We start from the raw sequence: 115,343 nt of genomic DNA on the forward strand, positions 1-115,343 counted from the left end.
GCTTTGGTGACCGTAAGCGTCGTACTTTCCTCGATCGCTCCGAAAATCCTGGGAAATGCCACCAACCTGATCTTCGACGGCATCGTCAGCAAGCAACTCCAGCCGGGGACGACAAAGGAACAGGCTGTGGACGGGTTGCGCGCGTCGGGGCAGGGCCAGCTCGCGGACATGGTGTCCGGCATGGCCGTTGTGCCCGGAACCGGAATCGATTTCGACGCCGTCGGCAAGGTCTTGATGATCGTGCTGCTGCTGTTCGTCTGTGCGTCGCTGTTCAGTTGGTTGCAGGCGTATCTGCTCAACATCGTGGTGCAGCGAACCGTTCGCCGACTGCGCGAGGATGTCGAGCAGAAGATTCACCGACTTCCCTTGCGGTACTTCGATACTCATGCCCGCGGTGATGTTCTCTCACGCGTGACCAATGACATCGACAACGTAGCGCAGAGCTTGCAGCAGACGCTCAGCCAGTTGGTCATGTCGGTGATGACCGTCCTGGGCATTCTGGTGATGATGCTGTGGATCTCACCGGTGCTCGCCCTGATCGCGGTGGCAACTGTTCCGCTGTCGATCATGGTCACGGCGTTCATCGCGAAGCGTTCACAGAAGCACTTCGTCGCGCAGTGGAAGAGCACCGGCGGAATCAACGCGCAGGTCGAGGAAGCATTCAGCGGCCACGAGTTGGTCAAGGTGTTCGGCCGTCAGCAGGAGGTCGAGGAGCGCTTCCGCAAGCAGAACGAGGATCTGTACGAGTCCAGCTTCAAGGCGCAGTTCATCTCCGGTCTGGTCATGCCGGCCGTGATGTTCCTCGGCAACCTCAACTACGTTGCCATCGCAGTGGTGGGTGGCATGCGCGTCGCATCCGGAACGATGACGCTCGGCGACGTGCAGGCGTTCATCCAGTACTCGCGGCAGTTCACGCAGCCGCTCACGCAGATTGCGTCGATGACCAATCTGCTGCAGTCCGGCGTCGCTTCGGCCGAGCGTGTTTTTGCGCTGCTCGACCAAGAGGAGCAGTCGGAGGACCCGAAGGGCGCGAAGTCGCCCACGGTCGACAAGGGCCGCGTCAAGTTCGAGAACGTCACGTTCAGCTACAAGCCGGAACAGCCGCTGATCGAGGACTTGTCCCTGACCGCCGAGCCGGGTCAGATGGTGGCGATCGTCGGCCCGACCGGCGCCGGCAAGACCACCCTCGTCAACCTCATCCTGCGGTTCTACGAACTCAATTCGGGCCGAATCACTTTGGACGGCGTCGACATCGCCGACATGACACGAGACGATCTGCGTTCACGCATCGGCATGGTTCTGCAGGACGCGTGGCTGTTCGGTGGAACAATCCGCGAAAACATCGCGTACGGCAAGCCCGGTGCCACCGACGAGGAGATTCGTCGCGCAGCCGAGATGAGCTACGTCGACAAGTTCGTGCACTCCCTGCCCGAGGGCTACGACACGGTCATCGACGAGGAAGGCAGCAACGTCAGTGCCGGCGAGAAGCAGCTCATCACCATCGCCCGAGCCTTCATCTCGCAGCCGTCCATCCTGATCCTCGACGAGGCGACCAGTTCGGTGGACACGCGCACCGAACTACTCGTCCAGAGCGCCACGGCGGTTCTGCGCAGCGACCGCACCAGCTTTGTCATCGCACACCGTCTTTCGACAATTCGTGATGCAAACCTGATCGTGGTGATGGAGGACGGCCGGATCGTGGAGCAGGGGAGCCATGAAGCTCTGCTCGAATCCCGCGGCGCGTACTTCCGTCTGTACAACAGCCAGTTCGTGGGCGCGGAGATCTAATCGCGCTACTACGGTGGTGAGCATGCTGATTGCCGAGGATCTGCTGTTGCTTGCCACCGACGACGCGAGCGGAAAGCTGCTGCGTTCGTCGTCCTACGTAGACGTTGCGCTCGGAGGTGCGCTGCTGGTCGAACTCGTCCTTGCCGACCGCGTCCGCCTCGACGGCTCCGGATGGCGGGCGCGGGTGGCCATCATCGACAATCGGCCACTCGCGGATCCCACTCTCAATGCTGCATTGGCGAGGTTGGCCGAGAAGCCACCGGCCCGGCCGACTGCGGTGGTGAATCGACTTGCGAAGGGCGCACGGAAGGCGCTCTATGCCGGCATGCGAGCCCGCGGAATTGTGACGGCCGTGGAATATCAAGTGCTCGGGATCTTTCCGAGCGTCAGATGGCCGGCAACCAACCCGCGGTACGAGGATCAACTCCGCTGCGCGCTGCGTGACATTCTGCTGGGTGTCCGCCAACCCACTCCCGCCGAAGGCGCATTGGTGTCGATCCTGGCAGGCGCGAACATGCTCAAAGTGATCGTTCCGGCTGATCAGTTCAAGGCAGCTAAAGCGCAAGCGAAGGTGCTCTCGCAGGGAAACTGGGCGAGCGAGGCAGTGCGGCAGTCGATCGCCGCGACGCAGGCAGCCACCACCGCTGCGCTCACCGCAACAATTGCGGCGTCGGCATCTTCGGGATCGTGACGGGGCGATACTGCAGGACGTGGCCCTTTCTGCAGCTGTGACAGGATTGAGCCCGTGACTTCTGCAGTACCGACACCGCCCGTGCCCGTCGTCGACAAGCGTCCCGAGTCGATTTTCACCATTGGGACGAGGCTCGAGGACAGGCTCGGACGAACCGGCACCATCCACACACCGCACGGCGACATCGCGACACCGTCGTTCGTGGCCGTCGGAACCAAGGCGACGGTCAAAGCCGTGCTGCCCGAGTCCATGAAGGAACTCGGTGCGCAGTCGTTGCTCGCCAACGCGTACCACCTGTACCTGCAGCCGGGACCCGACATCGTCGACGAGGCCGGCGGGCTGGGCAAGTTCATGAACTGGGACGGGCCCACCTTCACCGACAGCGGTGGCTTCCAGGTCATGTCGCTGGGCGTCGGGTTCAAGAAGGTTCTCGCGATGGAAGCCGTCGGCGTGCAGTCCGACGACGTCATCGCGAAGGGCAAGGAGCGTCTCGCGACGGTCGACGACGAGGGCGTGACGTTCAAATCGCACCTCGACGGCAGCAAGCATCGCTTCACCCCCGAGGTGTCGATGCAGATCCAGCATCAGCTCGGCGCCGACATCATGTTCGCGTTCGACGAGCTCACCACGCTGCTCAACACGCGCGGTTACCAGGAGCGATCGGTTGAGCGCACGCAGGCGTGGGCAATCCGCTGCATCAACGAGCACGAGAAGCTCACCGCCGAACGCGCCGACAAGCCCTACCAGGCACTCTTCGGCGTGATCCAAGGCGCGCAGTACGAAGATCTGCGTCGTCAGGCCTGCCGTGGCCTCGAGTCGATCGAAGGCGAGAACGGATACGGCTTCGACGGTTACGGCATCGGCGGTGCCTTGGAGAAGCAGAACCTCGGCACGATCGTGCGCTGGTGCAACGAGGAACTACCCGAGAACAAGCCGCGTCACATGCTCGGCATCAGCGAACCGGACGACTTCTTCGTCGCAATCGAGAACGGTGCGGACACCTTCGACTGCGTCAACCCGTCGCGTGTTGCTCGCAATGCCGCGATTTACGTCCGCTCCGGCCGATTCAACATCAACACCAGCCGGTTCCGCCGTGACTTCACACCTATCGACGACGAGTGCGACTGCTACACCTGCGCCAACTACACCCGCGCGTACATCCATCACCTCTTCAAGGCGAAGGAAATGCTCGCGTCGACGCTCTGCACCATCCACAACGAGCGGTTCACCGTGAAGTTGGTCGACGACATCCGAGCCAGCATCGAAGGCGGGTACTTCCACGACTTCAAAGCGGACATGCTCGGAAAGTTCTACGCGGCGAAGACGCCTGCACCTCAGGCGTAGGTCGGTTCGCGCTTCTTCACGTAGGCGATGACGCGGTAGGTGATCGGCATGACCAGTACCTCGACAAGCGTCTTCCACAGGAAGCCGACCAGCACGTAGTTGATGAAGTCTTCCCACGTACTGATGCCGATGACACCGGCCGCGATGGAACAGAAGATGAGGGTATCGGCGAATTCGCCGACGACGGTCGAGCCGATCAGGCGCGCCCACAGGTGCTTCTCCTGCATGCGCTTCTTCATCATGACCAGCACTAGGGAGTTCAGGAGCTGACCGACGAGATAGGCGGCCAAACCTGCGACCAGTAGCCGGGGAATGACGCCCACTACGGTTTCGAGGGCGGCCTGATTCTCGTAGAACGCCGCCGACGGGAGTTGCACGGCGATCCAGAAACACGCGGCAGCAAGGATCAGTGCGCCGAAGCCCAGGTAGATCGCACGCCGGGTGGCTTTGAAGCCGTAGACCTCACTGAGTACGTCACCGAGAACATAGGCGAGCGGGAACAGGAAGAAACCACCGTCGGTGATGACAGGAAGAATCTGCAAGGGGCCGAGCGAGAACTCGGAATCCGCGAAAAAGGCGACCCCTTTGGTCGCCGCCACATTCGAGATCAGCAGTGTCGCGGTGAACAGCGCGACGATCGTCGGGTAATAACCCCGGCTGACGTGCGCAAATTTGGTTTCGTGGGTCGATTCGTCTTGCTGATCCTGAGCTGTCACGTCCGTCATCCAAGCACCACAAGGCGCTCGGATGCGAGTTGGCGACCGTCCAGTTGCGCAGAACACACCGAAGGCCCTGCGGTTTCACGTGGAACCGCAGGGCCTTCAGTGATGCAAACGAACTGATCAGGCAGCTACGTGACCGCCGGTCAGCACGCGGTATGCGTAGGTACTGGCGATCAACGCGACGGGTGCCGTCACCAGAAGCCCGATCAAACACAGGAGCGCACCAACGATGTTGATACCGATCAGAGCGAGCGCCAGCAGGATCAAGGTTCCGACGTTCGACGATGTCAACGCGTAGCTCGACTTGATGCCCGAAATCGCATCCTGGTTCTTGTCCACGATGAAGGTCAGCGTGTAGTAGAGCAGGAACGCCGCGATGATGCCGGGAATAATGCAGAGAGCCAAACCGACGTAGGTGGCTACGGCTACAAGGAAACCGCCGAGAACAACTGCGCCGATGTTGGTGAATTGGAAGAAGGTACCGAAGGCCGGCTTGATTCCATCCAATTCGCTCAATGCTCCGCGGAGGAATGCGGCTTGGATGATGTAGCCGACGATGGCGGTGACCAATCCACCCACAATGGACAGCGCGCTGAACTCTGTGTTGGTGTAGTCAAAGCCGTTGAAAGCGCCCTGGATAAGGCCGGCGATCAAGAACGCGATGATCGAGATTCCGATCCAAACCAATGCGTTGTCTTTGAACTTGTTCCAGCCGTAGGAAATTGCAGCGCCCACGGAAAGCTGCGGTCCACCGAATCCTGCACCGTAGTCATTGGCGGGCGGCGGCGGGAAGTTGCCGCCTCCGGGAGGTGGCGGGTAGCCGCCAGGCGGCGGATAGTTTCCGCCGGGAGGGGGATAGCTTCCACCTTGAGGCGGCGGCGGGTATCCACCTGGCGGCGGGTAGTTGCCACCTTGAGGCGGTGGCGGGTATCCACCGGGGGGCGGGTAGCTTCCGCCCTGCGGAGGCCCCGCCGGCGGGGGATAGCTCCCGGGAGGAGGCGTTCCCTGCTGGCCGTAGGGATCCTGGGGCGGGAATTGCTTCCCGTCCTCTGGGTTCTGGTTGGGGTCTTGCCCACCGGTTGTCATATACGCACCTAGCCCTTGACTACCTGAGTTCCACCAGCGAGCTCGTCATGCTTGCCCTGCTTGGTGGGGCTGTTGTTGATCGTGACCGCGATGAGGACGTACGCAACAAGCGAGAGAAGTCCTCCGATGATCGGAATGATCGACAAGAGGTTGAATGCGTTGCGAATTGCGGACTGCTGCGGAGTGGGAAGGCCCGCGCCTCCCGGGGCCTTCACCGATAGCCCAAGGAGCTTCTTGCCTGGAGTCCAACCTTGTGTGACCTCGAACCCAACGAAATAGGCGAATGTCAGGAGGGCAGTCAGCAGGCCTGTTATCCAGTATCCCGAGTCGACGAAGACGATCAGGAGCCCGACCACTATGCCGAGAATGATGTAGTCGATAAGGCGAGCGCCAAATCGAATACCCAGTCCACCGGCTTCGGCGCCAGAGGGCAGCCGGTTTCCTCCGCCGTACGCACCCTGGTCGTTGAACTGCGGCGGCGGCGGAAAGCTGCCACCCTGCGGAGGCGGCGGGTATCCACCGGGCGGCGGGTAGTTGCCACCTTGAGGAGGCGGGAAGTTTCCACCCTGTGGAGGCGGCGGGTAGCTTCCGCCTTGCGGGGGGCCGGCGGGAGGTGGGTAACTTCCGGGAGGAGGTGTTCCCTGCTGGCCATATGGATCCTGGGGTGGGAATTGCTTTCCGCCCTCTGGATTCTGGTTGGGGTCGTACCCACCGGTTGTCATGTGTTCCCCTCAGTCGTAAATATCGCGCTCGAGTGTGACAGTGGATATGACCCTACTGGGATCAAAGAGCTATGGGGATGACATCTGCTCACTTGGATTCGGAGGTCACCTGTGGTTTAGGCTGCGTTGTATGACGAGTTCCGGGGGCAACAACGACGATTCTTCGAGCGATTACCAGGCAAAACCTGGATACGGAGAATTTCCGAGCCTGCCGCCCGAAGGGTACGGCGTGTCCCCGTCCGAAACGCAGTCTTCATCTGAAGTTCCCGGATATACCACTCCCAACGAGCAGTACCCGGGTTATCCGCCGCCGTCGTACAACCCGCCCGGTAATATGCCCCAGCCGGGTGGAATTGGTGAACCCAACCCGTACCTGCCGCCGCAGAATTTCGGACCGCCGAATCAATATCAGCCGAATCAATATCAGCAACCCGGACAATACGGACAGGCTCAATACGGACAGGCTCAATACGGACAGGCTCAATACGGACAGGCTCAGTACGGCCAACCTCCGAACCCGTACGGTCAACCGAATCAATTCGCGGGTGGGTACGCACCACCGATGCAGCCGGTCGGCACCAATGGTCTCGCAATTGCATCGCTGGTTGTATCGCTTGCAGGCGGTTGCTTCTACAGTGTCGGCGGAATCGTCGGAATCATTCTGGGTATTGTCGCGCTCAATCAGATCAAGCAGACAGGTCAAGAGGGACGCGGGCTTGCGATAGCCGGAATTGCGGTCGGAGCGGTTTTCCTGGCCTTTTTTGCCGTGATTCTCGTAGTCGCACTCATGGCGAGTGCATCGTCGTCGTACTGAAGTGGCGTCGTACTGAAGTGGGCGTCGTACTGAAGTGGGCGTCGTACTGAAGTGACCAGGGCTTACACGAGTGTGACGATGGACGACGCAGGAAGTGGCTTCCCGAAGTAATAGCCTTGGCCCATGTCGCAGCCGGCTCGCAAGACGTTGGCTGTGTGTTCGGCGGTTTCGACGCCCTCGGCTATCGAATCCAGACCGAGCTTCCGAGCGATGTCGGCGATGGACTCCATCACCATGAAGGCGCGATCTCCAGCACGACCCGCTGCGCTGACGGCCCAGGTCAACGATTGGTCGATCTTGAGAATGTCGAGCGGCAATTCCGATAACGCGGAGAACGATGCGAAGCCCGCCCCGAAATCATCGAGGGCAATTCGAATTCCTTCGTTGTGCAGTATGTGAAGGGTCTCGGCGGCATGCCGACCCACGACGCCGAGTTCGGTGACTTCCACGATAATTCTGCTCAGTGGGGTTTCTGAACTGTGGAGCGCTCCGAGGATTTCGTGAGCGGCGTGCGGGGTAGCGAGTTGGCGAGGCGAAAAGTTGACCGCGACCATCATGTGCTCAGGCCACGACGCTGTTTGGGCGCAAATCATGTCCAGAGCTTGTAATCCGATGGGAATGATGAGTCCGGAAGACTCGGCGGAGCGCATGAAATCTTGAGGCTCGATCAACCCTCGAAGTGGATGGCGCCACCGCAGAAGGGCTTCATAGCTGATAATTGCTGACGAGTTCAGATTGACCTGGGGTTGATACAACACCTCGAATTGATGGTCGTCGAGTGCCTCGCGAAGCTCGCGGACCATGCGTATTCCTTTTCGTCCTGAGTCGCCCGTGCCGCACGTGCGTGTCAGCGTGGATGCTGCAAGTGGGTACTGCGGTCGGATTCCAGGTTCAGATCCCGGGCGTAGTTTTGCAGGGACCGCTCGCCCTGAATTGCCTTCGCCAGTCTCGACCGTACTTCACTATTCGAGAATTGCCAACGAATAGCTATTGCTGACGGCTTTGTCACATCGGACAATCGACCCTTTGTACCGACGAAGTGCCAATTGATCCCTTACTTACTTCGCTGGGAAAATCCACGGGGTCCGGGGGATCTTCCGAGAATTGAATCGATCCGCCAATAGTGGTGGTGTGACAACTTCGCCGGGTTCGGCGATGCCGATGCTCGATGCGATCATCGTCAACACCTGCTCGGCACTGCGTCCGGCCTCGAGTTGATCTGCAAGAGTCACCGCGCCGTCGCGCTTCGCGAGTCGTTTGCCTTCACTGTTCAAAGCGAGAGGAACGTGCGCGTACGACGGTGGTTCGATGTCGAGCAGTCGAGCAAGGTAGGCCTGGCGTGGAGCCGAGGTCAGGAGGTCGTCGCCTCGGACCACCTGGTCGATGTTCTGGGCGCCGTCGTCGACGACAACGGCGAGGTTGTAAGCGGGTACTCCGTCACCGCGGAGCAGGACGACGTCGTCGACTTGTCCCGTCACCTCGCCGAACAGTTCGTCGTGCACGGTGAACGAGTCGATGCCGGCCCGTAGCCTCAGCGCGGGGGTTCGGCCGCTTGCCGATTTCTCGGCGCGTTCGGCCTCCGACAGGTTCCGACACGTGCCGGGGTAGGCGCCATCGGGAGCGTGGGGAGCGGACGGTGCCTGCAGGATCTCCTTGCGTGTGCAGAAGCAAGGATAGGTCAGGTCACGATCACGTAATAGGTCGATAGCCTTGTGGTACAAGGGAAGACGGTGTGACTGTAAGACGACTGGGCCGTCCCAGGTGAGGCCGAGCGTGCGCAGATCGTCGAGTTGTCGATCCATCGCGCCGGGTCGGACACGGTCGAGATCCTCGACCCGAATGAGGAAGTCGCGCCCGCTGGTGCGGGCGAACAGCCAGGCCAAGAGGGCGGTCCGCAGGTTTCCCAGATGGAGATCGCCGGACGGACTCGGCGCGAAGCGTCCTGCTCCTGCCACGTCAGCTGGCGAGCCCGACGGAGGCGAGTGGATTCTCGGCGTCGTGCAGGGTGAGGCGGATCTGGGTTTCCAAAGCGTGATCGAGGTACTGCGGCGGATACATGGAGGGGCTTCCGAGTGCGTCGAGTGCCAACCCGTTGACGGTGGAAAGTAGAAGTGCCGCTCTGGTTTCCGCTTCCGGGGTTCCGATCCCGATCAGGACCGTCGAGATGCCGGTGCGGATTGTGAACAGAGTTGTCCGGCGGATTTCGGAGAGTGACTCACTGGTTGCGGCACGCACGGCAAATGCGGCGAGCACATGTGCCTCGCGCGTGCGTTGTTCGTCGAGGGGCAGGAGTTGCGAGAGTGCCTGGAAAAGAGAGGTATGCGGGTCCGCCTCGGCGGACGACTCGGCCAGTCTTGTCAACAATCTATCGACGAGTGTTCGCAGTGCGAATGCGAACATCTCGTCCTTGGTCGAGAAATGATGTTGCACTGCGCCGATCGAGACGCCCGCCCGTTTTGCGACCTCGCGAACGCTGGCATTTTCCAGTCCGGATTCCGCGGCGACGTCGAACAATGCCGCCGCAAGCAGGTCTGGACTCGTGGAGGATTTTCGACGCTCTGGCATACCGCGACATTACATGTGTATGGAAGTAATGCCCACGTCAGGGGTACTTTTTCACGCTTTCCGGCCGAGGAAGGCAAGGAGTTTCGTCGCTTTGTCAGCGTTGTCCGGAGCCTGTATTTCCGGGCCGCACACGCCGCTCATGCGGATCGAGTCGCCCAGGCCCGCGGCGATCTCCGACACCCAGTCCACGTCCGCGTCTCGCATCGTTGTATCGGTGCCGGTTGCGGCCGCGAGGTCCCAGCCGTGGATGACCAGATCGAAACACAAAAAACCCTCGACCGTGGCCCCGAGGTTGGTCCTGCCGAAGTGCCCGTCGTATTCGAGGGTGGACTTTGCCGGATCGTCCAAAATTGCCTGCATCGAATCGCGGACGGCCGCCCAGGCTGCCGACGGGTCGTCGTCAACCGACGGGCCCGACGCCAATTCCAGGCCGACTACCTTGACCATGTCTCTTTCGCTGTCGAGCACGTGTCTCACCACGTCGCGGGCGGTCCAGCCCTCGCAGGGGGAATCGCTGTCCCAGCGATCGGCGGGTACGGCGTCGATCCGCGCCGTGAATCCGGCGGCCAGATCCCGATAGCGTTGGGCGGGGGAGATCTCTGTTGAAGTCATGACGTCAATCCTTCTCCACCGCGGAGCGTCGTGATTGATTATTTCGGACATTCATTCGATCTCCGGAGCGTCCGCCCAGATATCCATCGGTACGACACCGGCGCTCTTTCCTTCGTCGTCGAGAAGTCGGCCGACCCTTTTCATGGATCGCAGCACCACCGATCTGTTCAACACCACCAAACCCGGCGCCTCTTGGGCGAGTTGCATCTCGGTAATGGGGGTTTCACGCAGAGAATGGGCGGCGATCGCGAGCAATGTGTTGGCCCGGCCTCCGGATATCCGCATGCACACCCGTGTTCCCGGCACTCGCTCCACCAGCGCACGAATCGTCGACCGGTCCGTGGGATCGACATATCCCCACACCCAGGTCACGAGGGGCCAGCCGGACAACGGCAGAGACACGTCGCAGCGGAACACGATCTGGTTGCGCGACGTCAATTCGGCAAGTCGCCGCCTGACGGTACTTTCGCTGAGGCCGGTACCGACCGTGAGCTCTGCAATCGATGATCGACCGTCCTCGCCCAGCTTCAAGATCAACTGGCGATCGACCGCGTCGAACGACTTCCCGTGATGGCGCTGATCCGTCGGTGCATATTTGTAGCGCACAGGCCGGTCCGTCATCACCGCCCGCTGCGTGGCATCGAGTACCTGCAACTTCCAGTCGTCGCCGATAGCGAAGACCTCGGTGACGAGATGTGCACGCGAACTGACGATTCCGGGCACCGACGCGAGCGAACGAAGCATGAAACGAGACAGGAAAGCCATGTCTCTGACCTCGACGAGAAGAGTCAAGTCGCCTGGGCCGCTTGTGTGTTCGACGCTCAGCACCTGCGGCCAGAGGGCGAGTCGTTCCGCAATCGCCAAGGCGTACGAAGTCGTGCAGTCGACTTCCACTAAAGCCAGACACGATTCCGGACGGCCGTGGCCGGTTGCCCTTGCGGAGACCCAGGCGGTGCCGGAGTCCTGTAGCCGCTGCCAGCGCCGCGCGACGGTGACCGGATCAACTTTGAGCGCGTCACCAACCGTGCGCCACGACGCTCGCGGGTCGAGTTGCAGGCAATTGATCAAGGCGAGGTCGACGTCGTCGAGCACGGCGGAATCCTGCGTTTGTTCGATCATCGTGCAAGTATCGTGCATCTTCATTGTGTCTGGGATCACTTCATTCATGCTCGAAGGGCAGAACGCGGTGGCAAGTGCCCACCGCGTTCCTGCTGTGAGAGGAGAATCCTGATGCCGTCCACCACGTTGTCCGCCGTTCCGACCGAGAGGAGCCTCGAGTGGGTGCAGCGCCTCGTCGGTATCGATACGACGAGTGCCGTGAGCAATCGACCGTTGATAGATCTCGTCGCTGCGGAACTACGTCGACATGGGGTCGAGCCGGTACTTGTTCCCGACGACGAGGGAACCAAGTTCAACTTATTGGCCACGTTCACGCCTCCTGACGGAAGTACTTCCGGTGGTGTGATGTTCTCCGGCCACACAGACGTTGTGCCGGTCGACGATCAAGACTGGAGCAGCGACCCTTTCACCCCCGAAATTCGCGACGGAAGTCTGTACGGACGCGGCACGTGCGACATGAAGTCGTTCATCGGGATTGTGGTCGCTTCGATCCCCGACATTGTTGCTCGGCCACTGGCGAAGCCGATTCACTTTGCTTTCTCCTACGACGAAGAAGTCGGCTGCATCGGTGCGGCAGGGTTGGTCGACGAGATCGGTACCCTGAACCTGCGACCTGAAGTGTGCATTGTCGGAGAGCCGTCGGAGATGCGAGTCATTCGCGCGCACAAGTCGATGAACGTCATACATGTTGATCTGCAGGGGGTTTCGGCCCACTCGTCGCTCACTCCCCAAGGGGTGAATGCGATCGAATACGGCGCCGAGTTGATTCGATTTGTCAGAAGCGTGGCCGACGAACTCCGTTCGTCCGGTCCGTACGACGACGCGTTCGACGTGGCCTGGACAACATGCTCGGTCAATCTCGTATCCGGCGGAATAGCAGTCAATACAGTGCCCGAGGATTGTTCCATCACTTTCGAGTTCAGGAGCATCAGCACAGCAGGCGCCGCGGATCTGCTCGAACGCTTTTCCACCGAGGCGAATCGGATCGAAGCATTGATGCGGGAAGAGAATCCGTCGGCCTCCGTGACGATGCACGTGTCGGCCTCGGTTCCTCCGCTGGAGACGGATGCGAATGCTTCGGCGGCTGCACTGGTCGAACAGTGGGGCGGTCGGCCCACGGACGAAAAGGTCGCCTACGCCACCGAGGCCGGCATGTTCGCGAGTATCGGCGTCCCCACTGTGGTGTGCGGACCGGGAAGTATCACGCAGGCTCATGCACCCGACGAATACGTGGCTCTTGACCAATTGGCACAGTGCGAGCAGTTCGTTCGGAGCGTCATCGCTCACGCCCGCGCCTGATCCACCCCCCGATCTCCTAAGGAAACCTATGTCCACGGCAACTTCGCCAACCTCCGGAACTGTCACCCCGGAACGCCTGGCCGCTGCTCGCAAGGCGGTGATCAGCAGCTCACTCGGCGCTGCGCTCGAGTGGTTCGACGTCATCGTCTACGCGTCATTCGCAGTGGTCATCGCCCATAACTTCTTTCCAGGCGGTGACAACACACTCGGATTGATACTGACGTTTGCGACGTTCGCAATCTCCTACGTCATCCGGCCACTGGGTGGGATGGTTCTCGGCAGCTACGCAGACCGTCGCGGGCGCAAGAACGCCTTGACGTTGACGATGATGCTCATGATGATCGGCACGCTCATCATGGCTGTGGCGCCGACGACCTCGATGATCGGACCGTGGGCCGGCGTCGTCATCCTGGTTTCGCGACTTATTCAAGGATTCTCCGCTGGTGGTGAATTCGGTACTGCCACAACCTTCCTCGTGGAAACTGCGCCACACAAGAAGGCGTTCTACTCTTCCTGGCAGGTAGCGAGCCAAGGTGCCTCGGTTTTCCTGGCGTCGTTGTTCGGATACGTGCTCAACACCCATCTTTCGCATGAAGCGCTCTACTCCTGGGGCTGGCGCGTTCCGTTCTTCTTCGGCATCATCGTCGGCCCGGTCGGTCTCTACATCCGTGCCAAGCTCGATGAAACGGACGACTTCAAGACGAGCGTCCCGGACAAAGCCCCACTGAAGACGACGCTGACCAGGCATCTCGGCCGGGTGCTCACCGGTGCCGCAGTAGTCGGCGTCGCGACTATCTCGATCTATCTTATCTTGTACATGCCGACGTTTGCCGTGAAGAATCTCGGAGTATCCGCCTCTGCCGGCTATCTCGGCGGTATCGTCGCCGGACTGGTCACCTTGATCACTGTGCCGTTGATCGGTCATCTTGCAGACCGGGTCGGACCTGCGAGAGTCATGACCTGGGCCGCCGTCGCGGCAATCGTCTTGGCCTGGCCGCTCTTCAAATTGATGGTCGATCACCCGTCGACTCTGACGCTCGTCCTGGTTGTTTCAGTCCTGGGTGTCATCATGGCGTTTGCGTTCGGCCCGTTGCCAGCCTTGATGAGTTCGCTGTTCCCAGCGGAGATTCGCGCTACCGGGATGTCTTTGTCGTACAACCTGGGCGTGACCTTGCTCGGCGGAATCGCGCCGTTGGTCTTGACCTGGTTGATCAGTACAACAGGCTCGCTCGACGCGCCGAGTTACTACTACATCACGGTCGCAGTTCTTTCCCTCGGCGGCCTGTGGTCTGCCAGGACACTTTTCAGTCAAAAGTGACGGCCGGGGGACGACGGTCGCGACTATGCGACCGCGTCTCCCTCGGTCAGAGCGACGACGGTATCCGACCCGTGCCAGTCGGGGGCTTGGGTTCGGAGCAGAGCCGCCGGGGTCAGCGACGAGATTCGGCGGCATTCACGCGTCAAGTGGGCCTGATCGCTGAATCCGCAGTGGGCAGCGGATTCAGCGAGTCCCAACGCGGGTCGACTGCGAGCGAGTGCCATGAAGCGCTGGAGACGCAAGATCGCGCGCAGCGTCGCAGGACCGTATCCGAAAGCGTCATTGCAACGACGCTGGAGTTGGCGTGACGTCAGTGCGGCCGCGTCGGCGAGAGAGCTGACATTCCACGAATGTTCGGACAGTGCGGTGCGAACATGGTTGATCACCGGATCGTGACGGAAACTCGAACTTGCCCAACTTCGAACAGCATCTTCGAGGACGGAGACCTGTTCGTGGTCTTCGGAATTCTCCAAGCGGTTCAACAGTATTCGTTCTGTACGTGCGTCGGTTACATCGCTGAGGTCGGCGCGGGAATCCCGAAGCTCGGACGCCGAAGTTCGTAGCATGGGCGATGCTGATCCAGGGCGGAATCGAACACCCACGGAGCGTGTTCCCGGCGGAAGCGTGAACGACCACGCAGCAGTTTCCGGGCCGCAGACGCGGATGCCGACGCCACGTATCCACAGCACGTCCATGCAGGCATCGGGCACTAGTAGGTGCTCGCCTTCTGCACACGCCGTCCAGCCGCACACCAGGATGTCGGAGAGATCCGGGGCGACCGATTGTGGTGTGTACCAACCCATGACAAGAGCTTATCGAGCGGCACCGACACGAAGGTGAGTTCAGTCGACCGGGCCGAAGCGGTATCCGAACCCCCGGATGGTTTTGATGTATTTCGGTTTCGCGGGATCGGATTCGAGTTTGGACCGCAGGCTGAGAATCGTCGCGTCGACCACATGCGTCTTTTCGTGGGCGGGACCCCAGACGTTTCGGATCAGGTGATCACGCGAGTACACACGCCCCGGCTCGGTCGACAGTTCCAGGAGTACTCGCCATTCGGTCCGACTGAGGACCAGCAGCTTTCCGTCCATCGTCGCCGTCATCGCACGTCGATCGAGGAGCAGGTCACCGTGACGTTGGTGTTTGCCGGCAGCGGGATGTGCGGTTTCACGAAGGATCGCGGTGACCCGAAGATCGAGCGCGTGAGAATCGATCGGGTTCAGTACAAAGTCCGAGACAGCGCGATGTGGTGCTTCGTCGATGTCCTCGTGGGTGTCCACCAACATCATGATCGGCATCGAACTGCGCAAGCGGATCTGTCGTGCGACCTCGTAGCCGTCGATGTCCGGCAACAGAAGGTCGATCACGGCAATATCGAAACTGTCGGTGTCCAGGTCGTCGAGTAGTCGACGCCCGGTGCGGACGAGCTGTATCTGGTGCCCGAAATGTACTAATTCGGTGCCGAGTGTCTGGACAAGCTCCGAACGATCGGTAGCTGCAAGTATCAAGCTCACGTGAAATCCTCCCCCCGAAGGTGCTACTGGTCGTAACAGCTTGCATTGTGGCAGATCATCGACCGCGGGACCAGACATAAGGTGGCCGATCGAAAGTTGCGGGAACCGGGGGCGTTCGTCGCGAGACTTCTTTCACGGGCACTCTGGTCGCGTTGACGCTGCCAGGCTTGCTCGTGCTGCTTGTCCTGTTCGCTTTCGCCGAGACTCTCTGGAATCGGCTCACCGGCGGCCGGGCACTGCCGTGGGACCTGAGGGCGCACGACTCGTCCGGCAGGGTCGTTCTCCGTCGACGGAGTTGACAGTCGCGACAGTCGACGGGATTGACGACCGTCGGGCTCAGGCCCAGTGGTTGGGGCGGGTCAGCAAATCGGGAAGCGTGGTCGCCGAATCGCCGATCGCCGCGTTGATCTGGAACTGAGTGAGAAAGATACTGCCGCGGAGTTTTGCACCGCGAATGTCGGTGCCGCGTAAGTCTGCACCGATCAGATCGGCTCGATCGAGATCGCAGTCGCGGAGGTCTGCCCCGATCAGATAGGTCCCGCGAAAGTTGGCCCCGCGCAAATCGGAACCATGAAAATTGGCTCCGATGAGGTCAGCGCCGCGGTGGTCGAGTTTGCGACCTTTCTTGCCCGAGACAGGGGAGCGCACAAGGTCACTCGTCTGCAAGAGCAGTGTGTTGACTGCCGCTCGGCGTGCTGAGACGTCAACGGCTTGAATCTGCGTCGGAGTGCCATTGGTCAGGCTTTCCGTCTCTGCGAGTGCAGCGTCGAGTTCCTGTCGAATCGAGTGGGTTTGCTTCAGCGAGCGGGCTTCGGCGAGATACCAGAGCAGTTCGTGCAATTGGCGTACGACAGGGAAGGTTTCGTACATGTCCGACGCTGTCTCCGTCGCGTCACGCCAGCTGACGCCGTTGAAGGTCTGTTGTGAAACCTTCTGTCCCGCACCGAAACAGTCGTAGACGGTGCAACCGGTGAAGCCCTTCTTTCGCAATCCGGTGTGAATGCCGCAACGGAAATCCTGCTGCAGGTTCTTGCAGGGGTCGCCGGCATTCTTGTTGGTCGCGAAGTCGGACGACTTGGAAAAGGGGAGTGCGACGCAGCACAGGCCGAAGCAACTGCTGCAATCCGCGAGCAGATTGGTCTGGCCGGCAATCACGCGTACTCCCGATCTTTGGGTTGGACGGAAAGTGTGTCTTCGGGTTCGTGGGTCTGTCAAACGAAATTGCGTGGTTCGGCAGCAAGAAGTCCAGCGACTCCGAGGTCGTATCCCGCGCATATTGCGGGGTACCAATCCGGCAGGCGTGAGTCCGGACCACGCTCGTGAAGTAGGTCGAAAATCGGGTGGACCGCCCAGCTCGCTGCAACCAGTCGCCGTGCGTGGGTACTCGACGGCAGGACAAGTGCGCCGACGAAGACGGCAACAGTTGCGGCCATTGCACTCCATTCGCGGGTGGGAATGGAGGCGTCAACCGCGCGTCGTAACCGGGCCTGTCTCTGTCGAGCCCGTCCCCGACGAGCCCGTCCTGGTCGAGCCCGTCCTGGTCGAGCCACGGGGTAAACGGCCGCCGCAACCATGAGGCCGGCGGCGTACGAGGGCGTTCGGTGGCGAGGCATCCACTTTTTCACGGGGGCGTCGACAAGCACACTGAGCACCAGACCAGTACCTGCTGCGATGATTCGACCATGCGTCGAGGTAGGCATTCGTCGACAGTATCGCCGCTCGGCGATGGATCTCGGCGAATAAAAAGTGGATCTCGGCAAAAGAAAAGTCCCCGACCAAAACTGGTCGGGGACTTCCCTGGCGGAGGATAGGGGATTTGAACCCCTGAGGGCGTTAACCCAACCCGCGTTCCAGGCGAGCGCCATAGGCCACTAGGCGAATCCTCCGTGGAGCAGCATACCCAATTGCGAGCGCGAAGCGTTAAACGGGTACCTGACCTGCGAAGAACCGGTAGATCTCGGGGTTCGCATCTCCGCCCCGGTAGGTGGTGTGCAGCGGCCGGCGAAAGCCGTCTACACTGTTCATTGGATCCCGCGCGGCGCGCATCCTGTGAACTCCCCCAGGGCCGGAAGGCAGCAAGGGTCAACGGGCTCTGCCGGGTGCGCGGGGTCCTCTATTTTTTTCACATACCCGACCCCGCCTCGTCGGTGAAAGGCCGCTCCGGATGCCTATCCAAACCCAGATCGGGTTGATGAGCCATGAAGAACTCACCTCCGAGCATGAGAGCCAGAGCGCGAAGTACACGCAGCTCCAGGCGCAGAAGCTCGCACTCGATCTGACCCGCGGTAAGCCTTCCCCGGAACAACTCGACCTTTCCGCAGAGCTGCTGACGTTGCCCGGCGACGGTGATTTCCGAGACGGAAGCGGAACCGACTGCCGTAACTACGGTGGACTCACCGGTCTGCCGGAACTGCGCGCCATCTTCGGCGAGCTGCTGGGTATCCCGGTTGCGAACCTTCTCGCCGGCAACAACGCGAGCCTCGAGATCATGCACGACAACGTCGTGTTCTCCCTGCTGCACGGCACACCGGATTCAGCTCAGCCGTGGGCGCGTGAAGAGAAGATCAAGTTTCTCTGCCCCGCACCGGGCTACGACCGACACTTCGCGATCACCGAGTCCCTCGGTATCGAGATGATCGCGGTGCCGATGAACCATGACGGACCCGACGTCGTCAAGATCGCCGAACTGGTCGCGTCGGACCCGCAGATCAAGGGCATGTGGGCTGTTCCGGTCTACGCGAACCCCACCGGCGCCGTGTACTCCGAAGAAATTGTCCGGACGCTCGCGTCGATGCCAACAGCCGCGCCTGACTTCCGCCTGTACTGGGACAACGCGTATGCCGTGCATCCGCTTGTCGGCGAGACTGCGCCTTCTTACGACATTCTCTCGATGGCTGCCGAGGCCGGACACCCCAACCGTCCGCTCGTGTTCGCGTCGACGTCCAAGATCACTTTCGCCGGCGCGGGTGTGAGCTTCTTCGGTAGCTCGGCGGAAAACCTTGCCTGGTACCAGAAGTTCCTCGGCAAGAAGAGCATCGGACCGGACAAGGTCAATCAGCTTCGCCACCTGCGTTTCTTCGGCAATGCCGACGGCGTTCGTGCGCACATGGAGAAGCATCGCGCGTTCCTGGCACCCAAGTTCGAGCTCGTACTGCGGATCCTCGAGGATCGCCTCGGTGCTTCGAAGGTCGCGTCCTGGACCGAGCCGAAGGGCGGATACTTCATCAGCCTCGACGTGGTCGACGGCACGGCCAAGCGGGTCATCGAACTGGCGAAGAACGCGGGTATCGCGCTCACCGCGGCCGGTTCGGCATTCCCGTACAGCACAGATCCGGATGACCGGAACATCCGGTTGGCCCCGAGCTTCCCGTCCACGGCTGAACTCGACGTTGCCATGGACGGCGTGGCTACGTGTGTCCTGCTCGCAGCCACGGAATCGCGTCTCTCCGAGATCTGAGCGCTCGAAGCGGCGTGCCCGGTCGGTACTTTTGGTCTCGTCTTGTACCGTTCGGAGCATCAATTCCCGACATAGGGTGTAAATCCCGGAGGTTGAAGTGACGGGCGCGATCAACGCTTCGGATGGGCCTTCTTTCGAGGCGCACACCGCGAACTCGGAGTCGGTCATCGAAGCTGACATACCGCGACGCAGCCTCCGTGTCGGTGTTCTCGGATTCTCTGTGCTCAGTGTTCTGGCAGTCGCGTCCGTGCTGATGGTTCTGTTCGCCGTGCCGATGAATACGCGGTACTGGGGGATCTTCGAAAATTTCCTCGATCTCGACGTCTACCGCCACGGCGGCAGCGTTGTGGTTCAGGGCCTTCCGTTGTACGACGGGCCAGTCCTGAAAGGGATGATGTTCACGTACACACCGTTTGCGGCTCTGCTGTTCACGGTATGGGCGGTGCTCTCGCTTCAACAGGCGATCGTCGTGTGGACGGGTTTGAACATCGCTGCGTTGTTCGCAGTGATCGTGTTGTGCTGGAAGTACCTCGGTTATCGGCTCGACGTTAAGGCGTACGCCGTGAGTGCGTTGGCGACCATGATCTTTCTGTTCATGGAACCGATACGTACGACGCTCTGGCTCGGGCAGATCAACATCTTCCTGCTGCTCCTGATCGTCTGGGACCTCGGTCGGGACGAGAAGAGTCGGCTCCGAGGAATCGGGGCAGGCATTGCCGCCGGTGTGAAGCTGACTCCGGCCTTCTTCTGGGCATACCTGTTCATCACGCGCCAATGGCGCGCGTTGGTGACGGCCGTCGTGACGTTCGCAGCGACCGTTGCGATCGGCTTCGTCGTGATCTACAACGACGCATACAAGTACTGGACCGGCACTCTTGTCGACAGCGAACGCGTCGGGCCGACGGATGCCCCGAGCAATCAGTCCGTGTCCGGTTTGATCGCTCAGCTCACTCACACTCCGACGCCGTCGCGGATTCTGGTCCTCGTTTTCAGTGCGCTGGCGGTATGCCTCGGACTCGGCGCGGCGTGGGTTGCTCACCGGCACGGCCAGAAATTGCTCGGCCTCACCATGGCAGGTTTGACGGCGACCACTGTCTCGCCGTTCTCGTGGGGACATCACTGGGTGTGGTTCGTGCCGTTGGTCGTTCTCGCAGCGCACTACGCGATCGTGTCGCAGAAGCGTTGGCCGTGGGTAGCGCCTTTTGTGTTCCTGCTTCCCGTACTGAACTGGTCTCACACCTGGTGGGATCCGTCGGTCATTCCCGGTACGGATCGCTTCGTCGGAATGGGCCTGTTCATGTTCGTGCCGCCCGAATATCTGCGGATCCCGACCGTCGGCGTCTACCTCTGGGTCTTCACGGTTGCCGCGGTCTCGACCTTGGTTCTGTTCGGCTGGAAGAAGTGGAAGATTCCGGCGCCGGATGCACCGGCGCCGGTCACAACTGCCGCTTGACGTGGCAGTATCGGACTCATGGCACTTCATCTGAACCTTGTCGGTGACCCCGAAGCTGATGCCCTCCTCGCCGAAGACCCGTTGGCGTTGTTGATCGGAATGCTTCTTGATCAACAGGTTCCGATGGAAACGGCCTTCCTCGGTCCGAAGAAGCTGGCGGATCGGCTCGGCGGCATCGACGTCAGGCGAATCGCCGACATGGACACCGACGAGTTCATCGCGATCTGCGCCGAGCCTCCGGCTGTGCACCGATTCCCCAAGTCGATGGGCGAGCGTATCCAGCTCATGTGCCAGTTCGTCGTCGAGAACTACGACGGCGACACCGCGGCGATCTGGACTTCGGGAAATCCCGACGGCAAGGAAGTGCTGAAGCGGCTCAAGGCCCTGCCCGGTTACGGCGACCAGAAAGCCCGGATCTTCCTGGCGTTGCTCGGCAAGCAGATCGGCGTCGAGCCGAAAGGTTGGCGCCAAACTGCCGGCGACTACGGGCTCCAAGGTTCGAGGCGCTCGATCGCAGACGTGGTCGACGAACAGTCTTTGCTCGAGGTCCGCGAGTTCAAGAAGGCAGCAAAGGCCGCGGCGAAGGCCGACAAGAAGTAGGCCGCTGTCAGGATTTCCGGGATCCGCTCGCACGCACCACTTTCATCAGGTCGCCTGCGGGTCCCTCGAGCTGACGCGGCGGACGCCACACTGCACGTAGGGATCGGTCGAGATCCAAGCCTTCGACGGCTACGACCCGAAGCTCTCCCTGCTTCACCTGGTCCTCGACGGCCAGCGTGCTCAGTACCGCCGGGCCGACGCCACCGAGCACGCTGGTTCGAATCGCGGCCGAACTACCCAGTTCCAACAAGGGTGCACCGCGCTCGTATTCGTGCAACGCCAGGTCGAGAGTCGTTCTGGTTCCCGATCCGGGCTCACGCACCAGCAGCGGTGTTGCTGCCAGTTCGGCGACGTTCAGCGGCTTTCGTCGGCGCGCCCATGGATGATCCGGATGAACGACCACGACCAGCGAGTCACGCGCGACGGTGACGCTGGACAGGCTCTTCGGAACGGTCGGTGACTCGACGAATCCGAGGTCACACATTCCTACCCCGACGGCTTCCAGGACGCGGGTCGAGTTGTAGACCTGAAGGTGGACGGTGACACCAGGATGTAGTGATCGAAAGGTGCCGAGCCAGGCCGGGATCAGATGTTCGGCGACGGTCATGCTGGCACAGACGGTCAATTCCGCGGATCGCTCGGTCCGCATCCCTTCGGCGACGTCGAGAAGCTGGGTCGAGTTGGCGAGGACGCGGCGCGCCCAATGGACGATGACGGTCCCCTGGGGTGTCAAAGTCGCCCCCGTCGACCTTCGGTGTATGAGGGGCATCCCGATCTGCCGCTCGAGGGCTTTGACGGCGCGGCTGGCATTCGGTTGTGCGATGTGAGCCAGACGGCTTGCAGCACTGAGGCTTCCGTGGTCATCGATTCCGACGAGTAGCTCGAGAGTGGTGAGGTCGGGCCACCTTCTGGTCATGCAGACAGGCTATACCCAGCATCTATTCCATATCGATCTGATATGTCGTGATGGTAGAAATCGCCCTACCGGAGCGATGGTGGCTGAAGGACGCTGGATGAGTGAACCGTGATGTGAAGTCCGTGGCCGAGAAACCCGCAGTCGCCCCTTCGTCAGAAGTACGACGGTGGTCGAGCGTCGCTGCATTGGTGCCCGGAGTTGCGTTGTGCGCCTTGGGTGCCACGGTCGCGCTGGTAGCCGGTCAGTTCACCTCCGCCGTGAGTCCGCTGCTGATTGCGATCGTGGCGGGTGCGGTGTTGGTGAATACTGTTGCCTTGCCGGTGAAACTCCAACCTGGCCTGGCATTCTCGGCAAAACGACTACTTCGAGTGGGCATCGCTCTGCTCGGGCTGCAATTGATGTTCTCCGACATCATCGGTTTGGGCTGGGGAGTGATTGCCGTTGTGGTGGCGATAGTGTTCCTCGGTATCGCCGGGACCATGTACGCCGGAAAGCTTCTCGGATTGAGTTGGACGCAGCGAATCCTGATCGCCTGCGGCTTCTCGATCTGTGGCGCTGCCGCTGTGGCTGCTGCGGACGGTGTGGTGAATGCGCGGGAGGAAGAGTTGCTCACCGCTGTTGCGTTGGTGGTGATCTTCGGAACTCTGATGATTCCGACAATCCCATGGTTGACCAACGCTTTCGGTATGAGCGAGATTGGCGCAGGCATGTGGGCCGGTGGGTCGATCCACGAAGTCGCGCAAGTAGTGGCTGCCGGCAGCGCTCTCGGCGCTACCGCGTTGGGTGTCGCGACCGTCGTGAAACTTGCGCGCGTGTTGATGTTGGCGCCGGTCATGGCGTTTCTGAGCATCCGGCAACGCGCGATGGTCGACAACACTGCCATCACCAAGCGTCCCCCGCTGATTCCGTTGTTCGTCGTGGCATTCATCGGCTGCATGGGATTGCGCTCCACCGGAATGCTGCCGAATGAGCTACTCGGATTGGCGAAGACCGTGCAAACGGCGCTGTTGGCTGCTGCGATGTTCGCTCTCGGGCTGGGGGTGCGACTGAGCGTCATTCGTGGAGTGGGCGCCCGACCATTCGTGCTGGCCGCGATTTCCACCGTGTGGGTGGCGACGATCGCCTACGTCGGAGTCGTGCTGGTCAGCTGATCGAGCGTTGAGTCCGCCACGCGCTCGGGCTCATCGAGAACTGAGTGCGAAACCAGCGCGAGAAACTGCCCTGCGTCGAAAATCCCAGGTGCACCGCCACTTCGGTCAACGAATAGCGAGAGTTGGAGACAAATCGTTCCGCGAGGGTGCTTCGAACCGAATTGAGAACGGCGGTGAACGTATCTCCGGATTCGGCGAGGTGACGGTGCAGCGTTCGCCGGTCGAATCCAAGGCTGCGTGCCACCTGCTCGACAGAGCAGCGACCGGTCGGAAGCAGAACTTCGATCAATTCCTTGGTGCGGCTGAGGGTATCGGAAGTTTCCGAGGCGGGAAGCGAGTCGAGGAACTGGCGAGCATACGGCCGGAGCAACTCATCGGACAGTTGGTTTGCCGCATCCAGGTCAGCGGCGAAGAAAACGATGCCGGTGAACTCGCGATCGAATTCCACCGTGTCGCCGAGGATCCGTCGATGCGTGCTCGCGTGCTTCGGAGCATGGTGTGTGAATCCCACGCTGACCGGTTGCCATCGAGAACCCAGGAAACTCCGCAGGATCTGCAGCGTCGCGCCCACCGCGAGTTCGACGCTCTGTCTGGTGTCGACCGGTTCGCCGACCTCGAGCGCGATGCGCAGGGTTGCGAGTCCGTTGACCTCGTTCAGTCGAATGCGCAGTGACTCGTTGTACGTGTGCTCGTATCGCATCAATACGTCGAGTGCGCTCCTGACGTCTGGTTCTTCCCTGATGACCAAGCTGAGGGGGCCGAGATTGGACAGTCGACGCAGGCCGGCGAGTAAGAGTCCGAAGTCTTCGTGCCCGGACTCCGCTGCCGATCGCTCCAGGAGCGATGCGATCGAGGCGGCCGGAACCCATTGGTCCGGGTTCGCCAGGCTTGCCGGGCTCAGGCCGACACTTCGCATGAGGGCCACAGCGTCTACGTCCACCGTTCGGCACAGGTCGACGTATCGGTTCAGTGATGCGTAGCGGGCGAGTGGCTTCATGGGCCCCCCTTTACTCGATGTCCCGAAATGTTGTGTTGTGTGTCTCGTCAAGTTAAGCATGTGAGCCGGATCTCACATAGTTTTGTTCACATCAGTTCGGCACGACCACGAAGTCGAGCACCGACTTCTGGAAGTTGTTGCGTACGAATGCAGCTCGACGCAATCGAGTCGAGCCCGCCCACAGAATTGGAGAGCATTGATGGCAAACGCCATTCGGTTCCACGAGATCGGCACACCGTCCGTCATGCGTTGGGAAGATATCGAGGTAGGACGACCGGGTGCCGGAGAGGTTCGGGTTCGTCATGAGGCGGTGGGGTTGAACTTCGCCGACACCTACTTTCGAAGTGGCCTCTATCCTGCGCAATTGCCGGCCGGGATGGGGGTCGAGGGCGCCGGCGTGGTCGAAGAGATCGGCGAGGGAGTCGTCGATTTTGCAGTGGGGGACCGCGTGACCTACACCGGCAGTCCGCTGGGCGCGTACGCCACGGAGCGGATCATGGCGGCGTCGGACCTGATCGCTCTACCCGATGGCATTGCCTTCGACACCGCGGCCGCCATGACGATGCGAGGATTGACCGCCGCCTACCTTCTGCGTCGTATCTACCCGTTGAAAGCGGGGGACACCGTATTGCTGCATGCTGCGGCCGGTGGTGTCGGACTGATCTTCACCCAGTGGGCAAAACTGTTGGGAATCAAAGTGATCGGCACGGTGTCGAGCGACGAGAAGGCGAACGTTGCCCGTGCGCACGGGTGCGATGAAGTCGTCGTCTACACCCGCGAGGATGTCGTCGCACGTGTCAAGGAGATCACCGGGGGCGTGGGGGTGCCGGTTGTCTACGACAGTATCGGGCAGTCCACCTTCGACATCTCACTCGATTCTCTCGCTCGACGCGGTCTGCTGGTGTGCTTCGGAACGGCGTCCGGACCGACTCCGCCGATTCAGGCAATGCAGTTGGCAGTCAAGGGATCTCTCTTCGTCACACGTCCGGCACTCGCCGATTATATCGCAGATCCCGAAGAACGTGCCGAATTGGCGGGGGAACTGTTCTCGCACGTCGAGTCCGGGCGAATCAAGATCGAGATCAACCAGCGATACCCCCTCGAAGATGCGGTGCGCGCGCACCACGACATGGAGTCCGGTCGCAGTATCGGTTCCTCCGTCTTCTCCGTCTGAACCGAAACAGCGCTTCCCAGAGGAATTGTCATGACCAACACTGCAACGCTGACAGAAAACCTGCTCTCGTCGACCAGCACGATCCGCGTCGAGAAATTGACCTGTTCGATCGGGGCAGAGTTGTCCGGGGTGGATCTCGGCGAGGTCGCGCGAGATGATGCACTCTTTGCCGAAATCAAGGCATTGCTGCTCGAACACAAGGTTTTGTTCTTTCGCGACCAGAACTTCTCCAGAGCCGAGCACGTAGAACTTGCCCAGCGATTCGGTGAACTCGAGGATCATCCGGCGCTGGGCAGCGACCCTGACCACCCGGGCCTGGTCCGCATATACAAAGACCTGGACAGCCCGCCGGAGCATTTCGAGAATGCGTATCACTGCGACGCCACCTGGCGCGTGAACCCGCCGATGGGATGTGTACTGCGTTGTGTGGAAACACCTCCTGTCGGCGGCGACACGATCTGGGTGAACATGGCACTCGCCTACGAGAATCTGCCGGCCCGGGTGAAGGAGCAGATCAAGGACCTGCGCGCCAGGCACAGTATCGAGTCGACTTTCGGCGCTCGGATGCCGATCGATCAGCGGCATCAGCTGAAGGAACGTTTCCCCGACGCCGAACATCCCGTGGTACGAACACATCCGGAGACCGGCGAGAAGATTCTTTTCGTCAACTCGTTTGCCACACACTTCGTGAACTACCACACGCCCGAGAACATCCGCTACGGAGTCGATTACGCCCCCGGTGCCGGAAACCTGCTCAGCTACCTGGCCAGTCAGGCCCAGATTCCCGAGTATCAGGTTCGGTGGCGCTGGACCGAGAACAGCGTCGCGATCTGGGACAACCGTTCGACACAGCATTACGCGGTGCAGGACTACTGGCCCGCGGTTCGAAAGATGGAGCGCGCCGGAATCATCGGCGACACACCGTTCTGATCTCTCTTCTCAGCCCCGAAGAAAATTCATTCACTCGATCGGAGTCACGCTATGCATTTCCACGACGATTCACTGTTCCCCGAAACCCAGGACAAGCTTGTCATCACCGTTGCTCCCTACGGACCGGAGTGGGAGCCGGACGATTTTGCAGAAGACCTACCGCTGTCGATGGACGAGCACGTCCAGCAAGCCGTCGACTGTTTCAACGCCGGTGCCACCGTTCTACACATCCACGTGCGTGAACTCGACGGCAAGGGCTCGAAGCGTCTGTCGAAGTTCAACGAGCTCCTCGGCCGCTTGCGTGAGGCCGTTCCCGAGATGATTTTGCAGGTCGGCGGCTCGATTTCGTTTGCCCCGGAGGGGGAAGGCGCCGATGCGAAGTGGTTGTCCGACGACGTGCGTCACATGCTTGCGGAATTGGAGCCCGCACCTGACCAGGTGACGATCGCGATCAACACCAGCCAGATGAACATCATGGAACTGATGACCGACGACGACATCGCGGGTACGTCGATGCAGCGTCCGGAATTGGCGGACACGTATCGGGAAATGACCGTGCCCGCCGGTCCGGAGTGGGTGGCAGAGCACCTGCGGCGGCTGCAGGCCGCCGGAATCCAGCCGCATTTCCAGTTGTCGAGCATTCCGCAGCTCGAAACGGTGGAGCGGTTGATCCGACGCGGCATCTACACCGGCCCGGTCAACCTCACGTGGGTCGCAATCGGCGGCGGCTTCGACGGACCCAACCCGTACAACATGATGAACTTCGTGCAGCGCGTTCCCGACGGTGCTTGCCTGACGCTCGAAACGCTGATGCGTAGCGTCCTGCCGGTGAACACGATGGCGATCGCGATGGGCTTGCACGCTCGATGCGGCAACGAGGACACCATCTGGGGCCGCAAGGGCGAGAAGATGACGTCGGTGCAGCAGATCGAGCAGTTGGTGCGCATTGCAGGCGAATTGGGCCGCGAGGTGGCTACCGCGAAGGAAGCTCGGGACATCTACCGGATCGGTGAGACGTATGCCGACACCGACGAGACGTTGGCGAAGTTGGGTTATGCACCCAACCGCCGGATCGGCCAGCTGGGATTCACGCAGCACGCCTGAGTCCGCACCCTCTCGTACAACAGCTTCGGGGGTACGAACCGCACCCTCTCGTACCCCCCGAAGCCCCCCGGTCTACCTCGAGTACTCCTAGGAGAGTCATGGGACTGCAAGCTCCCGCCACACCACGTGTGGACACCGCGCTCGGAATCGGCGGACGACGAAAGTTCTACCCGTGGATCGTTTTTGCCCTGGCTTTCGGTCTTCTACTCTCGGACTACATGTCGCGGCAGGTACTCAGTGCGGTCTTCCCGATCCTGAAAGCGGACTGGGATCTTTCCGATTCGCACCTTGCCTCCCTGAGCAGCGTGGTGGCATTGATGGTCGGGCTGTTGACGTTCCCGTTGTCGCTGCTCGCGGACCGTTGGGGGCGCGTCAAGAGCTTGATCCTGATGGCCGTGTTGTGGAGTGTCGCGACGTTGCTGTGCGCTATCGCTCAGACCTATGAACAGATGCTGGGTGCTCGGTTCTTGGTGGGTGTCGGTGAAGCGGCATACGGCAGTGTGGGTATCGCCGTGGTGCTCAGTGTGTTTGCGCCCCGAGTGCACGCAGCTCTCGCCGGCGCCTTCATGGCTGGTGGATCGTTCGGTTCGGTCATCGGTGTGGCAATCGGTGGGTTCATCGCAGTTCAGTTCAGTTGGCGGTGGTCTTTTGCCGCCATGGCGATCTTCGGCCTGATTCTAGTTGCACTCTTCCGGGCCCTCGTCACCGAGAAGAAGCTCACCGCCTATGCCGTCGAGGCCGCTCCGGACGCTGCCGGGGAAGTGGCGAGACACGACGGTTTTCGCGCGCCGGTGTCATCGCTGTTCACCAATCCGGCCGTGTTGTTCGCCTACATCGGTGGTGGTCTCCAGATGTTCACCGCCGCTGTGCTTCTGGCGTGGCTGCCGAGCTTCTTCAATCGCTACTACGATTTGGCCCCGGACAAGGCCGGCGTCACGGCTTCCGTGTTCGTCCTCCTGGTCGGAAGCGGGATGGTGGTCTGCGGGTTGATCACAGATCGGTTCAGCCGAGACGATTCGGCGCGCAAGTGGACCACCGCTATCGTCTACTGCGCAATCTCGTTGGTAACGCTGAGTGTTGGGCTCCGGTTGGGCACGGGGACAGCGCAACTCGTGTTGCTCGGCATCGGTGCCTTCTTCTCCGCCGGTTCGTCGGGGCCGACGGCAGCGATGGTCGCGAACCTTACCCATCATTCGATTCGAGCGTCGGCCATGGGAACGCTCACTGTTGCCAACAACCTTCTGGGGCTGGCTCTCGGTCCCTTCGTAGTCGGCATTCTCGCCGATCACCTGGGTCTTCTCGGCGCGCTACAGCTTTCACCTTTCGTCTATGTCGCCGCAGCCCTCGCATTGGTAGCGGGCAAGCGCGCTTACCCGGCCGGAATGAGGCGGCTGGCGACATTGCAGACACGGCCCGAGGTCCCCGGCACCACTGAAGTAACAGACGTTGGGAGTTCCTGATGAAAAAATCACCCACGGTAGTAATAGTTCCCGGTTTGCGCGATCACGTCGAGGATCATTGGCAGACTCACCTCGAACGCAGCTTGGACAATGTTTTGACGGTTCCTCCCCTCGAGGCCGACAAGCTCAGCCGCGATGCCAGGGTTGCGGCATTGGACGAGGTGCTGACGAGTGTTTCCGGGCCGGTGGTCCTGGTCGCGCACAGCGCTGGAGTCATGACCGTTGCCCACTGGGTAAAGGCGCACCCTCGAGAAGTCGCCGGTGCCCTTCTGGTCACGCCCGCGGATCTCGAACTTCCCCTGCCCGAGTCCTATCCGTCTCTCGAACAACTGGACCGGAACGGGTGGCTGCCGATCCCGCGCCAGCGTTTGCCTTTTCCGAGCACGGTCGCGGCGAGTCGGAACGATCCCCTCGCCGGATATCGCCGCGTTGTGGGTTTGGCTGAAGGATGGGGGAGTCGCTTGCTCGATCTGGGTGACGTCGGACATCTCAACCCGGCGTCCGGATACGGGAATTGGCCGCGCGCGGAATCGTTGGTGCGGGAACTGCTCGAAGCGGTGTCGCAAGTGGATTCCGAGGAGCAGGAGGAACACAGTCATGCTTGACCTTGCTGTTCTGCTGGAAGATTCGGCCCGGCGATACCCGGAACGGGATGCGCTTGTTCTCGGGGAAACGAGGCTGACGTATGCGCAAGTCGACGTCTACGCGAATCGTATCGCCCATCTGCTCGTCTCGCGGGGTGTCGAGCCAGGTGACAGGGTGGCGTTGTCCTGCCCGAACGTTCTCGAGTTTCCGATCGTCTACTACGGCATTCTCAAGGCCGGTGCCGTCGTCGTTCCCTTGAACATCTTGCTCAAGGGGCGCGAAATCGCCTATCACTTGGCCGATTCGGAAGCAAAGCTGTACTTCTGTTTCGAGGGAAGTCCCGAATTGCCGATCGCCGAGTACGCCATTACCGGGTTCGAGCAGAGCGAGAGTTGTTCTTCCTTGATCGTAATCAGTGCCGAGCCGGGCGCATCGTCGTCGATCCCAGGAGTCGAGACTCTAGGCGAAGCACTGGCATCCGTGCCCGAAACGCAAACACCTGCAGCTGCGGTTGTTCGTGAACCGACGGACACGGCTGTGATTCTCTACACCAGCGGCACGACCGGAAAACCCAAGGGCGCCGAACTCACTCACTGCAACATGGTCTTGAATGCACTGTCGACCAACCGGTTGTTCGAGAGCGCTCCGTCCATGCACGAGCGGTATCTCCTGACTTTGCCACTGTTCCACTCGTTCGGCCAGACAGTGACCATGAATGCGGGAATCTGCGTCGGTGCCACGTTGGTGTTGATGCCACGCTTCGATGCGACCGCGGCACTCGAGATCATGGAACGCGAAAAGATCTCTGTCTTCGCCGGCGTCCCGACGATGTACTGCGGGTTGCTCGGCGTGCTGGACGAGGTAGTGAGATCCGGGGTGGATGTCGAGACCGTTGCACAGAACATGCGGTGCGCGATCTCTGGTGGCGCAGCGCTTCCCGTCGAAATCCTGACGCGATTCAAGGAACGCTTCGGGGTTCAGATCCTCGAAGGGTACGGACTGTCCGAGACCTCTCCGCTGGCCTTGTTCAGTGACCCCGAGGGTGATCCCCGGCCCGGTTCGATCGGCGTGCCGATCTGGGGCGTCGAAGCGAGGCTCGTCGATGACTCCTGGAGCACGATCACCGGCCCCGACGAAGTGGGAGAGTTGGCCATTCGCGGGCACAACGTCATGAAGGGCTATTTCAATCGACCGGAGGCGACGTCGGAAGTCATGTGCGACGGATGGTTTCGCACCGGGGATCTGGCACGGGCCGATACCGACGGAAATTACTACATCGTCGATCGCGCGAAGGACATGATCGTGCGAGGTGGATTCAATGTCTACCCGCGCGAAATCGAAGAGGTTCTGCTCGCTCACCCGGCCGTCTCACTCGTAGCGGTCGTCGGGGTGCCGGACCCGAGTCTCGGCGAAGAAGTTGTCGCCTTCGTGATCCGAGAGCCGAGTGAAGCGGTCTCCGAATTGGATCTCGTGGCATGGTCTCGGGAACAGATGGCCGCCTACAAATATCCGCGCCGCATCGAGTTCGTGCCTTCGCTCCCGATGACGGCAACGGGCAAGATTCTCAAACGTGAACTGAATCAAACATTTTCGACTGTCTGAGGAGATCGATGACTGACGTTCGAGCTAGTGAAGGCTTTCCCGTCACCCAGGCCATGAAGGATTCGGGTGGCTGGAATCCGTTGTGGGACGGGCTTTCGGAGCTGGATCCCGAGTGGACCGAGCTGTACATGAAGACGGCAATGCAGCCCTGGAACAGTGGGGTGCTGTCACCTCAGGTGATCCAGTTGCTGTGTATAGCCGTCGATGCGGCGAGCACACACATGTACGCCCCCGGTGTGCGACGCCACATTCGCGCCGCGCTCGATATGGGAGTGACCCCGAAGGAGATTCTCGAGGTGCTGAAACTGACCACCGTGGTCGGGATTCATTCCTGCAACATCGGCGTACCGATCCTGATCGAGGAAATCGCGAACACCCAGTGAAGTTCGAACACCCAGTGAATCGCGAAGACCGGTGAGGGCGGTCAGTCTCGCTCGCGGTTCTCCCGTTCCTCACGCTGACGCTGCAGGAACGGGCTGGGGTTTTGTCCACCGATCGGGCCGTGGCCGAGGACTCCGTGCTCGTAGGCGGACTCCGCGTGCAGGGCAACGTCGATGCCGCGGGCCTCGTCTTCACGCGAAATGCGGAAGCCGAAGGTCTTGTCGATGAGCCTTCCGAGACCGTAGGTCACTCCGAAGGCATAGAGCGCGACCACAACGACACCCACGAACTGCTTACCCAACTGCGCGAACCCACCGCCGAAGAACAAACCTTCCGGACCGCCCGTCATCACGGCCGTCGCGAGGAGCCCGATCAGCAACGAGCCGACGATTCCACCGACGAGGTGCACGCCGACGACGTCGAGGGAGTCGTCGTAGCCGAGCCTGTGCTTCCATCCCACGGCGTACGAGCAGACGATGCCCGCGATCAGGCCGATGACGAGCGCACCGAACATGTTCACCGTTCCGCACGACGGGGTGATCGCGACCAGACCGGCGACGACGCCCGAGGCCGCGCCGAACGTTGTGGGGTGTCCGTCACGGTTCTGTTCGACGAACAGCCAGCCGAGTAGTCCGGTACAACCGGCGACGAGGGTGTTGAGGAAGATCTGCGAGGCCATACCGTCGGCGGCAAGGGCGGAACCGGCATTGAAGCCGAACCAACCGAACCAGAGCAGGCCGACGCCGAGCAGGACGAACGGCAGATTGTGTGGACGCATCGACTCGGCCTTGAAACCCATCCGCTGGCCGAGGACCAGGGCCAATGCCAGACCCGACGCTCCGGACACGATCTCGACCACCAGGCCACCCGCGTAGTCGAGTGCTCCCATCCGGGCTAGCCATCCCTGCGGATTCCACACCCAGTGAGCGACGGGGACGTAGACGAGCAAGGACCAGATGGGGACGAAGATCATCCAGGCGGAGAACTTCGCTCGGTCGGCGATCGCACCACTGATGAGTGCTGCAGTAAGGATCGCGAACGTCAACTGGAAGGTTGCGAACAACACTTCCGGAACGTTCCCGTGCACGGTCGACGGGTCGATTCCCGCCATTCCGACGTGCTCGAGTCCACCGATGATGCCGCCGTGATCGTCGCCGAACACGAGGCTGTAACCCACGAACAACCAGGCAACAGTGACGAGTGCGATCGAGACGAAGCTCATCATGATCATGTTGAGGACGCCGGTCGAGCGGACCATGCCGCCGTAGAACAGTGCGAGTCCTGGCGTCATCAGAAGTACCAGTGCAGTACTGACGAGCAACCAGGCAGTTGCTCCGGCATCGATGGTGGCGGGCACAGTTTTCTCCTCACGCACACGGACCAGCCCGCATGCACGGAACCCACGATGCGTGCGTGCGGTTTCCTACGCACTGCGATTGTGTTGCGAACATGTTTCGAGAGAAGTCGGCGTTGCACCCGCACCGGACCACCTGTCGTGGGTCGCCGGTAGTCTTTGCGCGTGGCCCTGTACCGGAAGTATCGACCCGCGTCCTTCGCCGAGGTGGTGGGGCAGGAGCATGTCACCGCACCGCTCAGCACGGCCCTCGACACCGGACGCATCAACCATGCCTATCTCTTTTCCGGCCCACGCGGTTGCGGAAAGACGTCGTCGGCGCGCATCCTCGCGCGTTCGCTGAACTGTGAGCAGGGCCCGACGTCGACGCCGTGCGACGTGTGCGACTCGTGCGTTTCGCTGGGCCCGGGCGGTACGGGCAACCTGGACGTGACCGAACTCGACGCCGCAAGTCATGGTGGTGTCGACGACACCCGAGAACTCCGAGACAAGGCGTTCCACGCACCGGCTGCTTCTCGCTACCGCGTCTTCATCATCGACGAGGCGCACATGGTGACGGCGGCAGGCTTCAACGCGCTGCTCAAGATTGTCGAGGAGCCACCGGAACACCTCATCTTCATCTTTGCGACGACGGAACCCGAAAAGGTTCTCCCCACCATTCGTTCGCGTACACATCATTACCCGTTCCGCCTGTTGGCGCCGTCGACCATGCGCGGACTCCTGGAGAAGATCTGCGCCCAAGAGGGCGTACCGGTCGAGCCCGCTGTATATCCGCTGGTCATCAAGGCCGGCGGCGGTTCGCCTCGTGACTCGCTGAGTGTCCTTGATCAGCTGCTCGCGGGAGCCGGGGAAGAAGGTGTCACGTACCCGCGCGCGCTCTCTCTTCTCGGAGTCACCGACGTCGCGCTCATCGACGAAGCAGTCGACGCTCTGTCCGCCAGTGACGGAGCCGCCTTGTTCGGCACTGTCGATCGCGTGATGGACGCCGGTCACGACCCGCGCCGATTCGCGCTCGACCTTCTCGAGCGTCTGCGTGATCTCATCCTGATGCAGGCTGTTTCCGACGCCAGCGAACGAGGATTGGTCGACGCACCCGAGGCGGAGCTGGTCACGATGCGTGAGCAGATCCAGCGGGTCGGCCCGGCCACACTGACCCGCTTCGCCGAGACGGTCCATGCCGGACTCAGCGAAATGCGTGGGGCGACGGCGCCGCGGCTGCTGCTCGAAGTGATGTGCGCGCGGATGCTGCTTCCCTCTGCCTCGGACACAGAGTCGGCTGTGCTGCAACGGCTCGAGCGCCTGGAACGGGGTATTCCGGCTGCCGGAGTCTCGCCTGCCCCTGCTGCACGGGCCGCAGTAGCGTCGGCGCCGACCGTGCCGCCGCTCGAACCGGAGATTGCTTCCAAGTTCCAACGGCCCTCGCAACGTAAGGCCGAGCCTGAGGCACATCCGGAACCAGCCGCCCCTGCTCCCGCGGCGGCGCCGCCGGTTGTCGAGGCTCCTGTCGTCGAACCTCCGGTGGCGGCAGTTCCAGCCGTCGAGCCCCCCGCCGTCGAGATCGTGGAGCCGCCGGTTGCCGAACCGCCGGTTGCCGAACCGCCGGTTGCCGAACCGCCGGTTGTCGAAGCTCCTGTGGTTGAACTACCGGCTCCAGCTCTTGTCGAAGCGGAAGAGCTGATCGGGCTTTCCGAGCCGGAACCCGACTACGAGCCCGAGCACGACGAGCCGGTGGTTGCCGAAGCGGCGCCGGTCTCGGCGGGCCCGACAGTCGAGACGCTCCGCGAATCGTGGAATACCTTGCGAAACAAGGTCAGTGAACGAAACAAGGTTCTTCCGGCCATGCTGTCCGCTGCGACGGTTCACGACGTGCGTGGCCATGTCGTGGTCATCGCTCACGGATCGCCGGTTCTCGGTGCACGTGTGACACAACCGCACAACGCGGCGGTCATCTGCGAGGTCCTTGCCGAGATGTTCGGTGGCACTTGGCAAGTCGAGTATCAAGAAGGTGCGCCGCCCGCGCCCGCCGGGTCGAGCGCACCCAAGGCGGCAGAGGCTTCGACTCGCCCTGCCGCCGCGCCGCGATTCTCGCGCCCCAGTCAGGAACGCGCAGCGCAGCAGCCCAAAACTCCGCAGCCTCAGCGCGGAGATTCGGACGACATTCCGCCGCCCGAGGCTCCTGACTATCCGGAAGACCCTGGACCGGCCCCCGCTCCCGAGGTCGACTACGAGGCAACTCCTCCGCCTGCAACGCGTGAGGACGAGGACGAAATGTTCGCGGAGGCGGCTGAGCCCGCCGATCCGACTGCCAGGCGTGATCCCGAGGACGTTGCAAAGGAACTGCTCAAGGACGTCCTTGGAGCCCGCAGACTCGAAAGTTGAGTCGCTGACGCGTCGAGTGCGGGTGGAGCGACGGTCAGAATGCCTCGGGACCGGCTGCGTGATCGAATTGTTATAAGTGCGCTGTCGTTGCTTTTCGCGGGCGTCTGGAGCGCAGTCACTCGGCCAGTCAATGCTGAAAATGTCATTTCCGGTTTGCTGGCACTTTCGTACGCTCAGTTTCACTGTAACGAAACTCCGATTCGTACGATGATCGCCGAAGAATATCTGAGAATTCTCGCCAATCGGCCGACGTTCGATCGATATTGCTAGCTCTCAGCGTGTCACGAATGTTCAGATTGACCGTCAAGATGTTTGTTTTGTGTCGATCGACCAATTGGGGACATTCGGCGAATTGGCCACATATTCGGCATTGTGCCAATTCAGTGAGTGTTCAACTGCATGTTTGCCGAATGTCCGGCTTGGAAGACTTCGGATGCTGGATTGAGTGCGGATATTTCAACCGGCGTTTGACGTCGAGTTAAGCAAACAAGTAACCCCAAGTTACAGCTAATCTACGATTGCCACAAAATTGCTGAAACACGTTCATTGTCTCGGGCACTCTTTGTTATTTGGTTATGCCTTGAGGTGAATCTGCGTTTTACACACCGATGAACACGTGGTTAGTCTTCGGTCGATTGAGTCTCCCGTGGATGCGCGTGAAAATAGGAAGTGTGAGATGACTGAAGATTCAACTAATCCTGCAATCGCGATAGTCGGGATGAGCATGTGGTCTCCCGGTGCAAATGATCTGCAAGGATTTTGGGAGAACGTCCTCGCGCGCCGGATGCAATTCCGAAAGTTTCCCGAGTCGCGGATGTCTCTCGACGACTATTGGAGCGCAAATCCCGACGACGTCGACAAAACGTATGCCGACCGGGGCGCGTTCATGGATGGATTCGAATTCGACTGGGTCGGACGCCGGATACCGGAGCGAACCTTCAAGTCGACAGATCTCACGCACTGGTTGGCGCTGGAAACAGCACTCGGGGCTTTGACGGACGCGGGCTACAGCCGAGGATCGGTGCCCACTGGACGCAGCGCCGCAATCGTCGGCAACTCCCTCACCGGTGAGGAATCCCGGATGTGGTCGATGCGTTTGCGCTGGCCTTACGTCAAGCGTGCGCTCACAGTGGCGGCCGAAGCACGCCAGTTGGACAGTTCTGTTGTCGATGCTCTCGCCGAGACGATGGAAGAGGTCTACAAGGGCCCGTTGGTGGAGCCAAGCGAAGACACTCTGGCGGGCATGTTGTCGAATACGATCGCCGGGCGTATCTGCAACTATCTCGATTTCAACGGCGGCGGGTACGTTGTGGACGGTGCATGCGCGTCCGGAATGCTCGCTGTGGCGACTGCGGCGGAAAAGCTGGCGTCCGGCGCGGCCGACTTCGTATTGGCAGGTGGAGTCGACGTCAGCTTGGATCCTTTGGAACTCGTGGGATTCGCGCGTTTGGGTGCACTGACACGCGGTGACATGAACGTGTACGACGCAAGCCGAAGTGGATTCATCCCGGGTGAAGGTTGCGGATTCGTGGCCTTGAAACGACTCGAGGACGCCAGGGCCGACGGCGACTACGTGTACGCGACGATTCGCGGCTGGGGCATCTCCACCGATGGCAAGGGTGGAATTACCAAGCCCCGCGCCGAAACTCAGGCAGAAATGATCCGTCGCGCATATTCGGGAGCAGGATTCGCTGCCAGCGAGGTTGCCTTTGTCGAAGGACACGGAACCGGTACTCCCGTCGGGGACCCTGTCGAACTTGCCGGCGTCCAGCAGGCCGCGCAGACGGACGGACCCGTCGAGGCTCGTAGCATCGGTATGACCTCGCTGAAGTCGCTGATCGGGCACACGAAGGCGGCGTCGGGCATCCTTGCGCTGATCAAGGCGACAATGGCCGTCAACCAACGAATCCTTCCGCCGATCGCCGGTTGCACCGACCCGAACCCGGCGTTCGGAACCGAAGCGCCAGCGCTCTTTCCGCTCGTCAACGGCGAGATCAGAGATCCGTCCGAGAAGATGCGCGCCGGTGCGCAGGCGATGGGATTCGGCGGTATCAACTGCCACGTCGCCATCGAATCGGCTGATGCACCGTCGAGCAAGCTGATACCTTCGCGAGACGTCCGCACCATGATGGCGTCGTACCAGGATACCGAGGTATTTGTACTCTCGGCAGATTCCGCCATGGACTTGACGGCCCGAGCGCGGGATGTCGCAGATCTGGCAGTTCCGTTGAGTGTTGCCGAGCTGCTGGACTTTTCGGCGAAGCTGTCGCGGGTGATCTCGCCGACCGCGCCCTTCCGTGCCGCGGTGGTGGCAGGTCGACCCGCGCAGTTGGCCGAACGCATGCGCCAGCTCGCCGTGATCTGCGAGAACTCTGCGCCCGCAGCCGGCCAGGTCAAGGTGGTCAGCAACGAGATATCGATCTCGAACAACGTTCGTCATGACATCGGGTTCCTGTTCCCGGGACAGGGATCACAACAGCTCGAAATGGCTCGCGTGCTGATCGAGCGTTTCGAGTGGGCACGTGAACTGGCGGATGAGGCCGACGGCTGGCTGGAGGATGTGGGAGCCGAGGCGATCACGCCGCGGATTCTGCGGAACCCGGTCAAGAGCGCTGACGCTGCGGAATTGGCGAAGTGGAAGAGGGACCTCGCCCAGACGCAGTTCACCCAGCCGGCCGTTGCCTTGGCGTCGCTACTGTGGTTCGAGTACCTCCACCGTTTGGGTGTCACACCCAGTGCCGTTGCCGGGCACAGTCTCGGAGAGTTGACAGCCCTCTACGCGGCAGGGGCTTACGACAAGAAGACGCTGATCACCTTGGCTGCGGCGAAGGGCGCGGCCATGGCGGTCAGTGGTGGCGGAAACGGCGCAATGGCGAGCCTGACCTGCGACCGATCGACGGCCGAGGCGATCATCGCTGAAGCAAAGGAATACGCGACCGTCGCGAATCTGAATACGCCTACACAGACGGTAGTTTCGGGTACCAAGGATGCGGTCGACGATGTGGTTTCCATCGCGAAGACACGCGGAGTGTCGGCCCAGGCGCTTGCCGTGTCGAATGCTTTCCACTCCGAGATGATGAACGAGGCCGAGCGGGAGCTGAAGTCCACTGCGCCCGTTGACGAGCAAGTCGATTCGCTGACCTGTCCCGTATATTCCTGCGTTGAAGGTGAACGCGTACAGACGCCACTGGCACTTCGCGAATTGATCACCAAACAGGTTGTCTCACCGGTCGATTGGGTCAAGACGGTACGTGGGATCTCACAGGAAGTGGACCTGCTTGTCGAGGTCGGACCCGGCCGTGTGCTGACCGGGCTCACCAAGGCGGTCAACGGGACCGACGGCGTGCGCTGCTTCCCCGTTGCGTCCAAGTCCGGACGTGACGAGGACTTCAACGTCGCACTGGCCGCGATGTACGTACACGGCGCTCAGGTCCGCTGGAACGAACTTTTCGACGGCCGCTTCGTGCGCGAATTCGTTCCCGCCGATCAGAAGGTGTTCATCGAGAACCTGGCCGAGGCGAAGCTGTCGGTTACATCTGCTCCCGAACCGCTCGCACTTGGTTCGTCCGGCGGGGATCCGGCTGCGGCGCTGGCCGATTACCTGAGCCGACGCGGGACCTTCCTCGTCGACGTCATCCGCGCTGATGTGGGCAGTGGAGTGACCGCACCACCTGCCCCATCTGCTCCGACTCCGCGGGCAGTCACCAACGGCCACGAATCTGTAGCAGCGAAAGCTTCTTCGCCCGTTTCAGTTCCGGTAGTCGAAGCGCCGGCTGGCGCTGGCGCGGGGTCCGTGGAAAGCGAGCTGATCAGGATCCTCGCCGACACCACGGGGTTCCCGGCCGAGTCGATCACGACGGATCTGCGTCTGCTCGATGATCTGAATCTCGACTCGATCAGTGCGGCAGAGGCTATTTCGAAGGTCGCGTACCAGTTCGAGGTTGTCGACCTCGACCCGGCCGAGTTGGCCAACGCCACCATCGGAGAAGCTGCATCGCTGATCCTTGCGGCCGCGCCGAATGCCGGCTCTGCCGTTTCGGCAGCGCGTTCGGCGCAGTCGGACGTGTCGCGAATCCTGCTCGAGGTAATCGCAAAGGACACCGGATTTCCAGTGGAGTCTCTCGATGTGGATCTCCACCTGCTCGACGACCTGAACATGGACTCGATCAAGGCTGCCGACGCAATTGCAACGGTGGCAACACGGTTGGGTGTTCAGGGTGACCTGGATCCGGCCGAACTCGTCAACGTCAGCCTGGGTGAACTGATCGAGGTGCTCGATCGGTCCGCCAAGGAGAAGTCGGGGCAGGAGCAGCCGACTGCGCGGGCGCTGCCGACGAAGGCACAGGGTATATCGGCCGACAGCTTCACCTGGGTTCGCGATTACACCTTGGAAAAGGTTCGGAGCGAGACAGGGTTGCACGGAGTCCGAGAACTCACGGACACTACGTTTGTCGTCATCGGTGACGACGCCGGTTTGGTCGGAAGATTGGAATCCGAACTTCGAGGCCGTGGCGCCAACGTCGACACCCGGACATTCTCCGACACCGGCACTGCGAATGCACATCACGTGATTGCCGTAATGCCGCGTGTGACCGATGATTCTGTCACCGAGATCGGTTTGCGCCGCGGGATCGAACACATGCACAAAATAGTTCCGGCGCAGCAAGGTGGAGGCGCGCGAACCACATTGGCAGTGATTCAATTCACCGATGCCGAGTTGAGCAATCCAGCGCCGGTGCCGAGTGCGGCGGCTTTTGCAGCTTCGGTGCATCACGAGCGCCCCGAGTTGGATGTACGCGTCATAGGATTCGACGGCTCGACGGCGGACGCAGAGGTAGCAACCACTGTCGTCTCCGAGTTGGATTCGGTTGCACCCTACGTGTTCGCGACTTACGACGCCGAGCTAGGGCGCACGGCACTGCAACCGCGGGTTCTCGCCTCGAACGACTACACCGTCCGCGAAAGCGGGCTGGGAAGTTCGGATGTAGTGGTCGTGACCGGTGGCGCGAAAGGCATCATGGCGCAGTGCGCTCTGGCACTCGGTCGAAAGACCGGCGCCGAACTGGTACTGATCGGAAGCTCTCAGCGCCAGTCGGGCGACGAAATCGCCTCCACTCTTGCGGACTTCGTGTCTGCCGGTTTGAGTGCCCACTACTACCGCTGCAACGTCACGGATGCTGCGGCAGTGGCCGGCGTCGTCGCTCAGATCGAGGTCGAGGTGGGGCCGATCACCGGGTTTGTCCACGGTGCGGGGGCGAATGTTCCGCGGCGGTTCGAGAGAGTCGACAGCGCTGCGGCTTTCAAGGAGGTTGCACCGAAGGTCCTGGGCGCAGCCAACTTCGTCGAAGCGCTCGCCGATCGTGAGTTGAAGCTGTTCGTGGGCTTTTCCTCCATCATCGGATTCACAGGTATGCCCGGAAACAGCTGGTATGCATACGGAAACGAGCTTCTCGACGAAATGGTGGTGCGGTATGCCGCCGGCCACCCGAAGACTCGGACGTTCTCGCTCGCATACAGCGTGTGGGGAGAGACAGGGATGGGCGCCCGCATGGGCAGTGTCAACCACCTCGCGAAGATGGGTGTCATGCCGATTTCGACGGCTGCGGGAGTGGATCATTTCCTTCGCCTGGTCGACAGCGGACCCGAGGCGAGTCGCATCGTCGTGACCAGTCGACTCGGTGGTCTCGACACCTGGGCGCCCGCAGCACCGGCTCTGCCGGCGGTGTCGCGCTACATCGACCAAGTCGTGACATTCGAGCCGCAGGTAGAACTGGTGACCCGGACGACGTTGTCCACCTCGGCGGATCCGTTTGTCCTCGACCATGTCTGGAATGGATCGGCGTTGCTGCCGACGGTGTTCGGGCTCGAGGCGATGTCGCAGGTGGCGGCCTATGTCACGGGACGCGTGACCCTGGGCCGCGTCCGCATCGACGACATCAAGCTGGATCGACCGATCGTCGTCGACACGGTCGAGGGCACCAAAGTCGAGATCAAGGCAAGCGTCGTCGAGCAGGATCGTGATGCCGCCGGAACGCGGGTGCATGTCACGATCGGCACCGAACGGACCGGGTACGGGCGGCCCCATTTCTCGGCCGACTTCATATTCGGGCTGGATGAAACACTGCCGGAGTTCGAGAGGGAGTTGCCGCGACCGGTGCTCGACATCGATCCATTGGACGGCCTCTACTCGTGGTTGCTGTTCCAGGAGGGCGATTTCCGCCGACTCGAAGAGATCTCGAGCCTCGACTCCGAGCACATTCTCTTCAGTGCTATTTCGCGAGCCGACCGTAAGCAGCACCTCCTCGGTGATCCTTACTTCCTGGATTCACTGCTGCAATCGGGCCAGGTCATGGTTCCGCGGGAGATCTGCCTTCCGGTCAACATCGCGCGAATCGACATGTACGACGGGCGGTTCGAGGCTCGTTCGTTCACCGCACACGCCTACGACAAGGTGCAGACCGAGACCCACATGCAAGCCGACGTGGCAGTGGTGAAGGACGGACGAGTGGTGATACAGCTCGAGGGATATCGCTCCCAGATTCTCTCTCACGACGAAAGTAGGCCTACGGCTGAGGAAATCGCGGATCCGACTGCGCGTGATGCGCAGATCATTCTCGACAAGCTCGCGCAACACAGTCGTGCGTTGGGAGTGAAGAGTCCGCGTGTTGTGGTCGCACATACCCCGGGGATTCACGAGCTGACCAAGTCGGAGCGCCACGAGCAGGAGAAACCGATCGCCGAGGCGGCCGTGAACACTCATCTCGATGAGGATGCGGTGATCAAATGAGCAATGCCTTTGCCATCGAATGGCAGGAAACCGGAAAGCCCGTCGTTGTCGGTGACGTTCCACCATCGGTGGATGTCTCGCTCTCTCACGACGGTAGTAAGTCCCTCAGCTCCGCGGGTGACTGGCCGCAGGGGTGTGACATCGAACCGATTCGCTCCCGAACCGTTGTGCAGTGGAAGGCACTTCTGGGTTCGGCGCGGATTCCGCTGCTCGACGAGTTGATCGCAGGCGGCGAATCTCTCGATCGAGCGGGAACCAGACTGTGGGCGGCGGCCGAGGCGATCCGAAAGGCCACGGGGCAGATGTCGGTTTCTCTGGCGATGGGCTCCAGGGAGGACGACGCAGTGACCTTCCGCGGTGGCGCGGAGGGAAGCGTGGTGGTTCTGACCTTTCCAGCTCTGTTGACGGACAACGAGGAGCGCATTCTCGCTTTCGTAACCCATGAGGAAGATGCGGGAGAACCGGCGCAGGACCCGGCACCACAGTTCGACACCGGGCCGTTGTCGGCGAAGTCTCTCGCGCAGTTCGATCCGATGGCCTACGGCTCCGACGTGCACGTGGTGGCACGCAGCGGCTATCCGGCGGTGTTGATCCGGTTCCCCGTCGGGTTCCGGGAAGCGTGCAACGTCGGTGGATCAGTAGGGTTCGCCAGCTTCGCGCTGTGGTTGGGCGCTTTGCGGGAGAGAGGGACCGGACCGATCTCGAAGAAGATCGTGGAGGACATGGCGACGGGTCGTTGGGGCATGGTGACCAACAACTCCGAGGTGTTCATCGATGCAAACCTGTATACCGACGACATTGTCGAGGGGACGATCTGGATCACCGAGCTCACCGGTCCGGATCGGGCAACCACCAATCTGCATGTCGAATGGTGCAGGGTCGACGGTGAGACGCGCACCCACATCGGGTGGAGCGCGATGCAGACGACATGGGTGGAAATCCTCTCCCACGGCGTGGTGGCGGCACGGCCGATGCCGCAGTACTTCCACGATTTCATCGAGCCGATGACGAATCCGACGGGGGCGAAGAGCGTTGCCGTCCCGGCTGAGCCGAAGGACGTCGATCGTGGTTCCGTGATTCGCTCGGCTCCGATGGTGCCGCGCAATCCGTATCTTCTCGAATCCGAGGTGTTCTCGACGACGCTGCAAGACGGAAACGTCGTGGGCAACATCTACTTCGGTAACTATTACATCTGGCAGTCGAGGGTTCGGGACAAGTTCCTCGTCCGCTCTCAACGTGAGGCCTTGGCGGCCCGCGGCGCTCTGGGTGAACTGCGTTGTGTGCACACCAGGGTGGAGCATCTGCGTGAGGTCATGCCGTTCGACGATGTGCTTGTCACGATGTCGTTGGCAGCTCTCTACGAGAAGGGGATCGACCTCGAGTTCGAGTATTTCAAGGTCAATCCGGACGGATCGCGGGAGAAGCTCGCGATCGCTCGGCACAGAACCGTCTGGACGATGCCGGGTGCTCCGGGCGGACTGGATATCCCTCCGCCGTCGAAACTTCCTCAGTCACTGATCAATTCGGTGCTGGAGGCGATCGACGGAAAGTAGACGGGGGGTTTCCGAGATCGAAGTCGAGATACGGGTTGCGTTTTCCTTGCCGGAGAACGCAACCCGTTTCGAGGGGAGGGGCAAGTATGGGTACCGGAGTGTCGAGGCGGTCAGTTCTGAAAGGGTCGGCAGTCGGCGCAGCGGCTGTTGCTTGGGGCGCAAAGGCAAGTGCTGCTCCGGCGGGGAGTGTGGATGTCGAGTCTCCGTTGATTTTTCATTCACCGGACTTCGAGCCGTTTTGTGACGAGCTTCCGTCACTTCCAATGCTTTCCGGTAGTGAGGTCACTCTGGCTGCGCAGGTCGGGACACACGTATTTCACCGGGATTTTCCGTCGTCCCCGGCCTTGTCGTACAGCAGCGCAGAGATCGGCGGCGGCTACTTGGGGCCCACCGTCGAGGCGCATTCGGACGAGCCGATCATGTTGACGTTCGAGAACAATCTCGCCGGGCATCCGTTGGCTGCTGACATGGATATGACATTGCACGGAATGCAGGCCGAGTTTCGCGCGAATCCGCCGACATCGTTGCACTTGCACGGAGGAGTCAATCCGCCCGAGAGTGATGGCCATCCGGAGCTGCTGGTGATGCCGGGACAGGCTGCGATGCATCATTTTTCGCACGGGCAGGAAGCTACGCACCTCTGGTATCACGATCACGCGATGGGCATCACCCGGCTCAACGTCTACGCCGGACTGATCGGCAACTATCTGATCAGGGACGAATTCGACACCGGCAAGCTGGGAAATCCGTTGGGGCTGCCGGCCGAGGAATTCGAGATCCCCCTGATATTGCAGGAGAAGATCTTCACGCCGGCAGGCGCCCAGAGCGGCCGATCCACCATCTTGATACCGGAAGGCTCGTGGGAAGGCGGCGCGGTGGGCGACGTCGGCTTGGTCAACGGCAAGGTTTGGCCGGAACTGGCTGTGGCTCGGGGCCTTTACCGTTTCAGGATCGTCAATGCGTCGTCGGCAAGCGTGTGGAATCTCCACTTCTCCAACATGATGACGTTCTGGGTCATCGGCAACGACGCCGGAATGCTGGACGCGCCCGTCGCGGTCAGCGCCTTCCGATGCGCGCCGGGGGAGCGCTACGACCTCCTCGTCGATTTCACCGGACTGTCGGAGGGATCGACGGTGGAGCTTCGCAACGACGAGGCGCCACCGCTACCCGCCGCTGTCATCGGTGAAGTGACGATGCCGCTGTTCTGCCGGTTCCGCGGCGATTCCAGGCGCGGATTCACCGGTGGTGTTCCGTCGCAACTGCGCGGCGGGCGAGGGCAACGTGGCGTTCTCGCCCCGTTGGAGCATCCGACGGTAATACGCACGGTGACGGTGAGCCAGCAACTGGAACTGCGGAATCCGCCGGCTCAGATGACGCTGAACAACCTGACGTTCAGCACCACCGACGTCGAGAGGCCGCGGCAGGGCACCGTCGAGCAGTGGAACATCGTCAACACCACGCCGGACCCGCATCCGATCCACCTGCACCTGGTGAACTTCCGAATTCTCGGCAGAACGCCGATGCGGACGCTGGAGTACCTGATCCGTCATCCGCAGCCGGCCATCGGCAACAAGTGGACTCCGTCGCCCGACGGGTTCGAGGCCGGGCCGATGATTGCGCCGGCGCGCTGGGAAGCGGGGATGAAAGACACCGTCAGGGTGGACGGCGGGACGATCACGCGGATCATCGTGCGATTCCCGACCGCGGACGAGCTGGGTTTCGATCCCGACGCGATGTTCGCCCGTCATCCCAGCGCTGGGATGACGGGCGGTGGGATGACGGGTGGCGATCAGGCGCATCAGGGAAGTAGGCACCACGGTGTGAGCAACTCTGGTCAACTCCAGGGATACGTGTGGCACTGCCACCTACTCGATCACGAAGATCACGACATGATGCTGCCCTATCGAATCGTGCCGTGAGCGCTTCCGGAAGCGCACTCGAAATGAACCGGAGCGGGCAGGCGCACGCACGTCGGATCACCTCGGTCACCTAGCAGGATCGCTTCGGTCCTTCCCATGAATTTGGAACACGTTCTACAGTGAAAGGGCTGAGGTCTGTACCTCGGCCATGCGCCACCACCCAAGGCGGCGCGGACGATCTGCAGACCGGTTCGACGAATTACACGGAAGGAACACCTCACAGTGACCACAGAGGCATTCATTTATGAAGCCATCCGTACCCCGCGAGGCCGCGGCAAGAAGACCGGGTCGTTGCACTCGGTCAAGCCGATCTCGCTGGTCACGGGCCTGATCCAGGAACTGCGCGTGCGCTTTCCCGACCTCGACGAGGATCGGATCTCCGACCTCATCCTGGGCGTTGTCACCCCCGTTGGCGATCAGGGAATGGACATCGCCCGCGTCGCAGTCAACGATGCGGGATTGCCGGACACCGTCGGCGGCGTTCAGCTCAACCGTTTCTGCGCTTCCGGTCTCGAAGCCGTGAACATGGCTGCTCAGAAGGTCCGGTCCGGCTGGGACGAACTGGTGATCGCCGGTGGCGTCGAGTCGATGTCCCGCGTTCCCATGGGATCCGACGGTGGACCGTGGGCGCTCGACCCCGCCACCAACTACGACAACTACTTCGTCCCGCAGGGCGTCGGCGCAGACCTCATCGCCACCATCGAGGGCTTCTCGCGTGACGACGTCGACGCATACGCCGTGCGCTCGCAGGACCTCGCTGCCAAGGCGTGGACCGGCGGATACTTCGCCAAGTCGGTAGTGCCGGTCAAGGACATCAACGGCATCACCATCCTCGACAACGACGAGCACATGCGTCCGGGCACCACGGCGGAGAACCTCGCCGGCCTGGCTTCCGCATTCGGTGTGATCGGTGAAATCGGCGGATTCGACGCCGTGTCGCTGCAGAAGTACCACTGGGTCGAGAAGATCAACCACGTTCACCACGGCGGCAACAGCTCGGGAATCGTCGACGGCGCTGCACTCGTGCTCGTCGGTAGCGAGCAGGCCGGCAAGGACATGGGTCTGACGCCGCGCGCTCGCGTCGTCGCCACCGCCACCAGCGGAGCCGACTCCACAATCATGCTCACCGGCCCGACGCCGGCGTCGAAGAAGGTTCTGGCTGCTGCCGGCCTGACCGTCGACGACATCGACCTCTTCGAGATCAACGAGGCGTTCGCCTCCGTCGTCCTGAAGTTCCAGAAGGACCTGAACATCCCGGACGAGAAGCTCAACGTCAACGGCGGCGCCATCGCCATGGGCCACCCGCTCGGTGCAACCGGCGCGATGATCACCGGAACGATGGTCGACGAGCTCGAGCGTCGTGGCGGCAAGCGCGCCCTCATCACCCTGTGCATCGGCGGCGGTATGGGCGTTGCCACCATCATCGAGCGCGTCTGACGCGGCGTCCGTCCTTCCAACGAGGCTTACCAGGAGTCAATCAAAGTGACTGATCAGAACATCATCAACTGGGACCAGGACGCCGACGGCATCGTCGTGCTCACCATCAACGATCCCAACCAGGGCGCAAACACCATGAACGACGCGTACATCGCGTCGATGAAGGCCACCGTCGACCGTCTGGTCGCCGAGAAGGACTCCATCACCGGTGCCGTCATCACCTCCGGCAAGAAGACCTTCTTCGCGGGTGGTGACCTCAAGAACATGATCAAGGTCGGCCCCGAGCAGGCCGAGGAGATCTACAACCACAGCGTCGAGATCAAGGCAGACCTGCGTCGCCTCGAAACTCTCGGCAAGCCGGTAGTCGCCGCCATCAACGGCGCGGCACTCGGCGGCGGCCTCGAGATTGCTCTGGCGACCCACCACCGCATCGCGGCAGACGTCAAGGGCGTCAAGATCGGCCTGCCCGAAGTCACCCTCGGCTTGCTGCCCGGCGGCGGCGGCGTCGTTCGCACCGTACGGATGCTCGGCCTGCAGAACGCGCTCATGGGCGTCCTGCTCCAGGGACAGCAGCGTGGGCCGGTCCAGGCCAAGGAAGTCGGCCTCATCGACGAGGTCGTCGGCTCGGTAGAGGAACTGGTTCCGGCCGCGAAGGCGTGGATCAAGGCCAACCCTGAAGGCGGCGTTCAGCCGTGGGATGTCAAGGGCTACAAGATTCCTGGCGGAACCCCGTCCACTCCGGCATTCGCTGCCAACCTTCCGGCGTTCCCCGCGAACCTGCGTAAGCAGCTCAAGGGTGCTCCGATGCCGGCCCCGCGCGCCATCATGGCCGCAGCCGTCGAGGGCTCGCAGGTCGACATCGACAACGCGCTGCTCATCGAGGCTCGCTACTTCACCTCTCTGGTGACCGGCCGCGTCGCGAAGAACATGATTCAGGCGTTCTTCTTCGACCTGCAGTCGATCAACGGCGGCGGTTCACGTCCGGCAGGCATCGAGAAGTCCACCATCAAGAAGGTCGGCGTCATCGGCGCAGGCATGATGGGCGCGGGCATCGCGTACGTCTCCGCCAAGGCAGGCTTCGACGTCGTCCTCAAGGACGTCACCATCGAGGCTGCGAACAAGGGCAAGGCGTACTCCGAAGGCATTGAGGCCAAGGCACTCTCGCGCGGCAAGACCACGCAGGAGAAGTCCGACGCACTCCTCGCGAAGATCACCCCGACGGCCGACCCGGCCGATTTCGCCGGCGTCGACTTCGTCATCGAAGCCGTCTTCGAGAGCCAGGAACTCAAGCACAAGGTGTTCCAGGAGATCGAGGACATCGTCGATCCCAAGGCACTGCTGGGCTCGAACACCTCGACGCTGCCCATCACGGGTCTCGCCACCGGTGTGAAGCGTCAGGAAGACTTCATCGGCATCCACTTCTTCTCTCCCGTCGACAAGATGCCGCTGGTGGAGATCATCCGTGGTGAGAAGACCTCCGACGAGACTCTGGCCCGCGTGTTCGACTACGTCCAGGCAATCCGCAAGACGCCGATCGTGGTCAACGACTCGCGTGGCTTCTTCACCTCGCGTGTCATCGGAACCTTCATCAACGAGGCCATCGGCATGCTCGCCGAGGGAGTCGAGCCTGCCACCATCGAGCAGGCGGGTATGCAGGCCGGTTACCCGGCTGCGCCGCTTCAGCTTTCGGATGAGCTCAACCTCACCCTCATGCAGAAGATCCGCAAGGAATCTGTCGACGCCGCCAAGGCCGAAGGCAAGGAACTGCCGGCAGATCCGGCCGGCGAGGTCATCAACACCCTCGTCGAGAAGTTCGATCGTAAGGGCAAGCTCGGTGGAGCCGGCTTCTACGATTACGCAGAGGGCAAGCGCACCGGCCTGTGGTCCGGACTCCGCGAGAACTTCAACTCCGGAACCTCCGACGCTCCGATCCAGGACCTCATCGACCGCATGCTGTTCATCGAGGCGATCGAGACGCAGAAGTGCTTCGACGAGAACGTCCTGATCACCACGGCGGACGCCAACATCGGCTCCATCATGGGCATCGGATTCCCGGCCTGGACCGGTGGCGTTCACCAGTTCATCGTCGGCTACGAGGGCGGCACGGCCGGCTTCGTCGCTCGCGCAAAGGAACTCGCTGCGCAGTACGGCCCGCGGTTCACCCCGCCGGCCTCGCTAGGGGCATAGCCCCCGTGCGCGGTTAGGGAGTCTCAGCACTTCCTAACCGCGCACAGCTTTATCCACAGGTTAGTTTTTTCGGCGAAATGCCTCTGTATGTATTTGCAGGCTCGTCGTATGCCTTCACATCCAGAAATCGATTCACTGCAGACCATCGTCGATGCTCAGCACGGACTGGTCAGTCACGCCCAACTTCACGCCATCGGATTTCCTCGCTCTCGCGTGAAACAACGAGTTGAGGTCGGACGCTGGCGAACTGTTCTTCGCGGCGTCTACTCCGTCACCACGGGCCCACTGACCAGGTATGCAGTTCTCGAGGCCGCGCTCTTGTACGGCGGCGGGTCGTCGATGCTCAGCCATCACACCGCCGCTGAGGAATGGTCGATGCGTCGGCCGGACAGCACTGCACTGCACCCGTACATATCACCGTTCCGTACGGGAAGTCTGCGATCTCTCAGGCTGCGACTTTCGTTCGTGGCCTCGGCGCCGACCGACATCCGTCACCCATGATCGGCACTGTTCTCCATCCCGGCGTCGTGGTCCACCGTTCGAGGGCTCATCGTCACATCGGTGTCGATGCGAAGATGCCGCGCACCGGCAAGGCTGATACAGCTCTCGATCTGGCCGTCGCAGAACCGACTCCGCGCGAGGCCTACGTCAGCCTCATCACCACAGTCACCAACGGACGCATCCGTTTGACGGACATCCGCCGACGCATGGAGGAGCGTGCACCCCGTAGATACCGGAAGGTTCTCGACAGTGCGGTGAAGCTTTTGGCAGACGGGGTGCAATCATCACTGGAATATCACTATGCGGTGGATGTGGAGCAGCCACACGGATTGCCGACGGCGAGACGTCAATCGCCGGTGCGCGTCGACGGCCGCACGCTGTTCGAGGATTGCGATTACAGCGAAGTCGGTGTGCCGCTGATCGTGCGTCTCGACGGTCGGTGGGCGCATTCCATGGCCGAAGTGGCATTCCGTGATCGCCGCCGTGACAATGCGGCAGAGCTGGCAGGTCGTCCGCGGTTGGTCTACGGATTCGACGAGGTGATGAAGACTCCATGTCAGGTTGCACACGAAGTGGAGACGGTCTTGCGGCGGGGAGGTTGGGAGAGAACAGGGGAGAACCCCTGCGGGGCCTGTGAGTGGTTAAGGAGTGCAGAGACTGCTTAACCACTCACAGGGGCTTTGCCCCTAGGCCTTCCACCACGGGCGAAGCGGCACATGCGCCTCACCCTTGGGGCCGAGTTTGACGGCCAGAACCTGGTGCAGCTGAACGACATTGCGCTCGAATCCGAGCCGTGAACCCGCCATGTACAGGCCCCAGACGCGTGCGGTTCCTTCGCCGACCTCGGCGACGCAGGCGTCCCAGTTGTCGACGAGGTTCTGGCACCATCCGGCGAGCGTCAGTGCGTAGTGCTCGCGAAGGTTCTCCTCGTGCCGTACCTCGAGACCGACGTTCTGGATCTCGGAGATGATGCGACCCGATCCGGTGAGCTCCCCGTCGGGGAAGACGTACCGGTCGATGAATCCGCCTGCCTTGGCGCCGCTTCGGTTGTCCGGACGGGTGATGCAGTGGTTGAGCAGGCGCCCACCCTCGCGCAACTTCCCCTTGAGGAACTCGAAGTACGCCGGGTAGTTTCCGACGCCGATGTGTTCGGTCAGGCCGATCGAGGACACTGCGTCGAACCCGGTCTCCGCGACGTCGCGGTAGTCGGAGAAACGGACCTGTGCGAGATCGGCGAGACCTTCGTCCTCGATGGCCTTCTGTGCCCAATCTGCCTGTTCGCGTGAGAGAGTCACGCCGATCACCTTGACGCCGCGCCTGGCCGCGTAGCGAACCATCGAGCCCCAGCCGCAGCCGATGTCGAGAAGTCGATCACCCTTCTGAAGTCCGAGCTTCTCGAACACCAGGCGGTACTTGTTCTCCTGGGCTTCTTCGAGGGTCTGCTCCGCATTGTCGTAGGCGGCGCAGGTGTACGTCATGGACGGGCCGAGGACATACTCGTAGAAGGTGTTGGAGACGTCGTAGTGATGGTGGATGACCTCGGCGTCGCGAGTCTTGGAGTGACGCAGTCCTTCTGCGACGCGACGCCAGCGAGGGAGATGTTCCTGGGGCGGCGGGGCGATGGGCCGCAACAGGTCCCAGCCCAGCGAGCGCGTGATGCTGGCGAGAGTCAGTGCCGACGGGCGCTTGAGGTGGAGTTCGTCGCCCATGATGCGCAGAATCTCGTACGGATCACCGGGGTGGACACCCTCGGCTTCGAGATCGCCGGAGACGTACGCGCGGGCCATGCCGAGATCGCCGGGAGCCGTTGCGAGATAAGTGGTTCCGCGAGTCGACTTCAGGTGCAGTCCGTAGTCGGCATCTTCGGGGCCGGCGGTGCTGCCGTCGTACGCGGTGAATCGAAGCGGCAGCATGCCGTCGGAAAGCGTCTCGAGAATCTCGGCAATAGAGAGCTTGTCCTGGCTTTTGGAGTCTTTGAACGTGGTCATTTACGTTGCACCGCCTTAGAGAATAGATCCAATAAACGGGATTTCGGGTCGTAGCGTTCCTTGAGTCCGATGTACCGGTCGCCGCCGTAGTACAGCTCCTCGAAGTCTTCCTTCGAGTAGTAGGAGTCGGAGTAGAGCGATTTGTGTCCGTCGAAATCGCTGACCTTTTCTTCGATCAGTCGATTTGCCGCCCCCTCGCGCTCGCCGGGAACGATCGGCACCGAAGACCAGAAGCCGATGTTGACGTAGGTGCGCTTGGGTTCGAGGGGGTAGAGGGGCCACGGCCGGGAAGCGGAGGCAGCAGCCGGGCTGGGTTCGCGAAGGCGTAACGGGCACAACCACAGTGGTTCGATCGGAATTTCCTCGAGGAACCACGAGACGAAGTCCGCGGTTCGTTCGATGGGTACCTCGACGTCCTGGACGACGCGTTCGCGCGGGGGCTTGCCCTTGCGCTTTTCGAGGCGATCTCCGATGTCGTACTTGTGGTCGAGGGCAATCAGCTTCCAGTAGAAGCTGCTGCGCAGGTACTGCTTGGGCCAGAAGCGCCGGATCTTCGGGTTCTGTGCACCGAAAGCCCGTGAGCACCAGAACCAGTCGGTGTCCCAGCGCCACAGGTAGTCCCGAATGGTGAGGCGGTCCGTCTTGGGCTGTGTGAGCGACGAATGCTGGATCGACCGGTAGAAGATGTCCTGGTCGGTGTAGTCGCTGACCGGACCTTCGTCGTCGGTTTGCACGCCGAGTGTGAGGTAGCTCTCGGAATCGGTGAAGACCACCCCGTCGAGGTAGTCGACGGCGATCCCGTCGTACTCTCGCTCGGTGACGATGCGATCCATCGTTTCTTCGAGCTTCTCGAGCGAATCGAAGCGCACGTGACGCAAGGCGACGTACTTCTTGACGGGTTCGAGTGCGATCTTCAATCGCGTCGAATAGCCAAGGGTGCCGTAGGAATTGGGGAAACCGAAGAACAGCTCGGCGTGTTCGCCGTCCGGCGTTGCGGTGATGATCTCGCCGCTTCCGGTCAGTACGTCGATTTCGAGTACCGACTCGTGCGGTAAGCCGTTGCGGAACGAGGTGGACTCGATGCCCAGGCCTGTCACCGCACCGCCCAGGGTGATGGTCTTGAGCTGAGGCACGACCAATGGCGCCAAACCGTAGGGCAGCGTCGCGTCGACGAGGTCTTCGTAGGTGCACATGCCGGCGACGTCGGCGGTGCGCGCCTGCGCATCGACGGCGATGACACCGGCCAGACCGCTGACGTCGAGGCCGGGGGCCGACGTCTTGGCGCGAGCGCGGAACAGATTGGATGTCTTCTTTGCCAGGCGTACAGAAGCATCGGGGGGAATGGCGCGGTATGACGCGAGTAGGCGTTCGACGCCTTCTCTGTGCTGCTCGAACCCCATTTCGCGCGCAGCATCGGAACCCGGGCCTTGCTTTGTCCGGATTCGATCGAACTTCTGAACTACCCCATTGAACGAGAGAGTCACACCCTGACGCTATCGGTAGTTGCGCGTGCAAGCTATCTGGAGGGGTCTTAATGCCCGAATTTGATCGAGTTGTTGCAAACGAACTCGATAAATGCGCCAACGGGTGAACCAGCTCACAGGAAAGGGCAGATTGTCGAGATACCGGGGCGGGACAGGCAATATGGAAAGGAATGTCTGCGCAGTTCGAGGTGCGGATTCGAGAGTCATTCGCGGTATCGAGCCGCGTTGGTCGAGCAAGGAGACGTAGGGCATATGGGTCAGGTCAATGCAATGAGTTCGATGGTCGTCACAGTAGCACCCGACAAGGTGCTCGCGGCGCTCTCGGACTACGAGACGGTTCGCCCGCGAATCCTGTCCGAGCAGTACCTCGACTACAAGGTCGTCGAAGGCGGCCAGGGTGACGGCACCGTTGCGCAGTGGACGCTCAAGGCGACGGAAAAGCGCTCGCGCAACGTCAAGGCCACCGTGACGGTCGACGGCAACGTCATCACCGAGAAGGACGCCAACTCCAGTCTCGTCACCACCTGGACTGTTGCCCCCAACGGCACCGGAACGACGGTTACGACGCTCACCCAGTGGCAGGGTGCCACCGGAATCGGCGGCTTCTTCGAGCGCACCTTCGCTCCGAAGGGTCTGCAGCGCATCCAGGCCCAGGTCCTGGACAACCTCAAGCGCGAACTCGTCTAACTGATCCTGCATCACCGAAAGATGGCGTCGTACCTTCACCGGTACGGCGCCGTCTTTCACGGTCCGGCGATGATCCGCCCCAACTCGGCGAGCGCGGGGTTTCCGCTTTCCCAGTAATCGCTGTGAACTCCCAACCCCGGCTCCCCGGGGGATCCGGCGAATACCTGCGCGCCGAATTCCGGATCCGAAGGGTCGAATCCGTGGACTCCGAGGATCTTGGGGATCAATTGGACCGGATCCCAGAAAGCCGTCGTCGAATGAACATGGCGCGACATCTCGGAAGGGCTGACGGCGTCCAGGCTCAGTTCGTTCACGCGCTCGGCATCGACTCCCGGGCTTGCGACAAATACCAGTTCGTCGACGTCGAGAGAAGCGCCACGGGTAGTTGCGGCACCGATGACGGTGCTGCCGTAGGAATGTCCGATCACGACGTTGTGCGACGGCGGACCGTCATGTGAGGTGCGTAGTCCGTCCTGGAAGCTGTCCAGCCCGGGCGCCGCGGCGTCTGCGTAGCGATCCGAACCGGCGTCGGGAATGCCTGGGGGAGCGTCATACCCGGACCACAGGATCACTGATGTGGCCTCCGTTGGTGCCGCGCTGACGGCTGCGTCGTACATGGCTCTGGTTCGTTGTAGATCTCCGCCGACGCCCGAGAGCCCGGAACCAGTCCCGGGAATCAGTGTTGCGACGTTGTCGGCAGCGTCGGGATTACCGACAGCGACGACGGCGTGCCCACCCGCGACCGAGAGAAGGAATGTATCCGGTCGAAGTTCGCCGCGCACAGCTGCGTATCCGGCCGCTACCGTTCGATCCGGCGAGGACTCGTGTGCAGTCTCCAGCGCAGTGAGGTACCGCCGGTTGTAGTAGTCCCGGTCGACCGTGGGAAGGCCGTCACGGCTACCGATGGCCGGATCCCACCTCGCCAATGCGTCTTTCTCGCTGGGAGTGAGCGATTCCCACAGTCGGTGTAGCTCCGCGGGTGTTCCGGGGAGTGTCGATCTCCCGTCGAGTATGTCGACGACAGTGCGGCTGAGGCGATCAGGCTGATGGCCCAGGAGTGATCCGATCTCCCGGAATGCCTGACGCAGAGCAGTCGCGGCCTGGTTGTCTTCGTCGTCGAGTAGCGTCAATGCAGTGGCGATTTTCTGCTGAAAACTCTGTGCAGCCGTGGCATTTTCGGAATCTCGCATGACGTCGGCCAGATTCCACGGCTGTTTCGACGCAGGCGCCGACACGGCCCCGCTGTCCGTGACCGTCAAACCGTGCCCGAGAGTCGCCCTTTCGACCAGGTCCAGAACCGATTTTCGCGCCACGCCAATCGTATTGGCCGCTCCGGCATACAGATCCGCGGCCGCGCGAATACCAATCGAGAGTCGAGAGGAGACAAGCGAGATGCCCGACCACTGCACTGCCGCCGCGCTCGACGCTTCGCCCCGCCAGAACTCGCGGACGGCGTCGATGCTGCGACCGGCGTCGCCGCCGAGAAGTTCGACCTTCCGATCGATCTCGACGAGTTCCGAAGCGCAGGTGCGTAGTTGCTCCGGTGACCACGCGCGAAGCTGAGAGATGGTGGGCCGCATCAGTGGTCTCCGCGCAGTTCGGAAGCCACTTCGGCCTCGGTAGCGTCGTACAGACGTGCTGCAGCAGAGGTTCCGGACGCCACGAGCCCCAATTGCGTAGCCAGGTGCCGGTAGGCGTCGGCGATCACGCCGGCATTTTCCGTCGATACAGCCATGACGGCGGACGAATCCAGGGCCGTCGCGGCTTCGAAAATCGGGCCGGCGGAGTCGATCCCTGAGATCTGATCCGCAATTCGAGACAGATCAGCCGAAAGTTGCTGCAACGCAGCGATGTCTACCTGAAGTATCGGACCCATGGCTGAACCGTAGCCAGGCGAACGGGCTACTGGGGCAGTGCCGACATCCCTGTGGACAAGCGGAATTTCTCCACAGAAGCCCGATCAAGGGGTTGTCAGGAAGGCCGTGACTCCGCTGGTGACGGCGGCCGCATAGTCCTGCTGACCGTCCGGGCTCGTCATGCGCGCTGCCTCGTCGGCATTTCGCATGTTGCCGAGTTCGACCAGAATCGACGGCCGCTGCGACAGATTGAGTCCCGTCAGATCGGCGCGTGGTGCCAACCCGTCGTCGCCGATGTAGGTCGACGGGGTGAGCCCAGCGGTGACGAGTGAGTCGCGCATGGTTTCGGCAAAAGCCACGGACTGGCCGGCCTGAACCGTGTTCAGCGGGGGAGTGGAGTAGCAGACGTGGAAGCCTTCCGCCCCGGCTGCTGCGCCGTCCGCATGAATACTCACCACGACGTCGGCACCGGAGGAATTGGCGGCTTCGGCGCGTGCGTCGACGCAAGATCCGACGCTGACGTCGTCCGGTCGACTCAGAACGACTGTGGCGCCTTGGCCTTCGAGTTCGCTCTTGACCAGGCTCGCGACTTCCCAGTTGAAGGTGTGTTCTGCGAACCCGGCATCGGTGTTGGTGCCGGTGGTCTGGCAGTTCTTGGTGCCGCCGCGGCCCGTGGGGACCTGGGTGTTGATGCTGTCGTCGTTCGCTCCACTGTGCCCGGGATCGAGGAAGACGACCTTCCCGGTGAGCGCTGCGGGGATGTCAGCGGCAACAGTGCTGAGCGGAGACACCTCGACCGAAGTCGTGGCCTCGGGCGCCGTGGCGTCGGCAGTCTCGGTGGGAATCGTGCACGCGGCACTCAGAAACCCGGCCCCGACTACGGCAATGAGGGCGGTGGAGCGGAACACCCGTGATGCCATGTTTGACCCTCTTGACGGTTTTACGGTTTCTGGCTGGTTCCGGCGCACCCGCTCACGGTAGCGCGCACCGACTACGCTGGTGGGGATAACTCTGTAGAAAGGACCGCTCGTGCAACCAGGTGGAGCACCCGACATGTCTGCTCTGTTGGCTCAGGCTCAGCAGATGCAGCAGCAATTGATGGCGGCGCAGCAGGAAATGGCTCAGGCCGAAGTGACCGGTCAGGCCGGCGGCGGGCTGGTTGTCGCCACGGTCAAGGGCACCGGCGAGGTTGTCGGTCTGCAGATCGATCCCAAGGTCGTCGACCCCGAAGACGTCGAGACGCTGCAGGATCTGGTGATCGGCGCGATCGAGGATGCTTCGCGCAAGGCACAGGAAGTCGCTGCTGAGAAGCTCGGCCCGTTGGCCGGCGGACTCGGCGGAGGCCTTCCCGGTCTCCCCGGCTTCTAGAAACGAGAACGCGTGTACGAAGGTCCGGTTCAGGATCTGATCGACGAGCTCGGGAAGCTTCCCGGAGTCGGGCCGAAGAGCGCTCAACGCATCGCTTTTCACCTGCTCTCCGTGGAGCCTCCCGAGATCGACCGTTTGAAAAATGCACTGCAGCGCATCCGTGACGGCGTTCAGTTCTGCACGGTGTGCGGAACTGTGTCCGATCAGGAGAAGTGCCGCATCTGCGCCGACGCACGTCGAGATCGCACGGTGATCTGCGTCGTGGAGGAGCCGAAGGACGTCCAGGCCGTCGAGCGCACCCGGGAGTTCAAGGGTCGCTATCACGTGCTCGGCGGTGCGCTCAATCCGCTCTCGGGTATCGGACCGGACCAGTTGCGCATCCGGGAGTTGTTGGCTCGCATCGCAAATCAGGAGGACGGCGTCGATGTATCCGAGGTCATCATTGCCACCGACCCCAATACCGAGGGTGAGGCGACCGCTACCTACCTCGTCCGAATGATGCGAGACATCCCGGGGCTGACGGTGTCTCGGTTGGCTTCGGGCCTTCCGATGGGCGGCGACCTCGAGTTTGCCGACGAGTTGACGCTGGGGCGGGCGTTGTCCGGCCGTCGTGAATTGTCGCGGAACGCTTGATGAGCGGCACGGAGCAAGGTCAGCAAGTGCGTCGTACGTCCGAGCAGACCCGTGCGCAGATCATCGCATCGGCCGGGAAAGCATTCGCAACTCGGCCGTACCGCGAAATCACGCTCAAGGACATTGCCGAAGACGCAGGCGTCAGCGCACCGCTGATCATCAAGTACTTCGGTTCCAAGGAGCAGTTGTACGACGAGTTGGTCGACTTCCGTGCAGCGGCGATCACGGTATTCGACGCACCCGACGACTCGCTCGGTGAGCGCATGGTCTCGCTGTTCACCAAGCCGCTGGAGTCGTACAAGCCGCTGTCCATGAGCTTGTTGTTCATGAGCGGTGTCAGTGAAGAGAGCAACCGCAAGCTGCGCGAGAACTATTCGACGCAGATGATCGACGCCCTCGCCGCTCGTCTGTCCGGCCCCGACGCCAGATTGCGCGCGGAACTGGCGATGTCGATGGTGGTCGGAGTGGCGATCATGCGCCGACGGATGATGGCCGGGCATGCCACCGGCACCCAGGACGAGGTGGTTGCGCTGTACGCACCACTGGTGCAAAAGCTCCTCGACGGGTGAGCGGCGTCACAATTCTTGCTAGGTAAATATCCGTTCACCTAATGTAGGTGAACGGATATTTACCTAGTGAGAACAGGCGGTGTGGGGTGACGACGCTCGACCGTCCGCCGGGCACTCCGGCAGTCCCCACCGCCGACACGAGTCTCGCTCAGCCGCGCTCCCGCTTCCTCTTTCCCATCGTTGTCGCCGCCGCCGTGTTCCAAGCAGTCCTGCAAACCGTCATCGTTCCGCTGCTGCCGGAGCTGCCCCACTTCACGGGCGCCGGACGCACGGCCGTGTCCTGGCTGGTGACCGTCACACTGCTGGTCGGCGCCGTGGTCACCCCCATCTTCGGCCGGCTCGCCGACATGTTCGGCAAGAAGAAGATGCTTCTGGTCGCCTTCTCGATGATGACTCTCGGCTCGATGTTGTGTGCACTGTCCTCGGACATCGCGGTCCTCATCTTCGCGAGGGCGCTACAGGGAGCCGGGTCGGCCGTCATCCCCATCGGAATCTCCATGCTGCGTGACGAATTGCCGCGCAACAAGGTCAACGGTGCTGTGGCCATGATGAGTTCGACGCTCGGCGTCGGAACGGCTTTGGGCATACCGTTTTCCGCGATGATCGCGCAGTACTCGAACTGGCACGTCCTGTTCTGGGTAACCACGGCCATCGGGCTGTCGGTGACTCTTGCTGCGGTGCTGTTCATTCGAGAGTCGGAGCCGAATCCGTCGGGGAGATTCGACGGCATCGGGGCGGTCGGTCTGAGCGCCGCGATGATCGCTCTGCTGGTGCCGATCACGCAGGGATCGAGTTGGGGATGGACCAGCGGAGCGGTGATCTCCATGCTGTCCGCGTCGGCCGTGCTGTTCACGTTCTGGGTAATTCAGCAGCGGCGCAACGTCAATCCGCTGGTCGACGTCCGCGCTCTCGTCAAGCGTGCGGTGTTGATCCCGCATCTGGCGGCTCTGCTGGTCGGGTTCGCATTCTTCGGGAACACGCTGATCACCACACAGCTGCTGCAGGGGATGAAAGGGCCGGGTGCCGGGTACGGCCTGTCGATCATCGCGGCGGCGCTGTGTCAGATTCCAGCCAGCATCGCGATGGTGCTGTTCTCTCCGGTTGCGGTGCGGATCACCGATCGCTTCGGTTCACGGACCGCGATGTTGACCGGTGCCGTATTCCTCGCCGGGGGCTACGGGATTCACGCAGTTGCAGGTAAGCCGCTGTGGGGAGTGGTTGCGGCGCTCGGTATTACGGCAGTCGGGACCGCGATCGTGTACAGCACGCTCTCCCTGCTGATCCTGGTTGCCGTGCCACGTCAGCGACTGGCGGCAGCCAACGGCGTGAACTCGCTTCTACGGACGTCCGGAAGCACGATCTGCAGTGCGACGGTGGCGACCATCCTCGCCGCATTCGTGATCAGCGGTTCGGAACATTCCACGTCGTGGACCGGATTCTCCGTCGCCTACCTGGTGTGCGCGGGCTGCGCGGTGGTGGTGTTCGCCGTGTCGATCCTGTTGCCGCAGGGACGAACCCCGAAACATCTGGATCTGCCGGATCTCGTCAGGCGACCCTGAATCCCGAGAGGAAGAGCGTGATCATCAGATCCGCGAACTCGTCGGTGGATGGTGCACGCGACCCAGCACCTGCACGGCGGGATGGGCGCGGATGTCGACTACCCGATTCACCGCTACTTCCTGTGAGGACGCCAGATCGCCTTCACGATGGGGAGCGCGGGGGCGATAGGCGCCGAACTCGCCGATCAGTTGGAAATCCGAGCCCGAATCGGGGCGTCGGCGTGAATATCTGAGCCGGCAGGTTCCAGTCACAGGCAGCGCGTCGGCAATCATCGCGCTACTCTGCCCTTCGTGAATCACACCAGTTCGTTCATCAGGCCGTTGGTTCCTCGGGATCCGCACGAGCCGCATCGGGTGGCGACGCCGCTCGAACTGTTCACCGACCTCTGCTTCGTCGTAGCGGTCGCTCAAGCGGCCACCGGTCTGCACCATGCGATCAGCGAAGGGCACGCGGCCTCGGGCGTCGGACACTTCGCGATGGCGTTCTTTGCGATCTGGTGGACGTGGCTGAACTTCACGTGGTTCACCTCGGCGTACGACAACGACGACGGAATCGCCCGCCTGCTGACCATCTTCCAGATCCTCGGGTCGCTGGTTCTTGCTGCCGGCATCGTCCGCTTCTTCAACGACGACGCCCTGCTCATCATTGTCGGCTACGTCATCATGCGAATAGCCCTGGTCATCCAATGGCTCAGGGTGTCGCGGAATGACCCGGAACACGCCCTGACGGCTCGTCGATACGCTCTCGGAATCGTTCTGGTCCAGATCGGTTGGATCGGTTTCTACTTCGTGCCGTCCGCGATCTACGTCCCGACGTTCCTGGTATTGGTTTTGTGCGAATTCGCGGTCCCGATCTGGTCCGAGAAGCCGGGCATGACGCCATGGCACCCGCATCACATCGCGGAGCGGTACTCGTTGTTCTTCATCATCGTTCTGGGCGAGACGATCCTCTCGACCACCATCGCAATTCAGGACGCCGTGGACGGTGAGCATCCGGCAGCGCAGGTCACCTATGTCGTGATCGGCGGCATCCTGATCGTCTTCAGCTTGTGGTGGCTCTACTTCCAACGCAATGCCGGCGAAGTGATCGGTGGTGACAACGTCTCACCCTTCGTCTGGGGTTTCGGTCACTACTTCATCTTCGCGGCCGCTGCCGCCATCGGTGCCGGGTTGGCCTCGCGCGTCGACTTCTGGACTCATCACGGTGACGGCAGCGCGTTGGTGACGGGTGCAGCCGTCACCGTTCCGGTCGCAGTCATCCTCGCGGCGTTGTGGTTCATCCACATTCGACTGCACGATTCCTCGTTGCGTACCCTCGCACCGTTCTCGGTAGCGATAGTCGTCGTGCTCGGCGGTACCTACACCGCGGTACCCGAACTCGTTGCGGGACTGGCCTGCGCCGCGCTGTTGGCCGTGGAACTCATTCTGACCGAAGGGAAAACCGAAACGGTCTGAGCCGGGTCAGCGAATCGCGAGTCGCTCCTTGCGGAGCTTGTCGACCTCGGGCAGATGCAGGGGTTCCAGCTCGTTCACACCCAAGGCGCGCATGAGCAGGAGGTCCGCAAGTTCGGGGTTGCGAGCCAAAGCGGGTCCGTGCATGTACGTCCCGATCACCGAACCCTGTACGACGCCTTCGAATCCGTCGCCGACGCCGTTTCCGATACCGTGGGTGACCCGCGCAAATCCGGAGGCCGAGCTGCCCAGAGTTGTTCCGCCGCGGTGGTTCTCGAACCCCGAGAGCGGCGCGGTGAGTCCGTCGATCAGCGGCTTCGTGATGACTTCGCCGATGGAGCGCTTCTCTTGCGGTGAGGTCGTGACATCGAGCATCGAGACACCTTCGACGCGTTCGCCGCTGGAGGTTTCGTACCAGTTGCCGAGCACCTGAATGGCAGCGCAGATCGCCAGAACCGGTGCGCCACGCTCGGCGGCGCGTTGCAGGCCAGGGTATTTCCCGAGGTGACGCGTTGCGAGGCGCTGAGCGGAATCCTCGGCGCCACCCAACGTGTACACGTCGAGCGAATCGGGGACCGGATCGCTGAGGGTGATGTCCACGATTTCGGCGTCGTAGCCGCGCATCCGCAGACGCTGACGCAGGATCAGGGCATTGCCGCCGTCGCCGTAGGTACCCATCACGTCGGGAAGTACCAGACCGATGCGAACTGTCGAGTCAGACATTGCGAGACTCCTTCGCGATGGCGGTGTTGAGGTCACGGAAGGCTGTGTAGTTCGCCAGTACCTCCACACGTCCAGGAGGGCAGGAAGCGATGGCGCGCAACGGGTCCGGATCGAGAGTGTGCTCGACGCCCGCGTACGTGAGGCGGACCGCGAGATCGGTTCCGCGTTCGCCCGCGGCCACTACCTTGACGCCTTCGAAGTGCTCGAACTTCACGTCCCACAGCCAGGAGAGGTCCTCGCCGTCCGGCACCTGACCGTTCACCGCGATCACGAGTCCGTCCACCGTGGGATCGATCATCGACAGCGCTTCCTGCCAACCTGCGGGATTCTTCGCGAGCAGCATGTGAACGGAGTGCGGCCCTACCTCGACGGTGCTGTATCGACCGGCGACTTCTTGAACAGTCGACGCGGCGGCAACTGCCCCGACCGGGTCTGCGCCCAAAGCCGCTGCGGCCGCTACGGCCTGAGCTGCGTTGCCGCGGTTGGCTTTTCCGGGGAGCGTCAACGTCATCGGAATCTTCAGGCCATCGGGGCCGTAGAGATTGTCGTCGTCGAGCCACCAGCTCGGCTCGGGACGCGCGAAGTCGGAACCGGTACTGCGCCAGTGCTTTCCCTCCCACACGATGGGTTCGCCGGTGCGCGGGCAGCTGACGGAATCGCCGGCCCAGCCGCCGCCGGCAGCAACCCACACGACGTTGGTGGCGTCGTATGCCACGGAGGTGACCAGTACGTCATCGCAGTTGGCGACGATCACCGCATTCGGATGCGCGTTGACGCAGGCGCGCAGTTTCCGTTCGATCATGTTGATCTCGCCGACCCGGTCGAGCTGATCGCGACTGAGATTCAGCAGCACGATCACTTCCGGGTTCACGGCGTCGGCTACGTGGGGGACGTGCAGTTCGTCGACCTCGAGCGCCGCCAGCGTCGCATCCGTACGCGCGGCCAGAGCGGCCACGATCCCGGCATCCATGTTGGCGCCGTCGGCCTGAGTCGCGACGTCACCGAGTGTGGCGAGCGCTGCAGCGGTCATACGCGTGGTCGTCGACTTGCCGTTGGTGCCCGTGACCACGACGGTGCGCTTGCCGCGTCCGAGCTGAGTCATGAGCGTCGGGTCGATCTTGAGGGCGATCAGCCCGCCGATCATCGAACCCTTGCCGCGACCGGCCTTCTGCGATGCCCAAGATGCTGCTGCGGCAGCTCGCATGGCGAGCTTTCCGCGCGCTGTGATCGATATTCCTGTTCCCACGGCCCGAGTTTGGCACAGGGCGTCGTCAGACGCCGAGTCGCGCCGGTGGTGAGGCCGTAGGTGTGTCCGAGAAAACAGTGTTCTCGGGGTTCTCGGGCTTGCGCCTCATCTGTGCGGCGCTCGCACCGGCAATCACGACGACAGCCCCGACCAGTGACAACGGGCTCGGGTCCTCGTGTAAGAACAACCAGGACGCGCCGATTCCCACGACCGGCACCAGCAAGGAGAGCGGCGCCACCATGCCGGCGGGATAGCGGCCCATGAGCATCGTCCAGAGCCCGGATCCGGCGATGGTGCCGAGCACGATGATGTAGGCCAGCCCGACCAGCGACGGCCAGGCGTCGGCGCTGAATGCGGTGCCGAGTGCGTGCCAGCCGACGGTTGGGCCTTCGACCACCGCGGACAGTGCGAGCATCGGCAACGGCGGGATGACACACATCCACAACATCAAGCGCATCGGTGCGGGCTCGCCGACGGTGTTCGCCGCGGCCAAGCGGCTGCCGAGATTGCCGAACGCCCAGGACAGACCGCCGAGGAGCGTGAGGATCACGGGTAACAGTGCTGCATGATGCGAACGGTCCCAGCCGATCAAGGACATACCGGCAACGGCGACGGCGATCCCGGAGACCTGCCAGACGCTGAGCTTCTCGCGGAGTAGGAACGCGCCGAGCAGGACAGTGAACGGCGCGGACGACTGCAGTACCAGGGATGCGAGACCCGTCGGCATCCCCGAGTGCATCGCCCAGAAGAGGAAGACGAACTGTCCGAATCCGAAACCGAATCCGTACAGCAACAGCCAACGGAGCGGTACCTGCGGACGCGGTACGAAGATGACGACCGGAATCGCGATGATCAGAAACCGCAGCGCTGCGAAGAAGAACGGTGGGAAATGATCCAGGCCGACGCGAATGGCCAGGAAGTTCAGACCCCACAAGACGATCACGGTCAGGCCGAGGAGACGGTCGCGGGGAGTCATGCCGTTAATCGTGAGCCGTACAAAGCATCAGAACAAGCGAATATAGATGCACTATCCATGTAGTTTTGCTACATGGATATTCGTCACTACATGGATGCTGGTCACTACATGGATGCTGGTCACTTGATAGACGCTGGTCAGTAGATGGACGCGACGCGCTTGCGAATCCTCCGCGAGCTTGCCGACCGCGGAACCGTCGGCGCTACTGCTCTCGCTCTCTCGATGACGCCGTCCGCCGTCTCGCAACAACTCAAGATCCTCGGACGTGAAGCGGGGGTCTCGCTCCTCGAGCCGGACGGGCGCACCCTGCGCCTCACGGACGCGGGTCGAGCGCTGGTGCTTCGCGCCGACGACGTGGTGGCGGCACTCGACCGGGCAGCTGACGAGATGGCGTCGTACCGAGGCTCGCCGCGGGGCATGGTGCGAGTCGCATTCTTTCCCTCCGGCGCGGCTCTCCTGCTGCCCGGTGTCCTGACGGCGCTGAAGAACTCGGATGTGGACATCGACGCCTACGACGTCGACAAACCGGCATCGGCCGTCCCCGGGCTGTTGGCCGATCACGACGTGATCCTCACTCACCGCGACGAACGCGGAGCAGAGACGTCGTTTCCCCGGGTCAGCGTGCAACCGCTGATGCGTGAACCGATCGATCTGGTGCTGCGGCCTGATCATCCACTCGCCGAGCAGGACTCGGTCCGGTTGGAACAATTGGCCGAGGAGAACTGGATCAGCGTGCGCGGCGGATTTCCGGTCGACGACGTTCTGTTGTCGGTCGCCTCCGTCACCGGGGTTCAGCCTCGCGTCGCTCATCGGATAAACGATTTCCGCGTCATCGAAGAGTTGGTGGCGGCGGGTCACGGCGTGGCGTTGATGCCGCGTTACGCGATCACGCATCCCGGAGTGTCGAGGAAACCGGTGGCGGGAGTGCGCGCTGCACGCGTTTATGAATTGGCAACTCGATTGCATATCGACCGTAGCCCGGCTATCGGAGTGGTGCTCGACGCCTTTCGCGACGTCGCGCGTGCTGTTGGTGAATGAACACAAAACGGGAGCGACACGATTAGTGTCGCTCCCGCTTCGGTAGCGCAATCCCCACTGATTATTGAGGGCTGATTAGTGGAGGGGGTTAGTGAGGGCCGGTATCAGGCGAGGGCCTTGGCCTTCAGTGCTGCGAATTCTTCTTCGCTGATGGTGCCGGCGTCGAGAAGTGCCTTTGCATCTGCGATGGATTCGGCCGGGGACTTTCCGGCAACCTCACGGATGTAGCTGTCCTGCGCGTTCTTGACCTGCTGCGCAGCCTCGAGGGACCGCTGTGCCATTCCGTCACTGCGAACGATCAGGTAGACGAGCGAGGTGAGCAGCGGAATGAAGAACAGGAAGACGATCCAGATTGCCTTCACCCAGCCGGAGGTCTTGTGATCGCGGAACAGGTCGGTGATGATCGAAAAGAGCAGGATCAAGTACGCGATGAACGCGAAGCTGATGATGATCAGCCAGAGGAAGTCCCAAAAGGAATCCATTGTCGAGCTCCATTTCACAAGTCGGATTTGTCTGAGCTGACTATCTCACGCGCACGTGGCGTCTGCATCATCCTCGACGGGTGAATTCTTTTTGTTAACTTCGCTACCGACTCTTTCGGGACCAATGTCATGCCGAATCGAAAACATGGACCGAAAATCTCTAGTGCCCTGAAAACGACCCTGGTCCCACCCGAAAATCGGGTGGGACCAGGGATTGTTCACGAGCAGGGTTTGTCAGGAGCTGAGTGTCAGCTGGCGCGGTTCACTGCCGAGACCACGGCGCGCAGCGACGCAGTGGTGATCGACGTGGCGATACCCACACCCCAGACGACAGTGCTCTGACCCTCCGGTCCCGTCACGGCGCACTCGACGTAGGCCGCAGCCTGGGCGTCGTCGCCGGCGGACATCGCGTGCTCGGAGTAGTCGAGGACACGAACGTCGAAGTTGATGCTTCCCAGCGCGTCGACGAAGGCAGCGAGCGGGCCGTTGCCGGTTCCCGAGATCTCCTGCTCCTTGCCGTTCACCTTGACGATCGCGGTGATCGCATCGGTGCCGCCGTCTTCCTCGGACGCGGTGACCTTCTGCTTCATGCGCTCGAGCGGGGTGATGGGAGCGAGGTACTCCTCGTGGAAGACGTCCCACATTTCCTTCGGCGAGACCTCGCCGCCCTCGCCGTCGGTGATCTTCTGGACCGACTGCGAGAACTCGACCTGCAGACGACGCGGCAGCACGAGACCGTGATCGGCCTTCATGATGTACGCGACGCCGCCCTTGCCGGACTGCGAGTTCACGCGGATGACGGCCTCGTAGCTGCGGCCGACGTCCTTCGGGTCGATCGGCAGGTAGGGGACCTGCCAGAGAATGTCGTCGACGTCGGAGTTCTGGCTGTCGGCGTCGACCTTCATGGCGTCGAGGCCCTTGTTGATGGCGTCCTGGTGGCTGCCGGAGAACGCGGTGTAGACCAGGTCGCCGCCGTACGGATGACGCTCGGCCACGGGCAGTTGGTTGCAGTACTCGACCGTGCGACGGATCTCGTCGATGTTCGAGAAATCGATCTGCGGGTCGACGCCGCGCGTGAACATGTTCAGAGCGAGGGTCACCAGGCAGACGTTGCCGGTGCGCTCGCCGTTGCCGAACAGGCAGCCTTCGATGCGGTCCGCTCCGGCCTGGTAGCCCAGCTCGGCTGCAGCGACGCCGGTGCCGCGGTCGTTGTGGGGGTGCAGCGAGAGGATGACCGAATCGCGGCGAGCCAGGTTGCGGTGCATCCACTCGATGGAGTCGGCGTACACGTTGGGCGTGGCCATCTCGACGGTGGCGGGCAGGTTCAGAATGACCGGGTTGGCAGGCGTCGCACCCAGGGTTTCGGTGACGGCGTCACATACTTCCTTGGCGTACTCGAGCTCGGTGCCGGTGTAGGACTCGGGGGAGTACTCCCAGCGCCAGTTCGTGTCCGGATACTTCTTGGACTCGGCCAGGACCAGCTCGGCGGCGTCGGTGGCGATCTTCTTGATCGTGTCCTTGTCGGCGCGGAACACGACGCGGCGCTGCAGGATCGAGGTGGAGTTGTAGAAGTGCACGATCGCGTTCTCGGCGCCTTCACAGGCCTCGAACGTGCGCTTGATCAGTTCGGGGCGCGACTGCGTCAGCACCTGGATGGTGACGTCGGACGGGATGGCGCCGTCTTCGATGATCTCGCGAACGAAGTCGAAGTCCGTCTGGCTCGCAGACGGGAAGCCGACCTCGATCTCCTTGTAGCCCATACGAACCAGGAGATCGAACATGCGACGCTTGCGCGCCGGGCTCATCGGATCGATCAGCGCCTGGTTGCCGTCGCGCAGGTCAACGGCACACCACTGGGGTGCCCGGTCGATGATCTTGTCCGGCCAGGTGCGGTCGGGCAGCGTGACTGTCTCGACCTCTTCGGCGAACGGGCGGTAGCGGAACGTCGGCATCGACGAGTTCTTCTGCGTGTTCCATTCAGGCTGGTCGGAAGGTGCCGGCTTCGTGGGCGGGGTGATGGTGCGAGTGCCGGTGGTGAATGCGTCAGCGGGGGACATGGGTGTGATCTCCAGGATTGTGGACCCGGCCTGATGACCTGTTGGTCAAGACCATGAGTCCGGAAGGCTTGGTCGACCGGCGCACAAAAACCCCGCGGCGGGAGGCCAGTCTGGATCAGACCCCGTCGCGGCAACCAAGAAGGAGTGCGCGCTGCATGCACAGCACTCTACTCCTGGATTTCGCGAGAAATCGGTGGGGTTCGCCCTCATGTCCGATTTGTCGCCGAATTGTGCTGCCGTTTCAGCCTCGAAAATGGTGGACTGTCGTCCATGGATCCCCGAATCGCCGTGGCGAGCACGTACCTCGACGCGCTCCGCAGTCACGATGGCAGTTCCGTACCGCTGGCTCCGGACGCGGTACGTCACGAGGTCGGACTGAAGACAGGGTTTTCGGGGAATCATTTGCGGCGCAGCCTTTCCGGAGGTCCTCAGTATCGCGTGATCCGCGATATTCGTGAGGTGGAGTGGACGGTCGACGGGGATGACCTGACGGCTGACTACCTCCTTGACGCCGGATTGTTCGGGCGCAACCTGATGACCGTTCGGGTTATCGAGACTTTCCGGATACCCGCTGACGATCACCGCATTCACCGCATCACCGCAAAGATCCGACCGGCGCGCGCCAAGCACACTTGATGCGTTCGATCCGCTGGATCGTCTGTTCACTACTGATCGTTCTCGCCGGTCTCGGTTCCGCCGGCTCGGTGCTCGCGCTGTTCGTCCACACCCAGGTGAACGACACCGACAGCTATGTCGAGACGGTTGCCCCGTTGGCTTCCGACCCTGCTGTCCAATCGGCGGTCGTTGACCGGCTGACCGAGGAATTGACGCAGCGGTTGGACGGTTTTCCGCAGGTATTGACGAGACAGGCCGAGAGACTGGTTCAGGAGGCGGCTCGGTCGTTGGTCTCGAGCGACCAGTTTGCGACGCTCTGGACTGCGGCAAACCGTCAGGCCCACGCGCAACTTGCTTCGATGGTGACCGGCCGAGCGACCGACGGCATCGTTCGCGCCGACGAGAGCGGAACCGTCACCGTGTCCCTCGAACCCGTCATGACAGAACTGAGGACGAACCTGCACGATCGCGGATTCACCGTCGTCGATCGCCTCCCGACTCTGGATCCGCAGTTCGAGATCCTGCACTCCGACGAGCTGGTGCGGGCCCAGGACTTCTCGAACACTCTCGACCGAGCAGCGGCCTGGCTGCCGTGGGCGTCGGTGGCCTGCGCGATTGCGGCCGTCGCCGTTGCATCGAGGCGAATGCGCGCGCTGTCCCTGGTCGGGCTGGCGACGGCGGTGGCGATGATCGCCCTGCTGGTGGCGCTGGCCGTCGTGCGTCGGGTCTATTTACAGAATTCAGACATGCCGTCATCTGAGGCGGCAGTCGCGGTGTACGACGCGCTGGCAGTTTCGCTGGTCAGCAGTATCCGCGTGCTTCTCGCCTGCGGAGTTGCCGTCGCGGTGATCGGTTACGTTGCCGGCGGTTCGCGTTCTGCGACGTTGATGCGAGCGCGGATCTCGCAACTGATCCCGCGCGGATCTGAGGCGAACAGCAGTACGCATCGGGAAGTCCCAGGACCACCTCGGTAAGCTCGACCTCTGGTATCTGTAAACAATTTCGACCTGGAGGTAGAAACGCGTGGCTCTCGTCGTCCAGAAGTACGGCGGATCCTCGGTGGCAACCGCCGAGCGCATCCGACGAGTCGCTGAACGGATCGTCGAGACCAAGAAGGCCGGCAATGATGTCGTCGTCGTGGTGTCAGCGATGGGCGATACCACCGATGAGCTGCTCGATCTGGCTCAGCAGGTGTGCCCTTCCCCGCCGGCCCGTGAAATGGACATGCTGCTGACCTCGGGTGAGCGCATCTCCAACTCCTTGGTAGCGATGGCAATTCACTCCCTCGGCGCCGAAGCTCGTTCGTTCTCGGGCTCACAAGCCGGAGTCATCACGACCGGCAGCCACGGAAACGCCAAGATCATCGACGTCACGCCCGGCCGTGTTCGCACTGCGCTCGACGAAGGCTCGATCGTTCTGGTCGCCGGATTCCAAGGCGTCAGCCAGGACAGCAAGGACATCACGACGCTCGGACGCGGTGGCTCGGACACCACAGCCGTGGCGTTGGCAGCTGCGCTCAACGCTGACGTCTGCGAGATCTACACCGACGTCGACGGCGTTTTCTCCGCCGATCCGCGCATCGTCCCCGACGCTCACCGCCTCGAGACGGTTTCCTTCGAGGAAATGCTCGAACTCGCAGCATGTGGCGCCAAGGTGCTCATGCTCCGGTGCGTCGAGTACGCCCGTCGTTACAACGTGCCAGTGCACGTCCGTTCGTCATACACCACCAAGCCCGGAACAATCGTGTCCGGATCGATGGAGGACATTCCTGTGGAAGAGGCCCTGATCACCGGAGTCGCGCACGATCGCGGCGAAGCCAAGATCACCGTTGTCGGATTGCCGGACACACCGGGACACGCTGCCAAGGTGTTCCGCGCAGTCTCCGACGCCGAGATCAACATCGACATGGTGCTGCAGAACATCTCCAAGGTGGAGACCAACAAGACGGACATCACCTTCACGCTGCCGACCGCCGACGGCCCCCGCGCCGTCGAGATCCTGACCAAGCGTCAGGAAGACATCGGCTTCACGCAGATCTTGTTCGACGATCACATCGGCAAGGTTTCTCTGGTCGGCGCCGGAATGCGGAGCCACCCGGGCGTCACCGCCACGTTCTGCGAGGCGCTGGCCAAGGCTGACATCAACATCGACCTCATCTCGACCTCTGAGATTCGCATCTCAGTGCTGGTCAAGGACACCGAATTGGACGACGCTGTACGTGTCATCCACGACGCTTTCGGGCTCGGTGGCGAAGAAGAAGCAGTAGTACACGCTGGAACGGGACGGTAATTTCTCATGACGACTATCGCTGTTGTCGGTGCGACCGGTCAGGTCGGCATCGTCATGCGCACTTTGCTCGAAGAGCGGAACTTCCCCGCGGACAAGGTGCGGTTCTTCGCATCGGCACGCTCCGCCGGTAAGAAGCTGCCCTTCCGCGGCGAAGAGATCATCGTCGAGGATGCGGCCGCCACGTCGGACGAGGATCTGAAGGGCATCGACATCGCCCTCTTCTCCGCTGGTGCGACGCTCTCTCGCGCCCAGGCTCCGCGTTTCGCTGCTGCCGGAGCAACGGTTGTCGACAACTCTTCGGCATGGCGCAAGGATCCCGAGGTTCCCCTCGTGGTCAGCGAGGTCAACCCGCAGGACACAAAGAACCTGGTCAAGGGCATCATTGCGAACCCCAACTGCACCACCATGGCAGCGATGCCGGTGCTGAAGGTTCTGCATGACGAAGCCGGTCTGCAGCGCCTGATCGTCTCCAGCTACCAGGCGGTGTCCGGTAGCGGCATCGCCGGCGTCGAGGAACTCCTCGGCCAGGTGCGCGCCGTTGTCGGCGACGCCGAGAAGCTGGTTCACGACGGCAGTGCTGTCGACTTCCCGGCCCCGAACAACTACGTCGCCCCCATCGCGTTCAACGTCCTGCCTCTCGCAGGTTCGTTGGTCGACGACGGAAGCGGCGAGACCGACGAGGATCAGAAGCTCCGTAACGAGAGCCGCAAGATCCTCGGACTTCCCGATCTGCTGGTTTCGGGCACGTGCGTGCGCGTTCCCGTCGTGACCGGGCATTCGCTCGCGATCAACGCAGAGTTCGCGAACCCGCTCTCGGTCGCTCGTGCAAAGGAAATCCTCGCCGACGCTCCGGGCGTCGAGCTGGTCGAGGTTCCGACGCCGCTGGCCGCTGCCGGCGGCAACGCGTCGCTGGTCGGTCGCATCCGTCAGGACGAGGGTGTTCCGGAGGGTCGCGGACTCGCGCTCTTCGTCTCGGGTGACAACCTCCGTAAGGGTGCCGCTCTCAACACGATTCAGATTGCCGAGCTGTTGGTCGGCTAGACATTTGTTCGGTATCGGCCCCGCACCTGTTGAAGGTGCGGGGCCGATGTCGTTTCGACAGGGAGTGCTAGTCGAGTTCGGAAATGGCGACCAGCCCGCCGAGGTAGTCGGCATCCGAATACGCTTTGGCGAGAAGCACTCCGAGTTCACCAAGGGCTTCGTTGTCGCCGCCGTAGGCAACAAACGTGCCGGCTTCAGGATCGGTGCCGAACCGGCCTTCCAGGTGTGGCGCATCGCGGCCTACCACTGCGTGGGCGACCGAAGCCCAGTCGTAGCCGGAGCCTTCGAAGCCCTCTACCTGCTCGAATACCGCAGCCACCTTGCCGAAATGCTGGTCGGTGAGCATCAGTGACCAGTTGCCCGGAGACGTTTCGAAAAGCTGCAGCGGTTCGATCGATGGTGATGTCATGTGTGTATTGAAGCAGATCCGACCGACAGGTTTCAGTCGTCTTCTAGCGACCTACCGACTGGGCGAGAGCTACGGCGAAGCTGGAAAGTCGTTCTCGGGTATAGGTTTCGGGGTCACTCACCGCCAGCCGTCCGAGCATTTCGGCAAACGACATCATCGTGTGGGCGAGGAGAACGGGGTCCAGTCCTTCGAGTTTCGACTCGAGAGCGATGCCGGCTCGCGCCAGTTCTTCGGCGCGCGCGAAAACCGCTCCGCGAGAGAGCTTCAACAGACCGTGATACTCGCTGGGTGCGTTCTCGACAGACGTGAGAATCAGTCGCCAGCGCGTCGGGTTCGCGAGAACGGCGTCGACGAAGGCTCCGACGGTCCCGGTGTACGACGCGGCTGGGCCGAGTTCGCTCAGATCTGTCGGCATGGCTTCGAGCACCTGAGCGATGGCTCGCTCGTGCTCGCGGCGCAGCAGTGCGGCGACGAGATCGGTCCTCGTATCAAAAATTGTGTAGAGGACGGGCTTGCCGACGCCGGCTTCGGCGGCGACTGATTCCATGCTGAGGTTGTGCAGGCCAACGCGGCCGGTGACCTCGAATGCTGCGTCGAGGAGCTGTTCGCGTCGTTGCTCGGGCGCCATGCGCGGAGCGTACTTTCGACGCGGCGTGTCCGTTGTGTCTGACTGTGACCTGGTCATCGTGTGCCTCACCTCCGCTCCCACCCTAATCTGCCAGCCGCTTCTCCATGAATCATACGCAACCGTTGTATTCGACGTCTGCAATTGTTACGGTGGCGTTGTATTCGAAGGGGTGCTCAGTGAGGCGCCTCTGCCGAGATCTCGAGGAGAACAACCGCTATGAGAGCGCCGAATGATCTGTTGCTCCATCCCTCCACTTGCGATCGGCCGGAGTTCGACGCAACCACGCGGAGACTGCTGGGCGCGACCGTCGACTGGTTCGAGGCGCGTGGAAAGAGTCGGCTCCTGGCCGACTATCACGAGAAAACCTTCTACTCCGATTTCCTCGATTTCGCGGCGAAGGAAGGACTGTTCGCTACATTTCTGACGCCTGCCCGCGACAGCGGCGGAGACTCCGACAAGCGCTGGGATACCAGTCGTATCGCCGCGTTGTCCGAGATCCTCGGCTTCTACGGACTCAACTACTGGTACCCGTGGCAGGTGACCATCCTCGGTCTCGGGCCGGTGTGGCAGAGCGACAACGAGACGGCAAGGGCGCGAGCAGCTTCCGCGTTGACTTCCGGAGGTGTTGCGGCATTCGGATTGTCCGAGAAAGAGCACGGCGCCGACGTCTACTCCACCGACATGATCTTGACGTCGACCGGCAGTGGCGGCTACCTGGCCAGCGGTTCGAAGTACTACATCGGAAATGGCAACTGTGCCAACACTGTTTCCGTCTTCGGTCGCGTCGACGGGGTGGACGGTGCTGATCAGTACGTCTTCTTCTACGCTGACTCGGACCATCCGGCATTCACCGTGGTGAAGAACATCGTTCCGGCGCAGATGTACGTAGCGGAGTTCTCGCTCGCCGACTATCCCGTTGCGGCAGAAGATATTCTGCATACCGGTGAGGCAGCATTCAGTGCCGCACTCAACACGGTGAACATCGGAAAATTCAACCTGTGCTTCGGCGGAATCGGTATGTCGACACATGCGTTGTACGAGACGATCACACACGCGCACAATCGAATTCTGTTCGGCAATCCAGTCACTGCCTTCCCTCACGTGCGACGTGAATTCGTCGACGCGTACGCGCGCCTGCTGGCAATGAGGCTTTTCTCGGATCGAGCGGTGGACTATTTCCGTACTGCATCGCCCGAAGACCGCCGCTATCTCTTGTTCAACCCCGTCACCAAGATGAAGGTGACAACCGAAGCGCAGAAAGTGATCGGACTGCTCTCCGACATCGCTGCGGCAAAGGGTTTCGAGAAGGACAGCTACCTCGCGGTGGCGAAGATGGATGTCGACGGGTTGCCCAAACTCGAGGGGACCGTCGCCGTCAATCTCGCCCTTATCGCCAAGTTCATGCCGGCGTACCTCTCTGCCCCCGAGTCGTTTCCGGCGATTCCGACGCGCAATGACGCAGCCGACGACGAATTCCTGTTCCGTCAGGGCCCGGCACGGGGGTTGTCGAAGGTTCGATTCGATGACTGGCGAGCGGTGTACGCGAAGTTCGCGGATGTTCCCAACGTCGCGTTGTTCGTCGAGCAGGCAGAAGCGCTCGTGACCCTTCTGGCCGAAGCTGCACCGGATGCGGCGCAGCAGGCCGACTTGGACTTCGGCCTGGCGATCACTGAACTCTTCACCCTCGTCGTCTACGGCCAGTTGATCCTCGAACAAGCGAAGATCTTGCGATTGGACGAGGGACACCGGAACGGTGGAGTGGTGGATCAGATCTTCGACGTCCTGGTTCGCGACTTCAGTGCTGCAGCGGTGGAGTTGTACGGAAAACCCAGCGCCAGCGAAGGCCAACAACGGTTGGCCCTTGCATCCATTCGGCGTCCCGCGTTTGCGACCGAGCGATTCGAGTACGTCTGGCAGCAGGTTGTGGCTCTGTCTGGTGCATACGAAATGAACGGTGCTGGAGAAACGAACGGGGAGAATCGAAATGTCTGAACTGAACATGAATCGACCGCGTGAGGATTACGGCTTCTTCGGCCCAGGATCACCCAGTTGGAAAATTTGGGCAGCTCCGACAGCATTGATCGGTTTCCAGCGGTCAGTGGTGCTCGAGCACTTCGACCCCTTCCTTGCTGCCGCAGTGGCAGACATGAGCGGGATCTACAGCGATCCGGCCGGGCGACTCGACCGAACCTTGGCCTACTTCCTGACGGTCGCCACTGCCGACGGGCGGACGGCACTGGCCTTGTCCGACCATCTCATGACGGTTCACGCTCAGGCCACGGGCATCGAACCGATTACCGGAACTCGTTACAGTGCAAATAATCCGGCGTCACAGCTTTGGATCCACGTGACCGGTTGGCATTCGGTGCTCAAGTGCTACGAGATGTACGGGCCGGGCCCACTCTCCGCCGTCGAAGAGCAGCGGTACTGGGAAGAATGTGTGATCGCTGCCGAACTACAGACATGCAAGGCGTCCGACGTTCCATGCTCGCGAGACGAGGTACGTGAGTACTTTGCAGAAGTCAGGCCCAGATTGTGTACCTCCGAGCGTGCCAACCGGGCGATGCACTACTTGTTGAGAACTCCGAGAGCGCAGGGGAAGACGAAGTTCGCGACATTCAGCCGAGTGGTCGCGCCGGCCACTATCGCGACTTTGCCCGGCTGGATGCGAACGATGGGTGGGTTCGATCAGTCCGCGTTGTCGGACAGGGCAATTGCGCCCGCGGTGCGAACTGCGGTCCGGGTGGGCAGTTCACCGAAGAACATGACCACTGCTCTGAAAGTCATTGCGCCGATGACGGGCAAGGTGTTGGAGCGCCACCTGCGTGACGAGCAACCCCTTGACCCGAGGGTTGTCACTCCAGCGGAGATTCGGGAGCGATTCCCGCGAGCCACCAAGGTTCCACAGGCAGTCTGACGGATTCGCCACGGCCTGTGGGCTCCGTATCGGATGCTGATGTCCGATGCGGAGCCTGGCCGTGTTCTGTTGTGCCTGAGAAGCTGTTCTCAGGTTTTGAAGGTGGTGTTCGCCGGTCGCGGGTGCTGCTGCGGGTCGATCGAGGGCGGCGGGATGAACCACGGTTTGTTGTCGACGCCGATCCGGATCGCCCATTTTCCGGCGAACCCGGATGTGCGGTGCATCAGCCGGTGATGCGAACGGCACAGCAGGACCAGGTTGTTCATCACCGTCGGCCCGCCGTTCGCCCAGTGCCGGATATGGTGCGCATCCGTCCACGCCGGTACGCACGTACACCCCGGGAACGCGCAGCCCCTGTCGCGGGCGATCAGGGCGACGCGTTGTTCGGCGGTGACCAATCGTTTTCCGGGTTTCGCATCCAAGGGTGCTCCGTGATCGTCGAGTAGGACGGTCGAGAGGAAGCAGTCACACCCCAGAAGTCTGGTCTGCGAGACCGACAGCGGTCCCAGCCACGGCATATGCCCGACATCGAGATCCGGCAGAGGCGCTCCACCATCAGACGGTGTTGCGGCGCAGTCGCGATGCTCGGCCAGGTCCCGGGCGTTGATGTGCACGTTCACGTGCGGACGTTGCCCTCCGTCGGTACCGGTCTTGGCGCAGTCGAGGTAGCGGCGGATCAGTTCGGTGAACCCGTCCGCCGTCCGCTTCGCCGCGGACCGTGCATCGGGGGTCCCATCGGGCGCCGGGGTGGGCATCGTCAGATTCGACAACGCCGAGAGCAGCATTTCGCCGGTGAGGGCATCGAAATCGCCTCGCACCACCACCCGGCCGTTCAAGGTCGAGGCGATGCGGAGCTCATTGCGATCCACGTCCTCGGCGGGCGGAATCTCATCCGATTCGAACACGCGCTCCAAAGTCGCGATCACGTGCCGCACCTTCGTCGTTGTCGCCTCCACCCCCGACGCAGCCGCGAGCAACAGGTCGATGCAGCGAGGTAACGCCTCCTCCGGCATCCCCTTCGGCGGGGATTCGCAGAACGGCACGATCAGCACGGCGTGATCGAACGAGCAATCCCCGCAATCAAATCTCGCTGCCACCGCCGGAAACGGCCGTAGCGCCGCGCCCAGGGCGGCGATCTTCTTCCCGTCCCGAACCTGCAGCATCGTGTTGCCTGCCAACCACGCACCCACACCGCGGCACGCGACTACCCGATCATCCGGGCGCATCGACAGTTCGTCCACCACCGCCACCCGCACCGCTTCCAGACGCAGAATCTCCGCACTCGCCGACACCGCAGCCGCACGCAACTCAGCAGCAGACAACCGCCACAACCGCCCGCGCAACCCCACCGCAGAACCCGACACCACATCCGACAACAAAACACTCATAGAATCCCCCGATCCCCTCCCCAAAGCATACTCGAACACACGTTCGAGTCAAGGGAATTTTCGAATCGCCGACTTCTCGCAAAGATTCAAGGGTGTATCCGTTGTCCGCGAATGTGTTTCGTCGGGACGGAGGACCTCATCGAGTATGACAACCGATGGGGTGGGGTATGGGTCGCCGATTCTCGACCCTTGGTTGGAGAATGCGGTCGGTGTTTGACCGTGCGAGCACGCGGGTAACCCGCTCCGGATGCCGTCAGCGTGAGGGGGCCGTGAGTGGACGAGTCACACAAGATCCGTCGCCGATCGTTTGTTCAAGGGCTTGGCTTGCTGGCCGGACTCAGTGCATTGTCCGCTGGATCTGCGACGGCTCGACCTCCTGATGTCGATCCACTGCGCCCGTTCCAACTTCCGTCGCCCCGGCTGGAACCGTTCCGGGAGTCCCTTCCTGTCCTGCCGGGCATTTCGGGTGGCAATCTGGAACTTCGTGCGGCGTCGTCGATGCACCGTTTCCATCCAGACCTACCGCCGTCGCCGTCGCTGGGTTACGGCGGAATGGACTATCTGGGCCCCACCATCGAGGCGCACGTCGATCAGCTCGTGACAGTGCGATACGCCAATGACATTGCCGCGTATCCGCTTGCCGCCGATGTCGATCCGGGTCTGCACGGTGTGAGCGACCTCGACCGCACACAGGTCCCCACCTCGCTTCACCTGCACGGAGGGGTTACTGCACCACAGTTCGACGGACATCCGGAGTTGATCCAGCGTCCGGGCGAAGGTTTGGTCCACGAATACACGAATGGTCGTGCGGCCGGTAATCTCTGGTACCACGATCACGCCATGGGGATGACTCGCCTCAACGTCTACGCCGGGTTGGTCGGGATGTATTTTCTCCGTGACGACGCTGACACAGGCAACGCTGGGAATTCACTCGGCTTGCCGTCCGGTGAGTTCGAACTTCCGATGATTCTGCAGGACAAGGTATTCACCTCCGACGGTCAGCAGAGTGTCCGTTCCACGTGGCTCACTCCGCAAGGTTCATGGGATCCGGCGACTCCCGGTGACGTGGGTGTGGTGAACGGAGTCGTATGGCCGAAAGTGGAGGTGGCTCGCGGACTGTATCGATTGCGGCTGCTCAACGCCGCAACCTACTCCGTGTGGAATCTGCACTTCGCAAATCGTATGCGGTTCTGGGTGATCGGGTCCGAAGGTGGGTTGCTGGCCGCTCCTGCGCCGACGGATCACGTCCGGTTGAGTCCAGGTGAACGCGCTGATCTGCTGGTCGACTTCAGCATGCTCGACCCAGGCACGACGGTGGAATTGCGCAACGACGAACCGGTACCTCTTGCAGTGGCTCAACGCGGCACGCAGGTGATGCCGGTCTTCTGTCGGTTCGATGTGGGCAGCGCAGCGGGGTTCACTGGATCGATCCCGCAGCAGCTGAATTCCATTGCCGCCGAACCAGAATCCCCGGAGGTGGTGCGAAATCTCACGATCATGCAGCTGTCGCGTCCGTCGGACTATCCCTCGATCACCATGTCGCTCAACAATTTGCGGTTCACCGATTCGGATATCGAACTGCCGCGTCAGGGAACTGTCGAGCAATGGAATCTGATCAACATCACCACGGAACCGCATCCGATTCATCTGCATCTGGTGGCGTTCCGCGTTGTGGGACGCCAGAACATCGACACTGCAGCGCTGATGCAGCGGTATCCGGTACCTGACTTGGGGGTCCGGTGGACGCCGTCGGCCGAGGAGTTCGTGACCTCTTCGCTGAGGCCTCCCGAAGTGTGGGAAACGGGGGAGAAGGACACAGTGATCGTGGATGCCAACTCGATTACCCGCGTGATCGTTCGCTTTCCGACGGCGGACGAGCTGGGCTTCGATCCGGATGCAACTTTCGCGAGAGGTTCCATGGCGGACCACTCGGCACACGGCGAGGCTGGCATGGGGGACCTGCAGGGGTACGTCTGGCACTGCCACATGCTCGATCACGAAGACCACGACATGATGTTGCGGTACCGGGTGGTGACGTAGCCTTCAAAGGGAGAAAGTTCCCAGAGGAGGCAGCTGTGTCGGAAGGTGCGCCCACCGGGCCCTTGGACGGATATCGGGTGATTGAACTCGGATCCTTGATCGCCGGGCCCTTCGCCGGGAAATTGCTCGGCGACATGGGAGCCGACGTGATCAAGATCGAATCACCGGGCCGCCCAGACCCGCTTCGTACCTGGGGTCAGGCTGAGCAGGACGGTCATCGATTCTTCTGGACGGTTCACGCCCGCAACAAGCGATGTGTGACGTTGGACCTTCGCGTCGACGCGGGCCGAGACCTGTTTCTGAATCTGGTCGAACATGCCGACGTGGTGGTCGAGAACTTCCGGCCGGGCACCCTCGAGAAATGGGGTCTGGGATTCGACGTGCTCAGCGCGCGCAACCCGAAGTTGGTCTTGGCCAGGGTATCCGGGTACGGGCAGAGCGGACCGCAGGCGAAGAGTGCCGGCTACGCCTCGGTGGCCGAAGCAGTTAGCGGATTTCGGCATCTGAACGGCTATCCAGGGCAGGCACCTCCGCGTATTGCCCTTTCGCTCGGAGATTCCCTCGGTGGGATGTTCGCCGTTCAAGGAGTGTTGGCAGCGTTGCTCTCGCGAGAGCGGACTGGCCGCGGTCAGGTCGTCGACGTTGCTCTCACGGAATCCTGTCTGGCAGTGCAGGAATCCACGATTCCGGATTACGACCGGGGCGGCATCATCCGGCAGCCATCGGGAACGAGGTTGGAGGGTATCGCGCCGTCCAACATCTATCAGACCTCTGAAGGAAACTGGGTGGTGATCGCAGCCAATCAGGACACGTTGTTCGCTCGGCTGTGCAGCATCATGGGTTCACCGGAACTTGCTCAGGACAAGCGTTTTGCGGATCACGTTGCGCGCGGAAAGCATCAGGACGAACTCGACGAACTGATCGCCGAATGGGTTGCGGCACAGGATCCCGCGACGCTGGTGGAACGGCTGACCGAGGTGGGAGTTGTTGCCGGACCGATCAATACGGTTGAAGACGTCGTCAAGGATCCGCAGTTGATCGAACGGGGAATGCTCGTCGACCACTACGACGAGCGGATCGGGGAAAACGTCCTCGGCTTGGGCGTCGTGCCTACCTTCAGTGAGACCCCTGGATCCGTGCGCAACGCGGGAGCTGCGGCGCCGGGTCACGACAACTCCTCGGTCTGGGGCGGGCTCCTCGGACTCTCGGACGACGAGCAGGCAGAACTGAAGATGAAGGGCGTGATCTGACATGTCGGTACCTGACGTGGGTATTTCAGCAGTCAGTATTCGTGAAGTCGGGCCACGGGACGGGTTGCAGATCGAAGAGCCCGTGTCATTGGCGGAAAAACTTCGACTCGTCGAAGCTCTGGCTGAGACGGGTGTTTCGCGCATCGAGGCGACGTCGTTCGTCTCACCGCGCGCTGTGCCGGCATTGGCCGACGCGGAGTTGTTGGCCGCAGAACTCCACCAGTGGCCGGGCATCGAGTTCTCGGCCTTGGTCGCCGGAATCGGTGGAGCGAAACGGGCCGTCGCCGCAGGAATGAAAACCGTCGAATATGTTGTTTCAGCGTCGAATGGCCACAGCGAAGCCAACACTCGGTCGACGACGGAGCAAGCGACCGAACGTATCGGAGAGGTCGTCAGGATCGTCCACGACGCCGGTGGACGGGTAGAGGTCATCGTGGCCACAGCCTGGGACTGTCCGTTCGACGGTTCCACCGATCCGGATCGTGTTCTGCGGATTGCGGAGCAGGCCAAAGAGTTCGGCGCTGATCAGTTCTCGATCGCGGACACCATCGGCACTGCCACACCGGGGCGTGTCGGACGGTTGATCGATGCTGTGGGCGAAAGAGTGGGTGACTTCGGCTTGGGTGTGCACTTCCACAACACGCGTGGCGCTGGTCTCGCATGCGCCTTGGCGGCTGTGCAGCACGGTGTTCGAAACCTGGACGCGTCCACCGGTGGGCTCGGCGGTTGCCCGTTCGCTCCCGGTGCGAGTGGCAATATCGCGACTGAGGAACTGGTCTACATGCTCGAAGACATGGGCATTGCGACAGGTATCGACCTGGGTGCGAGCATTCATGCCGCTGCCGTTGCGGAAGAGATTGTGGGCCATGCGGTTCCCAGTAATCTTCTCCGCGCGGGCGATCGGAAGCGGTAGGGAGAGCTCTACTCGTCTCGGTTGGGCGACGCGAGCTGCAGTTTGACCAACTGTTCGTGTGCCGCCGGCGGCCAACCGATGCGCTGCTTCTCCAGATGCCATGCACCGGCGGAAAATATAATCGCGAGGACGATCCAGATCGCGACAGGTCCAAGGCGACGTTCTGAGCGAGCAACTCGAACACGGTGGTCGCGATGCACACCAACTCGAGATCCGGCTCGTCCTCGAGAATCATGGACAAGCCGATAGCCACCGACTCGTGGTCTTCGACCAGCCCTACGCGGCGATGTGGAAATGCAGTTCGCGCTGACATACGAACGATCCCCCTCTCGATACGAAGGCGTTATCAGGGAAGCTGACCGGTTGGTCTGGATGGCGTTAGCGGTTGGCTAAGTTTTGAAGTCAGCCTGGACTGTTTTGCGTTTCGGCTCTATAGTTGTCTTGTGACCGAGACCACTTCTGACGCGAAAGTAAGCCGTACGCAGGCCGAACGAACTGCTGCGATGCGTGGGCGCCTGCTCGACGCTGCAGTCGACTCGCTGGTCGAACTGGGCTACTCACGGACCAGCACGCAAGAGATCGCCCGCCGCGCAGGCGTTTCGCGGGGTACGCAACTGCATCATTTTCCGACCAAGGAATCGCTGGTCGTTGCGGCCGTCGAGTATCTGGTCGACAAGCGACTGGAAGAAATCCTCACCGCTGAAGTGGATCGCGACCTCGGCCTCGAGGTCCTGGCGGACGCGTTTTCCGGGCCGCTGTTCTATGCCGCCCTCGAATTGTGGGTCGCGGCGCGAACCGATCCCGTTCTGCACGCGGCGACGGTGCCCCTCGAACGCAAGGTCAGTGAGGCACTCGAATTCGGTAGCGCCGAGTTGTTCGGCGATCGCTTCGATTCCGAATCGGTCGAACTCACCATCGAGCTCGTCCGTGGGCTTGCCGTCTCAGCCCTGTTCCGTACATCCGAAGCCGATGACGCGCTCAGAGCGCGACTGTTGCCGGCCTGGCAATCCCGAGTGGAGAAGAAGTGAAGCTTCCCGAACATGTCGAAACATTGATCGTCGGTGCCGGATTCGCCGGTATGGGCTTGGCAGCCAGAATGCTTCGCGACAACCGAGCGGCGGACGTCGTGTTGATCGAGCGCGGAGCTGATATCGGTGGCACCTGGCGAGACAACACCTATCCCGGCTGTGCCTGTGACGTGCCGACAGCGTTGTACTCCTATTCTTTTGCGCCGAGCGCAGATTGGAGTCATACCTTTGCTCGTCAGCCGGAGATCTACGACTACCTGAAGAAGGTGGCTGCAGACACCGGCATCGGGGATCGCGTAGTCCTGAACTGCGAACTCGAAGCTGCTGTCTGGGACGAGGATGCGGCGCTGTGGCGTATTCGAACATCCCGGGGGTCCTTGACGGCCAAGGCGCTGGTCGCCGCAACGGGGGCGTTGTCGACACCCAAGATTCCGGACTTTCCCGGTCTCGACCAATTCTCCGGTACCACTTTCCATTCGGCGACGTGGAACCACGAACACGAATTGCGTGGTGAGCGCGTAGCCGTGATCGGCACGGGAGCGTCGGCGGTTCAGTTCGTTCCCGAAATTGCCGATCCGGCAGCCCACGTCACCGTGTTCCAGAGAACTCCGGCCTGGGTGATTCCGCGAATGGATCGCACCCTGCCTGCCGCGCAGAAGGGCCTGTATTCGCGGATTCCCGCTACGCAGAAGGTGGTTCGGGGATGGGTTTACGGCTTTCGTGAGTTACTCGGTGCCGCGATGTCGCACGCGACGTGGGTGCTGCCGGCCTTCGAGGTGGCCGCGCGTCTCCATCTGCGCCGACAGGTCAAAGATCCGGAGTTGCGCCGGAAACTGACTCCCGATTTCACGATCGGCTGCAAGCGGATGCTTCTGTCCAACGACTGGTTGCGCACCCTCGACCGCGCGGATGTGAGCCTGGTCGACAGTGGGCTCGTCTCGGTCACCGAAAACGGGGTGGTCGACGGACGCGGAGTCGAGCACAAGGTTGACACCATCATCTTCGCCACGGGGTTCACGCCCACGGAACCGCCTGTCGCGCATTTGATCACAGGAAAACAGGGAGAGACGCTGGCCGCGCATTGGAACGGCAGCCCCTCTGCGTACAAAGGCACTGCGGTGAGCGGGTTCCCGAATCTGTTCCTCATGTACGGTCCGAACACCAACCTCGGACACAGTTCGATCGTGTACATGCTCGAGTCCCAGGCCGAGTACGTCAACGACGCGTTGAACACAATGAAGCGTGAGCGACTGGACGCTCTCGATGTCAACGAGTCGGTACAGGTGCACTACAACAAGGGAATTCAGCGCGAGTTGCAGCACACGGTGTGGAACAAGGGCGGATGTTCGAGTTGGTACATCGATCCGGAGGGACGTAACTCGGTGCAGTGGCCGACGTTCACTTTCAAATTCCGGTCCCTGCTGGAGAATTTCGATCGCGAGAACTACTCGGCTCGCAAGATCGAAAGCGTCGAGGCATGACCACGACGCACTACGACGTGGTGGTGATCGGATCGGGATTCGGTGGCAGTGTCGCCGCTCTTCGCCTGACGGAGAAGGGTTACCGCGTCGGGGTGCTCGAAGCCGGTCGACGGTTTTCCGACGACGAGCTACCTGAAACGAGTTGGCGACTGCGAAAGTATCTGTGGGCGCCTTGGATTGGGTGCTACGGCGTGCAGCGAATCCATCTGCTTCCGGATGTATTGGTGATGGCGGGATCCGGAGTTGGCGGAGGATCGTTGAACTACGCCAACACGTTGTATCAGCCACCCAAGCGGTTCTTCGAAGACCGTCAATGGGCGCACATCACGGACTGGCACGACGAGCTGGCGCCGTACTACGACCAGGCCAAGCGGATGTTGGGTGTTCGCACCAATCCGTCCTTCACTCCCGCCGATGCGGTGATGAAGGAGGTAGCGGAAGAAATGGGTGTGGGGGAGACCTTCACGTCCACACCCGTCGGCGTTTTCTTCGGGGAGGCAGGAGTTTCCGTGCCGGACCCGTTCTTCGGCGGGAAAGGACCCGAGCGCACCGGCTGCACCGAATGCGGGGGATGCATGACCGGGTGCCGTGTCGGGGCGAAGAACACGCTGGTCAAGAACTACCTCCATCTCGCCGAGCAAGCGGGCGCCAGAGTACATCCGCTCACGACCGTCACCGACCTGCGGCCGGCGGCAAGCGGTGGGTACCACCTGCTCGCGAGGCGAACGGATGGCATCCGCCGGCGAGAAATTCGGTTCACCGCTGATCAGGTGGTGGTTGCCGCCGGAACGTACGGAACGGCGAGACTGCTGCTCGGTATGAAGGAATCCGGTGCCCTACCGGGCCTGTCGGACACTCTGGGTACCGTCGTACGCACGAACTCGGAGGCCGTGCTGGCCGCAACGTCGAAGTCGCGTCGACGGAACTTCACGCAGGGTGTCGCGATCACATCGTCATTTCACCCGGACGATCACACGCACATCGAACCGGTGCGATACGGCAAGGGCAGCAATGCAATAGGTCTTCTGCAGACCGTCCTGAGTGACGGGGGTGGGCGAACTCCCCGGGTGCTGAAGACTATGGCCGTTGCGGCCCGGCACCCAGGTGCGTTCTTCCGATCGTTGTCGGTGCGGAACTGGTCCGAGAGAACCGTCATCGCGCTGGTGATGCAGACCGACGACAACTCACTCGAACTCTCCAAGAACACCAAGCGATTCGGACGTTCACTCACCAGCAGGCCGGGGCCGGGTGATCCGCCTCCCCAGTGGATTCCGCAGGGCCATAAAGCTATTCGCAAGGTCGCGGAGAAGATCGACGGCGACCCTGGCGGTTCCATCGCCGAGATCGTGAACATCCCGATGACGGCGCACTTTCTGGGCGGCTGCGCGATCGGTGACAGCGCGTCCAGCGGCGTCGTTGATCCGTATCTCCGTGCTTACGGGCATGCAGGCCTGCACGTCATGGACGGTTCGGTGGTGAGCGCGAATCTCGGAGTCAATCCTTCCCTGACCATCACGGCGCAGGCAGAACGAGCATGCGCGATGTGGCCGAACAGAGGTGACGTGGACGCCCGCCCGAAGACTGGCGAGCCATACGTACGTATCGACCCGACTTTGCCGTCCGAACCGGTGGTGCCGACGCATGCACCGGGCGCTTTGCGGCTTCCCCTGACCATTCGAGCTGAGAAGGTGTCCGATGTGGAGCGTGCCTGAATCTACAAGTGACCGTGTCGACTGGCCGGTGAGTGATCCGCCGCCCTGGCCGGCTCGCGTTCGCGCGACACTGTGGTGGCACCGCAGTACGCCGGCGGCGCGCGAGCTTGGGCCCGACGGTCGAACGATCCCGATGACGGTGGCCATGATGGTGGACTACCTCGATTCTCCGGTCGGTCCGTATCGCGAGATCCTCGCCAGCCCGGTCTTGCATGCGCCGGGGAAACGGATCGGGCCGATGCCGCGGATGGCGGTCCCTTTCATCGCGGTCGATTCGGAACCGTCGGTGCACGGCGGACGGGTCCACTGGCAACTGCCCAAGGTTCTGGCCGAGTTCGACGGAGACGTGCAGCGGAAATTCACTGCAACCGGCGACGGATGGCGGGTGCGCTCGGACACACGGATGCTCGGGCCGCGTCTGCCGATTGCCGGGGCGTTGGGGTTTGCACAGCCGGAAGTCGGCGGCGGTGTGGCGATTGCGTCGGCGAGGCTGACCGGATCGTTCCGATACGCGCGTGTGAGCGTCGAGTCGGAGGGGCCGACACTGCCGAGCTGGTTGGCTGCGGGCACCCATCACGGTGTCGTGATTCTGGGTGGAAAAATGACTACGGGAGCAGCCAAGCACCGCTAGCACAAGGTTTGGCCAGCGTAAAAACGACCAAGGCCGCCTCGTCTGTGACTGGGCGGCCTTTGTCTTGGTGTTGAAGTTCAGTCGTGTGGTGTTGAAAGTCTGGTGTCGACGTCCCACAGGCGCCTCTCGGCGGGTGGTCGCTCGCAGCGACAAAAGGGGTGGGGCCCGGGGCTTGTTCGGACGCCGACAGGGTGTTCAACGGTGGTTCGACCGGATTTGTTCCCGCCCCGCATATGTGACGTCAGTCTCGATTCAACTTAGGCAATCCTTTTCTTGACTAATTCCAGAAAAGCGGCATACTGGGAAACATGCGAGACGGAGAGCATGACTTCGACCCCCGAGCGCAACTGCGCGCCGTCGGGTTGAGGGTCACTGCTCCGCGCCTCGCCGTGCTGAATGCGGTTACAGCCCAACCGCATTCAGACGCCGATTCTGTTGCAGCACTCGTGCGGCAGCAGCTCGGATCGGTATCCACACAGGCCGTTTACGACGTGCTGAAGGCATGCGTGAACGCAGGATTGCTGCGACGCATCGAGCCGGCGGGTTCGCCCGCACGGTTCGAGACGAGGACTGGTGACAACCACCATCACCTCGTCTGTCGCGGCTGCGGCAAGGTCGTCGACGTCGATTGTGTTGTCGGCCAAGCTCCCTGCCTCGAACCTTCCGAAAATCACGGCTTCGAAATCGACGAAGCCGAGGTCGTGTTCTGGGGCCTTTGCCAAGATTGCCTGAAGAATTCTGCCGAATCCGACACCGAGTCGGACGCGGTCTCGCAGAATCGAATTGATGCGTCCAGAATCTCCGAGTCAGCCCCCTCGCATGCAGCCCATGCTTTCGACTCGGATGCAGCCCCGCTCCTCTGACGCCCAGCCCACAACGCTAGGAGGCTTCGCCATGACCAAGCCCACCACAAACAATTTCGGTATCGCGGTCGCAAGTGATGACGAATCGCTGACCGCGGGTATTCAGGGGCCGGTGCTCCTTCACGACCACTACCTGATCGAGAAGCTCGCGCAGTTCAACCGCGAGCGTGTCCCGGAGCGCATCGTTCACGCCAAGGGCGGCGGCGCTTTCGGTGAACTCGTCATCACGCACGACGTCAGCAAGTACACCAAGGCCGCGTTCCTGCAGCCGGGTAAGAAGACCGAATCGCTCGTCCGCTTCTCCACCGTCGCCGGTGAGCAGGGCAGCCCCGACACCTGGCGCGATCCGCGCGGTTTCGCGATGAAGTTCTACACCGAAGAGGGAAACTACGACCTCGTCGGCAACAACACGCCGGTGTTCTTCATCAAGGACGCCATCAAGTTCCCCGACTTCATTCGTTCGCAGAAGCGTCTGCCCGGCTCCGGCCTTCGTGACCACGACATGCAGTGGGACTTCTGGACTCTGCGTCCTGAGACCGCTCACCAGGTGACCTGGTTGATGGGTGACCGCGGCATCCCGAAGACCTGGCGCAACATGGACGGCTTCGGATCGCACACCTACCAGTGGGTCAACGCTGCGGGTGAACGCTTCTGGGTGAAGTACCACTTCAAGACCGATCAGGGCATCGAGTTCCTGACGCAGGCAGAAGCAGACAGCCTCGCCGGTAGCGATCCTGATTACCACCGCGCGGATCTGTACAACGCCATCGAGGCCGGCAATTTCCCGAGCTGGACCCTCAACGTTCAGATCATGCCGGTCGACGAGGCCGAAGGCTACCGCTTCAACCCGTTCGACCTCACCAAGGTCTGGTCTCAGAAGGATTACCCGCTGATCGAGGTCGGCAAGTGGACGCTGAATCGCAACCCGGAGAACTTCTTCGCACAGATCGAGCAGGCGTCGTTCGAGCCGTCGAACGTGGTGCCCGGCATCGGATTCAGCCCGGACAAGATGCTTCTCGGCCGCGTCTTCTCCTACGCCGACGCCCATCGCTACCGCATCGGCACCAACTACGCCGACCTGCCGGTCAACGCTCCGAAGAACGAGGTGAACTCCTACTCCAAGGAGGGCGCCATGCGTTACAGCTTCAATTCCCCGTCGACGCCGGTGTACGCACCCAACTCGTACGGCGGACCGCATGCCGATCCGTCGGTTGCCGGCGACGAAGGCCTGTGGGCGTTCGACGGCAAGGCAGTGCGCGCCGGCTACATCGAGCACGCCGAGGACGGCGACTTCACGCAGGCTGGAACGCTGGTCCGCGAAGTTCTCGACGACGCAGCTCGTGAGCGCCTGGTGAGCAACATCGTCGGCCACGCCCTTGCCGGCGTCAGCGAGGAAGTTCTGCTGCGTGTCTTCGAGTACTGGAAGAACGTCGACGCAGATTTGGGCAAGCGCGTCGAAGAAGGCGTACGCGCAGGTCAGTGACACGCTGACTGACGTTCGAATAGGTGTACCGAATGCGGGCCGCTGCAAGGGAAATCGATTCCCGGCAGCGGTCCGCTTTTGTCTGCCCAACTAGAGCAGTGCGAACCAGTAGACGAAGCATGCGAGAAGGAACACAACGACTGACTCCATGACGACACCCCTGTTCGACGTGCACTTCTGCTGTTCGCACTCTCCATGGTCCGCTTCTCGAGCGGAGAATGCTCGGGGCACAAGTTTCGCGAACCGAGGTGTTGGGCAGTCAATTCCCATGGCAATAGGTGCGGTTCTCTTCGACATCGACGGAACGCTCGTCGATTCCAACTATCTGCATGTAGAAGCGTGGTCGCGAGCATTCTTCGAGGTAGGTCGCCCGGTTGACGCGTGGCGGGTGCACCGCAGCATCGGCATGGACGGAGACCGACTACTGGAGACCTTGCTCGGCGAAGACATCGACGGGTGCGGGCCACGGGCCAAGGAGCTTCACACCAAGTACTACCGGCAGTCGGCTGACCGCCTTCGAGTGCTGCCGGGAGCACGCGAATTGATCCGCCGAGTTCACTCGCTCGGACTGCACGTCGTGCTCGCTACTTCGGCGCCCGACAACGAACTGGAGTTGCTGCGCCAGACGCTCGACATCGACGAAATGATCTACGCCGCCACCTCTTCGGAATCCGTCGACGAGGCCAAGCCTGATCCGGACCTGATCGAGGTCGCGCTCGCGAAGGCAGGTGTCGACGCGGGCGACGCGGTCATGGTCGGCGACGCCGTCTGGGACATGAAGGCGGCGACATTTGCGGGCGTTGCGGCTGTGGGAGTGCGCAGCGGCGGCATGTCGACCGACGAACTCGAAGGCGCGGGTGCGGCGGCTGTGTACGACGACGCCCGCGACCTTCTCGACCACCTCGACGGCAGTGTGGTCTCCGAACTCGTTTCAGGCCTCGATACCAGGAGTTGATCAGTGATGGCGCGATTCGGCTACACCTTGATGACCGAACAGGCCGGCCCGAAAGAACTGGTTCGTCATGCAGTTCGGGCCGAAGAAGTCGGCTTCGACTTCGAAGTGATGAGTGATCATTACTCGCCGTGGCTGACCGAGCAGGGGCATGCGCCCTACGCCTGGTCGGTGCTGGGAGCAGTCGCCCACGCCACCGAGCGAGTCGGGTTGATGACGTATGTGACTTGTCCGACCGTCAGGTACCACCCTGCCGTGGTCGCGCAGAAGGCCGCGACGATCCAGATCCTCGCGGACGGGCGCTTCACCCTGGGATTGGGAAGTGGCGAGAGCCTGAACGAGCATGTGGTTGGCGAGGGTTGGCCGTCCATCGACACCCGACAGGACATGCTGCAAGAGGCGGTGAGCATCATCCGCGCACTGCTTGCCGGAGATCTGGTGAGCTGGAAGGGGGAGTACTTCGATGTCCAGTCCGCGCGGATCTGGGATCTCCCGGAGAACCCGGTTCCCCTGGCGCTGGCCATGTCCGGTGACAAGTCCGTCGAGCGTTTCGGTCCGATGGCCGATGATCTGATTGCCGTGCAACCGGATTCGGATCTGGTGCACCAGTGGAAGCACGTTCACGGCCGGGCGTACGGATTGGCTCCCGCAGGCCGGACCATCGGTCAGATTCCGATCTCGTGGGATCCTGATCGCGACACGGCAATCGCCCGAGCTCATCAACAGTTCCGCTGGTTCGGCGGAGGGTGGTCCGTGAACTCCGAACTGCCGACGCCGGCGAGCTTCTCGGGCGCGACTCAGTTCGTGCGCAAAGAGGATGTAGCTGAAAGCATCCCGTGTGGTCCCGACCTGGATGTGATCGTCGAGGCGGTCAAGGCATACACGGACGCCGGATTCACCGATGTGGCACTGGTGCAGATCGGTGGAGATACCCAAGACCGATTCTTCGACGAGGCGGCCAAGCCGCTGCTCGAGGCTCTGCACGTCGAATTGGGGTGATCGAGAAGATCAAGCGAGTTCCGCCGAGCGGGCTCGCGTCGAGTCGTGCGCTACCGCCGTGCAGCCTCGCCTGCTGCGCGACGAGGGCCAAACCCAAACCGCTTCCGGCGTTACCCGCACCGGTACCACGAACAAATCGTTCGAACATCGCTTCGCGTTCCGACGGCGCGATCACCGTGCCGTTGTCGTCGACGAATACCGTCGCCGAACCGGTGGCAGCCCCTGATCGGACGGTGATCTCGACTTCGTCGGCATTGCCGTGCCGAACGGAGTTGGTGACGGCGTTGGTCAACACCAGACGGATACCCGCGGGAAAAGCCTGAACCGAAAGCTCCTCCGGTGCGTTCAAACGAACGTCGACCTGAGGGTGCAGACGGCCTGCGTCAGCGACGGCGCGATCGGCAACCTCCACGAGATCGACGTCGGCACAATCCTCGGGATCGGCCACCTCACCCAGGGCGAGCGTCTCCAGATCGGTCAAGGTGCGCTCGATCTGGCGCTGCGCCTCCAACAATTCGCTGGACAGTTCGCGCCGTTGGCTTTCCGTGAGATCCAGTGTCGCGAGAACTTCCAGATCGGTACGCATCGACGTCAGAGGAGTGCGTAGTTCGTGGGCGGAGACGCGAGCGAAATCGCGTGCCGACTCCAACGCCTCCTCCGTGCGGCTTCGATCGCTTTCGATGCGACTGAGCATGCTGTGGATTGCTTCGGACAATTCTTCGGCTTCGCGCGTGCCACGTACCGACGGTGCCCGGCGCGAGAGTCCTTCGACGTCGAGATTGTTGCCGATCGAACTGGTGGTCTCGGTCAATTGCTGTAGGGGGCGGACGGCACGGCCCGTGAGGAACCAGCCGAGCCCGGCCGCGGCGAGAATGGCGACCACCGCCGCAGCGGCCACCTGGAACTGCTGCTCACGGATTGCCTGGGTCAGTGGGTCTTCGGGGATGCTGACGGCCAGTGCGGCGCCGCTGTCGCCGGGCAGCAGAACATCCCGACTGCGGACGTCGGTGGTAGCCAACGCGCTGATGGCCGTGGCATTGAGGCCGGGGTCGACGACGAGTGGTTGAGTTGTTGCGGTGGGTGTTTCGATGAATGCCGGGCTCGGTGCACTTGCCGCGACCCCCAGAGTGACGGAGTCGAGAGTGCGTTCGAGTTGTTCGGATCCGTTGACACGCAGAAAGACCGCGAATGCAATTCCGATCGCGGCAATGACGATTCCGGCGGCCAGGCCCGAGGCGATGGCTACTCTGGTCTGTAATGACAGCGGCCGCTTCATCGTTCGGCCCTCAGGACGAAGCCAACTCCGCGCACGGTGTGGATCACGCGGGGAGCCCCGTCGACCTCGAGTTTCTTGCGTAGGTAGGTGACAAAGACGTCGACGACATTGGTGTCGGCAGCGAAGTCGTAACCCCAGACGAGGCGCAGGAGTTGTGCCCGGCTCAGTACGATGCCGGCATGCTCGGCGAGCACGGACAACAGATCGAATTCTCTTTTGGTGAGTTCGATTCGCCTACCGTCGATGTGTGCTCGATGACCACGAAGATCAACGGTGAGAGGGCCGACGGTGATCGGGTGATCGAGGGTAGGGGTGGCCCGCGTCGTGCGTCGAAGCAAAGCGCGGAGCCTGGCGACAAGCTCTGCCAACTCGAAGGGTTTGGTGAGGTAGTCGTCGGCGCCCGCCTCGAGCCCCGCGATGCGGTCGCCCACGGAACTTCGGGCGCTGAGTACGCAGATCGGAACCTCGTTGCCGATCGCACGCAATGCCGTCACGACCCCGACGCCGTCGAGGCCGGGCATGTTGACGTCGAGAACAAGCGCGGCCGGGCATTGCTTGTTCACCGACGACAAGGCTGATCGTCCGTCGACGGCAGTCGCCGTGTCGAAGCCCGACAATCGAAGTCCACGTTCGAGCGAATTCAATACCTTCGCGTCGTCGTCAACGATCAGGATGCGCTCGCGTGTACTCACCCCAGCCATGGTGCCATCGGAATACGGCCTGGGGCCTCGCTCGGAGCGAGGGCCGCCGCATTCTCATCAACTCCTAAGAAACCGACAACAGATCTGCAGTGTTGGCTTCATAACCTCGGGTTTCTCGGATGCGACCGCGCCGAGAATTCGAGAATGTTCGATCAAGGAGAACAACGATGACGCGATTGAAAGTGAACGGCAAGCGGGTCCGCCGGACCGGTGTGGTGGTGGCCTCCGTGGCGGTCCTGGGTATGGCCGTGGCGCCGGGAATCGCTTGGGCCTCCAACCCGATTTCCGACGGGTCTCCGGTGGCGGTTCGATCCATCGCGACCGCTCCGTCCGAGCTGGGTGTGGCACCCGAAGTAGCGTGTGGTGCCGCGGCGCCGATTTCCGACGAGGAGCTGCAGAGGCTCATCGACGAGGGCAAGGTTGTACGCGCGGAGGAGGCCGGTACGGCCGCAATCACTATCGAAGTGCCGAGCGAAGCTGCGACATTCATTGCGCGTGAAGGTGTGCCGGCGTTGCCGTCCGTCGAGTGGGCTCCGACGACCGACGGTGTTCCCGCAGAGGTGCTCGACATTGCCGGTGTCGCGCCGCTGGAGGAAGGCGTTGCTCTGTCATGCACGGTCGCTGCGGGGTGACGAGCGAAAAAAGCTCCGTATGAACCGCTTTGACCTGGAACGGTACGGCCGTACTCAACCGGATCTGGAGGTCGGTCAAGCCTGTCGGTAGCACTTGCTACGTTCGGGGCGGTCTCGGCGAGCATGCCGGGACCGTCGCCGACGGCGTCATGTGTGTGGTGTCTTTGCAGAGGCTGCGGTACGGCCTGATGCGGGGCGCGTTTCGAAAGGTGTTGTGTTTCATGGTCATGGGCCCCACCCACGCGATGTCCGGTGCTGCTGTGGGGTTGGTGGTTGCAGAGTTGTTGCCTCTCGACTGGGGAGGGCCCACATCCACCGCGGAGACGTTGACCTTTGCCGGGGTGTGCGCCGGAGCCGCCCTGCTTCCCGACCTCGATACCGGTCAGTCGACGGTTTCCCGATCATTCGGTCCGCTCAGCAAGGCGCTGGCCAAGGGCATCGACGCGATTTCGGTGACCTTCTACCGCATTACGAAAGGCAAGAAGGACGGCAAGCGTCGTGGTGGGCATCGGACTCTCACGCACACCGCACTGTTTGCCGCCGGTCTGGGTGCCGGGGTCTCTGCGCTGGTCGTTCAGTTCGGGAAGCCCGCCATCATCATCACGCTGTTCTTCTGCCTCGGGTTGGCGATCCGAGGATTGGCGGGTGAATTGGCCAAGGAGAAGGGATGGCTCGCGGTTTCTGCCGTTGCGTTGGTGCTCTCGACCCTCACTTGGCAGTGGTATCCCAGCGAGGCCGGATCCACCGGTCTAGGTGTTGCGGTGGCACTGGGCTGCGCCACGCACTGCCTCGGCGATGCGATCACCAAGGAGGGGGTGCCGTTTCTTGCGCCCCTGATCCCGCTCGGCGGCAAGCGCTGGTGGGAACAACGGCTGCCATCATTTCTGTCCATCCGTGCAGGTGGGAACCTCGAGAAGGTCCTGATCGGGCCGGCTCTGACGGTTCTGACTGCCTGGTTGATCATCAGTGCGTTCGAGGGTGCCCCGGAAGCGATCTACGCGGTCTTCGCTCCGATGGTGCGGTGATCGTCGGAAAACTTTTATTACGGAACCACTGGCATCGTAATCGTATTTGTTCTACGTTCGTCCCTGACATGAACCGAGTCGGCTGACGGAGTGAGCAGTGGTGCATCAAGCAGAACCCAAGGCAGCGCACAGTGTGAGCCGGCGCGGATTTCTCGCAGGGAGTGCTGGTGCTGCTGCGCTTGCGGGTCTTTCGTGGGCGCCGGCGGGAGCAGTTCCCCGGGGCTCGGCATCGACCATCGCGCCACCGCCCGGATTTCCGTCGGACATTCCGTTGTCACAGCAGGCATACGCCAACTGGTCGCGAGAAATCATGCTCGACAGTGTGTGGACGGCGACGCCGCGTCACAGCGACGACGTCGTCACCCTCGCCAACTGGGCGTTCGACAACGGGTACACGGTACGTGCGCGCGGAACGATGCACGGGTGGAGTCCGTTGACGGTGGTGCCGGGCGCGCCTTCGGATTGCGTTCTGCTGGTCGACACGATGACCAACTTGAATTCGGTTGTGGTGCAGCACGGCACGCCAGCAACGGACATTGCGGGCGCCGGTACGCCCGCAATGGTCACGGCCGGAGCCGGGGCCAGTATCGAAGCGATTCTGACAGCGCTCGAGCGAGAGGGGCTCGGCTGGGCCAACTCTCCGGCGATCGGTGAGCTGTCCATCGCCGGGGCACTGGCGATCGGCGCTCACGGGGCAACGTATCCGGCGGCGGGGGAGACGATCACCCCTGGTCAGTCGTACGGATCGCTGAGCAACCTGATCACCGAGATCACGGTGGTGGCGTGGGACGAAGGCAGCAATCGATACGCGCTGAAGACCTTTCACCGATCAGACGACGAGATCACGGCTTTCCTGACCCATCTGGGCCGAACCTTCGTCACCTCCGTGACGCTGCAAGCCGGGGAGAATTATCGGCTGCGATGCCAGAGTTTCACCGATATTCCGTGGCAAGAACTCTTTGCTGCTCCCGGCTCGCCAGGGCGCACTTACGAGAGTTTCGTCGAGAAATCCGGACGGGTGGAAGCGATCTGGTTCCCGTTCACCGAAACACCGTGGCTCAAGATCTGGACACCGACCCCGGTCAAACCGCCGGAGTCTCGAGAAGTGAGCGGGCCGTACAACTACTTCTTCTCCGACGCGATTCCCGAAGAAGTCACCACCCCGTTGGGGATGGTGGCGCAGGGCCTTCAAGCTGCGACAACACTGTTCGGCGCCTCCCAGTTCGGAGCCGTAGCAGCAGGATTGGCGCTCACCGACACCGACGATCTGTGGGGATGGTCGAAAAATGTTTTGTTCTACCTGCGGCACACAACCTTGCGCGTCGTAGCCGGTGGTGGGGCAGTGATCACCAAGCGGTCCAACATCGGCCGTGTCGTGCATGAGATGACGAGTTGGCTGAACGAGCGAATGACGCACTACGCGTCGCTCGGGCAGTATCCCGTCAACATGCCGTTCGAAGTGCGTCTTTGCGGGGTCGACGACAATGGTGAAGTCCTTGTCGACAGCGCCGGCGTGCCGGATCTGTCAGCGGTGCGGCCGCGGGCGGATCGTCAGGACTGGGACGCGGCCATCTGGATGAACGTGGTCTCGATACCCGGTACGGCGGGATTGCCCGCGTTCCTTCGTGAGATGGAACGGTGGATGGTCGCGAACTACTCCGGCGATTACGCGACTTTCCGTCCGGAGTGGTCGAAGGGGTGGGCATTCACCGATCAGGCGGCGTACCAGGACGACGAATTCCTCACCAGCACAGTGCCTGCCACCTTCCGTGCCGGTGGCGACGGGAATTGGGACTTCGCTCTCGCCACTCTCGACGAACACGACCCGCACCGCGTATTCAGCAATACGTTCCTCGACCGCGTATTGCCACCCAGCTGAATCTCCTACTGCGGGAGCGGTTTGCGCCAACGTACGTCGGTGACTCGGATACGCTGATTGTTGTCACCGTTCCAGTCGACGCTCAGTCCCTGGGCTCGGAGTGCGTCGGCTACCTGGCGCCCAACGGTCTGATCGGTCTGCGCGATCACGTGTGCCTTGGCGGTTTCGTCGCCGAGACGCTCCGCATCTTGCATGTGGAAGAACGTGTACGCCCACTGAGCAAAGGGATACCCGTTCTCGTCGGGTTCGGACGGCGTGCGTTCGTCGTCGATTTCGGTAGTGCCGCACTGCATACAGCAGGTGAAGTTCTGGAAAAGGCAGGGCATATCGTCCGTACCCGAGAGAATGCAGACCGCCGCGTGGTCACGCTGCACAGTAGTGCGCATGTGCAGGATCTGGCGGACGAGTTCTTCGGGCCCCTTGCGGTGCGACTCGACGCCATGATGGCGAAGTATCCGCCCGAACTGCTCAGTCGATTCGAGGAATTTCTCGTCGACCTGCACTCGACGATGAACGAACACCTCGAGCAGGACAACCGCTGAACAAAAAACGCCGCTCGACTCCGGAGAGTCGAGCGGCGGTCTTGGCTTAGGTGACGGCTACTTGCCGAGCTTGGCCTGCAGGTCGTCGAGAACCAGGCCGGCACCTGTCGGGCCGAGGCCCAGGAACCAGGTCTCGTCGCTCACCTCGGTGGCGCGGCCTTCCTTGACTGCGTCCATGCTGGCCCACAGCGGTCCGGCAACAACGGTGGTCTGGCCGGTGTCGGCAGGATTTCCGTAGCTGGAGTAGAAGATTCGGTCACCCTCTGCCTCGGTGATCGTTTCCGGGCTGACCTCGACGGCCAGCTCGTTGATGTCCTGGATCGCCGGGCGGGGCAGGCCCACGTCTTTCAAGATGACGCCGATGAACGACAGATTGCCGTACAGACGCAGCTTCCCGGACATGAAACGAACCAGTGAAATGGTCGGGGAACCGTCGATCGACTCACGGACCTTGTCGGCGTGCTCTTGGTAGTCGTTGAGAACCTGCTCAGCCTTGGTCTCCTCGCCGAGTGCGTCACCGGCAAGGAGGAAGTTCTCCTTCCACGGGAAGCCGGGGCGGATGCTGAAGACCGTCGGCGCGATTGCCGCGAGCTGCGGGTAAAGCTTGTCCTGGCGCAATTTGCTGCCGAGGATCAGATCGGGCTGCAGTGCGGTGATCGCCTCGAGGTTGAGGTTGTTGGTCGTGCCCACGTCGGGGGCTCCGACGAGCTTGTCGGCCAGGTACGACGGCTGACCGGCGGCACTCTCCGGGCTGGCGATGCCGACCGGGGTGATCCCGAGTGAGAGGACCTCGTCGAGTTCGCCGCTGTCGAGGACGACGACGCGGGTGGGCTTGGCCTCGAGGGTGGTCTCGCCCAGAGCGTGGGTGATCGTGCGCGGGAACTCGCCGGGCGCGGCATTGCTGCCGAGCTTCGCGGTTTCCGTGTCGGCGGTGCTGAACAGCTTGCCGCCGGTCGCGACATCGGTGTTGCCGTTTGCGTTGCTGCCGGCGTCGGAAGAGCCGCAGGCCGTAGCGGCAAAAACAGTCGCCAGGGCAACCATGGCGACCCGGACCGACGTGCGGCTCCGGAGAGTGGTGCGTGAGTGCATTAGGCTACCCTACCTTCCGTCTGTACGGCTTGGTCAGGGAGGTATCAGCACTGTCGATACCGGGTGAATGGTGCCTCAGCTCTCGCTCAGCGGGACCTCTACGCAATTCGGGTTACAGGGTGCGACTGTAGCGAACACCAATCCGACTGTACTGCTACTCATCCCGCCGCTCATGCATGGAGCCGCGATCTATTCACTGCTCACGGCAGTCCTCATGGGTGCGCCCCGAGTGCTGACCCGCAGCTTCGATCCGATGGACGTGCTGCGACTGGTCGAGGCCGAGAAGATCACCGGAATCACCGTCGTCGGCGACGCGATTGCTCGACCGATCGCCGACGCCATCGCCGCAAGCGAAGGGCGCTAAGACCTTTCGACTCTCAAACTGATCGGGTCAGGCGGTGCGTTGTTCTCCCCGAACCTGAAGGCAGAACTGACAACCCGATTGCCAGGGCTGGTGATCAAGGATGCGTTCGGTGCTTCATCGCCAGGGCCGGCCGTGCTGCCGTGGCCTACTTCGACGACCCTGCGAAGACTGCTGCAACTTTTCCCGTCGTCGACGGGGTGCGTCTGGCATCACTCGGGTATGGGCACGACCGACTACCGTTGGGCGCGCGAAACCGTAGCGGGAGTGTGAATCAACCTCCGATACTTCGGACGACGCACCACTCGTTTCCCTCGGGATCCAGCAGCACCTGAAAGGTACCGGCCGAGTCTTCCTGAACATTGCCGACCCGAGTTGCGCCGAGACGCTCGGCAGCCTCGGTTGCAGCGACGACGTCATCCACGCTGACGTCGATGTGCAGGCGATTCTTCGTGAGCTTGGATTCCGGTACGCGTTGGAAGGCGAGGCGAGTCCACCCGGGTGGGTCGACAAACGCCCACTCCGCGCTTCGCTCCACAGGCCGTCCACCGAGGACCCCGGCCCAGAATTTCGCCAGTGCGATAGGAGACGAGCAGTCGACGACCACCTCATCAACCTGCCCGATCACCGGTTCACAGCTCCGCTGAATTCGGCTGTCACAGCCAGGGCTCGATCGGCGTCTTCACCCACATGATCTTCTCGTCCGGATGCTCACGCCGAGCCTCGGGACGGTCTGGGTTAGCGGCTGACCACACGGATTTCTCGTCGAGAAGTCCGGCCGCGATCGTCCAAGTTTCCCGCGTGCTCGGCGGATTTGCACCGGCCGCCCGCGCGAGTTTGCGTAGTCGATCGTCGGGCATGTCGAGCAACTCTGCACTGCTGATATCGCGATCCCAGGCGAACTTGGCAAGGCCGACAGCTTTCTCGCGTCGGCTACGGCTCGCCATGTCGTTGTGCGCAAAGTCTGGTTCGGATGCCACGGCTTCACCTTATCGTCGGGGGAGTTGCTGACGTCAGGATAGTGAACGTCTCGCGCTGGCCGAACGGCTCTACTCACTACGCAACCGAGGCCCTCCCGCGTGAGCGGAAGGGCCTCGATTGCTGTTCTTCACTGTCGGGGTGGCGGGATTTGAACCCACGACCTCTTCGTCCCGAACGAAGCGCGCTACCAAGCTGCGCCACACCCCGTGTCGAACCTCGGTTAGCTTACATTACCGAGTCGACTGACATTAAATCCGCAGGTCAGTTGCGTAGAACCGACGCTGGGGACTCTGCGGAACTGTGCGCGGAGACGTGCTCGGGTTCGCGCCTGGTGGCCGGAACCAGAGTGAGCAGAGTCGCCTCGGGGCGGCAGCAGAAGCGTGCCGGCGCCCACGGCGAAGTGCCGATGCCAGCTGAGACGTGCAGCTGGGTGTGCGCGCCCCACTTGGACGGCCCCTTGACCCGGGATCGGTCGATCTGGCAGTTCGTGACCAGCGCGCCGTAGAACGGAAGGCACAGCTGACCACCGTGCGTGTGGCCGGCGAGCACGAGGTCGTAGCCGTCGTCGGCGAACCGGTCCAGAACTCGCGGTTCAGGCGAGTGCGTCAGGCCGAGCTTGAGCTGAGCGACGGGATTGGGTGTTCCTGCGACGGTGTCGTAGCGATCCCGCTTCAGGTGCGGATCGTCGACGCCGGCGGCTGCGATGCGAATACCGGCCACTTCGAGTTCGCGGCGCACGTGAGTCATGTCCAGCCATCCACGTTCGGTGAAGGCAGCACGCAGGTCGCCCCAGGGGAGAGGATCCCCGGTGACGCGCTTGTTCTTGTTGAAGATGTAGCTCAGTGGGTTCTTCGGTTTCGGGGCGAAGTAGTCGTTGCTGCCGAAGACGAACAGGCCCGGTCGAGCCAACAGATCTCCGAGCGCCTGGACGACTGCCGGAACACTGCGCTGATGCGAGAGGTTGTCGCCGGTGTTGACCACGAGGTCGGGGTCGAGGCCTTCGAGCTCACGCAACCAATTCTGTTTCAACCGTTGGTTCGGCATCATGTGCAAGTCGCTGAGATGGAGGACCCGCAGCGACGACGAACCGGGCGCCAGGACTGGCATCGTCACCTCACGCAGTGCAAATGCATTGCGTTCGATGCCGGATGCGTACCCGATCCCGAGTGCAGCGGCGCCCGCGGCACCAAGTGCGGCGCGGGTCAGATTGGTGCGGAACTGGTCAGACACCCCTCAAGGATACGGGTGTGACCTTCTTCTGCGTCGCTCTCGCCGCCTTTTACAGCTATTCCACAGAGAATTGTGTCCGGGCGGAGGTAACTATCGGCACGCTCGAAACGCCGAGCGCGTAGCGTTTCCACCATGTCCGACACGACACCCTCGCTCAAAGCCACCCTCCGAACCGACATGGTTGCATCCATGAAGGCCAAGGATCCGCTACGTACAGCCACCCTCCGGATGCTCATGGCAGCCGTCCAGACCGAAGAGGTAGCCGGTAAGGAAGCGCGCGTCCTCACCGACGAAGAAATCATCAAAGTCCTTGCAAAGGAATCGAAGAAGCGCGGCGAATCGGCCGAGATCTACACCGAGAACGGTCGCGGTGAGCTTGCCGCGAAAGAGCGCGCAGAAGCTCAGATCATCGACGAGTACCTGCCGACGCCGTTGACCGACGCCGAGCTTGTCGACGTCGTCGACACCGCACTTGCTCAGGTTTCCGAGGAGCTCGGTGAGCGTCCCGGGATGCGTCAGATGGGCCAGGTCATCAAGGCCGCCAGCGCACTGGCCAAGGGCAAGGCCGACGGCGCACGTATCTCTGCAGCAGTGAAGTCCCGCCTGTAGAAGCGCGCCCCCCAGAACCAAAACGGCCGCGACCTCCGAATCACTCGGAGATCGCGGCTGTTCTTGTTTCAGGGCCGTCAGTTCGGCGGGGTCCCCGCAGGCGGTGCGGGTTCACCTCCGGGCGGAGTCGCATCCGGGGGAGTCGCGCCCGGCGCCGGTGCCGGGGCCGCGGGGGATGCGGGTGCTGCCGGAGCCCTCACGGAACCGTCGCTGATGTAGATCGTGACGGTCGAACCCGGGATCGCGGACCCGGACGGCGAAACTCCGGTGACCGTTCCCGCGCGCGCTCCGGACGCCGTCGTCACGGAATTGACCGTGAAGCCGGACGCCTGCAGCCGCGACGTTGCCGCCGACTGACTCAGGCCGACAACCTCGGGGACCTGGCCGTTCTGTGATCCCCGTACGTACTTCTCGTCGATCGGAGGCAGCGAGGTGGGCCCGAAGTTGTTGGCGACCGGGTTCATTGACGCGAACCAGGATCTTGCCGGTTCGGTACCGCCGTACAGGTTGCCGCTGTAGCAGGGGCGCAGCGGGCTCGAGCAGATCTCGCCGGGCGTCGGGGAGTCGCCGAAGATGTAGACGGCAGCGGCGAGGTTGTTGGTGAAGCCGAGGAACGCCGAGGACTTGTGGGTCTCGGTGGTACCCGTCTTGCCCGACATCGGCAGGCTCCATCCGGCGCTGCTCGCGGCTCCGGCAGACGTACCGGCGCCGACGTCGTCACGGCTCATGGCGTTGGCGAGGGTGTCTGCCAAACCGGGCTCGACAACCTGCTCACAGCCCTGCTCGGTGACGGCCACCGGCTTGCCGTAGCGGTCGAAGACCGAATCGATGGGACTCGGCGGGCACCACTTGCCGTGCGAGGCGAGAGTGGCCGCGACGTTGGAGAGTTCGAGCGGGTTGATCCAGGTGGGGCCGAGGGTGAACGAACCGAGGTTCTGTTCCTTCTGGAAGTCGGCCATGCTGCGCTCGTCGAAGCCCGAGGTGTTGGGATCGGCGTACGAGCGCATCCCGAGACGGACAGCCATGTCGACCGTCGGCGTGACGCCGGTTGCCTCGATGAGCTTGACGAAAGCGGTGTTGGGGGACTGTGCCAGCGCGTCGGTCACGGACAGCGTCGGCGGGTAGTTGCCGGCGTTCTCGACGCAGTACGTCGACACCGGGCATCCGGCCGCGCCACCGCTACCCATGCCCTTGGCTTCGAAGCGCTTGGGTACGTCGAGGGTCGCGTTGATGCCGAGGCCCTTCTCCATCGCCGCAGCCGTCGTGAAGATCTTGAAGACGGAACCCGCACCGTCGCCGGCCAGGGAGTACGGCTGCGCCTGGACGGTTTCGTCGGCGTCGGCGTTGAGTCCGTACGTGCGACTGCTGGCCATCGCGATGACCTTGTGCGAATCCTGACCCGGCCTGATCACGTTCATGACGTTGGCGATGCCGTCGAGGTTGGCGCTCGCGTTCGCGTTCAGTCCGGCTTTGGTGGACGCCTGGACTTGCGGATCGAGAGTGGTCTTGATGAGGTAACCACCCTCGTTGATCTGGTCGCGGGTGATTCCGGCGTCCGAGAGGTACTTGAGTGCGTAGTCACAGAAGAATCCGCGATCGCCTGCAGCGATGCAGCCGCGCGGCAAGTTGTTGGGAGTTTCCAGGACGCCGAGGGGCTCTTCCTTCGCTGCCCGGAACTCGTCGGCGCGATCCGGGATGTTCGTGATCATGGTGTCGAGCACAGTGTTACGACGCTCGGTGACGCCCTCGACGTTCGTGTACGGGTTCAGCGCGGAGCTGGACTGAACCATGCCGGCAAGCATTGCCGACTGGGGGACGCTCAGATCTGCGGCATCGACGCCGAAGTAGGTCTGAGCCGCGTCCTGAATGCCGAAGGATCCGTTGCCGAACGGCACTAGGTTCAGGTACCGGGTGAGGATCTCGTCTTTCGTGAGTTCCTTGTCCAGCGTCAGTGCCATCCGGATCTCGCGGATCTTTCGGGCCGGGGTGGTCTCGATGGCAGCGCGGCGCTCGGCATCCGTCTTGGCCACGACCAACAGCTGGTAGTTCTTCACATACTGCTGATCGAGTGTCGACGCGCCCTGCTGTACTTCACCGGTTGTCGTGTTGGTGAGGAAGGCGCGCAGCGTTCCCTGCCAGTCGACACCCTTGTGGTCGGGGAACCGTCGGTCCTCGATGGAGACGATCGCCAACTTCATGTTGTTGGAGATCTTCTCGCTCGGGACTTCGAAGCGTCGTTGGTCGTAGAGCCAGGCAATGGGGTTGCCGGCGGAATCGACCATGGTGGACACCGCGGGGACCGTGCCTTCGACCAGTTCGGCCGAGACGTTGTCGACGGTATCGGCAGCGCGGTTGGACGCGAATCCGAATCCGCCCGCCACCGGGAACATCACCCCTGCGACCAGGACACCCGCCAATGCGGAGCTTCCGGCGAGCTTCGCCACTGTTTTTGCAATCGACACGATCTACAGAGTACGTGTGCCCACCCATTGGAACCGGTTTCAGTGTTTTGTGAGTGTTCAAAACCTCCTGAACACGCGCTTTGTACTGCCGTACCAAAAAATGCGTCTGAGCGTCTTGCGTTAGGGCCGTTCTTTACCTAAATTGTGATCAGTGTGATCGACATAACACTCGATCACGAATGTGTCTCAGCTTTCACCGTGCTACCGCGGGACGGCTGAGATGGTGCGCTGCTCGCCTTATGGCGACGGTCAGACTTTGTAGAGGGGACCCAGAATGTACACAGCCACCCCGAGTAGCCGTTTGGACATCGAGCAGGCCGAGGCACGAATTGCCTGGGTAACTCAGGCAAGATGCCGCGAGGTCGACCCCGACCAACTTTTTGTTCGTGGCGCCGCGCAGCGCAAGGCGGCCACCATCTGCCGTCACTGCCCGGTCCTCATGCAGTGCGGAGCAGATGCTCTCGACAATCGTGTCGAGTTCGGCGTGTGGGGCGGGATGACGGAACGTCAGCGCCGTGCACTGCTCAAGCAGCACCCCGATGTCGATTCCTGGTCTGAGTTCTTCGAAGACCAGCGCCAGCATCACTCAGCAGTCTGATCCCGGCCGATCGGGGGATCAGCCCTTACGAGTGAGCTGATCTCCCACCGCGCGCAGTGCCTCGAGGTCCGAGACCTCGAACGGTAGCGACGGAACACCGATCAGCGGCACCCTCGGGTGAGCTGCGGTGAATCGGCTCAGCAAGGCGATTTCTCGCTTCGCGATCACTGCCCGATGGGCGTGGATACGGAGAACAGCTGCGGTGAGGGCCTCGGCCTCGGTCGCATTCTCCTTCGCTTCCAATTTGTCGGCGGCAGTCACCGCATGATCGGCAGGCAGAGCCGTCAAGGTGGGATGTGTGCGGTTGAGAACCAATCCGGCCAACGGCATCGAGTCGCCCGCAAGACGATCGACAAAGAATGCCGCCTCACGAAGAGCGTCGGGTTCGGCCGCTGCGATCACCAGGAAATGAGTCCCCGGCTGACGTAGCAACTCGTAGGTCTTCGTCGCGCGTTCACGGAAACCGCCGAACATCGAGTCGAGTGACTGCACGAATGCCGATGCATCCGAAAGCATTTGGCTTCCCACGATGGTCGAGACACCCTTCAGCGCCAACCCCATCGCGCCGGCCACGAGCCTGGTCAGGCCTCGACCGGGTGCAGAGAGCAGTCGGATCATCCGTCCGTCGAGGAACGTGCCGAGCCTCTGCGGAGCGTCGAGGAAGTCGAGGGCGTTGCGTGACGGCGGGGTATCGACGATCACCAGATCCCACGCGTCGTTCGACGCCAGCTGCCCCAACTTCTCCATCGCCATGTACTCCTGCGTTCCGGAGAACGATGTGGCAACGGTTTGGTAGAAGGGATTCGCCAGGATCTGCTCGGCCTTCTCGGGGCTCGAATGCTCGATGACCATCTCGTCGAAAGTCCGACGCATGTTCAGCATCATCGCGTGCAGTTCACCCGTGGCCTCAGGACCCAGCTTCACCGGCTGCGGAGTGTTGTCGAGTTCGGCCACACCCAAGGCCTGCGCGAGCCGACGGGCCGGATCGATGGTGAGGACGACTACGCGTCGGCCCTCTTCGGCCGCACGCAATGCCAGCGACGCAGCCGTCGTGGTCTTGCCGACGCCACCCGCGCCGCAACACACCACGATCCGTGCCGTCGGGTCCTTGATGATCGCCGAAATATCGAGGGCAGGAGCTACGCGCCGGCCGGTCCTGGAACTGCCGACCGTCACGTTCTCAGTGGTCTCGGTCATCACACGCCCTGTTCCGTGAGGTATTCGGCCAGCTCGTACAGCCCACCGAGATCAACGCCGTCGGCGAGTGCCGGAAGTTGCACCCGCGCGCCGTCGATCTCGCGGAGCTTCTCTGCACTGGATTCTTGAGCTTCGAGCACCGAAGCATGCTCGATCGTCTCGGTGAGCAGGCCCGCGAAGTCGTCGTCGGACAGATCGATGCCGACATCGGAGAGCGTCGACCGGATCGAAGCGGCGTCGATATTGCCGGCCGCAGCACCAGCGAGTTGATCTTCGGGCAAGAACCTCGGGCTGGCGCGATTGACGATGACGGCACCGAGGTTGAGGTCGTCACGCGCCAGTTCTGCGGCGGCGTCGGCAGTCTCCTGAACGGGCAGTGCTTCGAGAAGCGCAACCAGATGTACGACGGTTTCCGGCGAGTGCAGCAGGCGAACGACACCTTCACTCTGTGAGTGCACCGGGCCGCCTTTGGCGAGATCGGCCATCGCCTTGGTGACGTCGAGGAAGCTGCCGATCCGTCCGGTCGGGGGAGCGTCGACGACAACGGCGTCGTACACGCGCTTGCCGGTTCGATCGGTGCGGATGACGCACTCCTTGATCTTGCCGGTGAGCAGAACGTCGCGAAGGCCGGGAGCGATGGTCGTGGCAAATTCGATGGCGCCGAACTTACGCATCGCCCGTCCGGCGAAGCCGAGGTTGTAGAACATCTCGAGGTATTCGAGGAACGCCGTCTCGATGTCGACGGCGAGAGCCATCACTTCACCGCCACCTTCGGCGGCCGCGACCTTGGTCTCCTGCGGTGGAAGCGGCGGTACGTCGAAGAGCTGCGCGATTCCCTGACGGCCCTCGACCTCCACGAGGAGAACGCGCTTGCCGCCTTCGGCCAACGCGAGCGCCAACGCGGCGGCAACCGTGGACTTACCGGTTCCGCCTTTACCCGACACAAAGTGCAGGCGGGCCTTCGTCGCAGACTCGGGCCAGGTCCTGCTCAGCTCATCTTGGGATGCAACCACACCGCGAGCCTATAAGTCTGGGGCCGAAGATGTGCGCGGGATAGGCTCAGCGCATGAGCGAAATAACTTCCTGGGAATACACGGTGACTCCGTTGCTGGTCCACAATCCGAAGGCAATTCTCGACAACTGGGGTGTCGACGGCTGGGAACTCGTCGCAGTCCTGCCGAGCGCGTCAGGCGAGCAGCACGTCGCGTACATGAAGCGTCCGAAGGGCTGAATCACATGGCAGAGGCAACACAGACCTGGTCGGAGCGTCTCGCCGAACTGGGCATCGCACTTCCCGCCGTCGCGGCACCCGTCGCTGCGTACGTTCCCGCGGTTCGCAGTGGCAACCACGTGTACACGTCGGGTCAGCTCCCGTTCGTCGACGGAAAACTGGCGCTGACCGGCAAGCTCGGCGCGGGCGTGTCGGATGAGGACGCCAAGGCCGCGGCACGTACCTGCGCGCTCAACGCCCTCGCTGCCATCGACGCGCTGGTCGGCATCGACAACGTCGTCCGCGTCGTGAAGGTCGTCGGCTTCGTGGCATCCGCCGAAGGATTCACCGGCCAGCCCGGCGTGATCAACGGCGCATCCGAATTCCTCGGCGAGGTGCTCGGCGACGCCGGCATCCACGCTCGTTCGGCTGTCGGAGTGGCAGAACTTCCCCTCGGCTCACCCGTCGAGGTGGAACTGATCGTCGAAGTTCGCTGATGTCGACGGTCCATCCCGCCTACGCGCAGCTTCGCCGCGTTACCGACATCGCTTCGGTCTTGCTCGAGAACAATCCGGGCATGATGACGCTGGACGGTACGAACACCTGGATTCTGCATGCCCCCGGCAGCGTGGAGTGTGTTGTCGTTGATCCAGGTGACAACGACGAGGAACACCTGCAACGGGTCGCTGGTGTGGGTCCGGTAGCGCTGACCTTGATCACGCACCGGCACTACGACCACACCGGCGGGGTGGACCGTTTCCATGAATTGACTTCGGCTCCGGTGCGTTCCGTCGACCCCACATTTCTGCGTGGGGGCGCCTCGGCACTTGTCGACGGTGAAGTGATCGAGGTGGCGGGTCTGAAGTTGCGGATCCTCGCAACGCCGGGCCACACCGCGGACTCGGTGTCGATCGTCATCGAGAACGATGCGAGCGTGCTGACGGGCGACACCATTCTCGGCCGTGGCACGGCAGTTCTCGACGATTCCGACGGCGATCTGGGGGATTACCTCACCTCGCTGCGATCTCTGGCCGCGCTCGGCGACGGATTGACGGTTCTGCCCGGGCACGGTCCGGACCTGCCCGATCTACAGGCGATTTCGCAGCAGTACCTGGCTCACCGCGAGGAGCGTCTGGATCAGGTGCGGGCCGCTCTGTCGACGTTGGGGGAGTCGGCGTCGGTTCGCGACATTGTCGAACACGTCTACTCCGACGTGGACCCGAAGCTGTGGCCGGTGGCGGAAAAATCCGTCAACGTGCAGTTGGCGTATCTGCGCCGCTGAGGCGCTCGGCGCCGACATGGGGAGCTGAGGCGCTCGGCGCCGACATGGGGAGCTGAGGCGCTCGGCGCCGATATGGGGAGCTGAGGCGGGTAAGTGAACTGCCGCCATCTATGCCAATCGAGGTATAGCTGGCGGCAGTTTTTGCATTTGTTTGATATGGGTCACGGGCCAATAGTTAGTCCATGACCTCACAATGCGACGGATGGATCCGCAATTACGTGGACGGCTCCTATGTCGAACCCGACGAGTCGTCGAGCTTCGATCAGGTTGACCCCGCAACGGGCCGTGTTCTCGCCCGGGTCCACGAGGCCGACAAGGCCCTGGTCGATCGGGCCGTGACTTCTGCCAGACGCGCCCTGGACAACGGTTGGGCCGATACGCCGGTCCGGGAGCGGACGGCTCTGCTGAGGCGGGCCGCCGACCGGATCGAGGAGCGATTCGTAGAGTTCGTCGCCGCAGAAATGGCGGACACCGGCAAGCCGATCACGCAGGCACGCGAACTCGACGTTGCGCGCGCCCTGACGAACTTCCGCACCTTCGCCGACATCGTCGCCGCGGCCGGACAGGAATCGTTTGTCACGGATCTCGCCGGTGGCAAGCAGGCGCTGAACTACGCGATCCGCAAGCCGCTCGGCGTGGTCGCCGTCATCGTTCCGTGGAACCTGCCGCTGCTTCTCCTGACCTGGAAGGTTGCGCCCGCGCTCGCGTGCGGAAACTCCGTGGTGGTCAAGCCTTCCGAAGAAACCCCAGCGACTGCGTCGTTGCTGGCCGAGGTACTCGAAGAGGTCGGCCTGCCTGCCGGTGTCTACAACGTCGTCCACGGATTCGGCGCGAACTCAGCCGGCGAGTTCCTCACCACGCACCCCGGTATCGACGGCGTCACCTTCACCGGATCTTCGGCAACCGGTTCCCATGTCATGAAAACCGTTGCGCCGCGGGTTCGTCCGGTCTCCTTCGAGCTCGGCGGCAAGAACGCCGCGATCGTGTTCGACGACGTCGACATCGACGAAGCGCTGACGGGTCTGACAAAGTCGGTGTTCACCAACACCGGCCAGGTTTGCCTGTGCACCGAACGGGTGTACGTGCACCGCAGCATTTTCGACGACATCGCCGGTGGACTCGTCGAGCGGGCAGCAGGATTGCGTCTGGGCGACCCGACGCTCGCTGCGACGACGACCGGTCCGCTCATCTCGCAGGCGCACCGGAAGAAGGTGCTCGACTACTTCGAGATCGCCGAGCAGGAGGGCGCGAAAGTACTGACCGGCGGCGGTATTCCGGATCTCGGACAGGAACTGTCGGGCGGATCCTGGATCGAACCCACCCTGTGGACGGGCTTGACCAACAAGGATCGCGCCGTGCGCGAGGAGATCTTCGGACCCGTCGCAGCACTTATTCCGTTCGACACGGAAGCCGAAGCGATCGCCCTGGCAAACGACACCGAGTACGGCCTGGCTGCCTCCGTGTGGACCAACGACCTGCGCCGCGGACACCGCGTCGCCCAGAAGATGAACGTCGGAATCTCCTGGGTCAACACGTGGTTCACCCGTGAACTGCGATCCCCCTTCGGTGGCATGGGCCTGTCCGGCATCGGGCGCGAGGGTGGCGAGTCCTCGCTGCACTTCTACACCGAACCGACAAACGTTTGTGTGCAACTGTGAACATCGAAACCGCAAAAGTTCTCCAGAAATGAGCGAGGCGTGATGACAGCCCCAGAAGACACCGTATCCGCACTCGCCCGTCGCCTCGACGACGCTCAGCAGAGTCGCACCGACACCCCGAGTCTCGCCGACGATCACACGATCGACATCGACGAGGCCTACCGGATCCAGAACGAACTCCTCGAACGACGCACCAGCCGTGGTGAATCGGTTGTGGGCATCAAGCTCGGCTTCACCAGCAAAGCGAAGATGGCGCAGATGGGTGTCTCCGAGGTGATCGTCGGTCAGTTGACCGATGCCATGTGCGTCAGCAACGGCGGCGAAGTCGACCTGACGACGTTCATTCATCCCAAGATCGAACCCGAAGTGGCATACCGTCTGTCGAAGGACGTCGATCTCGACGATCCGAACGTCGACATCGAAACCTGCGTCGACGCTCTGGCTCCCGCAATGGAGATCATCGACTCGCGCTACCGCGACTTCCGCTTCACCTACACCGACGTCGTCGCGGACAACACCAGCGCTGCCGGGTACGTGATCGGGCGTTGGCTGCCACTGCAGAACGTCGAAGATCGTTCCGTGCGTATCGAAGTCGGCGGCGAGACGGTAGTCGGTTCGACGGCGGCAATTCTCGGCGACCCGGCGCGAGCATTGCACGCGCTACTCGACATCGCGCGCCGACGCCGAATCCCGTTGCGCGCCGGGCAGGTAATCCTGGCCGGTGCCGCTACAGCAGCTGTGCGACTCGACGAGGGCGTCGCACAGTGCAGCATCGACGGACTCGGAACCGTCACGGTGAAAGGTGTGAAGCGATGAGTGGGGCGCAGGTCATCGAGAAGCTGGCAAAGCCTCGTGGAAAGTTCCCGCACGTCAAGGTGGTTGGTGACTTCGTCTACGTCTCCGGCACCAGTTCGCGTCGGCCCGACAACACGTTTGTCGGCGTCGAGGTCGACGAGATGGGGACCACGGCGCTCGACATTCGGGCGCAGACCCGTGCCGTCATCGAGAACATCGCGGCGATCCTCGCCGAGGTGGGCGGAGAACTCAGTGATCTGGTTCAGGTCACCTCGTACCTGGTGTCGATGAACGACTTCGGTGGATACAACGAGGTGTACGCCGAACTGTTCGACGAAAACGGTCCGACGAGAACGACTGTGGCTGTTCACCAACTGCCCCACCCGCACCTGCTCATCGAAATTTCCGGCGTGGCGTACGTGCCCGCCTCCAAGCGCTCAGCGTCCGAAGATTCCAAGCGCTCAGCGTCCGAAGATACGGAGAATGCATCATGACCACGATCCCTCCCGTCATCGACTTCAAGAAGTGGATCGACGACAACCGCCACCTCCTGCAGCCGCCCGTCAACAATCAGACGATGGCGCTGGGAGACGACTTCATCGTGCAGGTCGTCGGTGGCCCCAACCAGCGGACCGACTACCACCTCGATCCATACGAGGAGTGGTTCTACCAGCTCGAAGGCGACATCCACGTCAACGTCATGACCGACGACGGTCCTCAGCGTGTCGACATTCGCGAGGGCGAAACCTGGTTGCTGCCGGGAGACATTCCGCATTCGCCGCAGCGTCCCACCGCGGGCTCGATCGGCCTTGTCATCGAACGAGTCCGCAAGGAAGGCACGCTCGAGAAGTTCCAGTGGTACTGCCTCGAATGCGATCACAAGATTCACGAGGTCGAACTCCAGGTGCGTGACATCGTTGCCGACCTGCCGCCGGTGTTCGTCAAGTTCTACGAGAGCGAAGAAGCCCGCACGTGTGACAAGTGCGGCACGCTCCATCCCGGCAAGGGCTGAGCGATGAGCAACCTGATCGACATCCATACCCACTACGTGCCCAACGGGTGGCCGGATCTGACCGAAGACGCGGGGCCGCAGGCGCCGTGGCTGAAGGTCGAGTCGGAAACCGAAGCCATGATCATGATGGGCACCAAGGAGTTCCGTCGCATCCAGTCCGATGCCTGGGATGCCGAGGTGCGGCTTCGGGACATGGATGCCGACGGTGTGCACACGCAGGTCGTTTCGCCGACGCCCGCGTTTTTCAACTACGGCCGCAGCGGCGAGCAGGCAAGTCGCATTGCACGGATCTTCAACGACCTGGCGCTCGAGATCGTGGAGCCTGCGAAGGATCGGTTGATTCCGTTCTGCCAGGTGCCTCTGCAAGACGCAGACGCAGCGTGCCGTGAGTTGGAGCGGTGCATCGCGAACGGGCACCGCGGTGTCGAGATCGGCAATCATGTGGGCGATCTGGACCTCGACAGCGAGGGCGTGGTGACGTTCCTGCAGCACTGCGCGTCGCTGGACGTGCCGGTATTCGTGCACCCCTGGGACATGGCCAACTCTCCGCGCCTCGATCGCTGGATGGCGCAGTGGCTCACGGCGATGCCGGCCGAAACGCATCTGTCGATACTCGCGCTGATTCTCGGTGGTGTGTTCGACAAGATCGACGATCGTCTCAAGATCGGATTTGCGCACGGTGGTGGATCTTTCGCATTCTGGTTGGGCCGGATGGAAAACGCCTGGCACGGCCGCAACGACATCATCGGTACGTCGGAGTTCCCACCTTCGCATTACCTGGGAAGGTTCTACGTGGATTCCGTCGTCTTCGACGAGCGTGCGCTGCGATTGCTGGTGGATACGGTGGGGGTGGACCGTGTGATGGTGGGTAGTGATTACCCGTACCCCTTGGGGGAGCGTCCGGTCGGTGAGGTGGTTCGCAAGAGTGAGTTCTTGGACGATACTGCGCGCCAACTGATTTCGCGGGGGAATGCCGAACGCTTCTTGGGTCTCGTCTGAGACCCCGGCTATACCCTTTCCGGTATGGCGGACGGTGAATTCGGCATTTGTGAGTCATGTCTCGAGCGAGCACAATTCCAAACACAACGATCGACGACGCTCGTGATGCCGACAATCCCGAAGACGGGGTCGGTGACAACAGATTTCATCGTCCGCCTGCCCCATCCAATCGATAGGTTCCGCGATGTCAGACAAGATATCCAACAGCACAACGAGTGACGGAAAGCCGTTACCGGAGAAAGCTGCCCGTAGCCGAGTTGCCATGGCAACTCTGGCAGGCACAACTCTCGAATGGTACGACTTCTTCCTCTACGGCACAGCTGCCGCTCTGATCTTCAACAAACAATTCTTCCCGAGCCTGAGCCCCACGGCGGGCACGCTGGCTGCCTTCAGCACCTTCGCCGTCGGATTCATCGCACGGCCGGTGGGTGGACTCGTGTTCGGGCACTTCGGTGACCGGATCGGGCGCAAGGCCACCCTCGTGGTCTCCCTGGTGATGATGGGCGTCGGTTCCACACTCATCGGCCTCATCCCGAACTACGACTCCATCGGATTCTGGGCACCCGTCCTCCTGGTGGCCATGCGCGTCGTTCAGGGCATCGGTCTGGGCGGTGAAGGCGCCGGCGCGACACTCATGTCGATGGAGCACGCGCCGGCCGGGCAGAAGAATCGTTATGCAGGTTTCCCGCAGATGGGCACACCCGCCGGACTCGTTCTGGCCAACGGCATCTTCCTGACGACCAACGCCGTGATGTCGGACTCGGCATTCGCGTCGTGGGGTTGGCGAATCCCGTTCCTGCTCAGCTTCGTCCTCGTCGCAATCGGTCTGGTGATTCGCTTGCGCGTCACGGAGTCGCCGTCATTCGCCGGTATCATGGAGAAGGGCGAAATAGTCCGCTTCCCGCTGCGTGAGTCGCTCAAGGTCGGCTTCCCGCGTTTGTCGCTGACGCTGGCCGCGTGCTTGGCGAACTCCGCCGTGGCGTACGCCTTCATGGTGTTCACTCTGTCGTACGGAACTCAACATCTGGGCTACGACAAGCAGTTCCTCGTGCTCAGCGTGACCGCGGCGGCTGTCCTGTGGTTCCTCTCCATCCCGTTCTGGACCAAGATCGCCGACAAGTACGGGCGTCGACACATGTTCATCGGCGGGTCTGCCGCAATCCTGTTGTGGTGCATCGTGTTCTTCCCGCTCCTCAACACCGAGAACAAGGTGATCGCCGTCATCGCGTTCCTGGGTATGGGCCTGATCGTTCCGGTCACCCATTGCGTTCAGGGCAGCATCATCGCCGACACGTTCCCGGCCAAGGTCCGCTATTCCGGTTCGTCTCTGATCCTCCAGAGTGGTGCGATTCTCGGCGGTGGGCTGGCACCGATGATCGCCACGGCTCTGCTGGACGCCACCGGGTCTTCGGTGGGCGTCACCTGGTACCTCGCCGCGATGTGCACGATCAGCCTGGTCGGCGCCATCGCCCTGTTCAAGATTGTCCCCGATTCGTCGCGGGGCTTGGAGCACGAGGAGATTCGCGTCTCCGAAAACGCTTGAGTGCTGAATTGATCCGAATCGGCTCGCTCCCTCTGCAGGGAACGGGCCGATCGGCGTTTCACGGTCGCATGAGCTCAGCTGCAAAGGACTCCAGCGTCGCGATCAGGGCCTGCGCGGACGGGCTCGACGTGCGAGTCGCCGACGAGGTGATACCGACGCTGTGCCCGATCGGATCGAGTGTGATGGACAGGGTGGTCAAGCGTGCGTCGTCGCGGGGGATGAGACTCGGTAGTACCGCGATCATGTCGGTCTCGACAAGCAGCTGGCGCACGGTGAGGAAAGAGGTTGCCTCGACGCGATTTTCGGGCAACGGCAGGCCGTTGCGGGCGAAGAACTCCTCGAGCTCACGGCGGAGCACTGTCTCGACCCCGGGCAGGATCCAAGGGAAGCCGCGTAGTTCTTCGAGTTGGACGTCCTCGCGGTGAGCGAGCGGGTGATCCACGCGGGTGACGAGTTCGACGGACTCCGCGTAGAGGTTCCGTCTTATCGCGGTGTCATCGGTAGGTGAGGTGAGCCGGCCGACGATCAGGTCGATCCGGCCCGCTTCCAGATCGGTGAGCAACTGTTCGGGCGTGCCTTCGCGCACCACGACTGTGAGCAGCGGGTGGTGAACCTTCAGGCGCGCGATTGCGCCGGGAAGCAGCACGTTGGATCCGGCGAGATGTGTTCCCACGATGACGGTTCCGCGATTGGCATCGGCAAGTTCGACGACGTGCCGCCCCGCTTCGGTCAGCTGCGCGATCACGGCCCGCGCATGAGTGGTGAAGGCCTCGCCGAAAATGGTCGGGGTGATTCCGCGTGGGCCGCGGTCGAAGAGTGAGACACCGAGAATGGACTCGATGTCGTGCAGACTGCGGGTTGCGACGGGTTGCGTGATGTGAAGTGCGGCAGCGGCGCCGACAACACTGCCCTGACGGCTCAATGCGTCGACGAGCAGTAGGTGGCGGAGTTTGAGTCGCCCGTCGAGGAGCTTGGGCATGTCCATGGAGCAATCCTAGACGGGATTACCGCGAGTGGGTAGGCGCCCGAAGTTGCTCAGGAGAAGGTGATTCCGATCGGTTGGGCCGAGGTGTACTTCTCCCAGGTTTCGCTGCTGTCCGGACTTCCCGTGTGTGCAAACGACGTCCAGTGCCGGCGCATCCGACGGCCCAGTGCGTCGATGCTCTGCCAGTCACTGCTGCCCAGCATCGGTGAGCCCTCCCATGACTGGTCGGTTCCCAACACGAAGGGTAGTTCGATGCAGTGAGTGGCTCCGAAGACGTCGTCCGTCGGTGCCCAGTCGAAGCGATACGTGTACACCGACGCACCGATCTCTGTGAAGGCGTCGGCCAGCTCCATCGTCGGTTCGGCAAACATGTTCTGTGTCAGTGCCTTTTCGGCGATACGGTCGGGGTCGGGTACTCCCGCGACGCCGCGCAGGAAAGCGGATCCCTCGTCTCGGGTGTAGCCCACGATGACGTCCGGCGCTGACTCGAAAGTTCGGGCCACCGGTCCCAGCTCGGAAATCGGTGCGAAGGGCGGTTGCACGACATTGGGGGAACGTCGGCTGAACTCGATTGCCGTGCTGCGGAATGCGTCGAGAATGCAGGAGAGTGTCGCGGTCCGAGGATCTCCGTCGAGCAGTCGGGCAAACGTCTCGCCGTTCTCGATCGCCGCAGACTGCGTGAAGTTGAGATCCGGTCGCGGGGTACTCTGCAGAATTGCTCGATGGAACAGAGTTCGAGAATTGTTACTGTTCAACAGGTTAACGATGGAATGAGCGCCGGCCGACTGGCCGAATGCGGTGACCGAGTCTGGGTCACCGCCGAATGCCTCGATGTTCTCGCGTACCCACTCGAGCGCCGCGATCTGATCGTGGACCCCGAGATTGCCTTCGCTGACGCCGTCGAGGAGGAGGTATCCGAGCACGCCGACGCGGTAGTTGACCGACACTACGACGACGTCGCCCTCAGCTGACAAAGCGCCGCCGTCGTACCAGGGGAGG

Annotated in this window: 104 protein-coding genes, 2 tRNA genes, 1 other RNA gene and 2 pseudogenes (2 of these 109 only partly in view); 65 read left to right on the forward strand and 44 right to left on the reverse strand. The window is 62.1% G+C overall.

Annotation, left to right across the window (positions count from 1 at the left end; translation table 11 throughout):
- The 3 genes in view from QM716_RS23580 to tgt are tightly spaced (at most 54 nt apart) and all read left to right on the forward strand, a layout consistent with a single transcriptional unit that may run on beyond the window.
- Positions 1-1,788 carry the 3' portion of an ABC transporter ATP-binding protein gene (locus QM716_RS23580; RefSeq protein ID WP_283306557.1) on the forward strand. Its footprint begins 144 nt before the window's first position, so 1,788 of the gene's 1,932 nt are visible here — the last part of the coding sequence; its start codon lies beyond the left edge, outside the window; the stop codon is at positions 1,786-1,788.
- A gap of 22 nt (positions 1,789-1,810) precedes the next feature.
- Positions 1,811-2,479 carry a GOLPH3/VPS74 family protein gene (locus QM716_RS23585; RefSeq protein WP_283306558.1) on the forward strand — a complete coding sequence of 223 codons (669 nt, stop codon included), beginning with the start codon at positions 1,811-1,813 and terminating at the stop codon, positions 2,477-2,479.
- 54 nt (positions 2,480-2,533) lie between these two features.
- Positions 2,534-3,823: a tRNA guanosine(34) transglycosylase Tgt gene (tgt, locus tag QM716_RS23590; RefSeq protein WP_283306559.1), complete on the forward strand. Its 1,290-nt coding sequence runs from the start codon at positions 2,534-2,536 to the stop codon at positions 3,821-3,823.
- Here tgt and QM716_RS23595 read toward each other — a convergent pair.
- The 3 genes from QM716_RS23595 to QM716_RS29420 form a co-directional block, all read right to left on the reverse strand.
- Positions 3,814-4,548: a queuosine precursor transporter gene (locus QM716_RS23595; RefSeq protein ID WP_283306560.1), complete on the reverse strand. Its 735-nt coding sequence runs from the start codon at positions 4,546-4,548 to the stop codon at positions 3,814-3,816. The genes tgt and QM716_RS23595 overlap by 10 nt on opposite strands.
- Before the next feature lie 117 nt (positions 4,549-4,665).
- Entirely contained in the window at positions 4,666-5,631 is a 966-nt protein-coding gene (locus QM716_RS23600; protein WP_283306561.1) for a hypothetical protein, read from the reverse strand.
- 8 nt (positions 5,632-5,639) lie between these two features.
- Positions 5,640-6,353: an RDD family protein gene (locus QM716_RS29420; protein ID WP_502942128.1), complete on the reverse strand. Its 714-nt coding sequence runs from the start codon at positions 6,351-6,353 to the stop codon at positions 5,640-5,642.
- A gap of 130 nt (positions 6,354-6,483) precedes the next feature.
- Between QM716_RS29420 and QM716_RS23610 the strand changes: the two genes are divergently transcribed.
- The gene (locus QM716_RS23610; protein ID WP_283306562.1) at positions 6,484-7,167 is read left to right on the forward strand and encodes a DUF4190 domain-containing protein; all 684 of its coding nucleotides are present in this window, start codon (positions 6,484-6,486) and stop codon (positions 7,165-7,167) included.
- 62 nt (positions 7,168-7,229) lie between these two features.
- On the opposite strand, the gene QM716_RS23615 is transcribed toward QM716_RS23610, so the two are convergent.
- The 5 genes from QM716_RS23615 to QM716_RS23635 form a co-directional block, all read right to left on the reverse strand.
- A complete protein-coding gene (locus QM716_RS23615; protein ID WP_283306563.1) occupies positions 7,230-7,970 on the reverse strand; it encodes an EAL domain-containing protein in 741 nt (246 codons plus the stop codon).
- A 255-nt stretch (positions 7,971-8,225) separates the two neighbouring features.
- Positions 8,226-9,122 carry a tRNA glutamyl-Q(34) synthetase GluQRS gene (gene gluQRS / locus QM716_RS23620; RefSeq protein WP_283306564.1) on the reverse strand — a complete coding sequence of 299 codons (897 nt, stop codon included), beginning with the start codon at positions 9,120-9,122 and terminating at the stop codon, positions 8,226-8,228.
- Between the two features lies 1 nt (position 9,123).
- Positions 9,124-9,732 (reverse strand): TetR/AcrR family transcriptional regulator, encoded by a 609-nt coding sequence (locus QM716_RS23625; protein WP_283306565.1) that lies wholly within the window; start codon positions 9,730-9,732, stop codon positions 9,124-9,126.
- A gap of 51 nt (positions 9,733-9,783) precedes the next feature.
- On the reverse strand, positions 9,784-10,344 hold the full coding sequence (locus QM716_RS23630) for a TIGR03086 family metal-binding protein (protein ID WP_283306567.1): 561 nt from the start codon (positions 10,342-10,344) through the stop codon (positions 9,784-9,786).
- Positions 10,345-10,395: 51 nt separating this feature from the next.
- Positions 10,396-11,463, reverse strand: coding sequence for an Lrp/AsnC family transcriptional regulator (locus QM716_RS23635; RefSeq protein ID WP_283306568.1), 1,068 nt, complete (start codon positions 11,461-11,463; stop codon positions 10,396-10,398).
- Between the two features lie 111 nt (positions 11,464-11,574).
- On the opposite strand from QM716_RS23635, the gene argE reads away from it, so the two are divergent.
- Together argE and QM716_RS23645 are read left to right on the forward strand one after the other, a co-directional pair.
- The gene (gene argE / locus QM716_RS23640; RefSeq protein WP_283306570.1) at positions 11,575-12,762 is read left to right on the forward strand and encodes an acetylornithine deacetylase; all 1,188 of its coding nucleotides are present in this window, start codon (positions 11,575-11,577) and stop codon (positions 12,760-12,762) included.
- Between the two features lie 28 nt (positions 12,763-12,790).
- Positions 12,791-14,080, forward strand: a complete 1,290-nt coding sequence (locus tag QM716_RS23645) for an MFS transporter (RefSeq protein ID WP_283306571.1) — start codon at positions 12,791-12,793, stop codon at positions 14,078-14,080.
- Positions 14,081-14,103: 23 nt separating this feature from the next.
- Here the strand turns inward: QM716_RS23645 and QM716_RS23650 are convergent, their stop codons facing one another.
- The 5 genes from QM716_RS23650 to QM716_RS23670 all read right to left on the reverse strand — a co-directional run bounded on the left by QM716_RS23650 (position 14,104) and on the right by QM716_RS23670 (position 17,480).
- Positions 14,104-14,883, reverse strand: coding sequence for a helix-turn-helix domain-containing protein (locus QM716_RS23650; RefSeq protein ID WP_283306572.1), 780 nt, complete (start codon positions 14,881-14,883; stop codon positions 14,104-14,106).
- 39 nt (positions 14,884-14,922) lie between these two features.
- Positions 14,923-15,594 carry a response regulator transcription factor gene (locus tag QM716_RS23655; RefSeq protein ID WP_283306573.1) on the reverse strand — a complete coding sequence of 224 codons (672 nt, stop codon included), beginning with the start codon at positions 15,592-15,594 and terminating at the stop codon, positions 14,923-14,925.
- A 336-nt stretch (positions 15,595-15,930) separates the two neighbouring features.
- Entirely contained in the window at positions 15,931-16,749 is an 819-nt protein-coding gene (locus tag QM716_RS23660) for a pentapeptide repeat-containing protein (RefSeq protein ID WP_283306574.1), read from the reverse strand.
- Positions 16,750-16,805: 56 nt separating this feature from the next.
- Positions 16,806-17,027 carry a hypothetical protein gene (locus tag QM716_RS23665; protein ID WP_283306575.1) on the reverse strand — a complete coding sequence of 74 codons (222 nt, stop codon included), beginning with the start codon at positions 17,025-17,027 and terminating at the stop codon, positions 16,806-16,808.
- Between the two features lie 365 nt (positions 17,028-17,392).
- Positions 17,393-17,480: transfer RNA gene (locus QM716_RS23670), tRNA-Ser, on the reverse strand.
- A gap of 136 nt (positions 17,481-17,616) precedes the next feature.
- Here QM716_RS23670 and ffs point away from each other — a divergent pair.
- The 4 genes from ffs to QM716_RS23690 all read left to right on the forward strand — a co-directional run bounded on the left by ffs (position 17,617) and on the right by QM716_RS23690 (position 21,104).
- Positions 17,617-17,716: signal recognition particle sRNA small type (gene ffs, locus QM716_RS23675), an RNA gene on the forward strand.
- A 42-nt stretch (positions 17,717-17,758) separates the two neighbouring features.
- Positions 17,759-19,051 (forward strand): aspartate aminotransferase type Ic, encoded by a 1,293-nt coding sequence (locus QM716_RS23680; RefSeq protein WP_283306576.1) that lies wholly within the window; start codon positions 17,759-17,761, stop codon positions 19,049-19,051.
- Between the two features lie 97 nt (positions 19,052-19,148).
- The gene (locus QM716_RS23685; protein WP_283306577.1) at positions 19,149-20,504 is read left to right on the forward strand and encodes a glycosyltransferase 87 family protein; all 1,356 of its coding nucleotides are present in this window, start codon (positions 19,149-19,151) and stop codon (positions 20,502-20,504) included.
- 18 nt (positions 20,505-20,522) lie between these two features.
- On the forward strand, positions 20,523-21,104 hold the full coding sequence (locus tag QM716_RS23690) for an HhH-GPD-type base excision DNA repair protein (protein WP_283306578.1): 582 nt from the start codon (positions 20,523-20,525) through the stop codon (positions 21,102-21,104).
- A gap of 7 nt (positions 21,105-21,111) precedes the next feature.
- Here QM716_RS23690 and QM716_RS23695 read toward each other — a convergent pair whose 3' ends face one another.
- On the reverse strand, positions 21,112-22,020 hold the full coding sequence (locus QM716_RS23695) for a LysR family transcriptional regulator (protein WP_283306579.1): 909 nt from the start codon (positions 22,018-22,020) through the stop codon (positions 21,112-21,114).
- Between the two features lie 101 nt (positions 22,021-22,121).
- On the opposite strand from QM716_RS23695, the gene QM716_RS23700 reads away from it, so the two are divergent.
- Positions 22,122-23,171 carry a YeiH family protein gene (locus tag QM716_RS23700; RefSeq protein ID WP_283306580.1) on the forward strand — a complete coding sequence of 350 codons (1,050 nt, stop codon included), beginning with the start codon at positions 22,122-22,124 and terminating at the stop codon, positions 23,169-23,171.
- Here QM716_RS23700 and QM716_RS23705 read toward each other — a convergent pair.
- Positions 23,164-24,168: an AraC family transcriptional regulator gene (locus QM716_RS23705; RefSeq protein ID WP_283306581.1), complete on the reverse strand. Its 1,005-nt coding sequence runs from the start codon at positions 24,166-24,168 to the stop codon at positions 23,164-23,166. The two genes, QM716_RS23700 and QM716_RS23705, sit on opposite strands and share 8 nt — an antisense overlap.
- 199 nt (positions 24,169-24,367) lie before the next feature.
- Between QM716_RS23705 and QM716_RS23710 the strand changes: the two genes are divergently transcribed.
- The 7 genes from QM716_RS23710 (at position 24,368) to QM716_RS23740 (ending at position 31,406) form a co-directional block, all read left to right on the forward strand.
- Complete coding sequence (locus QM716_RS23710) at positions 24,368-25,342, forward strand: quinone oxidoreductase family protein (protein WP_283306582.1); 975 nt, start codon at positions 24,368-24,370, stop codon at positions 25,340-25,342.
- Between the two features lie 30 nt (positions 25,343-25,372).
- Complete coding sequence (locus QM716_RS23715; protein WP_283306583.1) at positions 25,373-26,272, forward strand: TauD/TfdA dioxygenase family protein; 900 nt, start codon at positions 25,373-25,375, stop codon at positions 26,270-26,272.
- Between the two features lie 51 nt (positions 26,273-26,323).
- Positions 26,324-27,376, forward strand: a complete 1,053-nt coding sequence (locus QM716_RS23720) for a beta-keto acid cleavage family enzyme (protein WP_003943988.1) — start codon at positions 26,324-26,326, stop codon at positions 27,374-27,376.
- Positions 27,377-27,474: 98 nt separating this feature from the next.
- The gene (locus QM716_RS23725) at positions 27,475-28,836 is read left to right on the forward strand and encodes an MFS transporter (protein ID WP_283306584.1); all 1,362 of its coding nucleotides are present in this window, start codon (positions 27,475-27,477) and stop codon (positions 28,834-28,836) included.
- The gene (locus QM716_RS23730) at positions 28,836-29,441 is read left to right on the forward strand and encodes an RBBP9/YdeN family alpha/beta hydrolase (protein ID WP_283306585.1); all 606 of its coding nucleotides are present in this window, start codon (positions 28,836-28,838) and stop codon (positions 29,439-29,441) included. Before QM716_RS23725 ends, QM716_RS23730 begins: the two co-directional genes overlap by 1 nt.
- Positions 29,434-31,023: a long-chain-fatty-acid--CoA ligase gene (locus QM716_RS23735; RefSeq protein WP_283306586.1), complete on the forward strand. Its 1,590-nt coding sequence runs from the start codon at positions 29,434-29,436 to the stop codon at positions 31,021-31,023. Before QM716_RS23730 ends, QM716_RS23735 begins: the two co-directional genes overlap by 8 nt.
- Positions 31,024-31,031: 8 nt before the next feature.
- The gene (locus QM716_RS23740; RefSeq protein ID WP_283306587.1) at positions 31,032-31,406 is read left to right on the forward strand and encodes a carboxymuconolactone decarboxylase family protein; all 375 of its coding nucleotides are present in this window, start codon (positions 31,032-31,034) and stop codon (positions 31,404-31,406) included.
- Between the two features lie 41 nt (positions 31,407-31,447).
- Here the strand turns inward: QM716_RS23740 and QM716_RS23745 are convergent, their stop codons facing one another.
- Positions 31,448-32,761, reverse strand: coding sequence for an ammonium transporter (locus QM716_RS23745; protein ID WP_283306588.1), 1,314 nt, complete (start codon positions 32,759-32,761; stop codon positions 31,448-31,450).
- A 162-nt stretch (positions 32,762-32,923) separates the two neighbouring features.
- Here QM716_RS23745 and QM716_RS23750 point away from each other — a divergent pair, with 162 nt between their 5' ends.
- The 7 genes and pseudogenes from QM716_RS23750 (at position 32,924) to QM716_RS23780 (ending at position 50,186) form a co-directional block, all read left to right on the forward strand.
- Positions 32,924-35,137 (forward strand): DNA polymerase III subunit gamma and tau, encoded by a 2,214-nt coding sequence (locus QM716_RS23750; protein WP_283306589.1) that lies wholly within the window; start codon positions 32,924-32,926, stop codon positions 35,135-35,137.
- Between the two features lie 676 nt (positions 35,138-35,813).
- Positions 35,814-41,924 (forward strand): type I polyketide synthase, encoded by a 6,111-nt coding sequence (locus QM716_RS23755; protein ID WP_283306590.1) that lies wholly within the window; start codon positions 35,814-35,816, stop codon positions 41,922-41,924.
- Entirely contained in the window at positions 41,921-43,477 is a 1,557-nt protein-coding gene (locus QM716_RS23760; protein WP_283306592.1) for a hypothetical protein, read from the forward strand. The genes QM716_RS23755 and QM716_RS23760 overlap by 4 nt, the downstream gene beginning before the upstream one ends.
- 86 nt (positions 43,478-43,563) lie before the next feature.
- Positions 43,564-45,396 (forward strand): multicopper oxidase family protein, encoded by a 1,833-nt coding sequence (locus tag QM716_RS23765; protein WP_283306594.1) that lies wholly within the window; start codon positions 43,564-43,566, stop codon positions 45,394-45,396.
- A gap of 222 nt (positions 45,397-45,618) precedes the next feature.
- A complete protein-coding gene (locus tag QM716_RS23770) occupies positions 45,619-46,833 on the forward strand; it encodes an acetyl-CoA C-acetyltransferase (protein ID WP_003943886.1) in 1,215 nt (404 codons plus the stop codon).
- Between the two features lie 45 nt (positions 46,834-46,878).
- Complete coding sequence (locus QM716_RS23775; protein WP_283306595.1) at positions 46,879-49,020, forward strand: 3-hydroxyacyl-CoA dehydrogenase NAD-binding domain-containing protein; 2,142 nt, start codon at positions 46,879-46,881, stop codon at positions 49,018-49,020.
- Between the two features lie 108 nt (positions 49,021-49,128).
- A pseudogene (locus tag QM716_RS23780) lies at positions 49,129-50,186 on the forward strand (putative endonuclease domain-containing protein).
- A 21-nt stretch (positions 50,187-50,207) separates the two neighbouring features.
- Here the strand turns inward: QM716_RS23780 and QM716_RS23785 are convergent.
- A complete protein-coding gene (locus QM716_RS23785; RefSeq protein WP_230816598.1) occupies positions 50,208-51,509 on the reverse strand; it encodes a class I SAM-dependent methyltransferase in 1,302 nt (433 codons plus the stop codon).
- Positions 51,506-52,909 (reverse strand): FAD-binding oxidoreductase, encoded by a 1,404-nt coding sequence (locus QM716_RS23790; RefSeq protein WP_283306702.1) that lies wholly within the window; start codon positions 52,907-52,909, stop codon positions 51,506-51,508. The genes QM716_RS23785 and QM716_RS23790 overlap by 4 nt, the downstream gene beginning before the upstream one ends.
- A 336-nt stretch (positions 52,910-53,245) precedes the next feature.
- On the opposite strand from QM716_RS23790, the gene QM716_RS23795 reads away from it, so the two are divergent.
- Positions 53,246-53,680 (forward strand): SRPBCC family protein, encoded by a 435-nt coding sequence (locus QM716_RS23795; protein ID WP_283306596.1) that lies wholly within the window; start codon positions 53,246-53,248, stop codon positions 53,678-53,680.
- A 56-nt stretch (positions 53,681-53,736) separates the two neighbouring features.
- On the opposite strand, the gene QM716_RS23800 is transcribed toward QM716_RS23795, so the two are convergent.
- The 3 genes from QM716_RS23800 to QM716_RS23810 all read right to left on the reverse strand — a co-directional run bounded on the left by QM716_RS23800 (position 53,737) and on the right by QM716_RS23810 (position 56,456).
- On the reverse strand, positions 53,737-55,260 hold the full coding sequence (locus QM716_RS23800) for an alpha/beta hydrolase (RefSeq protein ID WP_283306597.1): 1,524 nt from the start codon (positions 55,258-55,260) through the stop codon (positions 53,737-53,739).
- Positions 55,260-55,556, reverse strand: a complete 297-nt coding sequence (locus QM716_RS23805; RefSeq protein ID WP_283306598.1) for a hypothetical protein — start codon at positions 55,554-55,556, stop codon at positions 55,260-55,262. Before QM716_RS23805 ends, QM716_RS23800 begins: the two co-directional genes overlap by 1 nt.
- Positions 55,557-55,640: 84 nt before the next feature.
- Positions 55,641-56,456 (reverse strand): Rv3717 family N-acetylmuramoyl-L-alanine amidase, encoded by an 816-nt coding sequence (locus tag QM716_RS23810; protein ID WP_283306599.1) that lies wholly within the window; start codon positions 56,454-56,456, stop codon positions 55,641-55,643.
- A 109-nt stretch (positions 56,457-56,565) separates the two neighbouring features.
- Here QM716_RS23810 and QM716_RS23815 point away from each other — a divergent pair, with 109 nt between their 5' ends.
- The 4 genes from QM716_RS23815 (at position 56,566) to QM716_RS23830 (ending at position 59,665) form a co-directional block, all read left to right on the forward strand.
- Complete coding sequence (locus QM716_RS23815) at positions 56,566-56,904, forward strand: YbaB/EbfC family nucleoid-associated protein (protein ID WP_003943929.1); 339 nt, start codon at positions 56,566-56,568, stop codon at positions 56,902-56,904.
- A gap of 12 nt (positions 56,905-56,916) precedes the next feature.
- A complete protein-coding gene (gene recR / locus QM716_RS23820; protein ID WP_003943917.1) occupies positions 56,917-57,537 on the forward strand; it encodes a recombination mediator RecR in 621 nt (206 codons plus the stop codon).
- The gene (locus QM716_RS23825) at positions 57,537-58,106 is read left to right on the forward strand and encodes a TetR/AcrR family transcriptional regulator (protein WP_283306600.1); all 570 of its coding nucleotides are present in this window, start codon (positions 57,537-57,539) and stop codon (positions 58,104-58,106) included. The genes recR and QM716_RS23825 overlap by 1 nt, the downstream gene beginning before the upstream one ends.
- A gap of 86 nt (positions 58,107-58,192) precedes the next feature.
- On the forward strand, positions 58,193-59,665 hold the full coding sequence (locus QM716_RS23830; RefSeq protein WP_283306601.1) for an MFS transporter: 1,473 nt from the start codon (positions 58,193-58,195) through the stop codon (positions 59,663-59,665).
- A 24-nt stretch (positions 59,666-59,689) separates the two neighbouring features.
- On the opposite strand, the gene QM716_RS29425 is transcribed toward QM716_RS23830, so the two are convergent.
- A complete protein-coding gene (locus QM716_RS29425; RefSeq protein ID WP_283306603.1) occupies positions 59,690-59,938 on the reverse strand; it encodes a hypothetical protein in 249 nt (82 codons plus the stop codon).
- Between the two features lie 18 nt (positions 59,939-59,956).
- Here QM716_RS29425 and QM716_RS23840 point away from each other — a divergent pair, with 18 nt between their 5' ends.
- Positions 59,957-61,120, forward strand: a complete 1,164-nt coding sequence (locus QM716_RS23840; protein ID WP_283306604.1) for a low temperature requirement protein A — start codon at positions 59,957-59,959, stop codon at positions 61,118-61,120.
- A 6-nt stretch (positions 61,121-61,126) separates the two neighbouring features.
- Here QM716_RS23840 and QM716_RS23845 read toward each other — a convergent pair whose 3' ends face one another.
- From QM716_RS23845 to QM716_RS23855, 3 genes are read right to left on the reverse strand one after another with little or no spacing between them, the layout of a single operon-like run.
- Entirely contained in the window at positions 61,127-61,840 is a 714-nt protein-coding gene (locus QM716_RS23845; protein WP_283306605.1) for a type 1 glutamine amidotransferase, read from the reverse strand.
- Positions 61,833-63,086: a Mur ligase family protein gene (locus QM716_RS23850; protein WP_283306606.1), complete on the reverse strand. Its 1,254-nt coding sequence runs from the start codon at positions 63,084-63,086 to the stop codon at positions 61,833-61,835. The genes QM716_RS23845 and QM716_RS23850 overlap by 8 nt, the downstream gene beginning before the upstream one ends.
- Positions 63,087-63,111: 25 nt before the next feature.
- Positions 63,112-64,062: an EamA family transporter gene (locus QM716_RS23855; RefSeq protein WP_283306607.1), complete on the reverse strand. Its 951-nt coding sequence runs from the start codon at positions 64,060-64,062 to the stop codon at positions 63,112-63,114.
- Positions 64,063-64,206: 144 nt separating this feature from the next.
- Here QM716_RS23855 and QM716_RS23860 point away from each other — a divergent pair, with 144 nt between their 5' ends.
- The gene (locus QM716_RS23860) at positions 64,207-65,100 is read left to right on the forward strand and encodes a LysR family transcriptional regulator (protein WP_283306608.1); all 894 of its coding nucleotides are present in this window, start codon (positions 64,207-64,209) and stop codon (positions 65,098-65,100) included.
- A gap of 104 nt (positions 65,101-65,204) precedes the next feature.
- On the opposite strand, the gene QM716_RS23865 is transcribed toward QM716_RS23860, so the two are convergent.
- Together QM716_RS23865 and leuA are read right to left on the reverse strand one after the other, a co-directional pair.
- A complete protein-coding gene (locus QM716_RS23865; RefSeq protein ID WP_003943489.1) occupies positions 65,205-65,582 on the reverse strand; it encodes a PLDc N-terminal domain-containing protein in 378 nt (125 codons plus the stop codon).
- Between the two features lie 248 nt (positions 65,583-65,830).
- Entirely contained in the window at positions 65,831-67,639 is a 1,809-nt protein-coding gene (gene leuA, locus QM716_RS23870; RefSeq protein WP_283306609.1) for a 2-isopropylmalate synthase, read from the reverse strand.
- Positions 67,640-67,909: 270 nt separating this feature from the next.
- On the opposite strand from leuA, the gene QM716_RS23875 reads away from it, so the two are divergent.
- From QM716_RS23875 to QM716_RS23890, 4 genes are read left to right on the forward strand one after another with little or no spacing between them, the layout of a single operon-like run.
- Entirely contained in the window at positions 67,910-68,275 is a 366-nt protein-coding gene (locus QM716_RS23875; RefSeq protein WP_283306610.1) for a DUF8021 domain-containing protein, read from the forward strand.
- A complete protein-coding gene (locus tag QM716_RS23880; protein ID WP_283306611.1) occupies positions 68,275-69,228 on the forward strand; it encodes a hypothetical protein in 954 nt (317 codons plus the stop codon). Before QM716_RS23875 ends, QM716_RS23880 begins: the two co-directional genes overlap by 1 nt.
- Positions 69,229-69,277: 49 nt before the next feature.
- Positions 69,278-70,543: an aspartate kinase gene (locus QM716_RS23885; protein WP_003943494.1), complete on the forward strand. Its 1,266-nt coding sequence runs from the start codon at positions 69,278-69,280 to the stop codon at positions 70,541-70,543.
- Between the two features lie 6 nt (positions 70,544-70,549).
- Complete coding sequence (locus QM716_RS23890; RefSeq protein ID WP_283306612.1) at positions 70,550-71,584, forward strand: aspartate-semialdehyde dehydrogenase; 1,035 nt, start codon at positions 70,550-70,552, stop codon at positions 71,582-71,584.
- 67 nt (positions 71,585-71,651) lie between these two features.
- Here QM716_RS23890 and QM716_RS23895 read toward each other — a convergent pair whose 3' ends face one another.
- The gene (locus QM716_RS23895; protein WP_283306613.1) at positions 71,652-71,993 is read right to left on the reverse strand and encodes an Imm51 family immunity protein; all 342 of its coding nucleotides are present in this window, start codon (positions 71,991-71,993) and stop codon (positions 71,652-71,654) included.
- Positions 71,994-72,036: 43 nt separating this feature from the next.
- A complete protein-coding gene (locus tag QM716_RS23900; protein ID WP_283306614.1) occupies positions 72,037-72,678 on the reverse strand; it encodes a TetR/AcrR family transcriptional regulator in 642 nt (213 codons plus the stop codon).
- Between the two features lie 138 nt (positions 72,679-72,816).
- Between QM716_RS23900 and QM716_RS23905 the strand changes: the two genes are divergently transcribed.
- Both QM716_RS23905 and QM716_RS23910 read left to right on the forward strand, forming a co-directional pair.
- The gene (locus QM716_RS23905) at positions 72,817-74,613 is read left to right on the forward strand and encodes an acyl-CoA dehydrogenase family protein (protein WP_283306703.1); all 1,797 of its coding nucleotides are present in this window, start codon (positions 72,817-72,819) and stop codon (positions 74,611-74,613) included.
- Positions 74,606-75,538, forward strand: coding sequence for an oxygenase MpaB family protein (locus QM716_RS23910; protein ID WP_283306616.1), 933 nt, complete (start codon positions 74,606-74,608; stop codon positions 75,536-75,538). The genes QM716_RS23905 and QM716_RS23910 overlap by 8 nt, the downstream gene beginning before the upstream one ends.
- Before the next feature lie 89 nt (positions 75,539-75,627).
- On the opposite strand, the gene QM716_RS23915 is transcribed toward QM716_RS23910, so the two are convergent.
- Positions 75,628-76,926 (reverse strand): HNH endonuclease signature motif containing protein, encoded by a 1,299-nt coding sequence (locus QM716_RS23915; protein WP_283306617.1) that lies wholly within the window; start codon positions 76,924-76,926, stop codon positions 75,628-75,630.
- A 273-nt stretch (positions 76,927-77,199) separates the two neighbouring features.
- Between QM716_RS23915 and QM716_RS23920 the strand changes: the two genes are divergently transcribed.
- Genes QM716_RS23920 through QM716_RS23930 form a run of 3 tightly spaced genes read left to right on the forward strand, consistent with a single transcriptional unit; the run spans position 77,200 to position 81,129 of the window.
- Positions 77,200-78,966: a multicopper oxidase family protein gene (locus QM716_RS23920; RefSeq protein ID WP_283306618.1), complete on the forward strand. Its 1,767-nt coding sequence runs from the start codon at positions 77,200-77,202 to the stop codon at positions 78,964-78,966.
- Positions 78,967-79,001: 35 nt separating this feature from the next.
- Positions 79,002-80,216 (forward strand): CaiB/BaiF CoA transferase family protein, encoded by a 1,215-nt coding sequence (locus QM716_RS23925; RefSeq protein ID WP_283306619.1) that lies wholly within the window; start codon positions 79,002-79,004, stop codon positions 80,214-80,216.
- A 1-nt stretch (position 80,217) separates the two neighbouring features.
- Positions 80,218-81,129, forward strand: a complete 912-nt coding sequence (locus QM716_RS23930; protein WP_283306620.1) for a hydroxymethylglutaryl-CoA lyase — start codon at positions 80,218-80,220, stop codon at positions 81,127-81,129.
- Positions 81,130-81,271: 142 nt separating this feature from the next.
- On the opposite strand, the pseudogene QM716_RS23935 reads toward QM716_RS23930, so the two are convergent.
- Positions 81,272-81,442: pseudogene (locus QM716_RS23935) on the reverse strand (DNA-binding response regulator); the annotation flags it as partial.
- Between the two features lie 190 nt (positions 81,443-81,632).
- On the opposite strand from QM716_RS23935, the gene QM716_RS23940 reads away from it, so the two are divergent.
- The 8 genes from QM716_RS23940 to QM716_RS23975 all read left to right on the forward strand — a co-directional run bounded on the left by QM716_RS23940 (position 81,633) and on the right by QM716_RS23975 (position 90,278).
- The gene (locus QM716_RS23940; RefSeq protein WP_283306705.1) at positions 81,633-82,157 is read left to right on the forward strand and encodes a TetR/AcrR family transcriptional regulator; all 525 of its coding nucleotides are present in this window, start codon (positions 81,633-81,635) and stop codon (positions 82,155-82,157) included.
- Complete coding sequence (locus tag QM716_RS23945; protein ID WP_283306622.1) at positions 82,154-83,638, forward strand: flavin-containing monooxygenase; 1,485 nt, start codon at positions 82,154-82,156, stop codon at positions 83,636-83,638. Before QM716_RS23940 ends, QM716_RS23945 begins: the two co-directional genes overlap by 4 nt.
- The gene (locus tag QM716_RS23950) at positions 83,635-85,350 is read left to right on the forward strand and encodes a GMC oxidoreductase (RefSeq protein WP_283306623.1); all 1,716 of its coding nucleotides are present in this window, start codon (positions 83,635-83,637) and stop codon (positions 85,348-85,350) included. The genes QM716_RS23945 and QM716_RS23950 overlap by 4 nt, the downstream gene beginning before the upstream one ends.
- Positions 85,334-85,981 carry an acetoacetate decarboxylase family protein gene (locus QM716_RS23955; protein WP_283306624.1) on the forward strand — a complete coding sequence of 216 codons (648 nt, stop codon included), beginning with the start codon at positions 85,334-85,336 and terminating at the stop codon, positions 85,979-85,981. The genes QM716_RS23950 and QM716_RS23955 overlap by 17 nt, the downstream gene beginning before the upstream one ends.
- 308 nt (positions 85,982-86,289) lie before the next feature.
- On the forward strand, positions 86,290-86,844 hold the full coding sequence (locus QM716_RS23960) for a Fur family transcriptional regulator (protein ID WP_283306625.1): 555 nt from the start codon (positions 86,290-86,292) through the stop codon (positions 86,842-86,844).
- 31 nt (positions 86,845-86,875) lie between these two features.
- Complete coding sequence (locus QM716_RS23965; protein WP_230816542.1) at positions 86,876-88,327, forward strand: catalase; 1,452 nt, start codon at positions 86,876-86,878, stop codon at positions 88,325-88,327.
- Between the two features lie 268 nt (positions 88,328-88,595).
- Entirely contained in the window at positions 88,596-89,282 is a 687-nt protein-coding gene (locus tag QM716_RS23970; RefSeq protein WP_283306626.1) for an HAD family hydrolase, read from the forward strand.
- A gap of 6 nt (positions 89,283-89,288) precedes the next feature.
- Positions 89,289-90,278: an LLM class F420-dependent oxidoreductase gene (locus tag QM716_RS23975; RefSeq protein WP_080961128.1), complete on the forward strand. Its 990-nt coding sequence runs from the start codon at positions 89,289-89,291 to the stop codon at positions 90,276-90,278.
- Here QM716_RS23975 and QM716_RS23980 read toward each other — a convergent pair.
- Positions 90,175-91,554 carry a sensor histidine kinase gene (locus QM716_RS23980; RefSeq protein ID WP_283306627.1) on the reverse strand — a complete coding sequence of 460 codons (1,380 nt, stop codon included), beginning with the start codon at positions 91,552-91,554 and terminating at the stop codon, positions 90,175-90,177. The genes QM716_RS23975 and QM716_RS23980 overlap by 104 nt on opposite strands.
- Entirely contained in the window at positions 91,551-92,255 is a 705-nt protein-coding gene (locus QM716_RS23985; RefSeq protein WP_283306628.1) for a response regulator transcription factor, read from the reverse strand. Before QM716_RS23985 ends, QM716_RS23980 begins: the two co-directional genes overlap by 4 nt.
- A 167-nt stretch (positions 92,256-92,422) precedes the next feature.
- Here QM716_RS23985 and QM716_RS23990 point away from each other — a divergent pair, with 167 nt between their 5' ends.
- The 3 genes from QM716_RS23990 to QM716_RS24000 all read left to right on the forward strand — a co-directional run bounded on the left by QM716_RS23990 (position 92,423) and on the right by QM716_RS24000 (position 95,791).
- Positions 92,423-92,887 (forward strand): light harvesting protein subunit alpha, encoded by a 465-nt coding sequence (locus QM716_RS23990; RefSeq protein WP_283306630.1) that lies wholly within the window; start codon positions 92,423-92,425, stop codon positions 92,885-92,887.
- Between the two features lie 221 nt (positions 92,888-93,108).
- Positions 93,109-93,912, forward strand: coding sequence for a metal-dependent hydrolase (locus QM716_RS23995; protein WP_283306706.1), 804 nt, complete (start codon positions 93,109-93,111; stop codon positions 93,910-93,912).
- Between the two features lie 97 nt (positions 93,913-94,009).
- Positions 94,010-95,791, forward strand: a complete 1,782-nt coding sequence (locus QM716_RS24000; protein ID WP_283306631.1) for a cholesterol oxidase substrate-binding domain-containing protein — start codon at positions 94,010-94,012, stop codon at positions 95,789-95,791.
- Between the two features lie 5 nt (positions 95,792-95,796).
- On the opposite strand, the gene QM716_RS24005 is transcribed toward QM716_RS24000, so the two are convergent.
- Positions 95,797-96,177: a DUF6891 domain-containing protein gene (locus QM716_RS24005; RefSeq protein ID WP_283306632.1), complete on the reverse strand. Its 381-nt coding sequence runs from the start codon at positions 96,175-96,177 to the stop codon at positions 95,797-95,799.
- Here QM716_RS24005 and QM716_RS24010 point away from each other — a divergent pair, their 5' ends adjacent.
- Positions 96,178-96,333: a hypothetical protein gene (locus QM716_RS24010; protein WP_283306633.1), complete on the forward strand. Its 156-nt coding sequence runs from the start codon at positions 96,178-96,180 to the stop codon at positions 96,331-96,333.
- Positions 96,334-96,390: 57 nt separating this feature from the next.
- Here QM716_RS24010 and QM716_RS24015 read toward each other — a convergent pair whose 3' ends face one another.
- Positions 96,391-97,422, reverse strand: a complete 1,032-nt coding sequence (locus tag QM716_RS24015; RefSeq protein WP_283306635.1) for an ABC transporter substrate-binding protein — start codon at positions 97,420-97,422, stop codon at positions 96,391-96,393.
- A gap of 172 nt (positions 97,423-97,594) precedes the next feature.
- Here QM716_RS24015 and QM716_RS24020 point away from each other — a divergent pair, with 172 nt between their 5' ends.
- Positions 97,595-97,786 (forward strand): hypothetical protein, encoded by a 192-nt coding sequence (locus tag QM716_RS24020; RefSeq protein WP_283306636.1) that lies wholly within the window; start codon positions 97,595-97,597, stop codon positions 97,784-97,786.
- 271 nt (positions 97,787-98,057) lie between these two features.
- Here QM716_RS24020 and QM716_RS24025 read toward each other — a convergent pair whose 3' ends face one another.
- The 4 genes from QM716_RS24025 to QM716_RS24040 all read right to left on the reverse strand — a co-directional run bounded on the left by QM716_RS24025 (position 98,058) and on the right by QM716_RS24040 (position 99,994).
- Positions 98,058-98,411 (reverse strand): VOC family protein, encoded by a 354-nt coding sequence (locus QM716_RS24025; RefSeq protein ID WP_283306637.1) that lies wholly within the window; start codon positions 98,409-98,411, stop codon positions 98,058-98,060.
- Between the two features lie 28 nt (positions 98,412-98,439).
- Positions 98,440-98,763, reverse strand: a complete 324-nt coding sequence (locus QM716_RS24030) for a hypothetical protein (RefSeq protein WP_283306638.1) — start codon at positions 98,761-98,763, stop codon at positions 98,440-98,442.
- Between the two features lie 134 nt (positions 98,764-98,897).
- A tRNA-Pro gene (locus QM716_RS24035) sits at positions 98,898-98,971 on the reverse strand.
- 54 nt (positions 98,972-99,025) lie between these two features.
- The gene (locus QM716_RS24040) at positions 99,026-99,994 is read right to left on the reverse strand and encodes a metallophosphoesterase (protein WP_283306639.1); all 969 of its coding nucleotides are present in this window, start codon (positions 99,992-99,994) and stop codon (positions 99,026-99,028) included.
- Positions 99,995-100,126: 132 nt separating this feature from the next.
- Between QM716_RS24040 and QM716_RS24045 the strand changes: the two genes are divergently transcribed.
- Positions 100,127-100,603 carry a GatB/YqeY domain-containing protein gene (locus QM716_RS24045; RefSeq protein ID WP_283306640.1) on the forward strand — a complete coding sequence of 159 codons (477 nt, stop codon included), beginning with the start codon at positions 100,127-100,129 and terminating at the stop codon, positions 100,601-100,603.
- Positions 100,604-100,680: 77 nt separating this feature from the next.
- On the opposite strand, the gene QM716_RS24050 is transcribed toward QM716_RS24045, so the two are convergent.
- On the reverse strand, positions 100,681-103,047 hold the full coding sequence (locus QM716_RS24050) for a penicillin-binding protein (RefSeq protein WP_283306707.1): 2,367 nt from the start codon (positions 103,045-103,047) through the stop codon (positions 100,681-100,683).
- 292 nt (positions 103,048-103,339) lie between these two features.
- Here QM716_RS24050 and QM716_RS24055 point away from each other — a divergent pair, with 292 nt between their 5' ends.
- Positions 103,340-103,663 (forward strand): WhiB family transcriptional regulator, encoded by a 324-nt coding sequence (locus QM716_RS24055; protein WP_007732375.1) that lies wholly within the window; start codon positions 103,340-103,342, stop codon positions 103,661-103,663.
- Between the two features lie 18 nt (positions 103,664-103,681).
- On the opposite strand, the gene bagB is transcribed toward QM716_RS24055, so the two are convergent.
- Together bagB and bagA are read right to left on the reverse strand one after the other, a co-directional pair.
- Positions 103,682-104,860, reverse strand: a complete 1,179-nt coding sequence (gene bagB, locus QM716_RS24060) for an ATPase BagB (RefSeq protein ID WP_283306641.1) — start codon at positions 104,858-104,860, stop codon at positions 103,682-103,684.
- Positions 104,860-105,873, reverse strand: a complete 1,014-nt coding sequence (bagA, locus tag QM716_RS24065) for an ATPase BagA (protein ID WP_283306642.1) — start codon at positions 105,871-105,873, stop codon at positions 104,860-104,862. The genes bagB and bagA overlap by 1 nt, the downstream gene beginning before the upstream one ends.
- Before the next feature lie 53 nt (positions 105,874-105,926).
- Between bagA and sp36 the strand changes: the two genes are divergently transcribed.
- From sp36 to QM716_RS24110, 9 genes are all read left to right on the forward strand, one after another.
- Positions 105,927-106,091 (forward strand): Sp36 family protein, encoded by a 165-nt coding sequence (gene sp36 / locus QM716_RS24070; protein WP_003943454.1) that lies wholly within the window; start codon positions 105,927-105,929, stop codon positions 106,089-106,091.
- A gap of 5 nt (positions 106,092-106,096) precedes the next feature.
- A complete protein-coding gene (locus tag QM716_RS24075; RefSeq protein WP_003943508.1) occupies positions 106,097-106,567 on the forward strand; it encodes a RidA family protein in 471 nt (156 codons plus the stop codon).
- Positions 106,567-107,352 carry an MBL fold metallo-hydrolase gene (locus QM716_RS24080; RefSeq protein ID WP_283306645.1) on the forward strand — a complete coding sequence of 262 codons (786 nt, stop codon included), beginning with the start codon at positions 106,567-106,569 and terminating at the stop codon, positions 107,350-107,352. Before QM716_RS24075 ends, QM716_RS24080 begins: the two co-directional genes overlap by 1 nt.
- Positions 107,353-107,534: 182 nt before the next feature.
- Entirely contained in the window at positions 107,535-109,010 is a 1,476-nt protein-coding gene (locus QM716_RS24085; protein WP_283306646.1) for a 2-hydroxymuconic semialdehyde dehydrogenase, read from the forward strand.
- A 42-nt stretch (positions 109,011-109,052) separates the two neighbouring features.
- On the forward strand, positions 109,053-109,826 hold the full coding sequence (locus QM716_RS24090) for a 2-keto-4-pentenoate hydratase (RefSeq protein WP_283306648.1): 774 nt from the start codon (positions 109,053-109,055) through the stop codon (positions 109,824-109,826).
- Positions 109,823-110,299, forward strand: a complete 477-nt coding sequence (locus tag QM716_RS24095; protein ID WP_283306649.1) for a RidA family protein — start codon at positions 109,823-109,825, stop codon at positions 110,297-110,299. Before QM716_RS24090 ends, QM716_RS24095 begins: the two co-directional genes overlap by 4 nt.
- On the forward strand, positions 110,296-110,817 hold the full coding sequence (locus QM716_RS24100; RefSeq protein ID WP_283306651.1) for a 3-hydroxyanthranilate 3,4-dioxygenase: 522 nt from the start codon (positions 110,296-110,298) through the stop codon (positions 110,815-110,817). Before QM716_RS24095 ends, QM716_RS24100 begins: the two co-directional genes overlap by 4 nt.
- Before the next feature lie 3 nt (positions 110,818-110,820).
- Entirely contained in the window at positions 110,821-111,816 is a 996-nt protein-coding gene (locus tag QM716_RS24105; protein WP_283306652.1) for an amidohydrolase family protein, read from the forward strand.
- A 184-nt stretch (positions 111,817-112,000) separates the two neighbouring features.
- Positions 112,001-113,359, forward strand: coding sequence for an MFS transporter (locus QM716_RS24110; protein ID WP_283306654.1), 1,359 nt, complete (start codon positions 112,001-112,003; stop codon positions 113,357-113,359).
- Positions 113,360-113,417: 58 nt separating this feature from the next.
- On the opposite strand, the gene QM716_RS24115 is transcribed toward QM716_RS24110, so the two are convergent.
- Both QM716_RS24115 and QM716_RS24120 read right to left on the reverse strand, forming a co-directional pair.
- Positions 113,418-114,344: a LysR substrate-binding domain-containing protein gene (locus QM716_RS24115; protein WP_283306655.1), complete on the reverse strand. Its 927-nt coding sequence runs from the start codon at positions 114,342-114,344 to the stop codon at positions 113,418-113,420.
- A 50-nt stretch (positions 114,345-114,394) separates the two neighbouring features.
- Positions 114,395-115,343: the 3' portion of a carboxylesterase family protein gene (locus tag QM716_RS24120; RefSeq protein WP_283306656.1), read on the reverse strand. Its footprint extends 344 nt past the window's final position; 949 of the gene's 1,293 nt are visible here — the last part of the coding sequence; its start codon lies off the right edge, out of view; the stop codon is at positions 114,395-114,397.

The sequence above is a fragment of the Rhodococcus sp. IEGM 1409 genome, assembly GCF_030056735.1.
In the GTDB taxonomy this organism is placed as follows: Bacteria; Actinomycetota; Actinomycetes; order Mycobacteriales; family Mycobacteriaceae; genus Rhodococcus_F.

Coding starts and splice junctions, on each gene's coding strand:
- QM716_RS23665 (WP_283306575.1), bottom strand. CDS start 17,027: ATGGCCGCAACTGTTGCCGTCTTCGTCGGCGCACTTGTCCTGCCGTCG.
- argE (WP_283306570.1), top strand. CDS start 11,575: ATGCCGTCCACCACGTTGTCCGCCGTTCCGACCGAGAGGAGCCTCGAG.
- QM716_RS24080 (WP_283306645.1), top strand. CDS start 106,567: ATGTCGACGGTCCATCCCGCCTACGCGCAGCTTCGCCGCGTTACCGAC.
- QM716_RS23970 (WP_283306626.1), top strand. CDS start 88,596: ATGGCAATAGGTGCGGTTCTCTTCGACATCGACGGAACGCTCGTCGAT.
- QM716_RS24015 (WP_283306635.1), bottom strand. CDS start 97,422: ATGCACTCACGCACCACTCTCCGGAGCCGCACGTCGGTCCGGGTCGCC.
- QM716_RS23805 (WP_283306598.1), bottom strand. CDS start 55,556: ATGGGTCCGATACTTCAGGTAGACATCGCTGCGTTGCAGCAACTTTCG.
- QM716_RS23985 (WP_283306628.1), bottom strand. CDS start 92,255: ATGGCTGGGGTGAGTACACGCGAGCGCATCCTGATCGTTGACGACGAC.
- QM716_RS23740 (WP_283306587.1), top strand. CDS start 31,032: ATGACTGACGTTCGAGCTAGTGAAGGCTTTCCCGTCACCCAGGCCATG.
- QM716_RS23610 (WP_283306562.1), top strand. CDS start 6,484: ATGACGAGTTCCGGGGGCAACAACGACGATTCTTCGAGCGATTACCAG.
- QM716_RS23720 (WP_003943988.1), top strand. CDS start 26,324: ATGCATTTCCACGACGATTCACTGTTCCCCGAAACCCAGGACAAGCTT.
- QM716_RS29420 (WP_502942128.1), bottom strand. CDS start 6,353: ATGACAACCGGTGGGTACGACCCCAACCAGAATCCAGAGGGCGGAAAG.
- QM716_RS23725 (WP_283306584.1), top strand. CDS start 27,475: ATGGGACTGCAAGCTCCCGCCACACCACGTGTGGACACCGCGCTCGGA.
- QM716_RS29425 (WP_283306603.1), bottom strand. CDS start 59,938: ATGATTGCCGACGCGCTGCCTGTGACTGGAACCTGCCGGCTCAGATAT.
- QM716_RS24055 (WP_007732375.1), top strand. CDS start 103,340: ATGTACACAGCCACCCCGAGTAGCCGTTTGGACATCGAGCAGGCCGAG.
- QM716_RS24075 (WP_003943508.1), top strand. CDS start 106,097: ATGGCAGAGGCAACACAGACCTGGTCGGAGCGTCTCGCCGAACTGGGC.
- QM716_RS23915 (WP_283306617.1), bottom strand. CDS start 76,926: ATGAGTGTTTTGTTGTCGGATGTGGTGTCGGGTTCTGCGGTGGGGTTG.
- QM716_RS24115 (WP_283306655.1), bottom strand. CDS start 114,344: ATGGACATGCCCAAGCTCCTCGACGGGCGACTCAAACTCCGCCACCTA.
- QM716_RS23625 (WP_283306565.1), bottom strand. CDS start 9,732: ATGCCAGAGCGTCGAAAATCCTCCACGAGTCCAGACCTGCTTGCGGCG.
- QM716_RS23800 (WP_283306597.1), bottom strand. CDS start 55,260: ATGCGGCCCACCATCTCTCAGCTTCGCGCGTGGTCACCGGAGCAACTA.
- QM716_RS23785 (WP_230816598.1), bottom strand. CDS start 51,509: ATGACCACGTTCAAAGACTCCAAAAGCCAGGACAAGCTCTCTATTGCC.
- QM716_RS24095 (WP_283306649.1), top strand. CDS start 109,823: ATGAGTGGGGCGCAGGTCATCGAGAAGCTGGCAAAGCCTCGTGGAAAG.
- QM716_RS23910 (WP_283306616.1), top strand. CDS start 74,606: ATGTCTGAACTGAACATGAATCGACCGCGTGAGGATTACGGCTTCTTC.
- QM716_RS23930 (WP_283306620.1), top strand. CDS start 80,218: ATGTCGGTACCTGACGTGGGTATTTCAGCAGTCAGTATTCGTGAAGTC.
- QM716_RS23715 (WP_283306583.1), top strand. CDS start 25,373: ATGACCAACACTGCAACGCTGACAGAAAACCTGCTCTCGTCGACCAGC.
- QM716_RS23690 (WP_283306578.1), top strand. CDS start 20,523: ATGGCACTTCATCTGAACCTTGTCGGTGACCCCGAAGCTGATGCCCTC.
- QM716_RS23990 (WP_283306630.1), top strand. CDS start 92,423: ATGACGCGATTGAAAGTGAACGGCAAGCGGGTCCGCCGGACCGGTGTG.
- QM716_RS23980 (WP_283306627.1), bottom strand. CDS start 91,554: ATGAAGCGGCCGCTGTCATTACAGACCAGAGTAGCCATCGCCTCGGGC.
- QM716_RS23730 (WP_283306585.1), top strand. CDS start 28,836: ATGAAAAAATCACCCACGGTAGTAATAGTTCCCGGTTTGCGCGATCAC.
- QM716_RS23705 (WP_283306581.1), bottom strand. CDS start 24,168: ATGAAGCCACTCGCCCGCTACGCATCACTGAACCGATACGTCGACCTG.
- QM716_RS23760 (WP_283306592.1), top strand. CDS start 41,921: ATGAGCAATGCCTTTGCCATCGAATGGCAGGAAACCGGAAAGCCCGTC.
- QM716_RS23755 (WP_283306590.1), top strand. CDS start 35,814: ATGACTGAAGATTCAACTAATCCTGCAATCGCGATAGTCGGGATGAGC.
- QM716_RS23585 (WP_283306558.1), top strand. CDS start 1,811: ATGCTGATTGCCGAGGATCTGCTGTTGCTTGCCACCGACGACGCGAGC.
- QM716_RS23695 (WP_283306579.1), bottom strand. CDS start 22,020: ATGACCAGAAGGTGGCCCGACCTCACCACTCTCGAGCTACTCGTCGGA.
- QM716_RS23900 (WP_283306614.1), bottom strand. CDS start 72,678: ATGACCAGGTCACAGTCAGACACAACGGACACGCCGCGTCGAAAGTAC.
- QM716_RS23860 (WP_283306608.1), top strand. CDS start 64,207: ATGGACGCGACGCGCTTGCGAATCCTCCGCGAGCTTGCCGACCGCGGA.
- QM716_RS23765 (WP_283306594.1), top strand. CDS start 43,564: ATGGGTACCGGAGTGTCGAGGCGGTCAGTTCTGAAAGGGTCGGCAGTC.
- QM716_RS23810 (WP_283306599.1), bottom strand. CDS start 56,456: ATGGCATCACGGGTGTTCCGCTCCACCGCCCTCATTGCCGTAGTCGGG.
- QM716_RS23940 (WP_283306705.1), top strand. CDS start 81,633: ATGCGTGGGCGCCTGCTCGACGCTGCAGTCGACTCGCTGGTCGAACTG.
- QM716_RS23790 (WP_283306702.1), bottom strand. CDS start 52,909: ATGGGGTTCGAGCAGCACAGAGAAGGCGTCGAACGCCTACTCGCGTCA.
- QM716_RS23630 (WP_283306567.1), bottom strand. CDS start 10,344: ATGACTTCAACAGAGATCTCCCCCGCCCAACGCTATCGGGATCTGGCC.
- QM716_RS23975 (WP_080961128.1), top strand. CDS start 89,289: ATGGCGCGATTCGGCTACACCTTGATGACCGAACAGGCCGGCCCGAAA.
- QM716_RS23880 (WP_283306611.1), top strand. CDS start 68,275: ATGCGTTCGATCCGCTGGATCGTCTGTTCACTACTGATCGTTCTCGCC.
- QM716_RS24045 (WP_283306640.1), top strand. CDS start 100,127: ATGTCCGACACGACACCCTCGCTCAAAGCCACCCTCCGAACCGACATG.
- QM716_RS23865 (WP_003943489.1), bottom strand. CDS start 65,582: ATGGATTCCTTTTGGGACTTCCTCTGGCTGATCATCATCAGCTTCGCG.
- QM716_RS23895 (WP_283306613.1), bottom strand. CDS start 71,993: ATGACATCACCATCGATCGAACCGCTGCAGCTTTTCGAAACGTCTCCG.
- QM716_RS23890 (WP_283306612.1), top strand. CDS start 70,550: ATGACGACTATCGCTGTTGTCGGTGCGACCGGTCAGGTCGGCATCGTC.
- QM716_RS24005 (WP_283306632.1), bottom strand. CDS start 96,177: ATGCGCACTACTGTGCAGCGTGACCACGCGGCGGTCTGCATTCTCTCG.
- QM716_RS23680 (WP_283306576.1), top strand. CDS start 17,759: ATGCCTATCCAAACCCAGATCGGGTTGATGAGCCATGAAGAACTCACC.
- QM716_RS23955 (WP_283306624.1), top strand. CDS start 85,334: ATGTGGAGCGTGCCTGAATCTACAAGTGACCGTGTCGACTGGCCGGTG.
- QM716_RS23710 (WP_283306582.1), top strand. CDS start 24,368: ATGGCAAACGCCATTCGGTTCCACGAGATCGGCACACCGTCCGTCATG.
- QM716_RS23825 (WP_283306600.1), top strand. CDS start 57,537: ATGAGCGGCACGGAGCAAGGTCAGCAAGTGCGTCGTACGTCCGAGCAG.
- QM716_RS23950 (WP_283306623.1), top strand. CDS start 83,635: ATGACCACGACGCACTACGACGTGGTGGTGATCGGATCGGGATTCGGT.
- QM716_RS23615 (WP_283306563.1), bottom strand. CDS start 7,970: ATGGTCCGCGAGCTTCGCGAGGCACTCGACGACCATCAATTCGAGGTG.
- leuA (WP_283306609.1), bottom strand. CDS start 67,639: ATGTCCCCCGCTGACGCATTCACCACCGGCACTCGCACCATCACCCCG.
- QM716_RS24090 (WP_283306648.1), top strand. CDS start 109,053: ATGACAGCCCCAGAAGACACCGTATCCGCACTCGCCCGTCGCCTCGAC.
- bagB (WP_283306641.1), bottom strand. CDS start 104,860: ATGACCGAGACCACTGAGAACGTGACGGTCGGCAGTTCCAGGACCGGC.
- QM716_RS23795 (WP_283306596.1), top strand. CDS start 53,246: ATGGGTCAGGTCAATGCAATGAGTTCGATGGTCGTCACAGTAGCACCC.
- QM716_RS24085 (WP_283306646.1), top strand. CDS start 107,535: ATGACCTCACAATGCGACGGATGGATCCGCAATTACGTGGACGGCTCC.
- QM716_RS24110 (WP_283306654.1), top strand. CDS start 112,001: ATGTCAGACAAGATATCCAACAGCACAACGAGTGACGGAAAGCCGTTA.
- QM716_RS23735 (WP_283306586.1), top strand. CDS start 29,434: ATGCTTGACCTTGCTGTTCTGCTGGAAGATTCGGCCCGGCGATACCCG.
- QM716_RS23855 (WP_283306607.1), bottom strand. CDS start 64,062: ATGACTCCCCGCGACCGTCTCCTCGGCCTGACCGTGATCGTCTTGTGG.
- QM716_RS24100 (WP_283306651.1), top strand. CDS start 110,296: ATGACCACGATCCCTCCCGTCATCGACTTCAAGAAGTGGATCGACGAC.
- QM716_RS23650 (WP_283306572.1), bottom strand. CDS start 14,883: ATGGGTTGGTACACACCACAATCGGTCGCCCCGGATCTCTCCGACATC.
- sp36 (WP_003943454.1), top strand. CDS start 105,927: ATGAGCGAAATAACTTCCTGGGAATACACGGTGACTCCGTTGCTGGTC.
- QM716_RS23875 (WP_283306610.1), top strand. CDS start 67,910: ATGGATCCCCGAATCGCCGTGGCGAGCACGTACCTCGACGCGCTCCGC.
- QM716_RS23600 (WP_283306561.1), bottom strand. CDS start 5,631: ATGACAACCGGTGGGCAAGACCCCAACCAGAACCCAGAGGACGGGAAG.
- QM716_RS23645 (WP_283306571.1), top strand. CDS start 12,791: ATGTCCACGGCAACTTCGCCAACCTCCGGAACTGTCACCCCGGAACGC.
- QM716_RS23965 (WP_230816542.1), top strand. CDS start 86,876: ATGACCAAGCCCACCACAAACAATTTCGGTATCGCGGTCGCAAGTGAT.
- QM716_RS23995 (WP_283306706.1), top strand. CDS start 93,109: ATGGTCATGGGCCCCACCCACGCGATGTCCGGTGCTGCTGTGGGGTTG.
- QM716_RS23845 (WP_283306605.1), bottom strand. CDS start 61,840: ATGTCTGACTCGACAGTTCGCATCGGTCTGGTACTTCCCGACGTGATG.
- QM716_RS24105 (WP_283306652.1), top strand. CDS start 110,821: ATGAGCAACCTGATCGACATCCATACCCACTACGTGCCCAACGGGTGG.
- QM716_RS24020 (WP_283306636.1), top strand. CDS start 97,595: ATGCATGGAGCCGCGATCTATTCACTGCTCACGGCAGTCCTCATGGGT.
- QM716_RS23635 (WP_283306568.1), bottom strand. CDS start 11,463: ATGATCGAACAAACGCAGGATTCCGCCGTGCTCGACGACGTCGACCTC.
- QM716_RS23595 (WP_283306560.1), bottom strand. CDS start 4,548: ATGACGGACGTGACAGCTCAGGATCAGCAAGACGAATCGACCCACGAA.
- QM716_RS23960 (WP_283306625.1), top strand. CDS start 86,290: ATGCGAGACGGAGAGCATGACTTCGACCCCCGAGCGCAACTGCGCGCC.